General features: G+C 61.3%; 103 protein-coding genes, 3 tRNA genes and 2 pseudogenes (1 of these 108 running past the window's edge). 60 read left to right on the top strand and 48 right to left on the bottom strand.

Annotated elements, in window-relative coordinates:
* Window positions 1-125 precede the first annotated feature (125 nt).
* Together FJ492_RS00005 and FJ492_RS00010 are read right to left on the bottom strand one after the other, a co-directional pair.
* The gene (locus FJ492_RS00005; protein WP_140711371.1) at window positions 126-1604 is read right to left on the bottom strand and encodes an ABC transporter substrate-binding protein; all 1479 of its coding nucleotides are present in this window, start codon (window positions 1602-1604) and stop codon (window positions 126-128) included.
* A gap of 161 nt (window positions 1605-1765) precedes the next feature.
* A complete protein-coding gene (locus FJ492_RS00010; protein ID WP_140751675.1) occupies window positions 1766-3046 on the bottom strand; it encodes an acetylornithine deacetylase/succinyl-diaminopimelate desuccinylase family protein in 1281 nt (426 codons plus the stop codon).
* 216 nt (window positions 3047-3262) lie between these two features.
* On the opposite strand from FJ492_RS00010, the gene FJ492_RS00015 reads away from it, so the two are divergent.
* Window positions 3263-3691: a L,D-transpeptidase gene (locus FJ492_RS00015; RefSeq protein WP_140751677.1), complete on the top strand. Its 429-nt coding sequence runs from the start codon at window positions 3263-3265 to the stop codon at window positions 3689-3691.
* A gap of 70 nt (window positions 3692-3761) precedes the next feature.
* On the opposite strand, the gene FJ492_RS00020 is transcribed toward FJ492_RS00015, so the two are convergent.
* The 11 genes from FJ492_RS00020 to FJ492_RS29405 form a co-directional block, all read right to left on the bottom strand.
* Complete coding sequence (locus FJ492_RS00020; protein ID WP_181166080.1) at window positions 3762-4745, bottom strand: lipid A biosynthesis lauroyl acyltransferase; 984 nt, start codon at window positions 4743-4745, stop codon at window positions 3762-3764.
* Window positions 4746-4758: 13 nt separating this feature from the next.
* Window positions 4759-5787, bottom strand: a complete 1029-nt coding sequence (locus tag FJ492_RS00025; RefSeq protein ID WP_140751679.1) for a zinc-binding dehydrogenase — start codon at window positions 5785-5787, stop codon at window positions 4759-4761.
* 36 nt (window positions 5788-5823) lie between these two features.
* Window positions 5824-7095 carry a beta-ketoacyl-ACP synthase gene (locus tag FJ492_RS00030; protein WP_140751681.1) on the bottom strand — a complete coding sequence of 424 codons (1272 nt, stop codon included), beginning with the start codon at window positions 7093-7095 and terminating at the stop codon, window positions 5824-5826.
* Between the two features lie 44 nt (window positions 7096-7139).
* Entirely contained in the window at window positions 7140-8330 is a 1191-nt protein-coding gene (locus FJ492_RS00035; protein ID WP_140767926.1) for a beta-ketoacyl-ACP synthase, read from the bottom strand.
* A 55-nt stretch (window positions 8331-8385) separates the two neighbouring features.
* The gene (locus tag FJ492_RS00040) at window positions 8386-8679 is read right to left on the bottom strand and encodes an acyl carrier protein (RefSeq protein WP_027029416.1); all 294 of its coding nucleotides are present in this window, start codon (window positions 8677-8679) and stop codon (window positions 8386-8388) included.
* Between the two features lie 173 nt (window positions 8680-8852).
* Window positions 8853-9464, bottom strand: coding sequence for a hypothetical protein (locus FJ492_RS00045; RefSeq protein WP_246675835.1), 612 nt, complete (start codon window positions 9462-9464; stop codon window positions 8853-8855).
* Window positions 9465-9820: 356 nt separating this feature from the next.
* A tRNA-Met gene (locus tag FJ492_RS00050) sits at window positions 9821-9890 on the bottom strand.
* 306 nt (window positions 9891-10196) lie between these two features.
* A complete protein-coding gene (locus tag FJ492_RS00055; protein WP_140711375.1) occupies window positions 10197-10745 on the bottom strand; it encodes a histidine phosphatase family protein in 549 nt (182 codons plus the stop codon).
* Window positions 10746-10845: 100 nt separating this feature from the next.
* Window positions 10846-11277: a hypothetical protein gene (locus tag FJ492_RS29020; protein WP_246675837.1), complete on the bottom strand. Its 432-nt coding sequence runs from the start codon at window positions 11275-11277 to the stop codon at window positions 10846-10848.
* Window positions 11278-11315: 38 nt separating this feature from the next.
* Window positions 11316-13571 (bottom strand): caspase domain-containing protein, encoded by a 2256-nt coding sequence (locus FJ492_RS00060; RefSeq protein ID WP_348641898.1) that lies wholly within the window; start codon window positions 13569-13571, stop codon window positions 11316-11318.
* Window positions 13537-13791, bottom strand: a complete 255-nt coding sequence (locus FJ492_RS29405) for a caspase family protein (RefSeq protein ID WP_281408062.1) — start codon at window positions 13789-13791, stop codon at window positions 13537-13539. The genes FJ492_RS00060 and FJ492_RS29405 overlap by 35 nt, the downstream gene beginning before the upstream one ends.
* A gap of 106 nt (window positions 13792-13897) precedes the next feature.
* Between FJ492_RS29405 and FJ492_RS00065 the strand changes: the two genes are divergently transcribed.
* The 3 genes from FJ492_RS00065 (at window position 13898) to FJ492_RS00075 (ending at window position 17597) form a co-directional block, all read left to right on the top strand.
* Window positions 13898-14848, top strand: coding sequence for an AEC family transporter (locus FJ492_RS00065; protein ID WP_140711377.1), 951 nt, complete (start codon window positions 13898-13900; stop codon window positions 14846-14848).
* A gap of 183 nt (window positions 14849-15031) precedes the next feature.
* Entirely contained in the window at window positions 15032-16489 is a 1458-nt protein-coding gene (locus tag FJ492_RS00070; RefSeq protein WP_140711378.1) for an NAD-dependent succinate-semialdehyde dehydrogenase, read from the top strand.
* A gap of 85 nt (window positions 16490-16574) precedes the next feature.
* Complete coding sequence (locus FJ492_RS00075; protein WP_140502690.1) at window positions 16575-17597, top strand: aldose epimerase family protein; 1023 nt, start codon at window positions 16575-16577, stop codon at window positions 17595-17597.
* A gap of 5 nt (window positions 17598-17602) precedes the next feature.
* On the opposite strand, the gene FJ492_RS00080 is transcribed toward FJ492_RS00075, so the two are convergent.
* Window positions 17603-18526 carry a sugar kinase gene (locus FJ492_RS00080; RefSeq protein ID WP_140767928.1) on the bottom strand — a complete coding sequence of 308 codons (924 nt, stop codon included), beginning with the start codon at window positions 18524-18526 and terminating at the stop codon, window positions 17603-17605.
* A gap of 151 nt (window positions 18527-18677) precedes the next feature.
* Between FJ492_RS00080 and FJ492_RS00085 the strand changes: the two genes are divergently transcribed.
* Together FJ492_RS00085 and FJ492_RS00090 are read left to right on the top strand one after the other, a co-directional pair.
* A complete protein-coding gene (locus FJ492_RS00085; RefSeq protein WP_140502693.1) occupies window positions 18678-19127 on the top strand; it encodes a FixH family protein in 450 nt (149 codons plus the stop codon).
* 7 nt (window positions 19128-19134) lie between these two features.
* Window positions 19135-20334, top strand: a complete 1200-nt coding sequence (locus FJ492_RS00090) for a cytochrome c peroxidase (RefSeq protein ID WP_140711380.1) — start codon at window positions 19135-19137, stop codon at window positions 20332-20334.
* Window position 20335: 1 nt separating this feature from the next.
* Here FJ492_RS00090 and FJ492_RS00095 read toward each other — a convergent pair whose 3' ends face one another.
* The gene (locus tag FJ492_RS00095; RefSeq protein WP_140502695.1) at window positions 20336-20788 is read right to left on the bottom strand and encodes an Lrp/AsnC ligand binding domain-containing protein; all 453 of its coding nucleotides are present in this window, start codon (window positions 20786-20788) and stop codon (window positions 20336-20338) included.
* Between the two features lie 161 nt (window positions 20789-20949).
* Between FJ492_RS00095 and putA the strand changes: the two genes are divergently transcribed.
* Complete coding sequence (putA, locus tag FJ492_RS00100; RefSeq protein WP_140767930.1) at window positions 20950-24558, top strand: bifunctional proline dehydrogenase/L-glutamate gamma-semialdehyde dehydrogenase PutA; 3609 nt, start codon at window positions 20950-20952, stop codon at window positions 24556-24558.
* Between the two features lie 12 nt (window positions 24559-24570).
* On the opposite strand, the gene FJ492_RS00105 is transcribed toward putA, so the two are convergent.
* The 4 genes from FJ492_RS00105 to FJ492_RS00120 all read right to left on the bottom strand — a co-directional run bounded on the left by FJ492_RS00105 (window position 24571) and on the right by FJ492_RS00120 (window position 28642).
* On the bottom strand, window positions 24571-24885 hold the full coding sequence (locus FJ492_RS00105; RefSeq protein WP_140502697.1) for an antibiotic biosynthesis monooxygenase: 315 nt from the start codon (window positions 24883-24885) through the stop codon (window positions 24571-24573).
* Window positions 24886-24946: 61 nt separating this feature from the next.
* Window positions 24947-25789, bottom strand: a complete 843-nt coding sequence (locus FJ492_RS00110) for an energy transducer TonB (RefSeq protein ID WP_246675839.1) — start codon at window positions 25787-25789, stop codon at window positions 24947-24949.
* Window positions 25790-26012: 223 nt separating this feature from the next.
* On the bottom strand, window positions 26013-26450 hold the full coding sequence (locus FJ492_RS00115) for a hypothetical protein (RefSeq protein WP_140767932.1): 438 nt from the start codon (window positions 26448-26450) through the stop codon (window positions 26013-26015).
* Between the two features lie 2 nt (window positions 26451-26452).
* A complete protein-coding gene (locus FJ492_RS00120; protein ID WP_140767934.1) occupies window positions 26453-28642 on the bottom strand; it encodes a TonB-dependent hemoglobin/transferrin/lactoferrin family receptor in 2190 nt (729 codons plus the stop codon).
* A 200-nt stretch (window positions 28643-28842) separates the two neighbouring features.
* Between FJ492_RS00120 and hemP the strand changes: the two genes are divergently transcribed.
* From hemP to FJ492_RS00145, 5 genes are read left to right on the top strand one after another with little or no spacing between them, the layout of a single operon-like run.
* A complete protein-coding gene (gene hemP / locus FJ492_RS00125; RefSeq protein ID WP_027051401.1) occupies window positions 28843-29049 on the top strand; it encodes a hemin uptake protein HemP in 207 nt (68 codons plus the stop codon).
* Window positions 29050-29072: 23 nt separating this feature from the next.
* Window positions 29073-30128, top strand: a complete 1056-nt coding sequence (locus tag FJ492_RS00130) for a hemin-degrading factor (protein ID WP_140767936.1) — start codon at window positions 29073-29075, stop codon at window positions 30126-30128.
* A 10-nt stretch (window positions 30129-30138) separates the two neighbouring features.
* The gene (locus tag FJ492_RS00135) at window positions 30139-31047 is read left to right on the top strand and encodes a hemin ABC transporter substrate-binding protein (RefSeq protein ID WP_140767938.1); all 909 of its coding nucleotides are present in this window, start codon (window positions 30139-30141) and stop codon (window positions 31045-31047) included.
* Window positions 31048-31052: 5 nt separating this feature from the next.
* Window positions 31053-32153, top strand: a complete 1101-nt coding sequence (locus FJ492_RS00140) for an iron ABC transporter permease (RefSeq protein WP_140767940.1) — start codon at window positions 31053-31055, stop codon at window positions 32151-32153.
* A gap of 24 nt (window positions 32154-32177) precedes the next feature.
* Window positions 32178-32969, top strand: a complete 792-nt coding sequence (locus tag FJ492_RS00145) for a heme ABC transporter ATP-binding protein (protein ID WP_140751699.1) — start codon at window positions 32178-32180, stop codon at window positions 32967-32969.
* A gap of 32 nt (window positions 32970-33001) precedes the next feature.
* On the opposite strand, the gene rirA is transcribed toward FJ492_RS00145, so the two are convergent.
* Entirely contained in the window at window positions 33002-33466 is a 465-nt protein-coding gene (gene rirA, locus FJ492_RS00150; RefSeq protein ID WP_027144053.1) for an iron-responsive transcriptional regulator RirA, read from the bottom strand.
* Window positions 33467-33737: 271 nt separating this feature from the next.
* Between rirA and FJ492_RS00155 the strand changes: the two genes are divergently transcribed.
* From FJ492_RS00155 to FJ492_RS00165, 3 genes are all read left to right on the top strand, one after another.
* Window positions 33738-35033, top strand: a complete 1296-nt coding sequence (locus tag FJ492_RS00155) for a DUF445 domain-containing protein (protein WP_140751701.1) — start codon at window positions 33738-33740, stop codon at window positions 35031-35033.
* Between the two features lie 105 nt (window positions 35034-35138).
* The gene (locus tag FJ492_RS00160) at window positions 35139-35567 is read left to right on the top strand and encodes a phasin family protein (RefSeq protein ID WP_140767942.1); all 429 of its coding nucleotides are present in this window, start codon (window positions 35139-35141) and stop codon (window positions 35565-35567) included.
* Window positions 35568-35824: 257 nt separating this feature from the next.
* Complete coding sequence (locus FJ492_RS00165; protein ID WP_140502708.1) at window positions 35825-36322, top strand: MaoC family dehydratase; 498 nt, start codon at window positions 35825-35827, stop codon at window positions 36320-36322.
* Window positions 36323-36361: 39 nt separating this feature from the next.
* Here FJ492_RS00165 and FJ492_RS00170 read toward each other — a convergent pair whose 3' ends face one another.
* Complete coding sequence (locus tag FJ492_RS00170) at window positions 36362-37819, bottom strand: MFS transporter (RefSeq protein ID WP_140767944.1); 1458 nt, start codon at window positions 37817-37819, stop codon at window positions 36362-36364.
* Window positions 37820-37947: 128 nt separating this feature from the next.
* Here FJ492_RS00170 and FJ492_RS00175 point away from each other — a divergent pair, with 128 nt between their 5' ends.
* The gene (locus FJ492_RS00175) at window positions 37948-38838 is read left to right on the top strand and encodes a LysR family transcriptional regulator (RefSeq protein ID WP_140767946.1); all 891 of its coding nucleotides are present in this window, start codon (window positions 37948-37950) and stop codon (window positions 38836-38838) included.
* Between the two features lie 15 nt (window positions 38839-38853).
* Here the strand turns inward: FJ492_RS00175 and FJ492_RS00180 are convergent, their stop codons facing one another.
* Entirely contained in the window at window positions 38854-40257 is a 1404-nt protein-coding gene (locus FJ492_RS00180; protein WP_140767948.1) for a PLP-dependent aminotransferase family protein, read from the bottom strand.
* Between the two features lie 106 nt (window positions 40258-40363).
* Here FJ492_RS00180 and FJ492_RS00185 point away from each other — a divergent pair, with 106 nt between their 5' ends.
* Window positions 40364-41254, top strand: a complete 891-nt coding sequence (locus FJ492_RS00185) for a DMT family transporter (RefSeq protein ID WP_140767950.1) — start codon at window positions 40364-40366, stop codon at window positions 41252-41254.
* A gap of 34 nt (window positions 41255-41288) precedes the next feature.
* Here the strand turns inward: FJ492_RS00185 and FJ492_RS00190 are convergent, their stop codons facing one another.
* The 6 genes from FJ492_RS00190 to FJ492_RS00215 form a co-directional block, all read right to left on the bottom strand.
* Window positions 41289-41552, bottom strand: coding sequence for a GFA family protein (locus FJ492_RS00190; protein ID WP_246675840.1), 264 nt, complete (start codon window positions 41550-41552; stop codon window positions 41289-41291).
* 306 nt (window positions 41553-41858) lie between these two features.
* Window positions 41859-42407, bottom strand: a complete 549-nt coding sequence (locus tag FJ492_RS00195; protein ID WP_140767952.1) for a GNAT family N-acetyltransferase — start codon at window positions 42405-42407, stop codon at window positions 41859-41861.
* 72 nt (window positions 42408-42479) lie between these two features.
* Window positions 42480-43520 carry a zinc-dependent alcohol dehydrogenase family protein gene (locus FJ492_RS00200; RefSeq protein ID WP_140767954.1) on the bottom strand — a complete coding sequence of 347 codons (1041 nt, stop codon included), beginning with the start codon at window positions 43518-43520 and terminating at the stop codon, window positions 42480-42482.
* A 55-nt stretch (window positions 43521-43575) separates the two neighbouring features.
* Entirely contained in the window at window positions 43576-43719 is a 144-nt protein-coding gene (locus tag FJ492_RS00205; protein ID WP_181166082.1) for a hypothetical protein, read from the bottom strand.
* A complete protein-coding gene (gene maiA, locus FJ492_RS00210; protein WP_140502718.1) occupies window positions 43709-44359 on the bottom strand; it encodes a maleylacetoacetate isomerase in 651 nt (216 codons plus the stop codon). Before maiA ends, FJ492_RS00205 begins: the two co-directional genes overlap by 11 nt.
* Complete coding sequence (locus tag FJ492_RS00215; RefSeq protein WP_027144041.1) at window positions 44356-45054, bottom strand: fumarylacetoacetate hydrolase family protein; 699 nt, start codon at window positions 45052-45054, stop codon at window positions 44356-44358. Before FJ492_RS00215 ends, maiA begins: the two co-directional genes overlap by 4 nt.
* A gap of 220 nt (window positions 45055-45274) precedes the next feature.
* On the opposite strand from FJ492_RS00215, the gene FJ492_RS00220 reads away from it, so the two are divergent.
* Window positions 45275-45958 carry a response regulator transcription factor gene (locus FJ492_RS00220; RefSeq protein WP_140502719.1) on the top strand — a complete coding sequence of 228 codons (684 nt, stop codon included), beginning with the start codon at window positions 45275-45277 and terminating at the stop codon, window positions 45956-45958.
* Between the two features lie 13 nt (window positions 45959-45971).
* Here the strand turns inward: FJ492_RS00220 and FJ492_RS00225 are convergent, their stop codons facing one another.
* Complete coding sequence (locus FJ492_RS00225; protein ID WP_140767956.1) at window positions 45972-47312, bottom strand: hybrid sensor histidine kinase/response regulator; 1341 nt, start codon at window positions 47310-47312, stop codon at window positions 45972-45974.
* 10 nt (window positions 47313-47322) lie between these two features.
* Window positions 47323-48459, bottom strand: coding sequence for an FIST signal transduction protein (locus FJ492_RS00230; RefSeq protein WP_181166547.1), 1137 nt, complete (start codon window positions 48457-48459; stop codon window positions 47323-47325).
* 311 nt (window positions 48460-48770) lie between these two features.
* Here FJ492_RS00230 and FJ492_RS00235 point away from each other — a divergent pair, with 311 nt between their 5' ends.
* The 4 genes from FJ492_RS00235 to FJ492_RS00250 all read left to right on the top strand — a co-directional run bounded on the left by FJ492_RS00235 (window position 48771) and on the right by FJ492_RS00250 (window position 53911).
* On the top strand, window positions 48771-49271 hold the full coding sequence (locus FJ492_RS00235) for a (2Fe-2S)-binding protein (protein ID WP_140502721.1): 501 nt from the start codon (window positions 48771-48773) through the stop codon (window positions 49269-49271).
* 97 nt (window positions 49272-49368) lie between these two features.
* Window positions 49369-51717, top strand: coding sequence for a xanthine dehydrogenase family protein molybdopterin-binding subunit (locus FJ492_RS00240; RefSeq protein WP_140767958.1), 2349 nt, complete (start codon window positions 49369-49371; stop codon window positions 51715-51717).
* 110 nt (window positions 51718-51827) lie between these two features.
* Entirely contained in the window at window positions 51828-52625 is a 798-nt protein-coding gene (locus FJ492_RS00245; protein ID WP_140767960.1) for a xanthine dehydrogenase family protein subunit M, read from the top strand.
* Window positions 52626-52888: 263 nt separating this feature from the next.
* Window positions 52889-53911: an acyltransferase gene (locus tag FJ492_RS00250; RefSeq protein ID WP_027144034.1), complete on the top strand. Its 1023-nt coding sequence runs from the start codon at window positions 52889-52891 to the stop codon at window positions 53909-53911.
* Window positions 53912-53933: 22 nt separating this feature from the next.
* Here the strand turns inward: FJ492_RS00250 and FJ492_RS00255 are convergent, their stop codons facing one another.
* Together FJ492_RS00255 and FJ492_RS00260 are read right to left on the bottom strand one after the other, a co-directional pair.
* A complete protein-coding gene (locus tag FJ492_RS00255; protein ID WP_027144033.1) occupies window positions 53934-54422 on the bottom strand; it encodes a GNAT family N-acetyltransferase in 489 nt (162 codons plus the stop codon).
* Window positions 54419-55171 (bottom strand): copper homeostasis protein CutC, encoded by a 753-nt coding sequence (locus FJ492_RS00260; RefSeq protein ID WP_181166559.1) that lies wholly within the window; start codon window positions 55169-55171, stop codon window positions 54419-54421. Before FJ492_RS00260 ends, FJ492_RS00255 begins: the two co-directional genes overlap by 4 nt.
* Window positions 55172-55380: 209 nt before the next feature.
* On the opposite strand from FJ492_RS00260, the gene FJ492_RS00265 reads away from it, so the two are divergent.
* On the top strand, window positions 55381-55809 hold the full coding sequence (locus FJ492_RS00265; RefSeq protein ID WP_140767964.1) for an SRPBCC domain-containing protein: 429 nt from the start codon (window positions 55381-55383) through the stop codon (window positions 55807-55809).
* A gap of 103 nt (window positions 55810-55912) precedes the next feature.
* The gene (locus tag FJ492_RS00270) at window positions 55913-56368 is read left to right on the top strand and encodes a carboxymuconolactone decarboxylase family protein (protein WP_140502727.1); all 456 of its coding nucleotides are present in this window, start codon (window positions 55913-55915) and stop codon (window positions 56366-56368) included.
* Window positions 56369-56450: 82 nt separating this feature from the next.
* On the opposite strand, the gene FJ492_RS00275 is transcribed toward FJ492_RS00270, so the two are convergent.
* Entirely contained in the window at window positions 56451-56882 is a 432-nt protein-coding gene (locus FJ492_RS00275; protein WP_140767966.1) for a cupin domain-containing protein, read from the bottom strand.
* Between the two features lie 237 nt (window positions 56883-57119).
* On the opposite strand from FJ492_RS00275, the gene FJ492_RS00280 reads away from it, so the two are divergent.
* Both FJ492_RS00280 and FJ492_RS00285 read left to right on the top strand, forming a co-directional pair.
* Window positions 57120-58601: a hypothetical protein gene (locus FJ492_RS00280; RefSeq protein WP_140767968.1), complete on the top strand. Its 1482-nt coding sequence runs from the start codon at window positions 57120-57122 to the stop codon at window positions 58599-58601.
* A complete protein-coding gene (locus FJ492_RS00285) occupies window positions 58561-59700 on the top strand; it encodes a glycosyltransferase family 4 protein (RefSeq protein ID WP_140711405.1) in 1140 nt (379 codons plus the stop codon). The genes FJ492_RS00280 and FJ492_RS00285 overlap by 41 nt, the downstream gene beginning before the upstream one ends.
* On the opposite strand, the gene asnB is transcribed toward FJ492_RS00285, so the two are convergent.
* The 4 genes from asnB to FJ492_RS00305 all read right to left on the bottom strand — a co-directional run bounded on the left by asnB (window position 59670) and on the right by FJ492_RS00305 (window position 66207).
* Window positions 59670-61598 carry an asparagine synthase (glutamine-hydrolyzing) gene (gene asnB, locus FJ492_RS00290; RefSeq protein ID WP_140767970.1) on the bottom strand — a complete coding sequence of 643 codons (1929 nt, stop codon included), beginning with the start codon at window positions 61596-61598 and terminating at the stop codon, window positions 59670-59672. The two genes, FJ492_RS00285 and asnB, sit on opposite strands and share 31 nt — an antisense overlap.
* Window positions 61599-61603: 5 nt before the next feature.
* Window positions 61604-62866 carry a glycosyltransferase family 4 protein gene (locus FJ492_RS00295; RefSeq protein ID WP_140767972.1) on the bottom strand — a complete coding sequence of 421 codons (1263 nt, stop codon included), beginning with the start codon at window positions 62864-62866 and terminating at the stop codon, window positions 61604-61606.
* Window positions 62847-64160, bottom strand: a complete 1314-nt coding sequence (locus FJ492_RS00300; protein ID WP_027144026.1) for a UDP-glucose/GDP-mannose dehydrogenase family protein — start codon at window positions 64158-64160, stop codon at window positions 62847-62849. Before FJ492_RS00300 ends, FJ492_RS00295 begins: the two co-directional genes overlap by 20 nt.
* A gap of 88 nt (window positions 64161-64248) precedes the next feature.
* The gene (locus FJ492_RS00305) at window positions 64249-66207 is read right to left on the bottom strand and encodes a heparinase II/III-family protein (protein ID WP_181166548.1); all 1959 of its coding nucleotides are present in this window, start codon (window positions 66205-66207) and stop codon (window positions 64249-64251) included.
* Window positions 66208-66379: 172 nt separating this feature from the next.
* Between FJ492_RS00305 and FJ492_RS00310 the strand changes: the two genes are divergently transcribed.
* Window positions 66380-67642 carry a cellulase family glycosylhydrolase gene (locus FJ492_RS00310; protein ID WP_140767975.1) on the top strand — a complete coding sequence of 421 codons (1263 nt, stop codon included), beginning with the start codon at window positions 66380-66382 and terminating at the stop codon, window positions 67640-67642.
* 177 nt (window positions 67643-67819) lie between these two features.
* On the opposite strand, the gene FJ492_RS00315 is transcribed toward FJ492_RS00310, so the two are convergent.
* Window positions 67820-69136 (bottom strand): glycosyltransferase, encoded by a 1317-nt coding sequence (locus tag FJ492_RS00315; RefSeq protein ID WP_181166164.1) that lies wholly within the window; start codon window positions 69134-69136, stop codon window positions 67820-67822.
* Entirely contained in the window at window positions 69133-70443 is a 1311-nt protein-coding gene (locus tag FJ492_RS00320) for a GNAT family N-acetyltransferase (protein WP_140767977.1), read from the bottom strand. Before FJ492_RS00320 ends, FJ492_RS00315 begins: the two co-directional genes overlap by 4 nt.
* A 202-nt stretch (window positions 70444-70645) precedes the next feature.
* Between FJ492_RS00320 and FJ492_RS00325 the strand changes: the two genes are divergently transcribed.
* From FJ492_RS00325 to FJ492_RS00390, 14 genes and pseudogenes are all read left to right on the top strand, one after another.
* Window positions 70646-72022: an oligosaccharide flippase family protein gene (locus FJ492_RS00325; protein WP_181166549.1), complete on the top strand. Its 1377-nt coding sequence runs from the start codon at window positions 70646-70648 to the stop codon at window positions 72020-72022.
* Between the two features lie 98 nt (window positions 72023-72120).
* Window positions 72121-72402, top strand: coding sequence for an acyl carrier protein (locus FJ492_RS00330; protein WP_348641894.1), 282 nt, complete (start codon window positions 72121-72123; stop codon window positions 72400-72402).
* 2 nt (window positions 72403-72404) lie between these two features.
* Window positions 72405-73610, top strand: coding sequence for an acyl-CoA dehydrogenase family protein (locus FJ492_RS00335; RefSeq protein ID WP_140767981.1), 1206 nt, complete (start codon window positions 72405-72407; stop codon window positions 73608-73610).
* Between the two features lies 1 nt (window position 73611).
* On the top strand, window positions 73612-74535 hold the full coding sequence (locus tag FJ492_RS00340; protein WP_140752855.1) for an amino acid--[acyl-carrier-protein] ligase: 924 nt from the start codon (window positions 73612-73614) through the stop codon (window positions 74533-74535).
* Window position 74536: 1 nt separating this feature from the next.
* Complete coding sequence (locus tag FJ492_RS00345) at window positions 74537-75532, top strand: DUF1839 family protein (RefSeq protein WP_140767984.1); 996 nt, start codon at window positions 74537-74539, stop codon at window positions 75530-75532.
* 638 nt (window positions 75533-76170) lie between these two features.
* Window positions 76171-78084 (top strand): glycoside hydrolase family 2 protein, encoded by a 1914-nt coding sequence (locus tag FJ492_RS00350; RefSeq protein WP_140767986.1) that lies wholly within the window; start codon window positions 76171-76173, stop codon window positions 78082-78084.
* 59 nt (window positions 78085-78143) lie between these two features.
* Window positions 78144-79832, top strand: a complete 1689-nt coding sequence (locus tag FJ492_RS00355; RefSeq protein WP_281408065.1) for an alpha/beta fold hydrolase — start codon at window positions 78144-78146, stop codon at window positions 79830-79832.
* 109 nt (window positions 79833-79941) lie between these two features.
* Window positions 79942-80409 carry a hypothetical protein gene (locus tag FJ492_RS00360; protein WP_140767990.1) on the top strand — a complete coding sequence of 156 codons (468 nt, stop codon included), beginning with the start codon at window positions 79942-79944 and terminating at the stop codon, window positions 80407-80409.
* Between the two features lie 156 nt (window positions 80410-80565).
* Entirely contained in the window at window positions 80566-82488 is a 1923-nt protein-coding gene (locus FJ492_RS00365) for a GumC family protein (RefSeq protein ID WP_181166550.1), read from the top strand.
* A 70-nt stretch (window positions 82489-82558) separates the two neighbouring features.
* Window positions 82559-83890, top strand: coding sequence for a VpsF family polysaccharide biosynthesis protein (locus FJ492_RS00370; RefSeq protein WP_140767994.1), 1332 nt, complete (start codon window positions 82559-82561; stop codon window positions 83888-83890).
* Window positions 83891-84090: 200 nt separating this feature from the next.
* Window positions 84091-84168: pseudogene (locus FJ492_RS29025) on the top strand (L,D-transpeptidase); the annotation flags it as partial.
* Between the two features lie 190 nt (window positions 84169-84358).
* On the top strand, window positions 84359-85471 hold the full coding sequence (locus FJ492_RS00380) for an alpha/beta hydrolase (protein WP_246675842.1): 1113 nt from the start codon (window positions 84359-84361) through the stop codon (window positions 85469-85471).
* Window positions 85472-85554: 83 nt separating this feature from the next.
* Window positions 85555-86078 (top strand): annotated as a pseudogene (locus FJ492_RS00385) (hypothetical protein).
* 109 nt (window positions 86079-86187) lie between these two features.
* Window positions 86188-86889: a hypothetical protein gene (locus tag FJ492_RS00390; RefSeq protein WP_140767996.1), complete on the top strand. Its 702-nt coding sequence runs from the start codon at window positions 86188-86190 to the stop codon at window positions 86887-86889.
* Between the two features lie 284 nt (window positions 86890-87173).
* Here FJ492_RS00390 and FJ492_RS00395 read toward each other — a convergent pair whose 3' ends face one another.
* Complete coding sequence (locus tag FJ492_RS00395; RefSeq protein WP_140502754.1) at window positions 87174-87464, bottom strand: hypothetical protein; 291 nt, start codon at window positions 87462-87464, stop codon at window positions 87174-87176.
* A gap of 612 nt (window positions 87465-88076) precedes the next feature.
* On the opposite strand from FJ492_RS00395, the gene FJ492_RS00400 reads away from it, so the two are divergent.
* From FJ492_RS00400 to FJ492_RS00410, 3 genes are all read left to right on the top strand, one after another.
* A complete protein-coding gene (locus tag FJ492_RS00400; protein ID WP_140711422.1) occupies window positions 88077-88559 on the top strand; it encodes an Hsp20 family protein in 483 nt (160 codons plus the stop codon).
* Between the two features lie 68 nt (window positions 88560-88627).
* Entirely contained in the window at window positions 88628-89080 is a 453-nt protein-coding gene (locus tag FJ492_RS00405) for a hypothetical protein (RefSeq protein ID WP_140768304.1), read from the top strand.
* A 46-nt stretch (window positions 89081-89126) separates the two neighbouring features.
* The gene (locus tag FJ492_RS00410; protein WP_140768306.1) at window positions 89127-89426 is read left to right on the top strand and encodes a DUF982 domain-containing protein; all 300 of its coding nucleotides are present in this window, start codon (window positions 89127-89129) and stop codon (window positions 89424-89426) included.
* Window positions 89427-90260: 834 nt separating this feature from the next.
* Here FJ492_RS00410 and FJ492_RS00415 read toward each other — a convergent pair.
* A complete protein-coding gene (locus FJ492_RS00415; protein ID WP_140767998.1) occupies window positions 90261-90503 on the bottom strand; it encodes a helix-turn-helix transcriptional regulator in 243 nt (80 codons plus the stop codon).
* A 109-nt stretch (window positions 90504-90612) separates the two neighbouring features.
* Between FJ492_RS00415 and FJ492_RS00420 the strand changes: the two genes are divergently transcribed.
* Window positions 90613-90885 (top strand): hypothetical protein, encoded by a 273-nt coding sequence (locus tag FJ492_RS00420; protein ID WP_140768000.1) that lies wholly within the window; start codon window positions 90613-90615, stop codon window positions 90883-90885.
* A gap of 47 nt (window positions 90886-90932) precedes the next feature.
* On the opposite strand, the gene FJ492_RS00425 is transcribed toward FJ492_RS00420, so the two are convergent.
* A complete protein-coding gene (locus FJ492_RS00425) occupies window positions 90933-91814 on the bottom strand; it encodes a DUF6615 family protein (protein ID WP_140768002.1) in 882 nt (293 codons plus the stop codon).
* A gap of 84 nt (window positions 91815-91898) precedes the next feature.
* Between FJ492_RS00425 and FJ492_RS00430 the strand changes: the two genes are divergently transcribed.
* The 8 genes from FJ492_RS00430 (at window position 91899) to FJ492_RS00470 (ending at window position 105202) form a co-directional block, all read left to right on the top strand.
* On the top strand, window positions 91899-94595 hold the full coding sequence (locus tag FJ492_RS00430; protein WP_140768004.1) for a DNA methyltransferase: 2697 nt from the start codon (window positions 91899-91901) through the stop codon (window positions 94593-94595).
* A complete protein-coding gene (locus FJ492_RS00435; protein ID WP_140768006.1) occupies window positions 94595-97747 on the top strand; it encodes a DEAD/DEAH box helicase family protein in 3153 nt (1050 codons plus the stop codon). Before FJ492_RS00430 ends, FJ492_RS00435 begins: the two co-directional genes overlap by 1 nt.
* A 1040-nt stretch (window positions 97748-98787) precedes the next feature.
* The gene (locus FJ492_RS28955) at window positions 98788-99948 is read left to right on the top strand and encodes a hypothetical protein (RefSeq protein ID WP_210241523.1); all 1161 of its coding nucleotides are present in this window, start codon (window positions 98788-98790) and stop codon (window positions 99946-99948) included.
* Between the two features lie 11 nt (window positions 99949-99959).
* On the top strand, window positions 99960-100976 hold the full coding sequence (locus FJ492_RS00450) for a hypothetical protein (RefSeq protein WP_140768011.1): 1017 nt from the start codon (window positions 99960-99962) through the stop codon (window positions 100974-100976).
* Window positions 100977-101877: 901 nt separating this feature from the next.
* Window positions 101878-102171 (top strand): hypothetical protein, encoded by a 294-nt coding sequence (locus FJ492_RS00455; protein ID WP_140768013.1) that lies wholly within the window; start codon window positions 101878-101880, stop codon window positions 102169-102171.
* A gap of 111 nt (window positions 102172-102282) precedes the next feature.
* The gene (locus tag FJ492_RS00460) at window positions 102283-103713 is read left to right on the top strand and encodes a hypothetical protein (RefSeq protein WP_181166551.1); all 1431 of its coding nucleotides are present in this window, start codon (window positions 102283-102285) and stop codon (window positions 103711-103713) included.
* A 263-nt stretch (window positions 103714-103976) separates the two neighbouring features.
* On the top strand, window positions 103977-104597 hold the full coding sequence (locus FJ492_RS00465; RefSeq protein WP_140768310.1) for a recombinase family protein: 621 nt from the start codon (window positions 103977-103979) through the stop codon (window positions 104595-104597).
* A 236-nt stretch (window positions 104598-104833) separates the two neighbouring features.
* Window positions 104834-105202, top strand: a complete 369-nt coding sequence (locus FJ492_RS00470) for a hypothetical protein (RefSeq protein WP_140768017.1) — start codon at window positions 104834-104836, stop codon at window positions 105200-105202.
* Between the two features lie 165 nt (window positions 105203-105367).
* Here the strand turns inward: FJ492_RS00470 and FJ492_RS00475 are convergent, their stop codons facing one another.
* The 3 genes from FJ492_RS00475 to FJ492_RS00485 all read right to left on the bottom strand — a co-directional run bounded on the left by FJ492_RS00475 (window position 105368) and on the right by FJ492_RS00485 (window position 108594).
* On the bottom strand, window positions 105368-106165 hold the full coding sequence (locus FJ492_RS00475) for a hypothetical protein (protein WP_140768019.1): 798 nt from the start codon (window positions 106163-106165) through the stop codon (window positions 105368-105370).
* Window positions 106166-106475: 310 nt separating this feature from the next.
* Window positions 106476-107459, bottom strand: coding sequence for a sensor histidine kinase (locus FJ492_RS00480; protein ID WP_140768021.1), 984 nt, complete (start codon window positions 107457-107459; stop codon window positions 106476-106478).
* A gap of 97 nt (window positions 107460-107556) precedes the next feature.
* A complete protein-coding gene (locus FJ492_RS00485) occupies window positions 107557-108594 on the bottom strand; it encodes a hypothetical protein (protein WP_140768023.1) in 1038 nt (345 codons plus the stop codon).
* A gap of 543 nt (window positions 108595-109137) precedes the next feature.
* Here FJ492_RS00485 and FJ492_RS00490 point away from each other — a divergent pair.
* Complete coding sequence (locus tag FJ492_RS00490) at window positions 109138-109368, top strand: hypothetical protein (protein WP_140768025.1); 231 nt, start codon at window positions 109138-109140, stop codon at window positions 109366-109368.
* A gap of 34 nt (window positions 109369-109402) precedes the next feature.
* On the top strand, window positions 109403-109615 hold the full coding sequence (locus FJ492_RS00495; RefSeq protein ID WP_140768027.1) for a hypothetical protein: 213 nt from the start codon (window positions 109403-109405) through the stop codon (window positions 109613-109615).
* Here the strand turns inward: FJ492_RS00495 and FJ492_RS00500 are convergent.
* The gene (locus FJ492_RS00500; RefSeq protein ID WP_140768029.1) at window positions 109597-110868 is read right to left on the bottom strand and encodes a DUF6538 domain-containing protein; all 1272 of its coding nucleotides are present in this window, start codon (window positions 110866-110868) and stop codon (window positions 109597-109599) included. The two genes, FJ492_RS00495 and FJ492_RS00500, sit on opposite strands and share 19 nt — an antisense overlap.
* A 189-nt stretch (window positions 110869-111057) precedes the next feature.
* Window positions 111058-111132, bottom strand: a tRNA-Asn gene (locus FJ492_RS00505).
* Window positions 111133-111354: 222 nt separating this feature from the next.
* On the opposite strand from FJ492_RS00505, the gene FJ492_RS00510 reads away from it, so the two are divergent.
* Window positions 111355-111615: a hypothetical protein gene (locus FJ492_RS00510; RefSeq protein ID WP_140711432.1), complete on the top strand. Its 261-nt coding sequence runs from the start codon at window positions 111355-111357 to the stop codon at window positions 111613-111615.
* A 47-nt stretch (window positions 111616-111662) separates the two neighbouring features.
* Here the strand turns inward: FJ492_RS00510 and FJ492_RS00515 are convergent, their stop codons facing one another.
* The gene (locus FJ492_RS00515; RefSeq protein WP_140508706.1) at window positions 111663-111914 is read right to left on the bottom strand and encodes a hypothetical protein; all 252 of its coding nucleotides are present in this window, start codon (window positions 111912-111914) and stop codon (window positions 111663-111665) included.
* A 212-nt stretch (window positions 111915-112126) separates the two neighbouring features.
* Here FJ492_RS00515 and FJ492_RS00520 point away from each other — a divergent pair.
* From FJ492_RS00520 to FJ492_RS00535, 4 genes are all read left to right on the top strand, one after another.
* Window positions 112127-112200 (top strand) — tRNA-Cys (locus tag FJ492_RS00520).
* 93 nt (window positions 112201-112293) lie between these two features.
* The gene (locus tag FJ492_RS00525) at window positions 112294-112962 is read left to right on the top strand and encodes a protein-L-isoaspartate O-methyltransferase (protein ID WP_140768031.1); all 669 of its coding nucleotides are present in this window, start codon (window positions 112294-112296) and stop codon (window positions 112960-112962) included.
* A 182-nt stretch (window positions 112963-113144) separates the two neighbouring features.
* The gene (locus FJ492_RS00530) at window positions 113145-114530 is read left to right on the top strand and encodes a TolC family outer membrane protein (RefSeq protein ID WP_140508710.1); all 1386 of its coding nucleotides are present in this window, start codon (window positions 113145-113147) and stop codon (window positions 114528-114530) included.
* A 255-nt stretch (window positions 114531-114785) separates the two neighbouring features.
* On the top strand, window positions 114786-115343 hold the 5' portion of the coding sequence (locus FJ492_RS00535; protein WP_140508711.1) for a PopZ family protein. Its footprint extends 273 nt past the window's final position; the window shows 558 of its 831 coding nt (coding positions 1-558); it begins with the start codon at window positions 114786-114788; its stop codon lies beyond the right edge, outside the window.

A 115343-nucleotide genomic window follows, 5' to 3' on the forward strand; every position in this document is an offset into this window, starting at 1 on the left:
AAACGATCGACCATCCGAATCATCCCTCTTCATTCCTTACGCACGGAATCACCAACCCGGTTCCGTGCAAAGGCCTCACAAGGGGAGAAGGGAAGTCCCGCGCAACCGCTGCCGCACCACAGGCCTCACTCGCTCCACTTCACCTTGGTGAGATCATTGGCCTGGATAGGCGCGTTTTCCCATAATCCCTGCAATTTGGCGTCCCAGACGCCGATCTTGGGCAGTTCGTAGAGGAAGCCGACTACGGCGTCGTCGGCCAGGATCTTTTGTGCCTCGCCAAGCAATTCCTTGCGCTTAGTTTCGTCGGAGGTGAGGTTGAGGTCGGCGATTATTTTGTCGAAGGTCGGATTGTCGTAGTTGAAGTAGTAGTCCTTGCGCGAATAAATATCGATGTCGTTGGGTTCGGTGTGGGAGACGATGGTCAGGTCGTAGTCCTTCTTGGTGAACACCTGGTCCAGCCACTGCGCCCATTCGACCGGGATGATTTCGAGGTTGATGCCGACATCGCGAAGTTCCGAGGCGATGATCTCGCCACCCAGCCGTGCATAGCTGGGCGGCGGCAGTTTCAGCGTCGCCTTGAAGCCGTTCTCCAGCCCGGCTTCCTTCAGCAACTCCTTGGCCTTGTCGATGTTGTGCGGATAGAGGCCGGTGAGGTCGACATAGTCCTTGTTGGCTGGCGACATATGCGAGCCGATCGGCAGGCCAAGGCCGGCCGAGGCGCCGTCGATGATCGCCTTGCGGTCGAGCGCGTACGAGATCGCCTGCCTGACCTGCAGCTTGTCGAAAGGCGGCTTCTTGTTGTTGATCGCCAGGATGGTCTCGCCCTCGGTCGAGCCGATCACCACCTTGAAACGCGGGTCGTCCTTGACCTGTGCCAGGCTGTCGGGATCGAAGAAGGGGAAGGCCTGGATGTCGCCGGACAGCAGCGCCGGCACATAGGCCGCGGCATCCGGCACGATACGGAACTCGACTTTGTCGAGGAACACCGGAGCGCCCCAGTAATGGTCGGCTTTTACCAAAGTGATCGATGATCCCTTGGCCCAGTTCTGGAATTTGAACGGGCCGGTGCCAACAGGTTTTTCCTTGTTGGTATCGGCGGATTTGGGGGACACCATCACCGCGTCGCCCCATCCCATATTGTAGAGGAAAGACCCTTGCGGGTTCTTCAGCGTGATCTTGACCGTTGCCGGATCGATGATCTCGACCTTGTCGATGGCTGCGAACAGGCCCTTCTGCGCATTGACCGAATTGTCGGCGCGGGCCCGGTCGAGCGAGAATTTCACATCGTCGGCGCTGAAATCGGCGCCGTCGTGGAATTTGACGCCGGTGTGCAGCTTGAACGTATAGATCTTGCCGTCATCGGAAATTGTCCAGCCCTCGGCCAGATCCGGCAGAACCTCGCCATTGGGGCCGATCCGGGTCAGACCCTCGAAGACATTGGCGTAGAGCACTTCCTTGATCGCCGCCGCAGCGCCCGCTGTTGGATCGAGATGGGGCGGTTCGAGCGGAATGCCGATGACCAGGTCGGTCCGGGCCGCAAAGGCCTGACTTCCGGCGGCCAGCGCAAGGACCGCCGCGGCCAGAATGGTTTTCCACAGTCTCATCGTGCAACTCCCCATGCGTTCAGGACACGTGCTCAAACCGGGCGATAGAAGCGTGATTTCGCGCGGGAGTAAATTGCGTTTCGTGCTACCGGGCAGGATGGCCGGGGATGTTTCTGCCGTGCCAGCCCTGTCGGCAGGTCGAAGCTTGTCGCGATGCTGGATTATTCCGTGGCAGTGCCACGCAGCAGCACGTTGAGCCCGATCGCCATCACCTTGGCTGATTCCACCATGTCCGATACGCCGACCCACTCGTCCGGCCGGTGGGCAAGATCGAGAATGCCGGGTCCGTAGGCGATGCAGTCATAGATGTGGCCGATGCGGGCAATGTGCTTCTGGTCGTAGGTGCCGGGCGAAATGACGTAGTCGGGCTCGCGGTCGAAGATCGCATGAATGCCTTGCGCCACCGCCTTGACCACGGGCGCATCGCGCTCGGTCATCAGCGGCAGTACTTCCATCAGGTCGCGGATTTCATAATCGAACTTTTCGCGCTCGCGCTTCAGTCGGTCGAGAATGCCGGTCACTTCGGCTTTGACCGTGGCGAGATCCTCCTCGAGCAGGAAGCGGCGGTCGATGGTCAGCCGGCAGGAATCGGGCACGTTGGGCGAGGGCAGGCCGGGCCGGAAATCCTCGGTCTGGCCGCCATGGATGGAGTTGATGTTCATGGTCGAGCGCCTGGCGCCTTCCGGCACCACCGGCATGCGCGTGATCTTGCGGTCGAGCGCCGGAAACAACTCGTTCTCGAAGGCCCGCAGGACGGCGCCCATGTGGCGCACCGCATTGTCGCCGAGAAACGGCATCGAACCGTGCGCGATCTCTCCCTTGGTCTCGATCTCCGCCCACCAGACGCCGCGATGGCCAAGGCAGATGCGGTCCTTGTTCAACGGCTCGGGGATGATGACGTGGTCGACCTTGGGTTTCGAGAAATAGCCGAGCCTGGCCAGATGGGCGACGCCGCCGAAGCCGCCGGACTCCTCATCGACCGTGCCCGAGATCTCGATGGCGCCGGGAAAGTCGGGGAAGACTTCCATGAAGGCTTCGACAGCGATGATGGAGGCGGCGAGGCCGCCCTTCATGTCGCAGGCGCCGCGGCCATAGACCTTGCCGTCCCTGACGACGCCGGCAAAGGGATCCACGGTCCAGCCCTCGCCGGCCTCAACCACGTCTATATGCGAATTGAAGTGGACGCAGGCGCCGGGTGACCGGCCGTCGAAACGGGCGACGACATTGACGCGCGGATAGCGATCGGTGTCGCCGGGCGTGCCTTCGGCGCGGATGAACTCGGTCTCAAAGCCACGTTTCCTTAGCCGCGCACTGATATAGTCGGCGCATGGCCTGTAGGCTTCGCCGGGTGGATTGACGGTCGGAAAACGGATCAGGTCGGCGGTCAGCGCCACCAATTCGTCGCGCCTGATATCGATTGCCTTGAGGAGTCGCTCGTTCATGCCGCGATTTGAGCAGCGATCGCCGTGGTTTTGCAAGCCCGTCGATCAATCCGTGCAGCGCGTCCCTGCGGCAACTATCGCGGGAAATCGTTCAAATTAGCTGCTTTGGATTGGCGAATTGATCAAGGACTGTGTGTTATCCGTTCACCGCCATTAAAAAGGTGAAAAAGAACGTGATGGCGAGCAGGCAAGGGGCAATCAAAGGGGTTTGATCGCATGAAAATGTCATTTCTCAAGGCAGCAGTATTGGTTGTTGCGCTGTTTGGCGCATCGGTCGCAAGTGAGGCGGCCACATTGGTGGCGAATATCGACGTGTCGTCGCAGACAATGACGGTCCGCTATGGCGTTTCGGTCTATCGGTGGGCCGTGTCGACCGCTCGGCCAGGCTATTTCACGCCACGCGGCACCTACCGGCCGCAACGCACGGCGCGGATGTGGTATTCGCGCAAATACGAAATGTCGCCGATGCCTTATTCCGTATTCTTCCATGGCGGCTATGCCATCCATGGAACAGGCGCCGTCAGGCAGCTCGGCCGCCCGGCTTCGCATGGCTGCGTGAGGCTGCATACGGCAAATGCCGCAACCTTCTATTCGATGGTGCGCGAGGTCGGATTCGGCAATACGCGTATTGTCGTCACCAATTAGGCAATTGGCGGTTCACTGATATTGGCTTTGTCTGCTGGCGGAGGAACCCACGTTCCCGCCAGCGGCTTGCTCAGGTGTTTGAGGCGGGAGCCGGGTTCGGCCGCTTTTTTCGCCGCCAGTTGCTGATCTCCCACCTTTTGTGGAACCACATCCACTGGCCGGGATCCTCGCGCACCCAGCGCTCGACGACGTCGTTCAGCATCTGGGTGGTGGCGTGGACGTCGACGCTGCCGTCGGCCGTGCGCGGCAAGACCAGCTTGTCCTCAATCTCGAGCCGGAAGCGGTTGCCTGGCAACCTGACACAACGCGCCGGGTAGACGTCGCAGTCATAGTGACGGGCAAGGGTGCCGAGCACGCGGTTGCTCTGGCAGGGACGGCCGAAGAAGGTCGTGTCCAGGCCGTTGGAGAATTTCTGGTCGACGAGAACGCCGATATTGCCGCCATTCTCCAAGACTCCCGCCAGCGCGAACGAGGCGCCAGCCATCGAAGGGAGCAAGCCTCCCATGGTCGATCGCCTTGTCGAAAGGATGTAGTCGGCCAGGTAGGGGTTGTTGGGCGGCCGAAACAGCGCCGTGATGTTCATGCCAAAGGTCGCGGCCGCCACCGGCAGCAGCTCGAAATTGCCGAGATGGCCGGTGAAGACGATATGCGGCTGCTTCTCGGCCGCGATCTCGACGAAGTGCTCTGTTCCCTTGACCTCAACCCGACCCGGCTTGCCGGCGGCGGGGTCATAGTCGAACAGGGCGTCCAAAAAGATGTATTCGGCGGCAAGGCGGGCCATGTTGCCCCACATGTCGGAGGCGATGGCCTGGATTTCGCCATCACTCTTTCCCGGATAGGCCTTGCGCAGATTGTCGATGGCGACCTGGTGGCGTCCGACCCTTGGGCCGATGAGGCGAGCCGTACGGTCGGCAAAATTCAGCGCGCTGTCGACCGGCAGCAGGCGCAGCAGCGACATGATGATCATCGCCGCGCGCGCGACAAGCCAGTAATTCATCTGGCGCAGTTGTCTGCCATAGCGAAATGTCAGATCGCGGCGAAGTTTCTTGAGCACGGAAATCGAGGCTCTAGGCGACGCGCAGGACGATCTTGCCGAAGACGTCGCGGCCTTCCATGCGCTTCAGCGCGGCATCGATATCGTCGAAGCCGACCTCGGTGTCGATGACCGGCGCGACCTGCCCCACGGCCATCTTCTGCATGGCGTTGGCCATGTTCTCCATGCGGCAACCGAAGGATCCGAGCAGTTTCAACTGCTGCTGGAAGAGCTGCATCAGGTTGATCTGCGTCGACACGCCCGAGGTCGAGCCGCAGGTCACCAGGCGGCCACCGCGCTTCAGGCACAGCATCGAGCCGGCAAAGGTGTCGGTGCCGACATGCTCGAACACGACGTCGACGCCCTTCTTCTTCGTCAGCTTGCGCACGACGCCTTCGAAGCGGTCGTCGCGGTAGTTGATGACGTGGTCGGCGCCGAGCGCCTTGGCCTTGTCGATCTTGTCGTTCGAGCCGACCGTGGTGATGATCGTGCAGCCCATCCGCTTGGCCAACTGGATAGCCGCCGAACCGATGCCCGATCCGCCGGCATGGACAAGGATCGTCTCGCCGGGCTGCAGCCTGGCATTGTCGAACAGCATGTGCTCGACGGTGCCGAAAGTAACGGGTGCTACCGCGGCCCCGATGTCGGTCACGCCGGGCGGGGCGGGGACCAGCAGGCGCGCCGGCAGGTTGATCTTCTCCTGCGCGAAGCCGTCGAGATGGAAGCCGTGAACGCCCGAAACATGTTCGCACAGATTGTCGCGGCCTTCGCGGCAGGCGCGGCAGAGGCCGCAGGTGCGCGCGCCGTAGATCGACACCAATTGTCCGGGAAGCAGGCTGGAAACGCCGGGACCGACCGTCTCAACCTCGCCGGAAGCCTCGGCGCCGACGACCAGCGGCAGCTTGCGCTTGGCGAAGGCCATGCCACGCCAGCCCCAGACGTCGATATGGTTCAGCGCCACTGCCTTGATGCGCAGCGTGACTTCGCCAAGCGCGGGGGGTGGCGGGGGTGGCAGGTCCACCGTTTCAAGGCGGCGGTCCTCGATAAGTTGCAGTGCGCGCATGGAGCCTGTCGGTTCTGTTAAGCGGAAAGGGCTCGCTTAGACCGGTTCCCGCGCCATGACAAGGCAAGTGTTCTGGCCGCCGAAGCCGAAGGAGTTCGACAGTACAGTGCAAACCTGCGCATCGCGCTTCTTGTTCGGCACGACGTCGAGCACGATCGCAGGGTCGGGATTGTCATAATTGATGGTCGGGGGAATGACGCTTTCGCGCATCGTCATCAGCGAAAACGCCGCTTCGACCGCGCCCGCCGCCGACAGTGTGTGGCCGATCATCGACTTGTTGGACGAGATCGGCATAGAGCCGATGCGCTCGCCAAACACCGTCGACAGCGATAGGTGCTCCATCTTGTCGTTTTCCGGCGTCGAGGTGCCGTGGGCGTTGACATAGTCGATCTCGTCTTCGCCGAGGCCCGCATCGGCAAGTGCGGCCCGGACAGCGGCAATCGCCGGCGAACCGTCCGGCTTGGAGCGGGTGCGGTGGAAATCGTCGGCCTTTTCGCCACAGCCGCTGAGGATGCCAAGAACGGCGGCCCCACGGGCGAGCGCCGCCTCCAGCGATTCCAGCACCAGAGCGCCGGACCCCTCCGCCAACACAAAGCCGTCACGGTCCTTGGAAAACGGCTTGGAAGCCTTTCCCGGATTGTCGTTGTGAGTGGAAAGAGCCGACAGCAGCGAGAAGCGGATCAGCGCCTCGGCGGTTGCCGAACCGTCGGCGCCGATCGACAGGGCCCGGTCGCATTCTCCACGGCGGATCGCCTCGACGCCGAGCTGGATGGCGGTCGCGCCGGACGCGCAAGCTGTCGAGAGCGTGATCGGCAGGCCGCGCGTGCCGAACCGGTCGGCGAGCCGGTCGGCGATCGAACCGAACTGGGTGGTTTCGAAAACATCAAGCTCCTTCAGGCCGCGCGCCACACGCAGCAGCCTTTCGGCGCCGGAATCCTGCTTGTCGGAATTATAGAGCGAAAAGCGGTCGTGCCAGTCGAGTTCTACCGGTGGCGAGGCGAGGAACAGAGGGCCGCCGAAATCACCGGAATTCAGGCCGGCTTCGCCAACGGCCTCCTGCGCAGCGGTTTCCGCAAGCTCATAGGTGAGGAGGCTTGCTCCCTTGGAGCTCGACGGCAGAAAATCGACCATGCCGGAGATACGCGTGTTGAGGTGATCGACCGGGAAACGGGTGATCGGGTGAATGCCCGACTTGCCCGAAGTCAGTGCTGCCCAATTATCTGATTTGCCGACGCCGAGCGAGGTCACAACCCCGATGCCGGTGACGGCGACAACGGGCCTGCCCATGTGATCTCTGAACTTGGCCATCCGGGAGCCCCTCTCATCTCTGCGGCATGATCGCGAAACGCGCCTCAGGCGGCGTTGACCAGCGCCATGCCCTCGAATTGGTGATAGCCGATCGCCGTTGCAAGGACGCTCGCGGGAATGCCTTCGAATGGCTTTTCGGCCGTAGCGTCAAAAACAGGGTAGGCGGCCTTGCGGTCGACAGCCAATGCCGCCAGCGCCACGGCGAAGGGGAACTGTGCTTCCTTCATATGCCCGGTCAGCGTCGAGAAACCGCGCGTGGCGATTGCCGGATCGGCATCGAGCGCTGATTTCTCGGCAATGGTTGCCGCATGTGCGCCGGACGCGCCGGACATGGCGAGCAGCTTGCCGTTCGGCGGCGCCGCCTTTTTAAGCAGGAGAGCGATCTCGGCGTCGAGTTCTCCGCGCGACCGCCTGGCGCGGCCGGACACGATTTGTCCGAGCTCCGCGTAAATCTTGCGCCCGCGGCTTGCCGCGTGTTCGCGCTGCTCAAGCACCAGGAAGGCTCCGCCGGAACCTGACACCACGCCGCCGCCCTCGGCGCCCTGCCTTCGCCAGACAGGCCTCCACGGGCCGCGATGCAGATAACCGGCCAGTTCATAGCCGAGCAGCATGTCGGAATGTTCAGTCTGGAAGGCGCCGCCGACCAGGATGTGCGTCGACTGGCCGGAGCGGATTCGCGCGGCCGCCGTCTCGACGGCGGCGACGCCGGCGCCTTCCTCGCCCATGAACGTGCGCGACGAGCCCGTCACCTTGTGGACGATGGAGATGTTGCCTGCGAGCAGATTGGAAAGCTGCGCCAGGAACAGAGTTGGGCGCAGCTCTGTGGTCAGCTTCTCGTTGAGCAGCACGTCGCGGTCGTTGCGGCTTTCCGAAGCGGCGAGAATGTCAGCGTCGACCGCTTCGTCGCGCTCGCCGCCGCCGGCTGCCACGACCATGTCCATGGTGGTGCACAGCTCGTCATTGCCCTTGATGCCGGCATCGTCCAGGGCGAGGCCCGCGGCATAGGTGCCGAGCCTCTGCCATGTCTCCATCTGCCGCTGGTCGCCGCGCTTGGCGATCTGAAGGTTCCAGTCGATCTCGGGCAGCGGATGGACGGTGTAGGGTGCAAAGCGCGCGGCTTCGAGCACCGGCTCCCGGCCGGGTTGCGCCAGCTTCTGCCAATGGGCGTCAGGACCTTCCCCCAGCGAGGAAACAAGGCCGATACCTGTGATGACGACGTCGTGGGGGCTGCTCATGGGCGGCTTTGTGGGTCAGGCGGCGGAGCGCGTCAAGTCACGCGCCCTGATGACCTCAGGCGGTCTTGGCGGCAACCAGCGCGTCGATCTTGGCGCACAGGTTCTTCATGACGAAGTAATCGTCGGTCGAAGCCTTGCCGTCATTGACTTCCTGGGTCCACTTTTCCAGCGGCACCTTGATGCCGAATTCCTTGTCGATGGCGAAGACGATGTCGAGGAAGTCGAGACTGTCGATACCGAGATCGTCAATGGTGTGGCTCTCGGGCGTGATCGTGTCGATATCGATCTCACTGGTATCGGCAATGATCTTGGCGACTTTGTCGAACGTGGTGGAGTTCGTGGTGGACAAGGGCTTTTCCTTCTTTGCGGGCGGAATCTGTCCGCATTCGTTTGGGCGCTGTCTAATCGGTTTTTTCCGGCAGGAAAAGGCCTGATAGCCGGGCGCGGATGGGCAGGGTGCCCAGGAAACGCAAGAAGAGCCGCCGGTTGACCCGGCGGCTCTTCCATTGACGTAACGTAAGCTCAGCTGTCGCGGAGCTTGACCAGGTCGTTCAGCAGCCCGCCCGTTCCGTTGTGGACAGTCAGCCGCTCGACCTTCCAGAAGCCGTGCACGCCAGCGGCAAGTGTCCGCACAAGGACACCGTCGATGAACAGCAGCCCGGCCTGGCCGTCGACAACGGGGTGAACGGACATCAATTCCGCCTTCCGAGCCTGGCCGAGCCGGCGCACGACCGCCGGATCGATGGCAAGATCGGCCGAGGTGTCGACCACCGTCACCTTCCACGGTCCGGCATCGGTCCACAGCACCAGCTTGCGGTCCGGCGCCAGCACGGAATGGAGGTTGCCGTCACGCTCGATGACGGCGACTTCCGTGCGTCCGGTGCGGATGACGGTAAAATGACGCGCAGCCACGTCCGGGAGCTTGTCGAACAACGCCTTCTCGTACGCCGAAACGAATTCCGGGTTCTTCAAATCGTGCCGGGACACCTCAAGGCTCTGGTTCCGGTTGGCGAGCCAGTGCTCACCCGGCAGCAGGACAGCCTTGATCTCCCCCTTGTGGAGGGTGAGGGCACGTTCGTTTTCCCTTACGAGGACGCGCTCGCGCCCAAGAACCTTGTCGAGAATAGTCGTCATTGTCTTACTCCTGTCGGGCATGGCCCCATGCGAGGCGTCACGTCATGCGTCGATCTTCCCTTCGTTTCTCGTTTCGCTTCGAATTCCGGCACGAATGATCCAGGGACTGGTGGCATCAATCCGTGGCGGGCCTTCGGGAGCGGATCGCGGGGCAGCGAAGCGGGCGCCGGAGGCCAAAACCTCCCTTGCCGGCGACGCTGCGCCTTGACCATCACCGCGAGCCTGGCCGCGAGCCGATGGCATCGGACCTTTCGATACGGCTTTGGCCCGAAGGCTTCGGCCGTCCGTCAGGTCTTCAGCATTCCAGTCCCCGGACCGTTTTCAGATAACACCTGGCAGGGTGCTGGCTTATCAGGCCAATGGAGAAGGAATCGAACCTTCGACAATCAGATTATGAGTCTGATGCTCTAACCAAACTGAGCTATCCGTGGTGCAGACGACGGGACTCGAACCCACAACCTCCGGATTAAGTCCGGCGCTCTCCCAATTGAGCTACATCCGCGACCCCAATCCCCAAAGCTGCGCCGTATACAGGGCGGCAAAGCCGCCTGCACGGGCGGAGACGAAAGCTCCAACCGTTGTGCTCGCTTCGGTTTTCGTGACCGGGAGCGCGCCTATAGTCCCTGCGACGGGTTGTCGCAAGCGGCATTGTCGCGGCCAAATCGCGGCTTCTTGCGGCGGTGGCATTTCGGCAACACTGGTTGCCGCGCCTGCGATCGGGGAGTTGCGGTCTCAGAAGGTGACGCGGCCGAGCACGCGCAAGCCGTCGCCTTGCGGCTCGACCACCACTGCTTCGCCTTCGCGCGGCGATACGCCGGTCAGCGCCACGATGTTTTCGAGATGGGTGACCATGACCATATTGTCGGAACCGGTATAGGCGCGGATTTCCTTCATCACCGCCGCGATCTGCGCCGCCTTCTCCGCCGCATCGCTCTTCAAAAGGTCGAGGGGTGCAAAAAGCTCCGGCTCGGCCTCGAAGGCGGTGCGCGCCGTGTCGAGGCAGCGGCAATAGCGGCTGGACAGAATGCGCTCGATCGGAGCTGCGCGGGCGGCAAACAGGGCGCCGATCTTGCTTGCCTGCTGCTTGCCGCGCGCCGACAGATTGACCTGGGTGGCGCAATTGCCGATCTCGAAATTGGCCGGGTCGGTGGTGCCGGTGACCATGGCGTGGCGCAGCAGCACGACATGGCCGCCGTCGCGCAGCAGCGCCCAGCCGGCGTCCGTCGCGTGCGCGGCGGCGGGGACGACAAGCAGGAACAACGCCAAGGCTAACCGGATCATCGCCACCCTTCCATGAGTCCGTATCGGGCTCCAACCATTCGCATATAGAGATTGGAAAGCGGGCACAAAGACAAGCCGGGCGTCGGCCGCGTCTCAAGCCTCACTTTTTGGCGAGCTGCTGCCTCACCAGATCGATCTTCTGGTCGGTGAGCGGGATGGGGATTGTGTAGCCGGCTTCGGTAAAGCCCTGTTTGGCGTTCTCGAAGAACGCGATCGCCTTGAGGTATTCCGGCTTGCCGCCGCCATAGCTGGCGCGGTTCCAGTGGATGTCGCCAAGGTTGTTCTGTTCGAAGGCCCACTGCATGGGCTGACTTTCCCTGGTGAACACTTTCAGCGTCGCCGTGAAAGCCGCCTCGGCGTTATCGAGATATTTGCCGGTCCGTTCGATGTTGCCGAGGTTGAGGAGGCTCATACCGATACCGTTCTGGGCGTTGGCCCAGTCGACGGGTGCCGTCTCGATGGTCAGCACTTCAAGCGCCGCACGCCGCGCGGCGATCGAATCCTGCAAGGTCCTGGGGTCGGCATTGCTCATGCTCAACCAATGCAGCGTCGAGCCGAGGCCAGCCTGACTCAGCCCCCATTGCCGCGGATTGGTCTCGCGCCAAGAAGCTGGAGCGTGTTGCCGAGATTATAGTAGCTCATCGCCCAATCGAGGGGAAATTTCCGTCTGACATAGACCTGGCGGGCCGCCTGGAATGCCGCGGCCGGCTGCTCCAGCCTGGATGCGTCGCGGGTGCGCTGGCCAAGCGTCTGGTAGATCGAGCCGAGATTGTTCTGCGCCGACGCCCAATCCATCGGGAAGCGCTGCCTGGTGAACACCGTCAATGCATCGTCATAGGCTGCCGCCGCCTCTTCAAGCGTGCCGGTGCCCGTGTCAAAACGGGCGACACCACTCAGCGCATTGCCGAGGTTGAGCCGGCTGGTGGCCCAGGAGACGGGGAATGTGTCGCGGGTTCGCACTTCGAGCGCGGCGCGAAAGGCGTCGACGGCCTCGTTGATCCTGGCCTTGTCGTTGAGCTGGATGCCGAGGGTCACAAGTGTGTTGCCGAGATTGTTCTCGACCATCGCCCATTCGACCGGCGTCTTCTGGCGCGCGTATTCCTCGAGCGCCAGCCGGTAGGCCGCTTCCGCCTGGGCCAGATGCTCGCCGCCGGGTTCACGTTCGGAGAGCGCATAGAGCGCGAGGCCAAGATTGTTCTGCGAGGAAGCCCAGTCGAGGGGAATCTTGTCGCGCGGGCGCTTCTCCAGCGTGGCACGCATCGCCGCTACCGCCTCGTTCAAGCGCTTCGGGTCGCTCTCGCGTTCGCCAATCTTCAACAGCACGTTGCCGAGATTGTTCTGGGCCGCGGCCCAGTTGAGATCGTCTTTCACACGTTCGAACACGGCGAGCGAATCGCGTAATATCTGCGCGGCCTCTTCGAGATGCGAGATCTCGGTCTCGCGCTCGCCGATGTTCTGCAGCACCACGGCCATGTTGTTGCGGGTGATGGCCCAGTCGCGATTCTGTTCGCCATTGGGAATGAAGTTCAGGATGGCGCGATAAGCTTCGATCGCGTGCTGCAGAGCATCCAGGTCGCCGGTGGCGTAGCCATAGGAATTAAGCGCCTCCGCCTCCTGGTTCTTGTAGTTCCAGCGCAGCTTGTCATCCCATTTCTCGGCCAGCGAGAACGCCTTGGCGTAGTCGTTGGCGGCCGATTTGTACTCGAAGACCAGCGCCGACGCGTCGGCCCGCTTGGCGTAGATCGCGGCATCGGCGATGCGCTTCTGCTTGATCAATTCCTCAGCCTGGTCGACCGTGTCGTTGGTCTCCTCGACCCGCCCCACGGCATCATCGAGGAATTTTCGCGCCGTGGCGATCGCGCCCTGGCCGATGGCCTTGTCGGCGGAGGCGACCAGACGCTTGATCTCCGGGTCGTCGGTGCGCAACGCGGCGCGCTCGGACATCATCTTCTTCAGGCGCTCGGCCTGCGCATCGAGCACTTTCCGCAGGTCGGTCGGATCTTCGGGGATTTTCTCGGTGCCGAGTGCCCGCAGCACCCCATAGAGTGCATCGAGCGGCACGCCCTCCTGCAGCGATGCCAGTTCCACCTGTGCCCGCTTGGGGTCCGGCAGATCGGAAATGGCCAGCAGCAACTGCCGCCGCTCACCGGTGATCAGCTCGTCATCGCCGGTCGGCTCCGGCGGAGCCACGCCGAAATAGAGCAGGCGGCGCAGGGTTTCGTTGACCCAGGGGCGCTGCTTCGCCTTGGTGTCGAGATAGACCTCTTCCGTGACCATGCGCATGACCGAGCCGAACTCGGTGCCTTTCATCGCCACGAGGTGGCGCAGCAGGGCGGCCGCATAGGGGCTGTTTTCGCCAGCGGCGCCATCGAGTGCCGGACGGCCGGGTTCCGCGGCGAAGCCGATCACCGTGCCGAGGCTCGCATCGGCCGCCGGCGCGTTGCCGAGGGCCTTGGCGCCGCGCACCGGTTCCAGTCCCCCGGCGCCGATCGGCTCGGCCGAGGCGGTCGGCGCACGCCGCACCATGGCATTTGATGGAAACGGATTGGTGCGGCAGGCATCGAGCAGGATGATCGTCACCGGCACGGTCTTCTTCAATTCGTCCATGACGGCGGAAATCGGCACCAATGCCTGATCGGCATCCTTGAGCGACGAGACGTCGGCGTCGATCGGAACCAGATAATTCTCGCCACCAGCCTCGATGCCGTGACCCGAGTAGTAGATGAGGGCGACGTCGGCGCCTTCGGCATCCTCGACGAAGCGTTCGAGATCGCGCTTCAGCTTGCTCGCATCACGGTCGGACGTTGCGGGCGTCGAAGCCGAGATCGGTCAACATCTTGGCCATGTCGCGGGCATCATTGGCCGGGTTGGGCAGGGCAGCGATGTGTTCGTATCTGGACTGGCCGACGATCAGCGCCACGCCCTTGAGGTCTTTTGCCTCGGCAGCCTGAAGCATCGACGCGGCAACGGAGACAAGCATGGCGGCAAACAACGTCAGCCACGCACGCCGGAAAAGACGCAGTTTCGAGGTTTCGACAAAGGTCATTTGTCGTTCCGCCCTGATGATCCAAGCCCTCTATAACCCTGGCAGCCGACGATGATCAAATTCGGGCGCGATTGCGCCGCGACCGTGGCTCGCCTATCCCTGAAAAATGTCTCCGCTCACCGAAACCGTCCTGTTCGTCTTCAGTCTTGTCGCGCTCGGCTATCTCGCCGGGTACACAGGTTATCTGAGACCGGCGAGCGGCGAGGGGATATCCGACTTCGCGGTCTCCGTGGCAATGCCGCTGCTTCTGTTCCAGACCATGGTCAAGGCCGATTTCCATGGCGTGGCACCATGGCCGCTATGGGGTGCCTATTTTACCGCCGTGGCGATCACCTGGGCGGCGGGCCATGTCGTCACCACGCGAATCTTTGGTCGCGATGCACGCGCCGGGGTCGTCGGCGGGGTGTCATCGGCCTATTCCAATGTGGTGCTGCTCGGTGCCCCCTTCATCCTTGGCATATTTGGTCCGAGCGGCTTCGAAGTGCTGTCGCTGCTGGTCTCGGTGCATCTGCCGATCATGATGATGGCTTCGATCGTGCTGTTCGAGATGTTCGGCCGGGGCAGCGGCGACCATGTGCATCCGTTGCGCGTCATCCGCAGCTTCCTGAGGCGGCTGTTCATCAACCCACTGATCATCGGCATTATCCTGGGGCTGGCATGGCGGCTCAGCGGCGTGCCGTTGCCCGGTCTCGTCATGCGGCTGGTCGATGCGCTGGCGAATACGGCCGGGCCGGTGGCGCTGTTTGCCATGGGGCTCAGCCTGCGCCGCTTCGGCATATCAGGCAATGTCCGGCCGGCCCTGGCGCTTTCGGCGCTGAAGCTGTTCCTGATGCCGGCGCTGGTTCTTGCCTTCGTCTGGCTGCTCGGCCTGCCGCCGTTGACTGCCAAGGTGGCGGTCGTGGTGGCGGCGCTGCCGTCCGGCATCAATTCCTATCTCATCGCCGTGCAGTTCAACACCGGCCAGGCGCTGGCATCGAACCAGATGACCATCGCCACGGCTTGCGCGGTCCTCACCACCGCCTTCTGGCTGATGGTGGTCCTGCATGTCTTCGGGTGAGATTGACGACGGCGCATGCCAACCCGCTCTCGTCTTGCGCTGGTCCAACCCCTATATGCCATCTTGCGATTGCTTGCGAGGCTTTCCCTAGGTTAAGAGCAATGGCTCCAGCGTGCGGCCCTGCCTGCGCTTTACCGAAGACATCCAGATAGCGGCCCGTGAGCGCCGAACGGAGGCTAGACCATGCTTCAGAAAACCAGCCATTTCATGCGCCAGGCCAATCTCATCAACGGCGAATGGGTGCAGGCCGACAGCGGCCAGACGGTCGATGTGAACAATCCAGCCACCGGCCTCAAGATCGGCACGGTGCCGAAGTCGGGCAAGGCAGAGACACGCCGTGCCATCGAGGCGGCCGACGAAGCTTTCAAGACCTGGCGCAAGACGACCGCGCTCGAACGCTCCAAGCTGCTGCGCAAGCTGCATGATGCGATGATGGACAATCAGGACGTGCTGGCTGAACTGCTCACCATCGAGCAGGGCAAGTCGCTGTTCGAGTCCAAGGGCGAGATCGGTTCGGCCGCCGCCTACATCCTGTGGTTCGCCGAAGAAGGCCGCCGTACTTATGGCGACGTCGTGCCCTCGCCATGGGCGGACCGTCGCATCCTGGTGACCAAGGAACCGGTCGGCGTCATTGCCGCCATCACACCGTGGAATTTCCCGTCCTCGATGCTGGCCCGCAAGCTCGGTCCCGCACTTGCCGCAGGCTGCACCGCCGTGGTCAAGCCGGCCTCGCAGACGCCGTATTCGGGTCTCGCCTGGGGAGCGCTGGCCGAGGAAGTCGGCTTTCCCAAGGGCGTCGTCAACATCCTGACCGGCGCGGCCGGCGAGATTGGCGACGAGATCTGCGCCAATCCGCTGGTCAAGAAGATCACCTTCACCGGCTCGACCGAGGTCGGCAAGATCCTGATCCAGAAATCGTCGGTCACCGTCAAGAAGGTGTCGATGGAACTCGGCGGCAACGCGCCGTTCATCGTCTTCGACGACGCCGATGTCGAGCGTGCCGTGGCCGGCGCGATCACCGCCAAATATCGCAATTCCGGCCAGACCTGCGTCTGCACCAATCGCTTCCTCGTCCAGGCCGGTGTTTACGACAAGTTCGTCGAGAAGCTCGCTGCAGCCAGCAACGGCCTGAAGGTCGGTTCCGGCCTCGAAGAGGGCGTCCAGCAGGGGCCGCTGATCGACGAGAAGGCGGTGGAGAAGGTCGAGGAGCTGATCGCCGATGCCACCTCGAAGGGCGGCAAGGTCGTCGCCGGCGGTCATCGCCATGCGCTGGGCGGCTCGTTCTTCCAGCCGACGGTCATCGCCAACGCGACGCCGAAAATGCGCTTCATGAAGGAAGAGATCTTTGGCCCGGTCGCACCCGTGTTCAAGTTCGAAACCGAGGAAGAGGCCGTCGCGCTCGCCAACGACACCGAGTTCGGCCTTGCCTGCTATTTCTACACCGGCGATCTCGGCCGCGCCTTCCGGGTCATGGAAGGCCTGAAATACGGTATGGTCGGCGTCAATGAAGGGCTGATCACCACTCCGGAAGCGCCGTTCGGCGGCGTCAAGGAATCCGGACTTGGCAAGGAAGGCGGACATCAGGGCATCGAGGATTACCTCGATACTAAATATGTGTGCATCGGCGGCCTCGGCCTCTGATAGGCTGGTGTTGGGGCAGGCTGGTAAACCTGCCCCAGGCTGAACAACCAGCCGAAGTCCTTTGGATCCACTGGCATTTGCGGGCATGATGATGAAGGACGGCGAGGTTTTCGGCACGACGCAGGCAGGCGAACCGATCCGCCGCTTTACGATCAGGGGCGGCGGCCTCAGCGCCAACGTCATCGGGCTTGGCGCCATCGTCCAGGACCTGCGCCTGATCGGGCACGACGCGCCGCTGGTCCTCGGCTACAACAATCTGGAGGCCTATGAGACCGACACCGGCTTCTTCGGGGCAGTGGTTGGGCGCTACGCCAACCGCATCGGCGACGGCCGCTTCACAATTGGCGGCAACCGCTACCAGACCGAGCGCAACTTCCTGGACAAGCATACGCTGCATGGCGGCTCGCAAGGCTACTCGCACCGTCCATGGGCGGTTTCACTGCATGGCAGGGACTTCGTCACGCTGACATTGCACGATCCCGATGGCGCGATGGGCTTTCCCGGCGCGCTCGACGTTACCTGCACTTACCGGCTGAAAATTCCCGGCACGCTCAGCGTCGAACTGACGGCGACCTGCGAGGAGCCGACGCCGTGCAATCTCACCCAGCATTCCTACTTCAACCTTGATGATGGCGGCACGGGCGACATTCTCGACCACAGGATGATGCTGAACGCCGGCGCCTATCTGCCTGTCGACGGCGACATGATCCCGACCGGCGTGGTCAAGCCGGTCGACGGCACGCCCTTCGATTTTCGTCAGGCGCGGCCGCTGCGCATGGAGACCGAGGGCGAACAGCTGCCCTACGACCAGAATTTCTGCCTGGCCGCGGCGCGCGGGCCGCTCAAGCAGGCAGCGTGGGTGCAAGGGGCGAATTCCGGCGTCGAGATGGAAGTCTGGACCACGGAGCCCGGGGTCCAGCTCTACACCGGGCAATATGTGACGCCGCGCATCGGTCTGGAAGGACGGAATTACAAGGCCTTCAGCGGCTTCTGCCTGGAGCCGCAAATATGGCCGGACGCGCCGAACCGGCCCTATTTCCCGCAGGCGACGCTATGGCCGGGCGCGATCTACCACCACGTGACCGAATATCGCTTCCGGCAGAGTTAGCTTTTTCAGGGCTTGTCGAACGCCGCTCGTAGCGTCTCGAACGGCGCCAGCGCCCCGCGGACCTGCACCACGGCAGCGGCAACGCGGTGCGCGTGGCGGACAGCGTCCGTCGGACCAAACCCGGCAAGCCGTGCGGCGAGATAGCCGCCATTGAAGGAATCCCCGGCACCTGTCGTATCCACGGGCACCGCGACATGGATTGCGGCGACCTCCCGCAGCGCTCCACCCTCGGCAACCAACGCCGGCGCTTCGCCGTTCTTGACCACGACCTCCTTGACCAATTGACCGAGGCGATCAGCGGTCGCCTGCGGTGTGTCATCGCCGAACAGCATCTGTTCGTCCGGGAAAGTCGGCAATGCAATGTCGGTGACGGCGAGCGCTTCGACGATCGCTGCCTGCGAATCCTCGCGGCGGCGCCAGAGCCGTGGCCGATAATTCGGATCAAAGGCGATCAGCGAGCCCGCCGAGCGTGCCTTAGCCACGGCAACCAGCAGTGCCTTGCGCGAGGCCTCGTCGAGAATTGCCAAAGTGATCCCGGAAAAATACACAAGCGCCTGATTTTCCAGGTTTTTCGACAACGCCGCTGGATCCGACGCGAGCTGCCTGGCGGCGGCGTCGCCGCGCCAGTAAGTGAAGGAGCGCTCGGCGCCGGTCAGCGTGATCGCATAGAGGCCGGGGCGCGCGCCCGGTACGACCGGGCTGGAGCCGATGCCGATGCCGTTTTCTGCGAAGAAGGCGATCTGGCCCTGTGAGAAGGGGTCGTCGCCGAAGGCCGAGACATATGTTGCCGGCCGGTCAGCGCTCAGCGCATGCAGCGCCCACAGCGTGTTGAACGTGTCGCCGGCAAAGCCCATGCGCCAGTTCGGGCCGGTCTGTCCCGACAGTTCGAGCATGCATTCGCCGATCGAGGCGACGCCGTTTCCCACCATCTGCAATCCTCCAGTGATTTCGGTGCTGTAGCTTTTTGGCGGACGCAGCGCCATGCTTGGCAAGCAGGCTTTTTTCCGCCACAGCGTTTTCCCACAGGCTGGCGGGATGCGATCCGCCCGGCAGAACGTTATCCGCAGAAGAGGAACCGGTTTGGCATCATTATGGCGTTATTTCCTGGCAGGTCTTGGTCTGGCTGCTTTGCTGGTCGGCGTTCTCGCGGCCGTCTATCTGACGGCGCCGCATTCGGCACAGCCCGTCGGCCCGGATGTCTCGCGGACCAAGAAAACCGACAATGGATTGTACGTAGCGAGTTTCGTGCCGGAACGCGGCGTGGTGCGGCAGGGCGAGCTGGAATCCTGGCTGCTGACGCTGAAGACAAAGACAGGGGCTTCGGTGGAGCGAGCCGCGATCACCATCTCCGGCGGCATGCCGCAACACAATCACGGTCTGCCGACCAGCCCGCAGGCGACCGATTATCTGGGCGAGGGACGCTACCGCATCGAAGGGGTGAAATTCACCATGAGCGGCTGGTGGCAACTGCGTTTCGCCATATCGTCCGGCGCGGGCTCCGACACTGTGCTGTTCAACGTGGTGCTGTGAGCGGTCGATGAGGCGCTTTTTCTGCTTTTTTGCGCTGACGGTGGCGGCCATCCTTGCCGGTTGCGGCAAGCCGGATTTTTCCGATGCCGAGAAGAAAATGATTGCTTCGCTGGCATTGAACACACTGCCAGCGCTGAAGCCGGACACCACCAATCGCTTTGCGGATGTGCCAGCCGCCGCCGCACTTGGCTCGACGCTGTTCTTCGACGTCGGGATGAGCCGCGACGGTACGGTGTCCTGCTCGACCTGCCACAAGATCGACCGCCAGTTCCAGGACGACCTGCCGCAGGCCGTCGGCGTTGGGCGCACCAACCGGCGCACCATGCCACTGGCCGGTGTGGCGCGCGACCCCTGGTTCTTCTGGGACGGACGTCGCGATAGCTTGTGGGCGCAGGCGCTGACCCCCCTCGAAAACCCGTTGGAACAGGCTGGAAACCGCACCGCCTATGCGCGTTACATGAAGACACGCTTCGGCGAACGCTATGAGCGGATCTTCGGGCCATTGCCTGATTTGTCCGGCATTCCGCCGAATGCCAGCCCGCTCGGAAGCGATGCCGAAAGGACAGCCTGGAACGCGATGAGCGGCGCGCAGCGTGATGCGGTGAACCGCGTCTACGCCAATATAGGCAAGGCGATCGCCGCTTTCGAACGCTCGATCGAGCCGTCGCCGACGCGCTTCGACCGCTTTGCACTGGACCTTGCCACAGGTGCCGAGCCGAAAGGCGATGCGGCCTTTTCGCAAGAAGAAATCCTTGGGCTGAAACTGTTCATCGGCAAGGCCAATTGCGTGACCTGCCACAACGGCCCGCGCTTGAGCGACAACGGTTTTCACAACACGGGCGTGCCGCCTGTTGCCGGCCTGCCGGCGGATCGTGGGCGCGTCGATGCGGTGGCCCAAGTCGAGGCCGACCCGTTCAACTGCTTCGGCGCTTATCGCGATGGCGACGCCAGTGCCTGCGGCGAACTGCGCTTCATGGTCAAGGATGCGCCGGAACTTGTGCGCGCCTACAAGACGCCGTCGCTGCGCGGTGCGGCGACGCGTCCGCCTTACATGCATGCCGGGCAGTTTTCATCGCTCGACGAGGTTGTGGCGCACTACGCCAAAGCAGCAGGAAGTGTTGAGGGCACCTCTGAAATTCACCCGCTTGAGCTGTCCGACCACGAGCGCGCCGCACTGGTGGCGTTCCTGAAGACGTTGTCGGAATAGGTTACCTATCCTTCACCGTTTCCATCGCCACGAAGGTCGAGGTCTGGGCGACGTGGGGCAGGGCCGAGATGCGCTCGCCGAGCACGCGGCGGTAGGCGGCGATGTCGCGGGTGCGGACCTTCAGGAGATAGTCGAAGCTCGACGCCATCATGTGGCACTGCTCGATCTCCGGCACGGCCTGTACGGACCGGTTGAAGGCATCGAGCGCGGCGGATCGGGTGTCCGACAATTTCACCTGGACGAAGGCGACATGGCCTTCGCCCATGCGTTCGCGGTCGATGATCGCCTGGTATCCCCTGATATAGCCGTCCTTCTCCAGCCGCTTCACCCGCGCCTGCACCGGTGTCTTCGACAAGCCGACCCTGGCGGCCAGTTCCGACATGGAAAGCCGGCCGTTGCTGGCCAATGCCGACAGGATGTTCCTGTCGATGCGGTCTAATTGGTCTTCTGTCATCGAAACCGCAGCCTGAATCAGCAATTTTCGGCAACATGATAAGTCGATTGAGCTGCCGTGTCGATTTTTTCAGACCGCCTGAAATCTGGCACTTGTGCTAGCTTGCGCCATTCGGTCCGGTGACCGCCGGCCGCTCCCTTATGCTTGCTCATAGGACCGCCATGCCGCTCGACGCCATCCGCCAGCAGATCCGTGCCAATTATTTGCCCGACGAAGACGCAGCGGTTAAGCGATTGGCCGAGGCGACCGGGCTTTCTGCCGGACACCGCAAGGCGATCTCGGCCCGCGCGACCGACCTGGTGCGGGCGGTACGGGGCTCCACCGATCCCCGGCTGATGGAGGTCTTCCTCTCCGCCTACGGTCTCTCCACCAAGGAAGGCGTGGCGCTGATGTGCCTGGCCGAGGCGCTGTTGCGCGTGCCCGACACCGAGACGATGGACGATCTCATCGCCGACAAGATCGCGCCGCACGACTGGTCGGCGCATTCCGGTGGTTCGAGTTCCATTTTCGTCAATGCCTCGACCTGGGCATTGATGCTGACCGGCCGGGTGCTCGACGAAGGCGAGGGGGGCATCGAAGGCACGCTGCGCTCGATGGTGCGAAGGCTGGGCGAACCCGTCATCCGCAAGGCGGTGGCCGCCGCCATGCGCGAGATGGGCGAACAATTCGTGCTTGGCCGCACGATCGCGGAAGCCGTCAAGCGCGGCCGGCCGATGACCCAGAAGGGTTATCTCTATTCCTTCGACATGCTGGGCGAAGCGGCTCGCACCGAGGCCGACGCCTTGCGCTACCACAAGGCCTATGCCGACGCCATTTCCTCGCTCGATGCCGGCTCGAACGGGCCAGATATCCGGTACAACCACGGCATTTCGGTCAAGCTCTCCGCGCTGCATCCTCGCTACGAGGTGGCGCAGAAGGAAAAGATGCTGCCTGTGATGGCCGAGCGGCTGTTGTCGCTGGCTCTGGCCGCACGGTATTCGCGGATGGGCCTCAACATCGATGCCGAGGAAGCGGATCGTCTGGATCTGTCGCTCGATGTCATCGAGCGGGTGCTGGCCGAACCGGAACTCGCCGGCTGGAATGGTTTTGGCGTCGTCGTGCAGGCCTATGGCCCGCGCGCGGCTTTCACCATCGACTGGCTCTATGCGCTGGCTAAAAAAAACAATCGCAACATCATGGTTCGGCTGGTCAAGGGCGCTTATTGGGACACCGAGATCAAGCGTGCGCAGACGCTCGGACTGTCAGGGTATCCCGTGTTCACGCGCAAGGCCAACACCGACGTTTCCTACATCGCATGCGCGAAAAAACTGCTTGGGATGACCGACCGAATCTATCCGCAATTCGCCACCCACAATGCCCACACCGTCGCCGCCATTCTGTCGATGGCGGACAACCGCGACACCTTCGAATTCCAGCGCCTGCACGGTATGGGCGAGGCCTTGCACGAAACCGTGCGCCGGTCGGAGGGCACGCGTTGCCGCATTTACGCGCCGGTCGGCGCGCATTCGGACCTGCTTGCCTATCTGGTCCGTCGACTGCTGGAGAACGGGGCGAATTCCTCCTTCGTGCATCAGCTGACCGATGAGGACGTCAAGCCGGAGGACATCGCGCGTGATCCATTGGAAACGGTCGAACGCCAGGGTACCGCCGCCAATCCGACGATTGCCCGGCCTTCCCAGATATTTGGCGCGGGCCGTCGCAACTCGAAAGGGTTCGACATTACCGATGCGGTGACGCTGGCTGCTATCGACCAGGCCAAAGCGGCATTCGCGGGTCCCGATCGCTGGCACGCCAAGCCGATCACGCGCGCCGCCGGCTACGGCAAGCAGCGCCCGATCGTCAATCCGGCAAAACCTTCCGAGGTCGTCGGCATGGTTCACGAGGCCGCCGCCAAGCAAGTCGCGACCGCCGTGCGCATCGCGGTGGAGGCGCAGCCGGCCTGGGCAAAACGGCCGGTCGCCGAGCGTGCCGGCATCCTCAACCGCGCGGCTGACCTTTACGAGGCCAATGCCGTCGAGTTCTTTGCGCTCGCTACGCGCGAAGCCGGTAAATCGTTGGCAGACGGCGTCGCCGAGGTGCGCGAGGCCGTGGACTTCCTGCGCTATTACGCCACCGAGGCGGCGAATGCCGAGGCGGGCACGCAAGCGCGCGGCGCCATTGTCTGCATTTCGCCATGGAATTTCCCGCTCGCCATCTTCACCGGCCAAGTCGCGGCAGCACTCGTCACCGGCAATTCGGTGATCGCCAAACCGGCTGAGCAGACGCCGCTGATCGCCTTCCGCGCCGTCGAGATGCTGCGCGAGGCCGGTGTGCCGGAGGACGTCATCCAGTTCCTGCCCGGCGACGGGCCATCGGTCGGTGGCCCGCTGACTGCGGATCCGCGTATTGCCGGCGTCTGCTTCACCGGGTCGACCGAGGTTGCCAAGCTGATCGAAAAACAACTGGCCGAGACCGCGGTGCCGGACGCCATGCTGATCGCCGAGACCGGTGGTCTCAATGCCATGATCGTCGATTCTACCGCGCTGCCCGAACAGGCGGTGCGCGATATCCTGGCGTCGGCCTTCCAGAGTGCCGGCCAGCGCTGCTCGGCGCTGCGCGTGCTCTATGTGCAGAAAGACGTCGAGAAGAAGATGCTGGAGATGCTGAAGGGCGCCATGGAGGCGCTCAACGTCGGCGATCCCTGGCTGATCTCGACCGACATTGGGCCGGTCATCGACAACGAGGCGCAGGCCTCGATCCGCGATTATTGCACGACGATGGGGCTGCAAGGGCGGCTGATCGCCAAACTGGAAGCCCCCAAGGACGGCCGCTTCGTCGCGCCGCATGTCTTCCGGGTCAAGGGCATCGAGGAGATGGAGCGCGAGGTGTTCGGGCCGGTGCTGCACGTCGCCAGTTTCGACGCCGATCAGATCGACAGCGTCATCGCCGCCATCAACCGCAAGGGTTATGGCCTGACCTTCGGTCTGCACACCCGCATCGAGGGGCGTGTGCAGCATTTCGTCGACGGCATCCATGCCGGCAACATCTATGTCAACCGCAACCAGATCGGCGCCGTCGTCGGTTCGCAGCCATTTGGCGGCGAGGGCCTCTCCGGCACCGGGCCGAAGGCAGGCGGCCCGTACTATGTCAGGCGCTTCCGCAAGGGGTCGGAAGCAGGCACGGAAGTTGGCGAAGGCCACAAGGTTACGGCGACCGAGCTTGCCGACAATCTGCCCGATCCGGCACTTGGCGGCTGGTCGACGCGGCCGGACCGGATCGCCATCCTGAGGAAGCATCTGCGTGGCAAGGGCGCGGCCGCGATCGGTGCCGCCGCCAGCATCGATTTCGGCCAGGTCGATTTGCCTGGCCCGACCGGCGAGGCCAACACGCTGTCGCTGTCGCCGCGCGGCCGGGTGCTGTGTCTCGGGCCGGACGCCGACACGCTGCTAGCCCAGACCATCCAGGCGCTCGCCGCCGGCAATGCGGTGCTGGCGGTGGCGCCAGGTGCCCCGGCTACCCTCTCCGCATTGACGGGGAAAGGCCTGCCGCTGGCGGCCATCGATGGCCGCCCCGATCCGGTCGAGGCGCGCTCGCTGCGCGTCGATGTCGTTGCTTTTTCAGGCACGCCCGAGGCGGCGCGCATCGTGCGCAAGGTCATCGCCGAGCGCAGCGGGCCGATCGTGCCGCTGGTCAGCGAGGTGCTCAATCCGGCGGCCTATGCGCATGAGCGGGCGGTCTGCGTCGACACGACGGCAGCGGGCGGCAATGCCAGCCTGTTGGCCGCTGCATAGACTGGTCGATACTTACGCGCCTTCGACAACGGAAAAGCCCTCGAATTGCGGGTGGCCGAGATAGTGGACTTTTGTCGTGCCGACATTGCGGTGGGCGGCGCGAAAATTCTCCGACTTGGTCCAGGCGACGAAATCGTCATGGCTGGCCCAGACCGTATGCGAGGCAAAAAGCGTGTAGCCTTCGGCCTCGTTGACCGGACCGTGCAGCAGATGGAACTCGCGGAAGCCTTTCATCTCGGCAAGGCTGGAATCGCGGTTCTTCCACACGGCTTCGAACTCGGCCTCGGAGCCGGTCTGCACCTTGAAGCGGTTCATGGCGATATACATGGGGTTCCTTTCAGCAGGTCTCGAACGTTGATGATTGATGGCTTGAGTGAATGGCCACGGCTCAGAACGGACCGATTGGCGCCTTGAAGCGCCAGATCGACATCCCGGTCTCGGGCGGGATTGGCGGGAATGGCGCCTGTTTTCGCACCAGCTCCAATGCGAATTGATCAAGCTCCGGCGAGCCGGAGCTCTTGGCAAGTTGCAAGTCGGCAACGTTGCCATCGGCAAGCACGACAAATGCCACCATCGCGTTGTTGCGGGCTGTCGTTTGCGCGGATTTCGATACACGGCGATTGGCGCGAGCCAACTTGCTGGCCACTTCGCCGCTATAGCGGGAAGCCGCCGCGTTGCCGGCCTCGCTTTGCTTTCTCCCTTTGCTGGCAATGGCCGCCTTGATTTCATGGCCGTCAGCCGAGCCGCGCTTCTCGTATGGTTCGCCGGCATTTGCTGGAGCACTTTCCGGGCTCGGCCTTGCGATGGGAACCTGCGGCTGCTCTGGAACCGAGGCAGGCGTTTCGGTGTCCTCGGCCTGCACGGTCGGTTGCGCCGGCATTTCAGTTCCGGGAGGCGCCACGCTCTGGTCATCGGAACGCGGCGTCCCCGCCACCAGTATGTCCGGCGTGCCCGCCGGCAGCTTGACAGGTTCCGGCAGAGGCTCGGGAGGGGGCTTCGCGCCTTCCTGCGCGGGACGTGGAGGTTGTGTCGGTGGCATTGACCCCGCTGCCTTTGCCGGTTGCTGCTTGGCCGGCTGCGGATTCGGCACCAGCGTGACATTCATCGCCGCCGGGTCCTTGTCCAGGGCGCTACCGACCACCTTGTCTCCTGAGTGATCGCTGCCTTCCGACTGCACCCCGCCCTGGAGATCGAACGTTCCCGTTGGCGATATAAAAAAGGCCGCCGCCACGCCTGCGTGGAGCAGGCAGGAAACGACGATCGCAGCCGGCCATTTGCCGGTGCCGGCAGGCGGCCGCGTCTGGGCAAGCGGCTCGGCCGGCACGATGGCCAACTCGTCGCCGGCAGTGGGGAAGGAACTGATTTCCTGCATGTCGCGCGGCGGAAAATGCAGCGGCCCAGGCGCCATTGTCAAATCAAGATAGGCTGGCTCGAACAGCAGTTCTGGTCCCACATCAGACGCCGAAAGCAACTCCGGTCCTGGTGTCCGTCTTCAGCTTGCGCAAGCAGGCGGCCGGTTCGAGGCCCGTGCCGGCGCATTCCGTCGCGCTGTTGATCAGCACACGGCTGACCTTGGTGCAGTCGGTGCCGGCCAGGTCAAAGCGCGTCACCTTTGTCTTGCCCGATGGCAAATCCTTGAAGTCGAGCACCGTCAGCCGGTCGACCACCCCGGCCTCGTTGAACAGGGCGATCTCGAACGTCGCCTTGGTGAGGCCGGCGCCGATATTGTTGTTGACCAGGAAGGTCAGCCGGCAGCCCTTGTCGGAAGCTTGCGCGGCATTGAGTTCGATGATCAGGACCGGCGCGGACTGTTCAGCCCACGCCGGAACGATCGCGAGCGACATCGCCAGCGTCGAGGTCAGCAGACGAAGGGATGTCGTCAAGCTCGTCATGCTCAGCCTCCAAATCGCATGGTTGCGGCCAGCTTCAGCGTGATGCCCGGTTCATGGACAGCGACCGTCGTGCCACCGTTCAGCGGGTTGGCGTATTTGACGTCGAACAGGTTGTCGGCACGGAAATCGACTTTCAGATTGTCGGTCGCCTGATAGCTGGCGAATGCGTTGACCAGTATGTAGTCCGTGGCCACCGCATTGCCCTTCGGCTTGCCGTTATACTGTACCTCGCCGCCGACGGTCAGCTTGTCCTCGAGGAAGCGCAAGCCGAGCTGAGCGGTGACCTGAGAGGAAGGAATGGTGGCGAGGTCGGCTTCCACACCCTTGTAGGAAACCGTGTGGCCATTTGTGATCGAAGCCGAGAGGCCGGCGTAGCCCCATGCCGCGTCGTAGACACCTTCCAGCTCGAGGCCGTCGATCTTGGCCTTGGCGAAATTCTGATACTGGAAGCAGATCGGGATGCCGGGGCCGAAGGGGCAGCCGCTGCCTGGAGCGAACGGCGACAGCGTTACTCCGTCGATATAGTCGTCGACATCGTTGTTGAAATAGGCCGCCTTGATACGGAGTGCGTCGCCAGCCTCGAAGATGTCGTTCTGCTTGTAGTTGACGCCGAACTCGGTCGTCTTGCCGGTTTCAGGCCGCAGATTTGGATTGGGCAGGAACGGGAAGCTGACGCCAGCCGGATGGTTGCCGCTGATCAGCGTTTCCGTGATCGACGGCGAGCGATAGCCTTCCGCATAGGTGCCGTAGAATTGCAGGCCGGCAAGCCCGGCGCTCTCGAACGGCGAGACACCGACCGTGACGCGCGGCGATAGCCTGTCGCCGGAAATATCGTGCGTGTCATCCTTCAGGCTATAGCTGTCGTAGCGCAGGCCGGCGATGACTTCGAGCCAGTCCCAGCTGAGCTTGTCTTGGACGTAGGCGCCCGACACATTCCGCTTGCCAGAAGGGGTGTAGAAACTGTCGCCGCCGGCAGCGCCGCCCGTCTTGACGCTGTCGCCGACCCAGTCACCGCCATAGGTCAGTTCATGCGCGATGCCGCTCGTCTCGAACCGTGACGTGTTCCAGATATCGATGCCGGTCGTGCCGACATCGAATGTCGACCGCGATCCTGTCGGCAGCACCACGGGAAAACCGGTCACCGGATCGAAGCGGTTCTGCGGCACAAGACTGGTCAGGTCGAGATTGGTCTTGTTGTAGGAGGTGTTGATGTGGAGATCGAGCCAGCTCTTGTCTTCGTCCGTGATGTTGTAGCGGGCCGTGAAGGTGTTCGACTTCAGGTCGACGTCATTCACAGACAGGCCGCCGCTGGTCTCGTTCCAGCCATCGCTAGAGCCGACCCAGCCAAGCTTCAGTTCACTGTTCTCGGTCGGCCGGATGGTGGTCTTGAGCAGGCCGCTCAGCACGTCGAAACCAGTGCCGTTGACGGTGTCGCCGTCGCCGTCCTTGTAGTTGTCGTAGTCGCGGTAGACGATGTTGCCCAGCACGTCCCAGTTCTGATTGATCCGATAGGCGCCGGATGCGCTTGATGTCCAGCCCTTGCCGTTGCTTTCGTAGCGTCCAGTAACGGAGCCTGCCCAGGTTTCGTCAGGGTTGAGGAAATCCAGCGCATCCTTGGTATCGAAGAAGACGACGCCGCCAATGGCGCCAGAACCATAGGTGTTGGCGACCGGACCGCGGATCACGTCGAGGGATTTGACCAGTTCGGGATCGATGTAGAAGGTCGACTGGGTGCCGTGGTCGGAACGCTGGAAATTCTGGCGCGCGCCATCGACGATTACTGCGACGCGGCCGAAATCCTGCAGGCCTCGGATGTTGATGCTGGTGCTGACGCGCCTGGCGTCTGCCTGCGCGGCGACACCTGGTACGCCGAGCAGCATTTCGTTTGGCGTCGTCGCCATGCGGCGGTCGAGTTGCTCCTGGTCGACGTGGCTGGCCGAAGCCAGCGATTCGATCGCCGTTTCGCCGGTGCGGCTGAGCACCAGGATCTTGTCGAGCAGCGTCGCGCCCGAGGGAGCTGCTTTTTCCTGATCAATCTTTTTCGATTGACCGGTCTGCTCGCTCGCCGGCTGCGTCGCCTGTTGCGCGTGCGCCGATGGCGCGGATAGGGCGATCGCCGCCACGCTTGCAAGCGAAGCCATTGCACGGTTCGCCTTCGACCGGCCGCGCCATTCCCAGTTCATCAACCCCATGCCCCAACTCCAAATTCCAGGTTCCATGCTGGCTGGCCCGGGGCTTGCTGGCATTTTCGATCGTATCCGGCATCTTAAATGTTGACTCATTTACTCCGGTATTGCACTGACTAGTAAACATGATTATTCGAGTCAAGAAATGAATCGGCAATTTCGCAACGCCTAGCCAGATGCCCGGCACAGGAAAGGGATCGACCCAGATGAACACGCACAATCCCAACGATTTTCGCTATCGCGTCCGCCGTTCGGACGATGCCTCCGCCCGTTTCGATCGGATTCCGCTGGCGGTGCGAACGCTGTCCAGCAACACGCTGTTTCAGGGCGAGCACGAGATCGGCATCGAACATCATGGAGCGCTCTACCGGCTGAAGATCACCCGCCAGGGCAAGCTCATTCTCAACAAGTAAGGCAAGGCATCAGGGGTAAAGACATGGACCAGCGCGTAAAACCCGCTCCGCATGAAATCCGGCGGGCACGGACCGAGAATACGAAAACGCGCGAGCGTGACCTTGCCGCCCAGCTCGGCATTTCGGAGGCCGAGCTGGTCGCCGCGCATTGCGGCGACGGCGCCGTCCGCATCGAACCGCGCGTCAACGACCTCCTGACCGGTCTCGAGGCCGTTGGCGAGGTCATGGCGCTGACCCGCAACGAAAGTGCGGTGCACGAGAAGATCGGGGTCTATGACAAGGCCGTCACCGGCAATCACAATGCCATGGTGCTTGGCGAGAACATCGACCTGCGCATCTTCCCGAAAGTCTGGGCGCATGGCTTCGCCGTGGAGAAGCGGGACGGCGACGACATTCGCCGCAGCCTGCAGTTCTTCGATGCGGCCGGCGAGGCGGTGCACAAGGTGCATCTGCGCCCGGCCTCCAGCCTCTATGCCTACCAGAAGCTGGTCGCCTCACTGGAATCGTCGAACCAGGAGCCGACAACCGACATTTCACGGCCCGTTCTCGATGAGGAAAACGAGGCAGGGACCGCAAGCCTGGACGATCTGCGTGACCGCTGGAGCCAGCTGACGGACGTGCACCAGTTCTTCGGCATGCTGAAGACGTTGAAGCTCAGCCGCCGCCAGGCGGTGCGCATGGTCGGCCAGGACTATGCCTGGCTGCTCGACAATGACGCGATCCGGGCCATGTTCCATCACGCCGCCGAAGGCGAGATGCCGATCATGTGCTTCGTGGGCAACCGCGGCTGCATCCAGATCCATTCCGGCCCGGTCAAGTCGATCAAGACGATGGGACCGTGGATCAATGTGCTGGACGAGACCTTTCATCTGCACCTGCGAATCGACCACATCCACGAGGTCTGGGCGGTGCGCAAGCCGACAAAGGACGGCCATGTCACCTCGCTCGAGGTCTATGCCGCCAATGGTGACATGATTATCCAGTTCTTCGGTAAGCGCCATGAAGGCGAGGGCGAACGCGACGACTGGCGTTTCCTGGCCGAGCACCTGCCGCGCATTCCAAGCCCGACGGCAGCCTGAGGAAAGTGTAATGCGTTCTGTTTCGAGACCATCCGCCCTGCGCGGATCGATCATCGGTTCCGCGATCGGCCTTTCCCTGGCTTTCGCGGCAATGCAACCAGCCGGCGCCACCGAAGGCGTTTCGGTCTTCGCCGACCCTTCGAAGATCGCCGCCATTGGCGGTTCCATCACCGAAATCGTCTATGCGCTTGGCGAGGAAAAGCGTCTCGTAGCGCGCGATTCCAGCAGCCTCTATCCGAAAGCGGCACTCGAATTGCCCGATGTCGGCTACATGCGCCAGCTGTCGCCGGAAGGCGTCTTGTCGGTCAATCCGACAGCCATACTGGCATTGCACGGCAGCGGCCCCAAGGAAGCCGTCGACGTGCTGAAGAAGACGAGCATTCCCTTCATCGAAGTGCCCGAGCAGTACAACCGCGAAGGCATCCTCCAGAAGGTCCGCATTGTCGGCAAGGCGCTCGGGGTCGAGGCCAAGGCGGAGGTGCTGGCCAAGGCGCTCGATGCCAAACTCACGGCCGCTAAAAAGCAGACAGAATCGATCAAGGAGCGCAAGCGCGTCCTGTTCGTGCTCTCGATGCAGGGCGGCAAGATCATGGCGGCCGGCAGCGACACCGCGGCCAACGGCATGGTCAAGCTGGCGGGCGGGGTCAATGCGGTGGAAGGCTTTTCCGGTTACAAGCAGATGTCCGACGAAGCGATCGTCACCGCCAGGCCGGACGTGATCCTGATGATGAGCAATGCCGGGCCGCCGGTGTCGGACGACGAAGTGTTCGGCAATCCATCCATAGCCTCGACGCCGGCCGGCACCGCGCGCAAGCTGATCCGCATCGATGGCGCCTATCTGCTCGGCTTCGGGCCACGCACGGCCGACGCCATCCACGACCTCGCCGTGTCGCTTTATGGCGCACAGGTCACGGACTGAGCATCATGGCCGACCAGTCGATCGCCGGTCCAGTGAAGGCGATGGGTGCATCCGAAGGCGATCGTTCCGGTCGCGCCCGTGCCGTCATCCTCTTGCTGTGCCTGGGCCTGGCGATCGCCGTCTTGCTTTCGCTCATATCCGGGGCGTCGGACGCATCCGCCGTGAACGTCATCAGGGATTGGCTCTTTGGCACCGTCCCTGGCGATGCGGCCCTCAACGCGCGTGACAGTCTGATCGTCTACGAAATCCGCCTGCCGCGCGTCATCCTCGGCATGCTGGTGGGCGCGGCGCTCGCGGTTTCCGGCGCCGTCATGCAAGGGCTGTTCCGCAATCCGCTCGCCGATCCCGGCCTGATCGGGGTTTCAGCCGGCTCCAGCCTTGGCGCGGTGGCCGTCATCGTGCTCGGCGGGACCGTGCTGGTACCGGCGACCGCCTTGCTCGGAACGCTCGCGCTGCCGCTTGCGGCGTTTTTCGGCGGCCTCGCCACCACACTGGTGCTTTATGAGGTCGCCACGCGACGCGGGCAAACCTCGGTCGCCACCATGCTGCTCGCCGGCATAGCCCTGGCGGCACTTGCCATGGCGCTGACCGGAATCCTCATATTCCTGGCCGACGATCGCCAGTTGCGCGACCTGACCTTCTGGTCACTGGGATCGCTCGGTGGTGCGACATGGGCCAAGATCGCTTCCCTAGGGCCCATCATCATCTTGGCGCTGGCGGCGATGCCATTCCTGGCCCGCGGCCTCAATGCGCTGGCGCTCGGCGAGGCCACCGCCGGCCATCTCGGCATACCGGTGCAGCGGCTGAAATACACAGCCATCATTGGTGTCTCGGCGGCGGTCGGGGCGTCCGTCGCCGTCAGCGGCGGCATCGGTTTCGTCGGCATCGTGGTGCCGCATCTGTTGCGCCTGCTGATCGGCCCGGACAATCGTTACCTGCTGCCGGCCTCGGCGCTGCTCGGCGCCTCGCTATTGCTGCTCGCCGATGCCGTCGCCCGCACCATCGTGGCGCCGGCCGAATTGCCGATCGGTATCGTCACCGCCGTCGCTGGCGCGCCGCTCTTCCTGTGGATCCTGTTGCGCAAGCGCGGCGTGATCGACCTGTGAGTTGGGACCTTGTTGGAGTGTTTCATGATCGAAGCGCGCGATGTTTCTGTGGCGATCGGCAAGAAGCGTATTGTCGTTGATGTCGATTTCGAAGTCGGGCCGGGTGAAATCTCGGCCATCGTCGGTCCCAACGGCTCGGGCAAGACGACCTTTCTCAAGGCGATGTCGGGGGATCTCGCCCATACCGGACGGATCGTCATCAACGGTCGCGAGCTGTCGACGATGAAGCCGGTCGAGGCTGCGACGGTGCGAGCGGTGTTGCCTCAGGCAACGACCTTGTCCTTTCCCTTCACGGTGCGCGAGATCGTCAGGCTTGGCCTGGTCGGTGGCCGCGCGGGGGTGCTGCCCGGCGAGAACGAACGCCTGCCGGAGCGGGCGCTGGCGCGGGTCGATCTCGATGGCTTTTCCGGGCGTTTCTACCAGGAACTTTCGGGTGGTGAGCAGCAGCGCGTCCAGCTTGCGCGCGTGCTGTGCCAGGTCTGGGCGCCAGTGCTCGACGGCAGGCCGCGCTATCTCTTCCTCGACGAACCGGTTTCCAGCCTCGACATCAAGCATCAGCTGATCATCATGAACATCGCCCGCGATTTCGCCAGAAGAGGCGGGGGCGTGGTCGCGATCCTGCACGACCTCAATCTGACGGCCATGTATGCCGACCGCATCTTCGTGATGCATCGCGGCCGGCTGGCCGCGACCGGCTCGCCGCGGGAGGTGCTAAGCGATGAGCTGATCGAAAAGGTGTTCGATTGCCGGCTCAAGGTCGGCGTGCTGCCGGCTAGCGACATGCCGTTCGTGCTCCCGCAATCGTCAGTCAGCTGATATTCAGCCGACCTCGCACGACGCGACAGGGATCAAGCTGCCGGCGCGCGGCGCTCCATCAACAGATCGATGCCGAGCAGGTTGCGCACATTCGGCCGCGCCGCCACCAGGTCGGCGATCGTGTAGCGGGCAAGCACGGCGAAGAAGGCGTTGAGCGCCTCGCGCAGCGCTGAATTCAACGCGCAGCTGTCGACGAGCGGGCATTCGGCCGCGTCGTTCTCGAAGCACTCCGCCATGGCAAAGCTTTCCTCGGTCACGCGCACAACGTCGAACAGGCTTATCGCTTCGGCGGCACGGCCGAGCCGTACCCCTCCGTTCCGGCCGCGGACAGTCTCGACCAGGCCGTTCTCGACCAAAGGCTGCAGGATCTTGAACAGGAACAGTTCCGACACCGAATAGGCGGCCGCGATCTCCGGGATGCGGCTCAACCGTTCATTGTTGGCGGCACAATACATCAGGATGCGCATGGCGTAGTTGGTTTGGCGGGTAAGCCGCATTTCATCCTCACAAAGCGCTGGCACGGTGCAACCATGCCAGAGTGTAGACTTGCTGGCGCGGCTTCATCCGGATTTTCGGAGTCTCCACGCTGGCCTCGACGGAATATGGCCTATACCTTGGAATAATTCCAGACTAGCTTCGAGTTATAGCTGAATATTATCGTCAACTTTATGTGCCTGACCAGGTGAAACCCCGGGGGTAATCGCTGTCACGGGCATTCTGGCGGTCGAAACACTAAATAGGCTGAGATCGACGAGGAGCGGCCCATTCATGGCTCAATCGGACCAGTCCCTGGCGCCAGTGCGGTTCGATGCCGACGCGGGCGCCAAGCTTTCCGCGCTGCGGCGGACAAAGTTCGTCGCCACGGCGGCACTGGCGCTCTGCGTGCTGGTCTTTGCCCTGGCCAAGTCCTTCCAGAGCAGCTATCCGTGGCTCGGCTTCGTCGCCGCCTTCGCCGAGGCGGCAACCATCGGCGGCCTTGCCGACTGGTACGCGGTGGTGGCGCTGTTCAAACGGCCGCTTGGGCTGCCCATTCCCCACACCGCCATCATCCCGGAAAACCAGGATCGTATCGCCGACAATCTCGGCCGTTTCATCGAGGTCAATTTCCTGGCGCCGGAGCCGGTGCGTGAAAAACTCGCCGAGGTCGATTTTTCGGCACTCGTCGCCGACTGGCTGGCCGATGCCGAGCGCGCCGCCGACCTGTCGCGCTTCGTCGTGCGGCTTGTGCCGCAGACGCTTGCCGCCGTCGAACAATCCGGCCTGCGCGGTTTCGTCACCAGCCGCATGCTCGAACAGATCGAAAAGGTGCCGCTGGCGCCGCTGGCCGCCGAACTCTTGTCGGCGCTCACCGACGATCGCCGCCACCAAAAGCTGTTCGATGAGTTCATCAAGGTCATCGGCCGGTTTCTCAACGACGAACAGGCGCTGGCGACGATGCGCGACAAGATCCGTGAGGAATTGCCGTCGCTGTTCAACCTGTTCCGCGCCGACGCCTATCTCCTGAAGAAGATCGTCGCCTCGGCGGGCTCCCTGCTGGACGAGGTGCGTGCCGATCCCGACCACCCGATGCGCGCCGAATTCGACCGTTTCGCGCTAGGCTTCGTCGAGCGGCTGCGCACGTCCAAGCAATATGCCAAGCGAGCGGAGAAAATGAAGCGCGATTTCCTCGCCAGACCCGAAGTCAGGGCGCTGGCCGGCGACATGTGGGAGAGCCTCAGCCTGTTCATCGAGCAGGATGCCAAGGCGCCGAATTCGCTGATCCGGGAGCATCTCGCCAACATGTTCGTCGAGGTCGGCCGCCATCTTGCCGGCGATGCGCAGATCCGGGCCGACATGAACGGAGGATTCGTGGTGGCGCTGGCCTCTTTCGTCGAGAGCCAGAAGAGCGGCGTATCGAAATTCATCGCCGACCAGGTCAAGCGCTGGGATCTGGCGCAACTGACGCGCCTGATCGAGATGAACATCGGCAGGGACCTGCAATATATCCGCTTCAACGGCATGATCATCGGCGGGCTGGCCGGCATCGTGCTCTATACGATCGAGTTGCTGCTCCCGGTCAATTGATCCGTATCGACCGCCAGGCGTGCGTTCGAAATGGACACACGGCATTCGAGTGCTATTCTCCAGTCGAGGGCGTCCGCACCCGCGGCAACAGGGGAGAAGACAAGCATGGCCAGGCAACCGGAATCCGATTCCTTCATGGAGATGTTCGGCAGATTCGGCCGTGACCTCAAGGTGCCCAACGTCGATGTCGAGGCGATTCTTGCGCACCATCGCAAGAATCTGGAAGCGCTGGAGAAGGCGGCACGGACCAGTGCGGCCGGGGCATCCTCGCTGTTGTCGAAGCAGCGCGAAATGCTGCAGGACACGCTGCGGGAAGTCGCCGACATGGCGCAAAGCTACCGCGCTCCGGGCAATCCGCAGGAGCTCATGGCCAAGCAGACGGAGTTTGCCAGAAAATCCTTCGAGGCGGCGCTCAAGAACGCCGGTGAAGTGGCTGAACTGGCAAGGAAATCAGGCACCGAATCGATCGATATCCTGCGCGCGCGCATCAAGGAAGCGATGGAGGAGGTCCGCGCCGGTTACGGGCAGAAGTAGGTTCTCATCGGCTGTCGTTCCGTCCTCGGCCAAGCACGCCGGTTCGCGATTCCGCAACCTTGCGCATAGTTGTATTAGCGCCACAGCATAAGCTCCCGGCAGCCTGGAAGGTTGGAAAATCCGAATTCGGCCTGCCATCGCGTGGCAATGCATGGCACGAGTGAGCTCGACTCCGCCGGAACGGATTTGCGCAGGATGAATTGACAGAGGCCGCCGGTTCGTGGTCCGGAAGCTTGGAAGCGATCGGGAAAGCAGGAATGACGGAAGTACGGCCTAAAACGCCGCCTAGCTACGAGCAGCTGAGAACGATGTCCGGACAGGAGCTCGGCGTCTCGGAATGGACCACGGTCGACCAGAACCGTATCAACCAGTTCGCCGACTGTACCGGCGACCATCAATGGATCCACGTCGATCCTGAACGGGCGCGGCGGCAAAGCCCGTTCCGCACCACGATCGCGCATGGCTATCTGACGTTGTCGATCATCGGCGCATTGGCCCTCGACATGGGGATCGTTCCCGAGAATACGCAGGCCGCCTTCAATTACGGTTTCGACAAGGTGCGTTTCCTGGCGCCGGTCAAGGTCGGCGCACGCATTCGCCTGCGCACGACGCTGCTTTCCATGGAAGACAGAGGCCCGGGCCAGTATCTGATGAAGGCAGCCAATACGGTCGAGATCGAAGGGGAGGAAAAGCCGGCGCTGATGGCTGAAACGCTGGTCATGCTCTATGAGCGCCGCAGACGGGCAGGGGCCTGAACGGCGGTCCTTTGGGACGCCCTACGCCGGCCAAACAGGTCACGCAATCCCGGGCCGGGTACGGCCGGCAAAGCGTAGTGAGATTAGCGCGAGCAACAGCGCAACCAGCGCTAAGGCCGCTGCCGTCTGAAAGGTGACCTGCATGCCCCGGGCGGCCGAAGCGGAACTCAGGACGTCCTGACCTGTTCCTTGCCGCGTACCGGCCGATGCAATCGCGAATATGGCGCCCATCAGCGATGCGCCGGTGATGAGGCCGAGATTGCGCGACAGGTTGAGCAGACCGGAAATGACGCCACGTTCGTTTGCGCTTCCACCGCCCATGACGTTCGCGTTGTTGGAGGTCTGGAACAGGGCGTAGCCGAAGCATGTGACGGTGATTGGAACGACATAGCTGGCAATGCCGAACTTGGTCAGGGCAAGCGACAGGAGGAACGTCCCCGTGGCGAGGCAGGCCAGGCCGGCGACCATCATCGCGTGGGCGCCGAGGCGATCGGTCAGGCGGCCGGCCAACAGCGCCGACAGGGTCGAGACAAGCGGCCCGGTCGAAAGCGCCATTCCGACCATCGCGGCATCCAATCCGAGCCCGCGCGACAGATAGAACGGAGCAACCACGAGGGTTGCCATCATCACCGTCGCGACGATGAGACTCATGGCAAGGCCGGCGCTCAGCCGTGGGTCGCGGAAGCGGGCGAGTTGGACAAGGGGCACCTTCGCCTTCGCCTGCGCAATGGCGAACACGATAACGCCGACACCGGCCACGACCAGCAGGCCCAAATTGGGCATGCCGAAATTGCCTCTGCCAAGCGTCAACGCCAGGGCATAGGCGCCCAAGGTAAGGGCCAGCAGGGCGGTGCCCATGACGTCAAACGTGCCTCGAGCGACCTCCATTGTCCCGCTGCGCGCCGGCAGGGCACGCCAGGCGAGAGCGAAGGTCAGAAGGCCCAGCGGGACATTGACCAGAAAGATAGCCCGCCAGCCAGGGCCAGCGATCAAAAAGCCACCAAGCGAAGGCCCGAGCGTTGTGCCGATCGCGGACATGGCGCCGAGCAGGCCCATGGCGCTGCCGGTTCGCTCCTTGCTCACGGTTTCCGCGACGAAGGCCAACGTCAGCGCCATCATCAGCGCGGCGCCAAGCCCCTGCATGGCGCGTGCCGTGATCAGCAGCCAGAGCGTCGGTGCCAGGCCGCAGAGCGCCGATGCCAGCGTGAACAGCGCGATGCCGCCGAGCAGCAACGGCCGGCGCCCGAACATGTCGGCCAGCCGCCCGGCGCCGACGATCAGTGTCGTGATGGCGAGCAGATAGGCGAGAACCACCCATTGCACGGACTGGAACGATGCATCGAAAGCCTGCATGAGCGAGGGCAGCCCGACGCTGGCGATGCTGGTTCCCAAGGACGATAGCAGCGTGGCGAGCGACAGGCTCGTCAGCGCCAGGCCGGTGGACCGGGCCTGTTGCGGCGCCGATATCAGTTCCCGATTTTGCTCAGCGAGTGCCAAGGCGATCTCCTTCTGTCTGCTCCCGAAGCGGAGCTGTCGGAGATCTAGTCTTGTGGCTGATATGGCGGAAGGTGCAGCATTTGCATCTTATCCGTGCGTCAAACGCCATATCATGCTAGGATAGACCGATGACATCACCCGATCTCAATCTGCTGTTTGCCCTCGATGTCCTGCTGGCCGAGGGCAGTGTGGCGCGCGCGGCGCGCCGTCTGCGCCTCAGCCCCTCGGCGATGAGCCGAACGCTGGCGCGGCTGCGCGAGGCAACGGGCGATCCTCTGCTGGTGCGCGCCGGGCGCGGTCTGGTGGCGACGCCGCGTGCGGAGGAATTGCGGTCACAAGTCGGCCGTGTCGTCCAGGACGCGGAAGTGCTCCTGCGCCCTGCCGAGTTGCTTGACCCCCGGAGTCTGGACCGGATCTTCACATTGCGCACCAACGAAAGCTTCGTGGAGGAGTTCGCGCCCCGTCTCGTCGCCCGCATCGAGGCCGATGCGCCAGGGGTGCGGCTGCGTTTTGCGCCGAAGTCCGATAAGGATGCGATGTCGCTGCGCGAAGCGGCGATTGACCTAGAAATTGGCGTTGCCGGCGAGACCGGACCCGAAGTGCGCATCCAGGCGCTGTTTCGCGACCGTTTCATCGGCGCTGTTCGATCAGGCCATCCCCTGAGCGAGGGCAAGGTGACGCCCGAGCGCTATGCGGCTGGCCGGCACATTGGTGTTTCGCGGCGCGGCCGCGAGAAGGGGCCGATCGACGAAGCGCTGAATGGGTTTGGCTTGCGGCGGACGGTGGTGTGCATGGTCTCGGGCTTTTCGGCGGCACTTGCCATGGCCCGAGCCTCGGACCTGATCGCCAGCGTGCCGGAGCGACATACGACAGGAGCGCGCGCCGGCATGCACAGTTTTCCCCTGCCGGTCGCCACCTTGGACGTCACCATCTCCATGCTCTGGCATCCGCGCCTCGATGCCGATCCGGCACAACGCTGGTTGCGTGAGTGCGTGCGCGCGGTTTGTTCGAAGCACTGACGATTTCGTGCCAAATCAGCGAGCCATCGCCGTTTCGAGCGCCTTGAAAATCCGCTCGTCCGCGCACTGGGCGACGTTGAAGCGTAGGAAGCGACTGGCGGACTGCGACAGGCTGAACGCATTGCCGGGTGCCAGCACGATGTTGTCGGCCAGGGCGCGGCGGGCGATTTCGGCGGCGTCCACCCCGTCCGGCAGGCCGCACCACAGGAACAGGCCGGCCGGCTGCTCGATCCAGGGCATGATGCCGATCGCTTTCAGCCGGGCGCTGGTTTCAACCATGGCGCGCGCAAGCTTGGCGCGCAGCAGATCCATATGTTTGCGGTAGCTGCCGTCCTTCAGCAGCGTCAGCACAAGTTCGGCCGCCAGCCGTCCGCCGCCGAAAGTCGTGGCGATCTTGAGGTCGGCTAGGCGCTCGATCCAATCTCGGGGCGCGGCGATGAAGCCGCAGCGGACCGACGCCGACAGCGTCTTGGAGAAACTGCCGATCTGGACGACGCGACTGAGGCCATCGAACGCCGCCAGCCTTGGGGCAGGGGTGTGCTCGAAATCGGCGAAGATGTCATCCTCGACGATGGTCAGGTCCGACTGATCGGCAAGCTTGAGCAAACGGTGCGCGGTGACCGGAGACAAGATCGCGCCGGTCGGATTGTGGATGGCGGAGTTGGTGATGTAGAGGCGCGGCCGGTGTTCGGCCAGCGCCTGGGCGAACAGTTCGATGTCCGGTCCCGATGGTGTGTAGGGAATGCTGACGACCTTGGCGCGGTGGGCGCGCAGCAAAGCGTGGAAATTGAAATAGCAGGGGTCGTCGACCAGCACCGTGTCGCCGGGCTCGATCAGGAACCGGCAGAGCAGGTCGATGGCCTGGGTTCCCGATTCCGTCAGCATGATCTGTTCGGGGGAAACTTCGATGCCGTGCCCGGCCATGCGCCGCGCCAGCAATTGCCGCAGTGGCGGCAGCCCGAGCGGTGTGCCGTAATCGGCAAGCGCGACATCGTCGGCTCGCGCGACCGTACGCAGTGCCCGGCGCAGCGCGGTCTGGGGCATCCATGATGCCGGCAGCCAGCCGCAGCCGGGTTTCAGGACCTCCTCGCCAGCCTCCAGCGACTGGCGCGAAACCCAGAGCGGATCGACGGCACGATCGAGCCGGGGGCCGATCTCGGCCAGGGACAGCGGCGCCAGCGAGCCGGCGGCATAAAAACCGGAACCCGGCCGGGAGCGGATCGCGCCTTCGGCGGCGAGCCGCTCATAGGCTTCGACGACGGTGGATTTGGACACCTGCATGGACTTCGCGAAGGCACGGATCGACGGCAATCGGGTTCCCGGTGTCAGGCTGCGCGCTGCGATCCGCTGTCGGATGGTCGCCATGACGCTTTCCACAAGGGTGCGCGCGCTGTCGGGTTCCAAAGCAAGGTCTGTCATCCGTACTGCTCAATCCTCCATTACAGTTTCATCGAATTGTACCCCATTGTCTCTGGCCGCACCATGGGCGTCCGCCCGATAGAGGGTGAAAGCAATGGAGCCTGCGATGGACAAGACGGCGAGCGGCTGGGTGAACGGATTTATCGGCGTGCTGATCTTCAGCGGTTCGTTGCCGGCGACGCGCGTGGCGGTGATGGATCTCGATCCGATATTCCTGACATCGGCCCGCGCGGTCATAGCCGGCCTGCTTGGTCTGGCGCTGCTACTTGCATTCCGCGGGGAACGCCCTGGGCGTCATGACTTGCTGTCGCTCGTCATTGTTGCTCTTGGCGTGGTGGTCGGCTTTCCCTTGCTGACGGCATTGGCGCTGAAGCATGTCACCTCGGCCCACTCCATCATCTTTGTCGGCCTGCTGCCGCTGGCGACTGCGATCTTCGGTGTGTTGCGCGGCGGTGAACGGCCCCGGCCGGCCTTCTGGCTGTTCTCATGCCTCGGCAGTGCGCTGGTGGCGGGTTTTGCACTTGCGCAAGGCGTGACGGCTTCGCCGGTCGGCGATGGGCTGATGCTTGCGGCCATCATCGCTTGCGGCCTGGGCTACGCCGAGGGTGCCGCACTGTCGCGCAAGCTCGGCGGCTGGCAAGTGATCTGCTGGGCGCTGGTGCTGTCCCTGCCGATCATGCTGGTGCTGACGTTTGCGACCCTGCCGCCATCCTTCGCCAGCGTCGGCTCCAATGCCTGGATCGGTCTTGGCTACGTCTCGCTGTTCAGCATGCTGATCGGCTTCGTCTTCTGGTATCGCGGCCTGGCGCAAGGCGGTATTGCAGCGGTGGGGCAGTTGCAGCTTCTGCAGCCGTTTTTCGGGCTCGCATTGGCGGCGACGCTGCTGCACGAGCAGGTCAGCCCAATGATGATCGTCGTCACGCTGGGCGTGGTGACCTGCGTGTTCGGCGCGAAGAAATTCGCCAAGCGGGATTTGCCGCGGCGTGCGACTGCATAGTGATGATGCCGACCCTGACTAGTTTTTCGTATAGTTAGGCCCAACCCGTGTCGGCAGGCCGTCGGCGAGTTTCAACCAAGGGAAAAGCGACATGCAGCGTGGGTGCAAATTTTTCCGGCTCCTCCATCCCCGCTGCAAAAAAATGCATGACACCGGACATGTTCGTTGAGCGGAAGGACAGCGGCGAGCCACAGTGATCGCAAAATGTTCTTTCCACACCGGGTGAAGAGTTGAATACCTTCGGTGGCTTGCCCAACCATCGCCAGTGGCCGTCCAAGACGCCAATGTAGGTGGTCATCGGCGCGGAACATTGCTGCCGACAACTTTCACAATGACAGACCACGCATGCTTGCGCCGGCCCATCGACTTCAAAAGCAACAGCGCCGCATAAGCAATGACCACGCATGCAAACTCTCCTTAAGTCACCGACCCAATAAGTTGTACCGAGCGTAGTTGGAGAGTCGCCATGAGATGCGCCGAGCTGGCGCTCAAATGCGACATTATCGATGAAGTACCAGCGGCGCCTTCTTGTCGAGCATGGCCTAGCGGCCATCCGATTGTTGCTTCGCTTTCACCGGCTTTTGGCTCTGAACGAGTTTAAGCTCTAGGTACCCGACTGCGGCACCATCCTTTCGGCGACATACAGCATGTGCATTGAGCTCGGATCGGTCGGCAGCAGGTCAGGGTGAGCGAATTCCCCGCCCTCGATTTTCTTCATCCCCAACCGCTGCATGACGGCTTCGGACCGCGTGTTCGCCAATGCGGTGAATGCGTAGACGCACGGCGCATCTAGGCTGCCGAATGCATAGTCGAGGGCGGCGCGAGCGGCTTCGGTCGCATAACCCTTGCCCCAATGGTCGCGAGCAAGCCGCCAGCCCACCTCCAGGGCCGGGCCGAAAGGGAAATCGGTCCCGAGGCGGTGCAGGCCGACCGCGCCGAGCAACGCTCCGTCGCCGATACGCTCGGCGGCCCAGAAAATCGGCTCGCCGACTTCGGAAAGCCGCATCAGTTGTTCGACCATGTCGCTGGTCTCAGAGGCGGTCTTCATGCCGCCGAGGAACTGCATCACCTCCGGATCGGCGTGGATAACGCCCAATAGGGGCTTATCCGCCTCTCGCCAGGCCCTGAGCTTCAACCGGTCTGTCGCGATCATACACTCTCTCCAACAGGATCGGGCTCACCCTCGCTGCCATAATAGCGTTCGGGCTGTGATTGAGTCTCGACCTTAGAACTTCGTCACCACGCCGATGCCGATGCCCTCGAAACCGCCCATCGCCATCAAGGCTGCTGGCGCCTCGTCGAGGCTGATCTTCTTGCCGACCAGCAGTTCGGGCTTGAGCTTGCCGTGGCGGATCATCTCCATCATCGCGGGGTAGCGATAGGCCTGCATGCCGTGGCTGCCGAGGATTTCGAGCTCGAAGGCGATCACCTTGTCCATCGGCACTTGCGGGCGGGCGTGCTCGCCCAGCATCAGGCCGACCTGTACGTGACGGCCGCGCCGGCGCAGGTTGGCGATTGAGTTGAAGGACGTCGTGGGGTGGCCGAGTGCGTCCATCGACATGTGGGCACCGCCATTGGTGATCTGCTTGACCGCCTTGACGACGTTCGGCGTCGTGGAGGCGTTGATGGTCGCCACGGCACCGATCTTTTTGGCGAAGTCCAATTTCTCCTCGGTGAGATCGATGGCGATGACATTGGCGCCCATCGAACTGGCGATCATGACCGCCGACAGGCCGACGCCGCCGCAGCCATGCACCGCCACCCATTCGCCCGGCGTCACCCGGCCCTGGTCGACGATGGCGCGGAACGACGTGACGAAGCGGCAGCCGAGGCTGGCGGCGGTGGCGAATTCCATTTCGTCGGGCAGGCGCACGAGATTGGTGTCGGCATATTCGATGGCGACATATTCGGCGAATGAGCCCCAGGCGTTGAAGCCCGGCTGCGACTGATGTTCGCAAACCTGGTGATTGCCTGATGTGCATTCGAAGCAGCGGCCGCAGCCGACGGCGAACGGCACGGTGACGCGTTCGCCCGCCTTCCAGCGGGTGACGTGCTTGCCGGCGGCGACGACGATTCCCGCCAGTTCGTGGCCCGGTACATGCGGCAGGCGAATATCGGCATCATGGCCCATCCAGCCGTGCCAGTCGCTGCGGCATAGCCCGCTAGCCTCGACCTTGATGACAACGCCATCGGCAGCCGGCTTCGGATCGGGCACGGTCTGGATCGTCGGCGCTTCGCCGAATTTCTCGAAGACGACGGCTTTCATCGGTCACTCCACCCTTGAGACTGCACGGGGAAACGATAGCCGATTCCTTGACCGTTCAAGCGGAAATCGATTCCGCGATGCCAACGGAGGAGGCGAATGGCGGTTCGTCATCTTCCTCCAGCACGTAGAGGCAGCCATACGCCTCGATATCGGTCAGCGCCTTTGCCTCGTCGGCATCGGTGGCTTCTCTATTCGGCATCGATCTGGTTCTGTGGCGCGGCTTTCTGGAAGGCGGCTAGCGCCATGCAGGCGGCGTTGATGCGCGCGATTGTCGGGTAGGGCGTCATATCGACGCCAAAGCGGGCGTTGCTGGTGACTTGCGCGGCAAGGCAGATGTCGGCCAGCCCCGGCGTGTCGCCGTGACAGAATGCGCCGGTTTCGGGCGAAGCCGTCAGCAATTGCTCGAGCGGCGCAAAACCCTCATTGACCCAATGCCGGAACCAGTTGGCGACATCCTGGTCGCCGACGCCGAACAGCGTGCGCAGCGAGGTCAGCACGCGCAGATTGTTCACCGGGTGGATGTCGCAGGCGATGATCTGCGCCAGCATTCTCACCCGTGCCCGGCTGGGCGGGTCTTTCGGCAATAGCGGGGGTTCAGGTATGGTCTCGTCGAGAAATTCGATGATCGCCAGCGATTGCGTCAGGAGCATGCCGTCGCTCCAGATCAGCGCCGGCACCAGCCCCTGCGGATTGACCGCGAGATAGGATGGTTCCAGATGCTCGCCATGGCGCAGATGATGCGGGACATAATTGTAGCTCAGCCCCTTCATCTCCAGGGCGATCCGCACCCGGTGCGAGGTGGAGGAGCGGAAGTAGTTGTGCAGGACAATCTTGCTCATGACTTCGGCTGGCCGATGGTCACTTCGATCGTGCCGATGCCGTCGACGCCGCCTGATATCGTTTCACCCGGCTTGACCGCGCCGACACCGGCCGGCGTCCCGGTGAAGATCAGGTCCCCGGCCTGCAATTCCACGCCTTCGCTGCAGATCGAGACGATATCGGCGATCGGCCAAATCAGCTCGGCGAGGTCCGCATCTTGTTTCACCGCGCCGTCGATGGCGAGCCAGATACGGCCCTTCGCCGGGTGCCCGGATTTCCGCGCGGCAACCAGCGGGCCGCAAGGCGCGGAACGGTCGAACGCCTTCGACCAGTCCCAGGGCCGCGCCGCCTTCTTGGCGGCATCCTGCAGATCGCGGCGGGTGAGGTCGATGCCGACGCCATAGCCCCAGACATGGTCCAGCGCCTTGTCGCGGGAAATGCGAAAGCCCGATGTACCGATCGCCACCACCAGCTCGATCTCGAAGTGGAGATTTTCGGTCAGCGGTGGATAGGGGATATGAGTGCCGGAATCGACCACCGCGTCGGCCGGCTTGGTGAAGAAGAAAGGCGGATCGCGCTCGTCATTGCCGAATTCGCGCGCATGCGCCGCATAATTGCGGCCGACGCAGAAGATGCGCCGCACGGCAAAGCGTTCGCCGGAACCCGCAATGGCGACAGAAGGCGTTGGCGGGACGGGAAGGACAAAGGCGGTCATGGCGATCTCTGCGTATGATGGCGATACATTCGGCCGATTTCGGGGGTCGGGCAAGGCCTCGCCTTTCATAAAGCATGGGCTTTGCCGCGGCTGGATGAGGAATTCAGGCTTCCGATCATTTTTGCAGCGATGAATCCCGTCAACAGGCGATAGACTATTTGCCAATAATCCGGCCATGGTCAGGAGACTATGGTGTGCCCGGTAAACCGGAACGAGCCCTATGACCCCTCCCACCGATCGTGCCCGGTTTCTTATCATCGACGACCATCCGCTGTTTCGCGAGGCGCTGCACAGCGCCGTCCAAATGGCTTATCCCGAGGTCGACACGGTCGAAGCGCGATCGATCACCGAGGCGCTGGATCTGCTGGCCGATGCAAAGCCTTTCGACCTGGCGCTCCTCGACCTCAGCATGCCCGACGTGCACGGCTTCGACGGGCTGCTGCAGCTCAGGACCCGCTATCCGCGCCTGCCGGTGGTGATAGTGTCGGGCTATGAGGAGCCGAGGATCATCTCCGAGGCCTTGTCCTATGGCGCTGCCGGCTTCATTCCGAAATCAGCGCGCAAGAGCGATCTGGCCGCGGCAATTCGTTCGGTGATGGACGGCACGATCTATGTGCCGGAAACCTATGAGGGCGTGCCGCCGGGCGCCGACAGTCCCGATCGCGCCGACATGCTCCAGCGCCTCTCCAAGCTGACGCCGCAGCAATTGCGCGTGCTGCAGATGCTGCGCCAGGGCCTGCTCAACAAGCAGATCGCCTACGAGCTGCAGGTCGGCGAGACCACGGTGAAGGCGCATGTCTCCGAGATCCTGCGCAAGCTCAACGTCTATAGCCGCACACAAGCGGTGATCGAGGTCTCGAAGCTGGACAGTGCCGAGCTGTTCCGGGATCAGGCAGGGTTTTGAGCCAATCCTCCCGCTAAGCCAGCAGATGCGCCAGCAGTGCCCTTAGCTGCGCCGGCTTCACCGGCTTGCGCATCAGTTCGATGCCGCCGGCCCGTGCTGCCTTGGCCACGGCGTCGGAGCTGTCGGCGGTGACGATGAGCGCCGGCACGGCGCGGCCGAGATAGTCGCGGACCTCCGATATGGTGGCGGTGCCGAGGTCACCGCCGTCGAGATGCTGGTCGGCGATGACGATGTCGGGCAACCAGTCGGTATCGCCAAGCATGTCCAGCGCATCGGCGGTCGAGGTCGCGGCGCGTACCAGACACTGCCAGCGTTCGAGCAGAAAGGTCATGGCTTCCAGCACTTCGGCGTCGTTTTCGACCAGCAGCACCTTGGTGCCGAACAGGCCGTAGCCGCGTGGCCGCTCCATGCTGGCGGCGCTGGCGATGGCATCGGCGGGCGCGCCGAGGCCGACGGGGACATCGATGTGGAAGATGGTACCGCGGCCGACCTTGGATGAAAACGTCACGGGATGGCCGAGCGCGCCTGCCATGCGGCGCACGATGGCGAGCCCCAGCCCAAGACCGCCGCCGTCGAGTTCGGCGGTAGCCGGCAAGGTGCCGCGATGGAATTCCTCGAACACCGCTTCGCGCTGGTCCTCGGGAATGCCGCAGCCCGTGTCGGCGACATCGATGCGGATGGTGTCGCCGCGATGGCGTGTGCCGACAAGGACGCCGCCCGAACGCGTATAGCCCAGCGCGTTGGAGAGAATATTCTGCAGGATGCGGCGCAGCAAGGTCCTGTCCGAGCGGACCACCGCATTGACCGGCCGGAATTTCAACGACAGCGCCTTCAACTCCGCCACCGGCTGGAAATCCGAGCGCAGCGACGAGAACAACGCCTCCAGGCTGACATCGCCGATGTCGGGCTGGACCACGCCGGCGTCAAGCTTGGAAATGTCGAGCAAGGTGCGCAGCAGGTCTTCCATCGTCTCCAGCGAGCGCTCGACCTGCCGAACCAGTTTTTTTCCCTCTTCGCTGGTCTGCACCTCGGCGAGCGCCGAGACGGAGAGGTGGGCGGCGTTCAGCGGCTGCAGCACGTCGTGGCTGGCGGCGGCGAGGAACCTTGTCTTGGACAGGTTCGCCAGCTCGGCACTCTCCTTGGCGGCGCTGAGGTCGATGTTCGACTGTTCCAGCCTGCGCAAGGTCGAATGCAGTTCCTCGGTGCGCGTGCGCACCCGGTTTTCCAGCGAGATCGCGGTCTGGAACAACGAAAAGGCATTGCCTTGCTGGTCCATCGAGCGCTCGACGCGGCTGACCAGGGCGGCGTTGATCTTCTTCAGCCTGTCGAGATCGTTTATGTCCCTGAGCTGCATTTTGTTGAGCCTATTCAGCCGCTTGCCGGTCACCGAAGGCGATGCCGGTGAAAGTCTGGTTCAGGTGCATCGACCGATATTGCTCGCCATAGGTGCCGAAGCCGATGACATTGTTGACCCTGTAGAGCTCCGAAATGTCGCGAAAGACCTGCCGGTTGCGCGCATCCAGCCGGCGCAGCACGCAGTCGAAGCCAAGAATCATATCGATACCGCCCAGCCTTTCCTCGACCTCGCGCAATGCCGCTCGTGTCGCTTCCACCATGTCCTTGGGCTGGGCGATCGACAGCACGACACCGTCGTCGATGGCGCAGAAGAACGACAGCGAGCCATCCGCGTGCATCTTCTGGATCGAGCGGCAGTAATATTCTCCGCCCACCTTCACCACCACGGGATGCGAGGCGAAGCTCAGCGGCGTCAGGGTCTGCGGGAGGATGCCGACGGAAGCGGCATATTCCTCCGCCGCATTGGCGGCGTTGAACTCCCGCACGATGCGATGATCCGGATCGGACGCGGTCACCACCAGCTTTTCGTCGGTGGGAACGAAGTTGTCGGTCTTGAAGACGTGGAACGGAATTTCCGTGGCGATCAGCACGATGATGGCGCTGTCCGAAGTGACGGCGCCGTTCGAGATCAGACGCGTCGTCTCGAATTTCAAATCGTCACCGGCCGAGCCGCCGAGCAGCGGTATGTCGTCAAGACCCCAGTGGATGGCCGAACTCACCGCTTCCTCGGCATAGGACAGCCCGTCGATGAAGCAGAGCGCGAAGGTGTTCCTGGTCTGCTCGCCGCCGGGCCGGGCGCGCAGCGTGCGCCGCAGGGCCTCGACCTCTTCGGTGATCCTGTCCATGCCCGACGTCGACAAATTGTCGACCATGGTGCTGACCGCCGTGAAGGACGCCGAGGGCAGCAGCATCGCCAGCATATGGCCTTCCTCGAGCCCCTGCGGCGTGATCTCGCCGGCGGTGGAACAGCCGGCATGGTGGAGCCCCGGCGCGCACGTCGCGAGCGCCTGCGAGAGGGTGCTTGCCTCGACGAGGCTTTGGGAAAAGAACACGAGGGCAAAGCCGGCATCGATGGCAGCGGCCTCGGCGGCTACTGCGCGTGCGAAGACGTCCGGGTCGGGCTCGTCCGTGGTCAGCGCCGACAACCCGCATGCGTAGCGCGTCAGTGAACTGGTCAGCGGCGTTCTCCCGCATTTCCTCCGACGCCTTCTTGTGCGCGGCTTTTCAAGTGCTTCTGGCGCGCGAGCGACGAAGGCATTCTTGCCGCCAGGAAGCGTTTTGGCAATGGGGCCGGAAAAATGCACTTTGGTCCCTTGGCCATGGCCGAAAGTACAATAATCCGACTTTTCCCTCGTGTTGTTTTTTGTGCGTTGTGCGGTGTACGACTAACGCATGGCCGAAGTGCCAGCGGCGCGTCGGCAACCTGATGACCAAGGTTGACACCCAGGGAGGGGCTATGTCGGACGTTTCGTTGATGGTGAACGGCAAGCGGATCGGCGGTGCCGTCGAGGATCGAACGCTGCTCGTCCATTTCCTGCGGGAGAATCTCGGCTTGACCGGCACCCATGTCGGTTGCGACACCTCGCAGTGCGGAGCCTGCGTCGTGCATGTCGACGGCAAGGCGGTCAAGTCCTGCACCATGCTCGCGGTCCAGGCGTCCGGATCGACCGTGGTTACGATCGAAGGCCTCGCCGACGGCGCCGACCTGCATCCAGTGCAGGCGGCCTTCAAGGAACATCATGGTCTGCAATGCGGCTTCTGCACGCCAGGCATGATCATGGCCGCAATCGACATGATCAACCGTCATCCCGAAGGCCTCGACGAGGCCACGGTTCGTGCAGAACTCGAAGGCAATATCTGCCGCTGCACCGGCTACCACAACATCGTGAAGGCGATCCTCGCCGCATCGAAGACGATGTCGAAGGGGTCCAAGGACAAGGCGAAACAGGCGGCGTGAGAGAAGGGCGAGCAGTGAGTAGTCAGTAGTCGGTCTGAACCGGCGGCTATACTTACTGCTCACTGCTTCCTATTCACTTTTCGGGAGGAATCTCTGCATGGGCATCGAAGGTGTTGGCGCTCGGGTCGCGCGCAAGGAAGACAAAAGGTTCATCACCGGCGCCGGCCGCTATGTCGACGACATGGTGGTGCCCGGCATGAAGCATGCAGCCTTCGTGCGCAGCCCGCACGCGCATGCGCAGATCAAGAAGATCGACGTGAAAACGGCTCAAGGCATGCCGGGCGTCATTGGCGTGCTGACCGGCAAGGAGCTCAAGGCCGATGGTATCGGCAACCTCATCTGCGGCTGGATGATCCATTCCAAGGACGGTTCGCCCATGAAGATGGGCGCATGGTCGCCGCTGGCCGTCGACAAGGTCCGTTATGTCGGCGATGCGGTCGTGGTGGTGGTGGCCGAAACCAAGGGCCAGGCACGCGATGCGGCCGAGGCGGTCGACATCACCTACAAGGAACTGAAGGCCGTCGTCGACGCGACCAAGGCGCTCGAAAAGGGCGCGCCGCAAGTCCATGCCGAGGCCGAGAACAACCTGATCTTCGACTGGGAGATCGGCGATGCCAAGGCGACCGATACCGCCATCAAGGCGGCGGCGCATGTCACCCGCATGAAGATCGTCAATAACCGGCTGGTGCCGAACGCGATGGAGCCGCGCGCGGCTCTTGGCCATTACGACAAGGCCGAGGATCATTACACCTGCTGGACGACATCGCAGAACCCGCATGTCGCGCGGCTGGTGATGAGCGCCTTCTACAACGTCGCACCCGAAAACAAGCTGCGCGTGATCGCGCCGGATGTCGGCGGCGGCTTCGGCTCCAAGATCTATATCTACCCGGAAGAGATCGTCTGCCTGTGGGCCTCGAAGAAGACCGGCGTGCCGGTCAAATGGGTCGCCGATCGCACCGAAAGCTTCCTCACCGACGCGCATGGCCGCGACCACGTCTCGACCGTGGAAATGGCTTTCGACAAGAACAACAGGATCACCGGGCTGAAGGTGGACACCATCGCCAATCTCGGCGCCTACATGTCGCTGTTCTCGTCCTGTGTGCCGACCTATCTCTACGCGACACTGCTGTCAGGGCAGTACGACATCCCGGCCATTCACGCCAATGTACGCACCGTCTACACCAACACGGCACCTGTCGATGCCTATCGCGGGGCAGGGCGGCCAGAAGCCACCTATCTTCTGGAGCGCACCATGGAAGCCGCTGCACGCGAGCTCGGCGTGTCTCCGCCCGAGCTGCGGCGCCTGAACTTCATCACGGCCTTCCCGCACCAGACACCGGTGATCATGAACTATGACGCCGGCGATTATGCGACCTCGCTCGACGCGGCCATGAAGACCGCCGATTATGCAGGCTTTGCCAGGCGCAAGGCGGACGCGGCCAAAAAGGGCAAGCTGCGCGGCATCGGCATGAGCTGTTACATCGAGGCTTGTGGCATCGCCCCGTCGGCTGCGGTCGGCTCGCTTGGCGCCGGCGTCGGCCTGTGGGAATCGGCTGAGGTAAGGGTCAATGCGGTCGGTACTATCGAGGTGCTGACGGGCTCGCACAGCCATGGCCAGGGGCACGAAACGACCTTCGCGCAACTGGTCAACCAGCGTTTTGGGGTGCCGATCGATTCGGTGTCGATCGTCCACGGCGACACCGACAAGGTGCAGATGGGCATGGGCACTTACGGGTCGCGCTCGGGCGCGGTCGGCATGTCGGCGATTGCCAAGGCGCTCGACAAGGTCGAGGCCAAGGCCAAGAAGATCGCCGCGCACCTGCTCGAAGCCGACGAGGGCGACATCGTCATCGAGAATGGCGAAGTCAAGGTCGCCGGTACCGACAAGAGCCTGCCGTGGTTCCAGGTGGCTTTGGCCGCCTATACGGCGCACAATTTGCCGGCCGGCATGGAACCAGGACTGAAGGAAACGGCGTTCTACGATCCGGCGAACTTCACCTTCCCGGCGGGCTGCTACATCTGCGAGGTTGAGATCGATCCGGAAACCGGAACGACCGAGATCGTCCAGTTCGTGGCGGCGGACGATTTCGGCAACATCATCAATCCGATGATCGTCGAAGGGCAGGTGCATGGCGGCATCGCCCAGGGCGTTGGCCAGGCGCTGCTGGAAGGCGCTCACTACGACGCCAGCGGGCAACTGCTGACGGCGAGCTACATGGACTACACCATGCCGCGTGCCGGCGACCTGCCGTCGTTCAAGGTCTCGACATCGAACACGCCATGTCCGAGCAATCCGCTCGGCATCAAGGGCTGCGGCGAGGCCGGCGCCATCGGTTCGCCGCCGGCGGTGATCAATGCCATCACCGACGCCATCGGCATCGCCGATATCGCCATGCCGGCCACACCGTCGACCGTGTGGGCCGCGATCCGCGCCGCGAATGAGTGAGTAGGGAGTAGTGAGTAGCGAAAAAGGGCACCGTATCCAGCTCCGGCGGCAGCCAGTCCCTACCTACTACTGACTACCACTACTGCCTAACCACTTAGGGGGAGGATCCCATGTACGCAGTCAACTATCACCGTGCCGCCTCGGTCGCTGAAGCCGCCAAGCTCGTGAAAAACGGCGACGCCAAGCTGCTGTCGGGCGGCATGACCTTGATCCCCGCCATGAAGACGCGGCTGGCGGCCCCTTCCGACGTGGTCGACCTGTCACGCATCAAGGACCTGCAGGGCGTCAAGGTGTCAGGCAAGACGGTCACGATCGGCGCCGCCGCCACGCATTTCGACGTCGCCAATGACGAGAAGCTGCGCAAGGCCTGCCCGGCGCTTGCCCATCTGGCGTCGCTGATCGGCGATCCGGCGGTACGCCACAAGGGCACGATCGGCGGTTCGATCGCCAACAACGATCCGGCGGCGGATTATCCGGCCGCACTTCTGGCGCTGGGCGCCACCATCATCACCAACAAGCGCGACATATCAGCCGACAAGTTCTTCAAGGGGCTGTTCGAGACGGCCTTGAAGGATGGCGAGATCGTCACGGCGGTCTCCTTCACGGCGCCGGCAAAGGCTGCGTACGAAAAATTCCGCAACCCGGCCTCGCGCTACGCGATCGTCGGCGTGTTCGTGGCCAAGGGCAAGGATGGCGTCCGCGTTGCCGTCACCGGCGCCGGCGATGACGGCGTCTTCCGCTCGAAGGAGATCGAGGCGGCACTTGCCAAGAGCTTCGATGCCACTTCGTTCAATGGCGTGAAAGTGCCGGCGAAAAACCTGATGAGCGACATCCACGCTTCCGCCGACTACCGCGCCAACCTGATCGCGGTCATGGCCAAGCGCGCGGTGGCGGCAGCCAACGCCTGACACAAGATCGATTGCGGACAGGGAAAGGGCTGTCACGGCCCCTTTTTCGTTCCTGGCGCCTGTAGCTGCCCGGTTCCCGGCCGCCGCATTCCCATGTTTGGTTGAAACGATTCTGACCCATGCCTGCCCGGGAATGCACCGGCGCCAATCTCGCACTTGCACAAACTTATATTGCACTGCAGTATGGGGCGGGCGGAGAATGCGAGCCGGGTTCGGAATGCGTGCAGCCGTGCCCTTTCGCATATCAATGCGAAGGGATCGGCATGTCCGAAATTTCCGCGACCCATTTGGTTCCGTCCCAAACGATCGTCGACCGATCGGCCAGGACAAGGCTTGCCTATCTCGACGGCTGGCGCGGTCTGTCGATCGCCCTGGTGCTGATTGGGCATTTTTTTCCCGTTCCCGGAATCAATCTGGGCGTGCTGGGCGTCGAATTCTTCTTCGTGCTCAGCGGCCGGCTGATGGCCGAAATCCTGTTCATCGAACGCTATCCGCTGAAGAAATTCTTCAAACGCCGCTTCTCGCGCATCTATCCGGCGCTTCTGGTCTTTGTCGTCGTCGCCATGATCGCGCTCTCAGGCACGTTCATCGTCTTCAAATGGAAGGCGGCCCTGACGGCGCTGACATTCACCTACAACTATGCCGGAATTCTCCTGAACCGGGCCGGCGCACTCGACCACATCTGGTCGCTCTGTATCGAAGAGCATGCCTACATCATCCTGGCAGCGATCAGCGCAATCGTTGCCAGCCGCAGCCGTGTCGTCCCGCTGCTGCTGGTCCTGGCCTTGCTGGCCATGGCCAATGGCGCGGTTTCCTACTGGTTCCTGCACATGGATTATGAAGCCACGTACTGGCGCACCGATGTGCACATCGCCTCGATCCTGCTGTCGGCCGCGGTCTGCCTGCTCAAGGCCGACGGCAAGCTGCCGGCCTTGTTGAAGGGGCCCTATGTCGCCGTTGCGGCGGCCGTTGGCGCGGTTTTCCTGTTCATGGATTCAGTACCGACACCGATCCACTACCTGGTCGCGGTGCCATTGCTGGCGACTGCTATCAATGCGCTGGATTTCAGCACGCGGTTCTTGTCCGGATGGCTGTCATCCCTGCCGATGACGACACTGGGTCTGTGGTCGTATTCGCTCTATCTGTGGCAGCAGCCCTTCTACAAATTCGTCTACGAGCAGGGCAGCAATCCATGGCCGATGCTGGCCGGGGTTTTCGCCTGCGCGCTCTGCAGCTACTATCTCATCGAGCGCCCAGCGCGCGAATGGCTCAACCGCAATTGGTGAATGAGCGCCGAGCGCCATCGGATCAGGCGGCGATCTGCCTGATATAATAGCGCACCGCCTTCTTGCCGCCATGGATCACCGCGTCGCCGACTTCGGCGAAGCCGAGAGCGGCGTGGAAGGCATCCGAGGCTGGGTTGGGCGGGTCGGTGTTGACCTCGCAGGTGACCAGTGTGTGGCCGGCGCTCTCCGCCTGGTCGAACAGGTCCCGATAGAGCCGGCGAGCATGGCCGCGGCCTCTTGCGTGCGCCGCCACGACGACGCGGTCGACATAGATGAAGCGTTCGTAGCGCTCGCGGAACCAGACGAAGTTCGGACTGTCGTAATTCGCATCCTGGTCGAAGGTCATGATGAAGGCTTCGAGATCGCCGATGCGGCGGGCATAGAAGGACTCGCCGAGCAGGAAGGACAGCCGTTCGGCTTCGAGCCACGACAATTCGGCGGCGTGCTCGTTGTTGAGCGCCAGTATGGCGGCTTCGTCGTCCTGCGCTATGCGGTCTATGGGAGAGGTCATGCCTTGGCCGCCGCGATTGTCGCCGCCACCAGCGGTGTGTCGGTCAGTGTGTTGCGATACTCGCGGTCGAGATCGGAGCCGCCCATGCCGACCTTCGGATTGCGGTAGCGCATGGCGCTCGGCACGTCCTTGAGGGCGGCGAAGTGCATTTCGGCCAGGCCGGTCCTTGCGCGCACCTCGGCAATGTTGCCGAGATCGAGCCCGCCGCAGCCGAGAATGATGATCCGGTCGCCGGCCTGACGCACCAGCTCTTCCAGCAACGGCAAGCCCTCGATCGCCGTGTCGCGCTGGCCGCTGGTCAGCACGCGGCCGACCTTGCAGCGGATCAGCGCTTCCAGTGCCTCGGCCGGATCGCGCGTCATGTCGAAGGCGCGGTGGCAGGTGACGTTCAAGGGCCCTGCGGCCTCGGTCAGTTCGCCCATTCGCTTCTCATCGATGGTGCCGTCGGCGTTCAGGCAGCCGAACACCACGCCGGGCACACCGAGCTCGCGGAGCGCGGTGACGTCGGCCAGCATCGAGCGGTATTCAGTCTCGCTGTAGAGAAAATCACCACCGCGTGGCCGCACCATGACGTGGAACGGGACGGTCGCCTGGTCGAGCGCGGCGTGCACAGTGCCAAGACTCGGCGTGATGCCGCCCTCGACCAGACTGGTGCAGAGTTCGACCCGGTCGGCGCCTGCGGCCTGCGCGGCGAGCAGGCCATCGATGCCTTCAACACAGATTTCGATCAGCGGCGGGCGAGCTTCCATGGTCAAGGGGCAATCCAGTTCATGATGTCGTGGAGAGCCCTAGCACCAGGACGGCTGACGCGAAAGCGCGAACCCTATGCCGCCATTTGGACCAGATGGCAGATTCCTTACTTGACAATCGCATAACCGCATGGTTATGAGTAATGTATAGCTGACGGGTTATTGATTGCGCGTGCGTGGCACGACGACAACAACGAGAGGAGCAAGGCATGACGGAAACCAAATCGATTGTCGTCGAAAGGCTGGTTCCATATTCGGCGGAAAAGATATGGCGGGCACTGACCGTGCCAGCGCTCGTCGGCGAATGGCTCATGCAGAATGACTTCGCTGCGCAAGAGGGGCATCGCTTCACACTGCGTGCCACACCAATTCCCGGATGGTCCGGCGTGACGAACTGCGTGGTGCTGAAAGTCGAGGCGCCGCGGCTGCTGGCCTACAGTTGGGGCGATGGGACGGAATCGGACAGCGGGTTGAAAACCGTGGTGACCTGGTCACTGACGCCCGAGGGTGTGGCGACCCGGGTGCGAATGGAGCAGTCGGGATTCCGGCCGGCCGACGAGCGTGGCTATATCGGCATGGGAAGTGGCTGGCCGCGCATTCTCGAACGGCTCGAACAGGTTGCCGCAACGCAGGCCTGATACGCGGCAGGCAGCCAACAGTTTTATCAAGTTCGAATCCTGGATGCGAGGCGTCCGGGCCGGGAAAACACGCCCGGAGAAACAATTCAAAAGGAGAAGGATCATGCAAGCAAGGATCAAGAACCCGGTGATGCTCATCCCCGGTTCGGTGCAGGCGCTGCTGGCGCTGGACAAGTCGACCGAGGCGGCCGACGTGCCCTATGTGACGCGCAAGCTCATTCATCTGCGCGCCAGCCAGATCAATAATTGCAGCGTCTGCGTCGACATGCATGCGCGCGAATTGAAGAAGGCCGGAGAAAAGGACGAGCGCATCTTTGCGCTGGCGGCCTGGCGGGAGACGCCGTATTTCACCGACGCCGAGCGCGCGGCATTGGCGCTGGCAGAAGCCGGCACCAGACTCGCCGACCGGCCGGACGCAGTGCCGGACGATGTCTGGGACGAAGTGGCCCGGCATTATGACGAGAAGGCGCTTGCCGCACTGGTCATCCAGATCGCCCTGATCAACGCCTTCAATAGGCTGAACGCAACGACCCGGCAGCCGGTTGGCGCCTGGGGCTAGGCGCCTGGTTCGAATGGTCCGCGAGGCGAGGGCGGGCGGGGCTTTGCCTTCCCGCCCTCGGGCGCGGGCATAGTCTTGGTGGCTACTGGCGCAATTCCGTGTTCTTGGCGCCTTCCTCGACCTGATCGATCACCAGGAGCTTGACCGGCCCGTCACCAATATTGGTGGCTTGATGCCATTGGCCGATCATCTCGATGATGAAATCACCTGTCTTGTAGACGTTGCTGTTGCCGGTCTCGACGTTGGTGACCTTCAGTGTTCCGGCCTCGATATAGGCGTAGCGCGGGAAGGGATGGCGATGGACCGGCAAGGTCGCGCCGGGCCTGATGTCATAGGTCGAGACCAGCACCTGCACGTTCTTCTGCGGCAGCGTGATCGGCTGACCTGATGCAGTGGTCGTGCGTGATGCGAGTGGCGTCACGACGACGGGGGTTCCGCTGCTGTCCAATGCCAGGGCACAATTTGCATAAAGTGCGGCCGCGGCCAGCAGTACCGCTATCAGGACTTTCCGCATGATTCCTCCACTGCCGCAGCATTGCTCGGGAGACTTCCCATGCGCAAGCCTGCCGGTGAGACCGTCGGAATGGCTCGACCCATTGCCACCTGGCACCGAGTGAGAAAGCCATGCTGTCGCACGTCTCGGTGGTAGGCAGAAGGCACATCGCCGAACACACCTTACCGAGTCCGCGGTGTTAAGCCGAACTTAGCAACTGGTTCTCATAGTCTCTCGACCTTCGCTGACGGAATCCCGATGAGCAGAATTGATATACTTGTTCCTGATGACAACGTGTGTTCGGTGCACATGCTTGTCGCCAAGCGGCTGGCCGAGAAAGGTCATGACGTTGCGCTGGTCGGCGTTGCGGCGCCCGGGGTACAATGGCCGCTTGGCTATATTCTGCGCCTTGAGCGCAAGGCAGTGCAGATTCGGGGCCATGACCTTCTTGAACCTGTCGAGAGCGTGGAACTGTCTCGGTCCCGGCCTGACGCTGAACTGCGTATCGATCTGACCGGCGTCATGCTGCCTATTGCCTCTCCCGGCCTTCGCCCGGGCTTCGCGGGCTCCGCGTCAATTGCCGAAGCAGCCCGGGTGTTGATGGCCGGCGGCCTTCCCGATATCGAAATCATTCTGGATGGTGAACGCATCGCGCGCGCGGCCCCCATGGTCGACAGCCGGCTTTCGATCCTTCGCGGGCTCAATGACATTCTGGCGCGCATGTGCACACTGCTGGTGGATACGACGGATCATTTCCTCAAGGGCCACAAGGCCCGATCCGAACCGACAGGGCGCGCGCATCAGTGTCCAACCAATGGACAGCTGATCGGTACCTACCTTCTTTCAACCATACCCCGGCAAACAGCAGGGGCGGCCAAGCGCTTGGGGTTCCGCCTCAATCGTTGGCGGGTGAGCTACCGGTTTCACAATGGCCAGACCGTCGCGGCCACGGGTCTCCTGGCCGGAGAACCCTGGATCGATCTGCCCGATGATGGCGATCGTTTCTATGCTGATCCGTTTCCGTTCGAATGGCAGGGGCGATATTTCATATTCATTGAAGACTTTTGCCATGCCAGTACCAAAGCGGTGATTTCCGTGACCGAGGTCTTCCGGGACGGCACTCCAACTGTGCCGCGTGTGGTGATCGAGGAACCCTATCATCTGTCCTATCCGCAAGTGTTCAGTCATGGCGGCCAGATCTGGATGCTTCCCGAGGGCGGTTCGGGTGGAGATCTGGTTCTATACCGGGCTGAGTCGTTCCCGGACCGGTGGGTTCGGCATTCGGTCCTGATTCCGGATCGCGAACTTTTCGATGCGACCTTGCTGGAGCATGGCGGCAAGCTTTGGCTGTTCGCGACCGAACGCGACGGCTACGGCAGCGCCTCGGACACCCTCGTGGTCTATTATGCGCAGGCCCTGGAGGGACCATGGTTCCCGCACCGGAGCAATCCGGTGAGAATCGATCGCGCCGCAGCCCGGCCCGGAGGCTGTTTTGTGCGGATGGGCGATCGCATCATATTGCCATTGCAGAACGGCACGGACAATTATGGCGGCGGGCTCGGACTTGCCGACCTTGTCGAGTTGGACGAGACGAAGGTGCGTTTGACCTTACCAGTGCCCATTCTTGCGTCGGCAAAGAGACCTTATCCGATGATCCATACTCTCAACAGCAGCGATCATCTTGAAGTCATCGACTGTCGTGCACCCGCGCCCAGGTCGGCGCTTCGAAGGGTTGTGTGACCTTTTGGATCGAATACGGGTCCTCTGTGTCGTTCCACGGGGCCTGAAAGGCCGTGGCGGGATCGAGACGCTGTTTTCTCACGTTGATGAACAGCTTCGTTCGACAGCTGGCAGTGCGATCGAGATGGATTTCCTGGCCTCGCGTGGCGACGCGTCCAGTGTCGGTTGGCTGGCACATTTCCCGTTCGCATTGATCCGCTATGGCTGGCTGCTGGCAACCCGCCGATATGACATCGTCCACCTCAACACCGCGACGAATGCATCGTCGTGGAGGAAATGGGTCATGCAGTCCATGGCGCGATTGGCCGGCGCGGCCACGGTCGTCCACTTTCATGGCTCGGCCTTTCCCAAGCCCGGAGATGCGCAACGCGGCTGGGTCCGTGTCTTGCGCCTTGTCTTTGAGCGAGCCGACGCCATCATCGTGCTTGGCGATTACTGGCGAGACTTCGTCGCCCACTTTTATCACATGCCGCCGGATCGCTTCGATGTCGTGTCCAATGGCGTCGCCGACTTCGCTTTTGATGCACCGCAACCGCGCGAGGAGAATGCGCCCGTTCGACTGTTGTTTGCCGGCAACCTCACCGAGGCCAAAGGCGCCGGGGTATTGCTTCAGGCACTTGCGCTGCTGCCGAAGGATCTGCCGCGATGGCGCGCGACCTTCGCGGGTGCCGGCGATGTCGCCGCCTTCCGCGACCGCGCCATAAGTTCAGGGCTTTTCGGCCAGGTGGAATTCACCGGCTGGCTGGCGCTCGAGACGATCCTGCCGCTCTATCGGCAGGCCGATATCGTCGTCCTGCCGTCACGCAATGAGGTCTTGCCGGTTTGCCTGCTGGAGGGTGCGTGTGCGGGCGCAGCCCTGGTCGCGACATCGGTCGGCTCGGTGCCCGACGTATTGAGGGAAGGTCGGAACGGTCTAAGCGTGAAGCCGGACGATGCGGAAGAGCTTGCGCATGCCCTTGCGCAATTGATTGAAAACGGCGCGCGCCGCGAAGCGTTTCGAACCGCGTCGCGCGATATCTATAACGCGCGTTTCCGCCTCGAAACCATGATCGAAGGTCTTCAGGGAGCCTATCGGAAGGCGCTGGCGACCCGTCGCTGAGCGGCTTGCGGCTGTTCAGCATCGAGCGTCGGCCGGAACACCCGGAAGAACTGCTCCAGATTGGCAAGCGCCCACAGTATCTTCTCGTGATTGTGAGCGCCACCCAGGTGCTCGCTCATCAGTCGATCTATCTCGCGCGCATTGCAGACATTGCGCACTGTGGCGCTGTCACTCTGCAGCAGATCTCGAAGCTGATCCGACATGCCGGTACGGAACCATTGCTCGACAGGTACCCGGAAGCCGACCTTCTTGCGCTCCAGGATCTGGCGGGGAAGCAATTGCGCTGCAAGCGATCGCAGCACGCGCTTGCCCTTTGGCGCGCCGGTCAGGAAAGCATCGGGAAATTGGGCGACGAGTTCGGCCAGGCCGACATCCATGAATGGCATGCGTCCTTCGATCGACCCCGCCATCATCATGCGATCGCCGCGCTCGAGAAGATTGTCCGGCAGCCATGACGTCTGATCGAAATGCAGCATGCGTTTGAGCGGGCTGATTTCGCCATCGGTCGTGAACGGCAGCTGATCGAGATCGCGCGATTGGGGCGGACCGGAATAGAGCGCCTCGGCTTGTCCGCCGTCTGCTCCGCCGAACCAGGCCACCATACGGGCCTGTGCATCGCGAATGCCGGCGACGCCGGCCAAGATCTTCAGTCGCCGCGCCGCATAGGGCAGGGCGCGTGCGCCAGGACCCACAAGGGCTTCGTGCAAGCCGCCCGGCACCAGATTCTGGTACATGGAAACCCACGGCTCGGCGCGATGCTTGGGATAGCCTCCCAAGAGCTCGTCGGCGCCTTCGCCGGTAAGCACCATCTTGACGGTGCGGCTCGCCAGCCGTGACAAAAGCAGAACCGGCAAGTCCGACGGCTCGGATACCGGCGCGCCCCGCCGCAGCACCGCCTCCTCCCACACCGACGTGAACGCATCCATGTTCACGACGAGCTCACTGTGGTAGCTGCCGAAGGTGTCGGCGACTTGCCTGGCATAGGGTAATTCGGAGGAGCCGGGCACATCGAACCCTACTGAATAGGTCGCCACGGGCTTGCCCATGTGACGGCTCATCAGCGCAACGATCATCGAGGAATCGAGCCCGCCGGAAAGATATGCGCCAAACGGCGCATCCGAGCGCAATCTGAGCCGTACCGCCTCATCAAGCTTCTCGCCAAAAAGCCTCACCGCCTCGTCGAAGCTTTCGACGGTGGGCGACGTGCGCGAAAAAGGCGTCGTGAAATAGCGCTCCGCACGGATGTTGGCGCCATCGACTACCATGAAGGTTCCTGGCGGAACCTTGGAGATGCCGCGAAAGAACGTGGCCGGTCCAGGGACATAGCGATAGCTGAGAAATTCGCGCAGCGAATCCTGATCCAGACGGTCGTCGACACCTGGAAAATGGCGCAGCGAATCGATTTCGGAGGCGAAGGCGTGGAAGCCGTCCCCGGAAGCCAGGAAGAGCGGTTTCTTGCCGAAAGGATCGCGCGCGGCATAGAGGCGGCCGGTTTCGCTGTCCCAAAGCAGAAAGGCAAACATGCCGTTGAGGCGCGGCAGGCAGTCGTCGCCCCAGGCGCGCCAGGCCTCGATCACGACTTCGGTGTCGCCTTGCGTGGCAAAGCGATGTCCGCGTTCCATGAGTTCGGCGCGCAATTCGATATAATTGTAGACCTCGCCATTGTAGACGATGACATATCGGCCGTCATGCGAATGCATCGGCTGCGGGCTGCCCTCGATATCGAGGATCGACAGCCGACGATGACCGAGTCCGGCCTGCCACTCGCCATCCGGGCTCCGCATGATCAATGTTCCGCGCCCGTCCGGACCGCGATGGGCCAGCCGATCCGTGGCCCCATCCAGCGTTTGGGCGAGAGGGAAGCGTGATCGGGCGTGGAACCCAAAAATTCCGCACATCGCGGCTAGCCCTGACCGCTGCACATGGCCGGGTCGGACCCCGAACTTGGTTTCTGGATTTGGCTCCTGGAAGGCGTGCCGAACAAGGCGTCATAGGCGGCCAGCAACTTCGGACCCTCGTGGCTCCAGGCGAGTTCCTTGCGTACCCGCTCACGGCCTAACGCGCCCATGGTCGCGCGGCGCTCGCTGTCGTCGAGGAGTTCGGCGATTTTGTCGCCGAAGTCGGTCGGCTCCGTACAGGTTGCGTAGAGCGAGGCGCCTTGCGCCGAAAAGCGGCCTTCCCGCAGATCGTATTGCACGATCGGTTTGCCAAGCGCCATATATTCCATGATCTTGTTCATGGTCGATTTGTCGTTCATCGCCGTGGGCCGGTCGGGATTGACACAGACATCGGCGGTCGAGAGCGCGGAAAACAGAATCTCGTCCGGGCAGCGACCGGTATAGGTGACGTACTCGCCGAGCCCGCGCGCGATTGTATCCGCCTTGATGGCATCAAGCTCGGGACCGCCGCCGCAGATCACGAACTGAATATCCTGGCGGCCTTTGGCATTCACCAGGTGGTCGACCGAGTCGAGCAGAAGGTCGAGTCCTTCCTGCTTGCCGATGACGCCGACATAACCGACGACGAAGCGGCGACCATTGCGCCATTTCGGATCGGGCGCAACCTCTCTGACCCGGTCCAGATTCGGGCCAGAACGCACGATATGCACCTTCTCGGGGAGCATGCCCCCCCGTCTGATGGCGATGTCGCGGTAGCTTTCATTGGTGGCGATCGAGACATTGGCGGTTCGGAACGAAAGCCGCTCCAGCCAGACCATGAATTTCCAGCCGATGCCGCGCTTGCCGAACTTGGCCTCGTAGAGCTCTGGATTGATGTCGTGATGGTCGAACAGGAACTTCTTGCCGAACACCTTGTAGAACCCGCCGATGAGGAAAATCGTATCTGGTGGGTTGCAGGCATGGATCGCGTCGAAACCGCGCTGCCGCGCCACTTTGAGTGACAGCAGGAATTCCCAAAACAACGCGGTGCTGTACTCCAGCACATAGCCAAGGAAGCCCTCGGCGTCGAGCGGCAGCGAATGGCGATAGATATGGACGCCGTCGATCACCTCGTAGGGCGCGGTCGCGCCCTTGCCTTTCGGGCAGATCACCGACACTTGATAGCCGGCTTTCACCAGCGTGGTTGCCTCTGACCAGACGCGGCGGTCGAAGGGGACAGGCAGGTTTTCGACGATGATGAGGATGCGCTTACCAGTTGATGCCGTCATAGGTCCCCGCAAACCGGTTCGTGTTCGGCAGCCTGGCCATGTCGAGAAGCGTCTGGTCTGCATTCATCTTGTCAACCACAGTTTCATATTCGGGCGAACGACTGGTGGCCACGACAACGTCCGAATGCATCACCATCTCGTCGAGCGAGGGGACCATCAGCTGCGTAACGTGCGGGATCGCGTTCATTAGGTATGTTTTGTTGGCGCCCATCAGCTTTGCCAACGACACGTTCGGGTCAAAAATGCGGATGTCGCAGCCCTTCCCGACAAGCCGCTCGATAAGTTCCAGATACGGGCTTTCGCGCAAATCGTCGGTGCCTGCCTTGAAGGAGAAGCCGAGGAAGCCGATTTTGCGCTTGCCATAGCTCAGCAAGCGATCCAGTGCGCGCTCGACCTGCTGCTTGTTCGACGGCAGCAGGGATTTAAGCAGCGGTGCTTCCACATCGTTCTGGATCGCGTAGGCGTTGATCGCACGTACGTCCTTTGGCAAGCAGGAGCCGCCGAACGCAAAGCCGGGCAGAAGATAGGCATTCGAGATATTCAGCTTGGTGTCGGCGAAGAACACCTCCATCAGCTCATGGCTGTCAACGCCCGCCGCCTTGCAGATATTGCCGATTTCGTTGCCGAAGGCGACCTTAAGCGCATGCCAGGTGTTGTCTGTGTATTTGACCAGTTCAGCCAGCCGGGGCTCTGTGACGACAACGCGGCCAGGCAGGCCTGCGTAGAGCTCCAACAGCCGATCCCGGGTTATCTCATCGTCAACGCCGATCACGGTCTTGGCTGGATTATTGAAATCGGCGACCGCCGATCCCTCGCGCATGAATTCGGGGTTTGAGGCCACGCCGAACGTTTCGCCCAGTTTCCTTGATGCAGTTGCCTGGAGCGCCGGAATGACGATGTCGGACAACGTCCCCGGCAGCACGGTCGAGCGAACGACGACCGAGTGATAGTCGGCCTTTCTGGAAAGAGACGATCCGATTTGGCGCGATACCGCCTGAACCGCCGACAGATCCAGTGAGCCGTTGGGGCGTGAGGGCGTGCCGACGCAAAGCAACGACAAGTCGCTGTTCATCACGGCTTCCTCGGTCGAGGATGAGGCCTTTAGACGACCCGACGCGACATTGGCAGCGACAAGTTCGCCGACGTCTTTCTCGATGATAGGGCTTCGGCCACTGTTTATGAGATCGACCTTGGCCTCGCTGACGTCGCAGCCGATGACGTCATGCCCGCGCTCGGCCAGGCACGCGGCACAAACAGTACCGACATATCCCAATCCGAAGATGGAAACTTTCATAGCTCGCCCGTCCTGTTCTTTCTTTCGAAAGGCGGATCGAGCCACCTTCACGCTTGTTTTCGAAGAACATAAAAAATACAAGTAAAGGTCAGGTTAGCAAACCGATCAGTAATCTGCTTTGCCACCGCATCCGGTGGCCAGGCGCCTTGAAAACAACGGTTGCCGCCTCATCGAGGAGCCCGAATCCAGCCGACTGCAGGCCGCGTCCGGATGCCTGGTCGCCGCGTACAATCTCGATCTCGGCGCTTTCGGGCGCTACTATGCTGAGTTCCGACCGGCCGTTGCGGCGTGCCACCACACAATTGCCCTCGACCGACACGCCGAGTTCCGGCGAAATCAGGAAAGCGATCTCGACCGTCCCCGACGGCTTCGTGCCAACCAGCCGGTCCGTGATCAGAAAACCCTCGGCGGTTTCTTCTATATCCCGATGGTGGATGACGCCGAAGCGCCTCATGTAACCATCATGCGAGGCGGATACTTTCAGCCGGGACGCTTGCGACCTAGCGTCCAATCTTGCTCGGGCACGCCGTGGCATCCAGTTGAAAGCACCTGACGGCTCGCTTTGGCTGACGCCGTCCATGGTAAGGGTATTGTGTACGGCGCTGACCCGGAAGCGCCGGCGACTTTCGCCTTCCGAATGATAAAGATGCGTGCCCGCATCGACCAGCAGCGGCAGGCCATCCAGTGAGAGCCATACCGCGAGCGCGTCGGCGTGGCCATGTGCGGCCAAGGCGCCAAATCCAAGCGGTCCGTGATCGAAGACAAAATGGACACGGCGGCCCTTTATGGCACCGCGCCGGATGGTATAGCCACCCTCTTCAAGGGTAACCGCGCCGTCGGCGGGCGGCGGCGTCAACGATGGGGTGGCGAATACAGCATCGCGCCAATGCGGATCGCGTATAGCCGGTCCGAGTTCGGGCTGATCCAGAAAACCGGCAATCGCGCCGACGATGGACGTGACATAACGCGGCTCATCGCTGCCGAATGCCAACAGGACCCGGCTCTGGTCGTCATCGCCGATCAACGGCGTATGGCCGGCATCATCGAGAAAGAAGTTCAAGGCGCGGGCGGCTTCAGCCATGCGCTTACGTGCGGTTTCTGTGGCGCCGCCCAAGACGCTGAAGCCGATGAGCAGCATTTCGAGCGTGAAAGCGCTGTAGGCCGGCGACTGCTCCTTGCCCACGCCGTCCTTATGGAACAGGGCCAGCGCCCTGTCTTCAAGATGTGTCCGACCGTGTGTCGACCAGCGTGAGGCGTCCGAGTGGTCCGGCAGCATGCGTGCGGCAAGCACAAGGCCCATCGCCTCGGCGACGAGGTGATTGTTGGCCGAGGAATGGAGTGAGGGAAACCTGGCGAGCCACAGGCCGTGGGCGCAGACAAAGGATGCCAGCCGCTCGCCGGCAGCCCGGTCGATCCATGGATCGAGCGACGCTATGATGATGGACAGCGAGATCAGCCTATAGCCGGCCTCGATGCCTGAATACCAATTGATGCCGCGGCCGGGAACATTCGCTTCCATCCACGAGAAGACGGAGCCGAGTATGGCGTGGGCAAGGCTTGCGTCGTTTTCCCGGCGGGCATGGATTGCCGGCGCCGCCAGAAAATGCAGCCGGTTTACCTCGGCCACGTACTTGACGTCTCCATGCTCCTCGCCGAAGCGGAAATTGATGTCGAAGGTCGATCGCTCGGCGCCAGGCCAGCTTGCGCCGCTCACCGGGTCCAGTCGCCAGATCACCGGATCGACACGGCCGCTACTGTCCAGCATCGATATAGGCCAGTCGCGATTGAGCAGTCTCAGCCGGCCGGCGCGAAACGCGGCAGCGGCGGTTTGCAGTTGCTGTGCGACGGGCAGCGGCAAGTCCGCTTCGAACAGGGGCGCAAACAGCGGCAACACGCTGGGTCGCGCACCGGCCGTTGCAAAGTCGGACCAGTTGTGGCGCTCGCGCCGCGCGCGCCTGCGCTCCAACTGCTCACGAAACCGATGACGGACCTCGCCATGTTCCATCACGGCAAGCCGTCGTGCATACCAGGTCAAACGTCTCAACATGGAGCAGATTCTAACGGACTGCCATTGCCTTGAGATTAACATCGGCAGGCTATCGGGCAGACGCATCCGCTAACCTTAATCGGCATCTTTGTCGCGTTGTTCTCGCGCGCACCGGCCGGGTACCGTATCTTTATAGGCGCGGGCTTGCAGGGCCTCGCAGGAGCGCCGCCATATGGAATTCTCACGACGCCAGCTTCTTTCAGCTTCGATTGCCGCGCTGACGGCCCTGTCGGTGCGTGCTGCCGCGGCGCCAAAAACGAATTCCCGTTTTCAACACGGCGGTTCGATCCATACAATGATGAATTGGGGAGCGTTGCGCGACGGCGATCCACAACACTATTTGGCGCGCCCGTTCGAAACGGCCCGAAACGTCTTCCCAGCCGAATTGGTGCGCGATTTTGCGCAGGTCGGATTCGACTTTATCCGACTCACCTTGGACGTTGGCCCGTTCATTCAGTTGCAGGGCAGCGACAGGGACGCGCTGGAGCGGAAGCTCATGGACAATTTGCAACTCTTCCAGGAACTCGGGCTTTCGGTGATCGTGGATTGCCATCCGGTCGAGCAGGTGCCGGGCTATTCGGTTCAGTCAATCCTGGCGGATCTGGAGGCGCCGCTTTTTGCTCAATACACCGCGATGATCAGCCGGCTGGCGGCTCTGTTGGGTGAACTGCGGTCGGAGCGGGTCGCGCTGGAACTCATGAATGAGCCGGTGATCGGGGAGGCGAGTCATCGAACCCAGGTCCAAGTCTGGGGCGCGGCGCAGCTGGTTCTGCACGATGCGGCGCGGCGGGCGGCGGTCGATCTGCCGATCCTGCTGACCGGCGCCGACTATGGCGGCATCAGTGGGCTTACGGATCTGGATCCATCACCATTCATCGATAGCAATACGCTGTTTTCCTACCACTACTACATGCCGCTCAGCTTCACCCATCAGGGCATCGATTTTGGGACGCCGGACGCACCCTCTTCGCCCTACGTCGTCGATCTTCCTTATCCTTACGACGCTGTCTCGCCCGACGGGATATCGGCGAAAATAGAAGCTCGCATTGCCGCCAACACGACGCTTGACCAGGCTGCAAAGATGGCTGCCATGGCCGATGCGCGTCGGATTCTCGATGGTTTCTTGGCCGACGGCTGGAACCGCGCCCGCATCGAGAAAGACTTCGTGCGTGTGGCGAACTGGGCAGATCGTAACGGCATCGCGAGGAGTCGCATAGTGATGGGCGAGTGCGGGGTGACGCGGCGCGATCGGATTTTCACGGGAGCCGAGCCGACCTATCGCCGGGCCTGGCTTTCGGATGTGACAGGCATTGCGCAGACGCAGGGATTTGGCTGGGCGCTCTGGGAAATCAACGGCCGGGAATTTGGTATTCAGCGGGCCGACGACAACCGGATCGATCCTTCGATCGTCGAGGCATTGGGGATGCCAGGCTAATGCATGTCGCCCGGAAGTGTCCTCGGTTCCGGGATAACGACATGCATAAAATCAGAAGCTTACGGCAGGTCGACCGAATCCTATCCGCCACGACATGCTGAAAGCAATCCCCGCCTTGAGACCGCCGCAGCGATGCTTGCCAGCACTATTCCGTCCAAGATTATGTAAAAACAAGAGTTAGAGCCTCAACTCCCGCGACCACTGTCGGGCAAGCAGGCTGGTATAGACGCGCTCAACTTCGTCTGCCAGACGGGCGTAGTCACGGTTGGCCTTGACCCACACGGGCCCTTTGGCGGCCATCGTCCGGGCCTTGTCCGGGTCGTCGAACAATCGCGCGACACCTTCCGCGATTGCTTCGCCCGAAAATGCCGTGACGATACCGGCGCCGCTGCGGTTGACCACCTCGCTCTGATCGTAGTGGACGGTGGCAACGATCGGCCGTCCCATGGCCATATATTCAACCAGCTTTGTGGGCGTGGCTACCTGCTGGGCCGCATCCATCTCGAACGGTGACAGGCAGACGTCGACACGCTTTACCCAGCCCAGCGCCTCGACCAGGGGAAGACGTCCGGTAAAGATCACCCTCTCGGACAGGCCGAGCCTGTCGAGTTGAGAGGCAAGTTGTTCACGCTCGTGCGCCGCAACGGCCCCAATGATCACCAGCACTGTGTCGTAACCGTTGGCTACCAGCAGGGCCAATGCCTCGAATGTCAGGCGGGTGGTCAGGTTCAGAACATCGGCGCACATATAAGCCATGCTCTTTTTGCCGATGAGCCGCGGGTCGTCAGTGGCAGGGATCGACGCGGGATTATAGCGCTCAACCGTGACCCCCATCGGTACCGGCGTCATCTTCTTCGTCGGTATGCCTCGTTCGGCAACGCGCTCAAGCATCCTTTTCGATTGGACAATGACATGGTCCGACAGCGGCAGCACGATCCGGTAGAAGAGGGCGCTGCCGATAACAGCATAGGCAAGTCGAACAAATCGGGCCGGCAGGCTCATGGGCACGAGATTGTGAAGCGCGATACGCATGCGCGCTTCCAGCACGGGATAGCTCATCCAGAACACGAAGGGCGTACCGGAGATCCTGGCCGCGATGCCGTACACGATGCCCCACAGCGGCTGATCGCGTATCTGTATCAGGTTATATTCGCCACACATTGCCCGCCAGGCCAGCTTCAGGCGAAGCCGGGTTTCCGCCATCATATAACGGAGCGAACCGAATTTCTCCGTCATCTGGCGACGAGCGATATAGAACCGCTCGGCGCCGCGCACGTCGACACGTTTGGGACCATCCGCGTAAGGCCGCAGGCTCCAGTCAATCTTCAGCCCACGGCCAACCAGATGGTTTGAAAACAGTTCCACCAGATCGACACGGAATGCCGGGTAGTCGTCTGGCGCCACGAACAGGACGCGGACTCCAGCCAGCGGACTTTGCTGTGGCGATTTCACGTCAGCGGTCGCGATGGATTGTTTCGAGGCCAAGACTGTCATCTGTTTCCTGCGAATGCATGGCGCGCCAAATATGCCCTCAACCATTTAAGGCGCTGCCACAGAAATGGGTTTCGACGCAGTTGATCCGTCGCTGCCCGACCAAGCTGGATCGCCGCGATAGCGGCATTGCCGCGTGATGTGAGCGGCACATAGGCATCATCCAGTTCATGGATGACGTCACACCAATGGGTCTTGAAGTCTTCGAAGCCGACGCCCAGGTCATAGGCGGCCATGCCGCGTTCGCAGCACTCCGCGATTTGCCTGAAAGTCAGCACTTGGCCCGGACTTTGTGGCGCCAATTCATCCCTGGCGAAGGTCATGAAATATACGTTGACCCGCTTGCGATGTATCGCCGAACCGATGACGGCGCAGATCTTGCCGCCCACCCGAAGCTCCGCCATTTCCAGCAACGGCTCGCTCATGTGCCGGGAGCGATCGAGAAGGTCGCGGAAGAAATCCGTCACCCCTGGAGCACCAAAGCTGTTGAGCTGGCCTTGTTCGGCAAGGCGCAAGGCTTTCTGCTCGAAAAAGAAGTCGAGAGCGGCATTGCCGCGCTCGAGAGACCGAACCGTGCCATATTCCAGCACGCCTGCCTCTCGCATTTTACGCTCTTTCGATTGGATTTTGCGTTGGCGCGAACCGCCGTTTCTTTTCTGCAGCACAGCCGCAAATCCCCCGGCAAGAGCGAAGGAGTAGCCTTCCGTATGCGATGGGCTGCGCGACAGCGCGGCGAGCGGCTGAGCCATGTCGTCATGGATCCTGGGCATTCTCCTGAGCACCGCATAGTCCACTCCATCGAGCGCGGCGCGCAACATGGCTTCAATCTGGGTGCGCCTCATGCTGGCCATGACCGCCGCGGCTTCGTGGCTCCACAGGCCGAAATTGTAGCTGGAGTGGTTTCCGCCGATCCAGGTCGCGACGCGAACGGGTCCGAACGTCGAGGTCGCCAGCGGGAGGATGAAGGCCGGATTGCCGTCGAGCCGCCCCAATACTATGGCTGGCGTGGCTTTCTCCTTTGGCAGCACATGCCGGGCGTAGGCATCGACCCAATCATAGCGCTGAAAGATCGTTGCCACGCCGGTCGACTCGAGTTGGCGCCATTCGCGCTCGATATCCGAAGGGTTGGTAAAAGCCGCGACCTCGAAACGACCACAAGGTCTGTCGGACCAGACAGCCTGTGCCTCTCCATCGGCTGCCGTGTTCAACCGTGAGTTCATTCTCGCGACCCTTGGCGCCGGCTGCTGGCAATCTGCGTTGAGAAAACTGTTGGGTATGCATGCCAGGTTCCAAACTACTTTATCCCGCACGACTTAAGGAATGGTCTAGCAATCCTCTACAATACCTCAGACAGATGTTCTTCATACCCCATGGATCGCGTTTTCTCGGGCGGCGGAAAGGCAAGCGCAGAGAGTTCGTTAACCTTTCGAACCGGTCGCCTCGGCGGTAATCGCTTAGCTCATACATTCCTGTTAGCAGTCGGCGAGAATTATCCAATCGACAGGACGAGAATTGATTGCGTCGCTCAGAACATTGATCGGTCGATCCGCAGACATTCGGGTATTCAGCGCCGGGCTGCTCTGGTCGACCTTTGGAACGGTGATCGTTCGGCTGACGCCGATGATCACCACCATTTTGATTTCACACTGGTTCGGCATTGAATTCGTCGGCAAATTCGGAGTGACCTACGGCACACTGATGTCGAGCAGCCTGCTGGCATCCGCCGGTGTGAGCCTGATGGCGACGCGCAATATCGCCGCCTACTCGATAAACGACCCCGCCACGGCGGGCCGCCTGGCCGGCATGGCATTCCTCCTCACCGGTGGCGCCGCGGCATTGATCGGCCTGATGATTTTCCTGTTCGCGCATGAGATCGCCGGTCGGCTGCTGAAGCAACCGGAACTCGCTTCCTATCTCCAGATCATCGCGCCTGCGATTGTGGTCAACGCGATGAACACGGTCCAGACGGCCATCCTGAGCGGTATCCAGGCCTTCAGGACCATCGCTCGCCTCAACGTGATCTTTGGTGGATTGATGATCGCGCTGGTGCCTGTCGGGCTTTACTTTTACGGCCTCTCGGGCAGCTTTATCGCCTTGGGCTGCGCTTATCTGGGTGGATGCCTCATCGCCTATCCGGCCGTAGTGGCAGCGCTTCGCCGGCGCGGTATTGAGATTGCGTTCCGGGAGGCATTTTCGCAGTGGCGGCTGGTTACACGCTATGCGGTGCCGGCGCTGCTTGCCAGCCTTCTGTACGAGCCGGTGAACTGGATCTGCACGGCGATGGTGGTCAACAATCCCGACGGTCTTGCCCAGGTCGGCCTGTACTTCATTGCCATGCAGTTGGAGACGCTGCTGCTGTTCGTGCCGCAGATCGTGGTGCAAGTGGTTATCCCGATGCTGTCGACCGGCTTTGGCGAGGCCGACCGCCGGCGTGTGATCAACGTGCTTGGCATGGGCATCGGCACCAATATAGCCATAGCCATAGGCTTCGTCGTGGTCATGATGACGTTCGGAAACTGGTTCCTTGTGCTGTTCAAGCTCGATCCCGCCCAGCACTGGCCGATTTTCATGATCGTGGTGCTCGCGGCCGCCATCATCGCCGCTGCCCTGCCGCTCGGACAGGTCCCGGTGTCCTCCGGTTACATGTGGACCGGACTTTCGATCACGGCTGGATGGGCGCTGACATTCATCATCGCAACGTGGTTTCTGCAAGATCGTGGCGCTCTCGGCATCGTTATAGCCCGCGCCATCGCCTGGTCACTGCAGACGGTGGTCTATATCGGGTTCACCCGCTTCGCCATTGGCCGGACGTGCGGTGAAAAGGGCACGTTGCTTCGCGATCGTGACCTTTCCACTGCGCCCGCCAAGTCGGCATCCTTGGATGCCTGATGGTGCGTCGGTGTGAAACATAGGCATTATAATGGATTCGGAAGTCGTTGGTTAAGCATAATCGCGGATACGATTTCGCATTAACTGCGCCGCTAGAGTTGAAGCGTATCTTCCAGACAGGGAGACTTGGACAGATGATCAATCGTATTCGTGCACTTTTCGCCCGCAACGAGGCGCTTTCATTCAACATCGAAACACTCTCCGATCATGACAACCTTTATGATGCGGGGATGACGTCGTTCGCCTCCGTCCAGATCATGCTGGCGATCGAGGAGGAATTCGACACCGAATTTCCAGAGGAAATGTTGACACGGCGCACATTCGCCTCGCTTGCCAACATCGCCGAGGCGGTCTCCAAACTTGCGAAGCAGGCAGTCTGACCATGAATGTCGCGAAAGCAATTGGCGTCGCGCCTGCCGGCATGCACAGTGACGCCCCCACGGCGCGCATGGCCCGTGTTGCCGAGGTTGCGGCCAAAGCGGCCGATTCCGTCGATCGCGACGCCCGTTTCCCTCACGAAGTCTTCGATGCATTGAAGCAGGAAAGCCTTCTTGGCGTGGCTGTGCCGATTGAATTCGGCGGCCAGGGAATGGGCCATGCCGCTATTGCCGACCTGATCGTCCAGCTGGCGCAGGCCTGCGGTTCCAGCGCGATGATCTATGGCATGCACCAGATTCAGATTGCGAGCTTGGCCAGCCATGGGACCGGCAGCGAATGGCATCGTGCCTACATGCGTCGCATTGCCAGCGAGCAGCTGCTGATGGCATCCGCTACCTCCGAGGCGGGCATTGGTGGCGATCTTCGCAATTCTATCTGCGCGCTCAACGTCATCGATGGCCGCTTCTCGTTGACCAAGGACGCGACCGTGATTTCCTACGGCGCCTTTGCCGACGCCATCCTGGCCACAGCGCGCCGGGCACCGGACGCAGCCGGCACCGATCAGTCCATGATCGTCATACCCGCCGACGCCAACCGCACGCTGGAGCGCAAATCCGTTTGGGACACGCTCGGCATGCGCGGCACCTGTTCCGACGGCTTTCTGCTGACCGCAACCGGCGATGCCGCGCAGATATTCACCAAGCCGTTTTCGGAGATCGCTGCCCAATCAATGCTGGCGAGTTCGCACATCTACTGGGCAGCGACATGGTTTGGCATTGCGGCCGATGCCTTCGCGCGTGCCCAGGCCTTCGTCAAGCAAGCCGCCCGCAAGCAGCCAAACCTGACGCCGCCAGGCGCGCTCCGCCTGTCGGAGGCAGCCGCCAAGCTGCAGGAGATGAAGGGACATCTCGTTGCCGCCATCCGCCGTTTCGAAATCGCCGAACGCAATGAGGACGATCTCTCCTCGATAGGCTTTGCCGCTGAAATCAACGCGCTGAAGGTGGCCGCGAGCGAAAAGGCGGGCGAAATCGTGCGGCTCGCAATGCTGATCTGCGGCATCCTTGGCTATAAGAACGGCACGCCGTTCAGCGTCGGCCGGCATCTGCGCGACATCACCTCCGCTACAGTGATGATCTCGAACGACCGCATTCATGCGAACACGTCGACGCTGCTTCTGATGAGCCGCTTCGATGCCAGGCTGGGAGGTTGAGATGGATACCGGGACATTCACCTCAAAGGACCTGCTCGACAAGCTGTTCGATAACGGCATCCTGTTTGAGACCGGCGTCGACGGCCTCTATGGCCGCTCCGGCATGTTCGAGGAAGTCATCGAACGTTTCGAGCGCCTGGTCACGCGCCTCGGCGCGGTCGACAAGCCTACCCGTATCCACTTTCCGCCTGGCATGAGCCGCGCGACGCTGGAAAAAAGCGGCTACATGAAAAGCTTTCCGCAGCTTGCCGGGTGTGTGCACTCCTTCATGGGCGGCGAGCGCGACCATGCCAAGCTGCTTGGCATGATGGACGCCGGCCAGGACTGGACCGAACTGCAGCAGCCAACGGAGTTGGCGCTGACGCCTGCCGCTTGCTATCCGCTTTATCCGACGGTGGCCGCGCGCGGACCAGTTCCGATGGACGGTCTCCTGTTTGAACTCTCATCCTATTGTTTCCGGCATGAGCCATCGCAGGACCCGGCCCGCATGCAGCTTTTCCGAATGCGGGAATTCGTCTGCATCGGTACGGCCGATCATGTGCATGCGTTTCGCCAGAGCTGGCTTGAGCGTGGCAAGGCGATGATCGAGTCGCTGGAGTTGCCTTGTGAGCTGGATCTTGCCAACGACCCGTTCTTCGGTCGCGGCGGCAAGATGCTGGCCAACAACCAGCGCGACCAGGGGCTGAAGTTCGAGCTGCTGATACCGGTGAGCAGCCAGGAAAAGCCGACAGCCTGCCTGAGTTTCAACTATCACCAGGATCATTTCGGCCAGACCTGGGGATTGAAGTTCGCCGATGGCAGCCTGTGCCATTCGGCCTGCGTCGGCTTCGGCCTGGAACGGGTGGCGCTGGCGCTGTTTCGTCATCATGGCCCCGACGTTAATGCCTGGCCGCCGGCTGTCCGCGCGGTTCTCTGGGATGCCTGACATGAACGCCGTGATCCCCGGTCTCGACCCGGCGGGCTACAGGCCGCATGAATTGCACAGCGCCGAACGACGCTGGCCGCAGACAAATTGCTACGTCGACCTGCTGATTGAAGTCATGCATGCGACCGGCCATGATCCGGTGGCCGCGCTCGGCTTTACCCTTGCCCAGGATTTCGAAGGCGATCAGTTCACCTTCTTCAAGTTTCCGATCGCCGATCTGCAGCGGCTTGCGGGTCTCGATATCCAGGAACTGGCGATCTTCGACCGGCTGGAAACGCATGTTGCGACGCAGATCGACCTCGGACGCCTGCCGCTGGTGGAAGTCGATGCTTTCTACCTGCCCGACACAAGGGGAATCACCTATCGCGCGGCCCATTCCAAGACGACCATCGGTATCAATGAGGTCGATCCGCGGACGCAGCGGATGGTCTATTTTCACAATGATGGTGTCTTCGCACTGGGTGGTGAGGACTATGAAGGCATCTTCGGCGGCGCGGACCTTGCGAGCGCGGGCTCGTTGCCACTGTTTCCCTACGCGGAGTTCGTGAAATTCGGCATCACGCAGCCGCCGGAAGACATGGCACGAGCAGCCGCGACACTGCTCTCACATCACCTGTCACGCCGCCCGAAGCACAATCCGTTGCGATCCTACGCTGCTGCGTTCGGCCGCCATGTCGATATGCTGGTCCACCGCCCGCCGGAGTATTTTCATATCTACTCCTTCAACACGTTGCGGCAGCTAGGCGCGAATTTCGAGCTTCTCGGCAGCCATTTGGAGTGGCTCGGGAAAAATCGCCGCGAGAGTTTCGAGCAAGCGGCCAAGGCCGCCGGCGATATCGCCGAAGGCGCCAAGGTCATGCAGTTCAAACTCGCCAGGGCTATGGCGCGCGGGCGTTTCGATGGCCTTGAGGCGACGCTGGAACCGATGGCCAGCGCTTATGATGTTATCATCAACGTGCTTGACGCGCGCATGGCAACCCTGGCGGAGGCGGCCTGAACGGCGAGCGGAATTCGGCTGCCGTAGCCTGGATCAGATCCATGACGACAGTGATCTCCGTCGCCGATTCAGCTGAGTTGCTGGAAGCAGGATGGCAGCTTGCCCTGACGCCGGCTGGTGCATGGCGCGGGCCGGGCGATGCTGACCCTTCGGCAACATGGCTGCGCGCCACATGTCCTGGTACCGCGGCGGCGGCGCTCGAGGCGGGCGGCCTTTGGGATCGGCAAGCACCGATGCCATTGCACGACAAGGACATCTGGTATCGCTGTCGCCTTGAAGCCAGCGGGCCGGTGCGGCTTGTCTTCGAAGGCCTTGCGACGATTGCCGAAATCTACATCGACGATCGATTGGTCCTTGTCTCCACCTCCATGTTCGCGCCGTGTCAGACGTCGCTGACGCTGAAAGGCGGCGAAATGCTTGCCATCGCGTTTCGCAGTCTTGACGCCTATATGGACGGCCTCAAGGGTCCGCGGGCCCGCTGGAAGGCGCGCATGATTGACGATCAGCGCTTGCGGCTCGTTCGCACGACCCTGCTTGGCCACATGCCGGGCTGGTGCCCGGCCTTCGACGTGGTCGGCGCATGGCGGCCGGTTCTGCTGGTGCGCGAGAATTTGGCTTCGCGCGTCGCTAGCGTCGACATGCGTTCCGATCTCGAAGGGACTACAGGCAGGCTCGATGTGGAGCTGACGCTCTTCACGCCGCTTGTCGACGGCGAAACCGCCTTTATCAGCTGTGCCGGAAAAACCGCGACGCTCACCAGCGATGGCGAGAAGCTGAATGCGCGCCTTGACATCGCCAACGTTGCGGCTTGGTGGCCGCACAGCCATGGAACGCCGGATCTTCATGGTGTCAGCGCTACCATCGGGAGTAACGAGGTAAACCTCGGACGTGTCGGCTTTCGACGCCTGGAGCTGGATCGCGGCCGTGACGGGCGCGACTTTCGGCTGATCGTCAACGGCATCCCGGTCTTTTGTCGCGGCGCGGTTTGGACACCGTCGGACATAGTGTCCTTGGACGGGAGCGCGGCGCCGTTGGACGCCGCCTTGCGCCTGGCAAGTGACGCCGGTGTCAACATGCTGCGTGTCGCCGGCCCCTTCGTCTATGAATCCAACGCCTTTCATGCCCTGTGTGACGAACTCGGCATACTCGTCTGGCAGGATTTGATGCTGGCGAATTTCGACTATCCCGCCCGGGATGACGAATGGTGCGCTGCGCTGGCGGCGGAGGTAGAAACATTGCTGCGACGATTGCGGCACTCGCCTTCGCTTGCTGTGATTTGCGGCGGCAGCGAAATCGCCCAGCAGGCGTCGATGATGGGAATTCCAGCGTCCATGGACCCGACGCCATGGTTCGACACGGTGGTGAGGCCGCTTGCGGGCGCCATTAGACCTGATCTCGTGCAGGTTGCTTCCTCGCCGCATGGCGGCAGCCTGTCTTTCACCGCTGAAGCGGGACCGGTACATTATTACGGCGTGGGCGCTTATTGCCGGCCGCTGGAGGATGCGCGCCGTGCCGAGGTCCGCTTCGCCAGCGAGTGCCTTGCCTTCGCCAACGTGCCGGATCAGGAGACGCTGGACGCCTTCCTGGCCGTTGCGCCCGTGCATGACCCACGCTGGAAAGCCGCGACGCCGAGGGACGTTGGGGCGTCTTGGGATTTCGAGGATGTACGCGACCACTATCTGGAAAACGTCTTCGGCGTCGACGCCCGTGCGTTGAGGCTGCAGGACGGTGCACGCTACCTCGACCTCTCGCGTGCCGTGACGGCCGAGGTTGTGGAGCGCACGATTGACGAATGGCGCCGACCGGCCTCGCCGACGGCGGGTGCACTGACCTTGTTCTGGAAAGATCTGGCCGTCGGCGCCGGCTGGGGCGCGATCGATGCGACCGGCCGGCCAAAATCGGTTTGGCATGCGATGAAGCGGGCCTTCCGTCCGCTGCGCCTGATCCTTAGCGATGAAGGCTTGAACGGCCTCCATGTGCATGTGATCAATGATGGACCGAACTTGGTTGAAGGCAGGCTCACCCTGACCTGCCTGCGCGATGGTTTGACACCGGTCGTCACAGGCAAACGCGAGATCGCGGTTGCGGCGCATGATGCCGTGACGGTTTCGGCCTTCGAGCTGTTCGGTGCGTTCTTCGATATCTCTTACGCCTATCGCTTCGGTCCGGTCGCGCATGAGTTGAGCGTGGGGCAGTTTACGGATTCGCAGGGAACCCAGTTGGCGGAAGCCTTCCATGTTCTGCCTAATATCATGACGAAACGGTGCGATGTCGGCCTTCGCGCCAAGATCGAACCTGGCAGCGATTGCTGGCGACTTCGGCTCGCCTGCGACAGAGCCGCGTATTATGTCCATGTCGGCGGTCCCCATTATCGGGCCGAAGAGGATTATTTTCATCTGTTGCCTGGTCGCGAAAAAACAGTGCGGCTGGTCGCGTTGACAGGCGCACCGATGCCTATCGGGACCGTTACAGCCCTCAATGCGCAGCAACCTGCTGTTTTCGACCTGACCGAGCCGTTCCCTAAAATGGGTGCAGCCAGGGGCATTTCGTGAGGCCGATCGTCTTCGAAGGGACTGTCGGCTGGGTTCATCCCGCAGGGGGCAGCCGGGGCGTGGTTATAGCGGGCGCGCACGGTTTCGAAGACCTTTGCAGCCGGCGTTTTCTCACATTGATGGCAAGGCGGTTGGCCCAAGCTGGTCTACCGGTTCTGCAATTCGACTATCCAGGTTGTGGAGACGCCACCGGCGATCACACGGAGCCCCATCGCGTGGCTGCCTGGGTGTCGAGCATCGAGACGGCGATAGCGCGACTGAAAGCCGAAACCGGCGTGACCGATGTGCTGGTGATCGGCTTCCGTCTCGGTGCTCTCCTTGCTCCATCGGCCATAGTCGGACGCGATGACGTTGCCGGTCTGGCACTGCTTGCGCCGCCAATATCGGGCAAGGCCTATGTGCGCGAGATGGCAGGCCTGGCTAGAATGATCGACGCAGCCCTGCCGCCATACGGCACTGAGGTCGACCCATTCGACGGCATCGAAACCGCCGGCTTCAGGATGAGCGCCGAGACGATCGCGGATCTGCGGACGCTTGAGTGGCGTGAACTCGCCGGTTCCTTGCGCCAGGATATTCTGCTTGTGACGACACAACCCGCCACGTCGCATTCGGCGCTCGCCGAAGGCGTGGCCGCGGCCGGTGGCAGCGTGCGGATCGAGACATTTGCCGGTTTTGCCCGGCTGATGAGCAACCCGACCGCCAACGACATCCCGCAATCCACCCTTGAGATGGTCGTGGGGTGGGCAGTCGAGCGCCGAAAGCCCGTCGGCGCGGCTTCCCACGAGCCGGTGGCCACCGCGCCAGTGTTTCTGGCGGAGGGTGGATATAACGAATGGCCACTGGTCCTCGCGCCCGCGCCGGAGATTTGCGGCGTGCTGTGCATGCCTGCCCAGGCCAAGCCCCAGGGACAGGTCGCCCTTATCCTCAATGCCGGCGCGATACCGCATATCGGTTGGGCACGTGGTGCGGTCGACATGGCGCGTTCACTCGCCCGAGATGGCATAGCCTCGCTGAGGGTCGATCTGCCGGGCCTCGGCCAGAGCGGGACGCCGGACGAGAAGCGGCTGTTTCTCTACGATGAGCGTGGCCGCGATGACATGCTGCGTATTATAAACTGGCTCGAGCAGCATGGATTTGATCAGGTCAGCGCGATCGGCACATGCGCCGGGGCCTATCAGGCGTTCCATGCCGCGCGATTCGATCGCCGTATTGCCTCGCTGACCATGGTCAATCCTTTGTGCTTCGCATGGAACAGTTCATATGCCCTGGACATGGAACTGTCGAAAGTCAGGGACAATGCGCGTGGCTCACTCAAACCAGAGGACGGCGCCGGCGAGGCGGATGTGGCTGAGCCGCATTCACACGGAACGGCCTTGAGATCACCTCGCTTGAAAGCGCTCTTGTCGAGACTTGGCGGGCGCACCCTGCGCTTCGGCCTGGAACTGTCGAAATCCACGACGTCCAATTTTTGGCGCAGGCGCGGTTCGGGAAGCCAGTCCGTGGAAACCTGGATGAAAAATCTGACCGCGCGTGGAACGCGCGTCTTGATGGTAAGCGCCGAAAACGATCGGAGCCTGGATGAAATTGCTCGTCACTTCGGGCCGGACGGCGAGCGTTTGAGGCGCATGCAAGGTGTCACTCTCGTGCGTCTGGATGCCGCCGATCATACATTGACGCCGGCCCATGCACGCTCTCGGCTTGTCGAGCACGTCACACAGTTGTTAAGCCCCGCCGCCGATGGGCGGTAGGGACCTGGGGCCTGCTCGACGGCCAATCGACAGCCGGCACTTTAATTCTTTATTTCCCAAACTGGCATACCAATTGGGATAGGCTTTTTATCTTCATGGATATCGCGGAATGTCCAACGCGCGAAACACAGCCGTCAGGCCGGGTGAAAACTCAGATTTGCCACCGTCGAGCGAGAAAAAATTGAGATTGCTGTCCTTGATCACCAATTTGCTGCCCAAGAGGAGCGGCAATATAGCGGCTTCACAGACCGGCGTGATCTACGGGGATGACGATTTTGCCGGCTCGCCTGCCAGACTACGGCTCCTTGATCCACTGGAACTGGACTACTTTCCTCATGACAACGAGATATTCCAAGACCAGGATGAGAATACCGCTGAAACCATCCACAGCATTCATGCCGAGCTCGCCGAACTGCACGCCAGCGTGGCCGAACTGATGCAATCTTCAAGCAACGGACAAGCTAAAATTGCAAGCTCAGCCTATGTCGGACGTGGATTTTCGAAGGGTGCTTCCACGGACTACGGCACGATTGAGGAACCGCATGAGGCCTCTCCTTGGGAGCATATCCGTCGCTGACCAGATGTCAGTCAGATCCCGGACTGAGACCTCGCCCTGACCGGCGCCTTCCCGATGAGGGTGGCTCCGGCATCGCGGCTGAGGAATATCCTGTAACCCGATATTAAGCATATCCGCGCATAAATTATTGGCGATATGTGCGGTGGAGACGAGACTATGGCGACCTCCATGGGCGGCATTTCACGCGATCGATCTGCCGCCAGGCGAGCGCAGGTCGATACCTCGGTGGATTTGCTCGGCCTTGCCGATACGCTAATCCGCCGGCGCTGGATCGTTCTTTCGTTCACGCTGACCTTCGTCGCCTTGGGACTGTTGGCGTTGTTCCTGATTTCGCCGCGGTATACAGCGACGTCGCGCATCCTTATCGACCCGCGTGAGCAGCGGGTCATGCAGAACGAGGTGGTGCAGCAAGGCTTCGGCTCCGACATGGCGCTGGTGGAAAGCCAGATCGAGGTGATCACCTCGGAAGCGGTGCTCAAGCGGGTTGTCCAGAGCAGCGGTCTTGCCACGGATCCGGAATTCATATCCGCCATCAAAAGCGGGCAAGATCCCTCCGTCGTTGCGCTTGAAGCGCTGGCGCAAGCGACCAAGGTCGTGCGGCCCGAAAACACTTACGTGCTTCAGATCAGCGTCACCAGCAAAGAAGCCATCAAGTCGGCTCGTCTCGCGAACGCCGTGGCTGCCGCTTATTTGGGCTATCAGGCCGAAACAACTTCCGGCACCGCACGCGACGCCAGCACGTCGATCCGTGACCGCCTCGCACAATTGCAAAGCGAGTTGAATAGCTCGGAGGAAGAGGTCGAAGCCTTCAAGCGCGACCACAATGTTTCGGAATCGGACGGACGATTGCTCGGCGATCGCGAACTGACGGACCTTTCGGCTCGCCAGTCGGCTAGTGCTGCGCGAGTCAACGAAACAAAGGCCCGGTTCGAGGTTATGCAGGCCGCGCTGAAGACGCGCGGAGATGTCAGCACGGTCATCACCGGTACCGACAGCGCCATGGTCGACCTGCGCACCCAGCTTGGCGAGGCGCAGCGAAACTTGGCCGAGCTCCAGCAGATCCTCGGACCACGTCATCCGCGCGTCACGGCTGCCGAAGGGCAGGTTATGCAAGCTCGCGCAACAATCCGTGCGGAAAGTGAGCGGCTGGTGCAAGCCGCGCAAGACGACTATCGCGCAGCTGTTGACACGCTGAACAAGGTCACCGGAGACCTTAATGCCGCCAAGACAGCTTCCTTCGATACCAACCAGGATCTGATCAAGCTGCGTGAACTTGAGCGCAAGGCGCAGTCCAGCAAGGTCGTCTACGAGGCGTTTATGGTCCGCGCCAAGGAAACCGCCGAGCAGGAAAATATTTCGCCGCCCAACGCCCGTATCATCGCTGAAGCGGCGGTTCCAAGTTCGTCCTCGTATCCACCTAAGTTGCCGCTGCTTATCGCCGCCGGACTGTTGGGCTTGTTCATAGGCGTCTTTGCCGCGATATTGCGGGATCTGGCTGCCGGCGCGCTCGCCGCGCGTCCTCAGGCTCAGCCTTTGGAGCCTGCCAAGGCGGACATCACCGGCGGGCTTGTAACAGTCGTCTCCATCCATGATCCCGCCCTTGCCCGTCAGGCCGCGTTCGAGTTGGCGCGAGACGCAATGGCGGCCGACCAGAAGGTCATTTTCATCGATCTCGCGTCTGATGCACCTTCCGACATAGCCGGACTTGCAGAACTAGCAATTGGTGAATCCCCGGTCGCGAAAGCGATCCGGATCGGCCGTAAATCGGGACTTCAGATGCTCAACGCCGGGCGCAAGGATACTGTCGCGCGCCTGTCGCCCGGAAAAGTGGAAGCGGTCCTTGGCGCGATAATTCAGGAATATGACCACATCGTTGTCAATGGAGGGACACTCGAGGCCAGCCCCGGTCCCATGGCCGATGTGATTGCCGGATATTCAAGCCGGTCGGTGCTGGCGGTGCGGGACGGTGTGTTTGGTCTACGCGAACGCCAGGCTTTAAATGCGTTGGCCGGCGATGGCGACATGGATGTTTCGGTGGTGTCGGTTGAGAAGGACGTGGCTATCGATCAGGCCGCATGAAGTTCCCCTGGCCAAGAAATTGCGACGCGGCGAGAGGCATTCATCGGCCCAACGCGGCCACTGAAAGTCAATGACAATGGGATCAATAGAGTATCGGCTGAACGTGGCCGATTTCCCTCTAAAGGTGCAAGGCGACCCTGCGTCCTGGCGGCAGCTGGTCGATCCGCTCATTCTGCTGGCCACGGTACTTTTATTCTCCCTATCAAACTATGCGCTCGACTTTCTCGGCATCCCGTATGATTCATCGAGCGGATCGATCGTCACCAAGATCCATCCGGCAACCTACACATTTGGCTTGGCGCTGGTCCTGGCGGTGCTCGCCAATCGAAACCCGGTCGGCTACGCGGTCTCCCTTCTCGTTCGTTGCGCCGGATCGACCAGCCTGCTCGCCGCTTGCCTGCTGCTCTGGTACTTCATCTCCCGTTACAAGCCCGATCAATCCGCCTCCTTCCTGATCGACGCGTTGATGGTCGCGGCCGTTATTACCATGCTGTTTTACGACTCGGGCGAGAAGCTGCGGCTTTATGCTGCCCGTTGCCTTCACATGCTGATGGTCCTCAATTGCCTGATTGCGATCACCGAAGGCTTGACATCGTGGCGACTGTTTCCCTTCCTCATTGAGGATCGGGTCCAGACCTGGGATCATCGGGCCACGGCTTTGCTTGGCCACCCGCTTGGTGGTGCGCTGGTCACTGGCGTCTACGCGGTGATCCTGATGACCGTGAAAGATGTTCGCGGGCTGAGCCCGCGCTGGCGCCTGCCCATCATACTCCTGTGCATGGCGACGATACCGCTTCTCGGCGCCCGAACCTCGTTTGCTGTTGTCTATGGCGTGGCGGCGGTGATGGGCCTGCTCTTCATTGTGAAGCTGATGCGCGGCGGCGCGATTTCAGTGCGCGCATTGCTCGCCATTCTCGTTCTTGCACCGCTTGGCGTAGTCGCTGTCGCGGCAATGTACCAATTCGGCTATTTCGACAATTTCCTCGCGCGTTTTACCAATGACAGCGGCAGTGCGGCGACTCGCATTCAGTTGTTTCGCCTGTTCGACAATTTCGGGCTGCGCGAACTGCTCATCGGATTTAATCAGGACGAACTGGAGACCAGTGTACGTATAAACGGCCTCAGCGAGGGTATCGAGAACGCGTGGGCTGGCCACCTGTTGCGCTATGGTCTCGTCTTCTCGTCGGTTCTGTGGCTGGGCATCTTGAGCTGGTTTATCGAGATGCTGCGGGTCGGCGGCCGTGGCGCGATCCTGCCGCTCTTTTTCGCATTGCTGATCAACTCCACCAGCGTCGGCATAAGCGCCAAGACGACGATGCTGACCATGCCGGCCGTGCTGATACTGGCACTTGTGGCAAGGACCAGAGCAATTCCAGGAAGAGCAATTCCAGGAAAAGTGTGAGCGGTTTCCGTCCGGAATTGCTTACGGAACCACTTATCAGGAGCCGGTCGCAGCGGCCCGGGCGGCGAGGGGAGCGCGCCAACCCCTCTGAGCGAAGCAGTTCGAGCCCGTATCCATCTCAAACGCGGCCGCACATATCCTCAACGCAAGTCTGCTGCCTCCCCAGCGGTGCCGAAGTTTACATTTGCGCGCCCGACGCTGCCGGGCCCAACAATCCTGTCGGATCGGTCTGGATCGATCTGTCCATTGAAAGTTACGGGATTCACGGCACGCCCGAACGAGGCGCGAGTCCGGCGCTCAGCGCTTGATTGTGAAGTTCTACTTCATAGCTCATCGACGTTATCGCCAATAGTCGATCGCAGCGAGCGGCGGTACCTCTCCCGTGGAAATCTGGACTCGCGCCGCAATTCGAGAGCCTGCGACGTCGTCGATGCTCCAGATGCGCGAAGATCAAGAGAGAGACACACAATGGCCGACGCGACATTTTCCCGACGCGAGGTGCTCTTGGCAGGGGGCGCGCTGACAGTCGGCGCTACTCTCGCAAAGCCACTTGAAGCCGCTGCCGCTCAACTCGCCGTAGGCGGCCCAGAGCCGACGTCGTGGGTGGATCCGACGATGCCCGACGTTACGCATCGCATGATCGAGACAAACGGCATCCGGCTGCACGTGGCCGAACAGGGTGAAGGTCCGCTTATCATCCTCTGTCACGGCTTTCCCGAATGCTGGTATTCTTGGCGGCACCAGCTTGGCGCGCTGGCGAACGCCGGGTTCCGTGCGGTAGCGCCCGACTTGCGCGGCTACGGGCGGAGCGACCGCCCGGAGGATGTGGAGAAATATACGATTCTCCATAATATCGGCGACATGGTGGGCCTCCTCGACGCCCTGGACGCCAGACAAGCCGTGATCGCCGGCCACGACATCGGTGCTGCGATAGCATGGCAAACAGCGCTTCTGCGCCCCGATCGCTTCCGGGCTGTTGTCGCGCTCAGCCCGCCGTTCCGCTCGCGAGGGTTCGGCGACTTCGGGCCGCCGACGACGCTGATGCCACACACCAAGGACGCCCTGTTTTATCAACTCTATTTCCAGACCCCCGAGGCTGAGGCGGCGCTCGAAGGCGACCTGCAACGCACCTTCCGTTCCATGTTCTACTCGCTCTCGGGCGACAGCCCGCCACAGGCAGGCGCCGGAGGATTTGCCGCCGGAATGGTGCCCCGGAACGGAGATTTCCTGACCAATCCGGTGTCGTTGCCTTCCTGGGTCAGTGAGGCCGACATCGATATCTATGTCGAGGAATTCACGCGCAGCGGATTTCGCGGCGCTCTGAACTGGTGGCGCAACATCGATCACAGTTGGGAGCTCATGGCCGCGTTCAGCCAGGCGGTGGTGACTGTTCCGGCGCTCTACATTGCGGGCGAACACGACATGATCGTGGAGCTATTTCAACCGATCATCGCCAAACAGTCGGCAATGGTTCCCAAGCTCCGGCCCGCAGTCATGCTGCCGGGCTGCGGTCATTGGACCCAGCAAGAACGTGCGCCGCAGGTGAACGCCGCCATGATCGACTTCCTTCGGACCGTTTAGTCGAGGAAGGCTGCTCGGCCACCGAACGCGACGTTCGAGGCCGCCGGCGGATTGACGAACGAGACCAGCTTGTAGGAGCTCACATGTCGTCGCAAACCGTGTTCCTAACCCAGCTCGTCCTGGGGTATGTCTCGTGGCTGCTTTCTTTGGCGCGTACATCTGGCCAAGGCTCAACGCGATGGATTACTTCGATGCGCAACGTGCTATTGCGGCCGTGCACAATTTCCGCGTCATCGGGCTTGCCTTTCTCCTTCCGGGGGTCGTCGGCTCCAACCTGCCTGACGGCTTCGCCACGTTCGCGGCCTATGGCAACTTCGCGACCGGGGCGTTATCCATGCTGGCGCTGCTCGCGATCAGGATGCGTCCGCTGTTCTGGCTGCTCGTGCTCGCCTTCAACCTTGTAGGGGTGGCGGACATTGCCCTCGACTCCTACCACGCGGTCCAGGTCAATCTTCCTGCAGCCGCGGGCGAACTCGGCGCCATGTACGCGTTCCTGATCATCTATATGCCGTTGCAGATGATCTCACATCTCACCGCATTCTATCTGCTCGCGCGTTCTCAGTTGAACACCGTTTCGTCCGGCGTCGGCGATGCGGCCGGGTCCTAGCGCTCTCCGTCTTCTGTGCTTCGTGATGGCTCGCCAACCCGCATCGCCGCGAAAGCCACTGTATAAGCTCATACCCGCGCGGGACTGACGGAGCATGGTGTCGAGATCGATGAAAGCAACCGCACTCGCAATCCTTCTGATTGTGACGACAGCCGCCGGCCTCGCGGTCGCATATCCCACGGCGGCCGCTGTAGCGTGCCCGAGCTGCCTGGGGTTCAAAAAGGCCTCGGGTCAAGTCTATGTCGAGGAGGGGATGACGCCTCAGCAGCAGGCAGCAGCGCTTGAGACAATCGCCATGGCTCGCGAACGGCTTCGCCAGTTCTACGGGGCGACAGAAAGTAATCCCGAGATCTTCGTCTGCGGTGACGACAATTGTTACCGCAAGATCGGCGGTGGCAAATCGCGCGGCATGGCTGTCCTCAATCTCGCGCTGTTCCTCTCGCCCGAAGGCGTGACCGTTACCATTGCATCACACGAGATGTCGCACATCGAACTTCATGTCCGGATCGGGCTGGTCAAGACTTTCCGTCGTGATGTGCCGCAATGGTTTGATGAGGGCGTTGCGGTCCTGGTTTCGGATGACGACCGCTACCTGAAGCCAATATCATCGCCCGATCATTGCCTGGTTGAACCGGATGGCGCGCTGCCGACGACGAGGAGCGCCTGGATTGAAAGTGCGGCATCGGCCAGCCTGTACGCGAAAGCTGCCTGCCGGGTAAGCAGGTGGATTGCAGATCACGGCGGCTCCCGCGCCGTAACACGGCTGTTAGAGAAAATCGTCGCAGGCGAATCCTTTGAGATGGCCTATTGATCGCCTTTTGCGCCCCTGCTGGAAGGTCACTGCCGGGCTCAGCAGCAGACCGCCACCACCTGCCGACAGCGTATTGAGGTCTAGGCCATAGAGCCCGCGCCGCAGAGCAATACCAGTGGAGCCAGTCCATGGGGCAGAAAAAAACGTGACGCGCCGCCTGGCCGGTTCCGGTCAGCGGTCGCGAGTGACGATCAACCTCCGGGGGGTGCAGTCCGCTTAGGACCCGAGGGCGGCACTCGCTGATGACGGGTGCCGCCTTGCGCGTCCGTCAGGCGACAGGGCTGTTACCGGGCTTTGGCCGATGGTGCCGTCTTACCCTGAGTCACCGACGGCGGGGTCCTGAGTGAGGCACCGGTCTGCGTATCAGTGGCCGGTACGGTATGCTCGTCGCCCGACAGCGGACTGCCCTGGCCCGGCACAGCGTCGGCTGTCGGCGCACTGTTGTTTATGCCGTTCATGAACGGCTGGCTCGAGGTCGTCAGGCCCCCGGCCGACGTGGCGGTGAAGAGGTGATCGGCTGCCGACGCGGGGCCGGCAAGCAGCGAAAACGCCGCAATGACGATGAGAGTTCGCATGACGGATACTCCGATAACTGCCTGTCCGATGCCGGCCTTACGGCGGCAGGGACGGCCGTCCCTTCACGATCCCAACGCCGCGCTTCTCGCTGCGTTCCCGACGGTTTCGTTTTCGACGCAAAGAAATGTCTTTCACTGGTACACACCGGCGTGCGGCTGCAGAGCGAGCTCAGGCGCTTTGTGAGCGTGGATGGAAAGGCGTCCGGATTGCACGTTGAGTTGCCCGTGAGGTTGCGCCAGTCTTCACCGAGCAAGTCCGCTCCGCACGCTGCGCGGCTGCTGAGAACCCTCTCATCACGCAAGAGGTGGCGGGGCGTGTGCAAGACCGCTCCTGACCAGAGGCCGAACCTGGCGCGCACTTGCACGGGCAGGCGATCCATCACAGAAACCATATTCCCGCTTCGAACCGAACGCTTTCGCCGCAAAATTCGCCGCGAAAGTCGGACGTATGCCGATCATGAACGACCGTGGTGCCGCTCCGAAAAAAAATTCGGGCGACCTCTTGAACAAAAAAAACGTGATTCCCAGATCGTTTCCGTCGAGGCTTCGGCTCGACATAGTTCGTCGCGGCGGCGTTGCCGCGACCCATGTTGCTTCACGGAGGATATGGCTATGAGAAGCTTTGATTATTCCCCTCTTTACCGCACCACGGTCGGCTTCGACCGACTGTTCGACATGCTCGAAAACGGCGTGCGCTCCGACTGGCCTCCCTACAATATCGAGAAGAATGGCGACAACGATTATCGTATCACGATGGCCGTCGCCGGCTTCGGTGTTGACGAAGTCGAGCTTGTGCAGAACGGCCCTGAATTGTCCGTGACCGGACAGAGGAAGCCCGATCAGCAAAATCGGGAAATCCTCCATCGCGGCCTTGCGACAGGAAACTTCAAGCAGGTGTTCAAACTTGCGGACCACGTCAAGGTCAAGGCGGCCAATATTCATAATGGCCTGCTGTCGGTGGACCTGGTCCGCGAAGTGCCCGATGAACTCAAGCCTCGGCGCATCGAGATCGGCTCCGAAGCCAGAGCGGTTCCGCTTCAGGACAGCGGCAACAAGCAGTCCATAGATTCAGAGCCGCAACGCAAGGTGGCCTGATACCGGAAACCTCAGTCTGTGGTCCGCCTCCCGGCTCGGCCGGGAGGCACAGATCGCGGAGAATGGAGATGAGATCGCAAGCTTACTGTTTTCATGAATCCAAACTGACAGATCACGTTGCGGGATTCGCTGCCGTGCGTACGCCGGAGGACGTCCTGAACGAAGAAATGACGATCGACGAAAAGAGGGCTTTGCTCGCCTTCTGGGCTTCGGACGCCAATGCGGTTCCTGACAATCCCGCCCTACGCCAGTTGGACAGCGGTGCCGTTGCGCAGGTCAGAGAGATTCTTCGTGCGCTCCGCAGCCTGGACGAGATCGGGCGCAAGCCGCCAGCCAGGGCAACGGTTGACCGCAGTCCGTCTTCAGACCGGCGTCGCAACAAAGCCAGGCGCGGTTGGATACGGTACCCCTGGCGAGATGACGATGACGATGATCCGCCGCCGGTTCCGGCGTATGCCGGCGTTCCGCCCAGACGTGGTGATGGCGGCATGTTCGCGGAGCCTGAGCATGCCGTCGCGTGAAAACCTGAATCGGCAAACCAATTCGTTCAACCGAATGGAGGACTACATGGACGACAGGACGTTCGATCGACCGGTGTTGGTCAAGGATGGCCAGTTCATTCAAGAAATAGGAAGTCTTGAGGATGCCTTCGATTTCCTGGACGAGTGGCCGCGGGAGCGGCGGGGCCCGATTTTCGAAACGGCTTTCCGGGCTTGCCAGCGTGCTTACGATGGCCAGATACCACTGTCGGTCGCGCGCGATGCCGTCGCTGGCTTCGCGAAATCCGTCAAGATCCTGCAGGAGCCGCTCGCTCCGCTGCCCTGGATGAGTGGTACCAAATCAGGCCGCGGTGGGATAGCCGCCTAGCTGCGACACGGCAGCGACACTGCCCAGAGGTGTCGCTGCCGCAGCTCAGTACGGGTAGCCGACCAGTCAAGCCCACTACGCCGCCGTGTGTGGTGCCCGCGCATACTCTTTGGAAATGTTGGCTCCCCGGGCCAGAGCCACAATGAAAATAATACGCAAAATTATCAACTAGTTACCTTGTTTCTGTATCGCGTTTTGTATAGCAAAATGATTAGCAGAAATCGTCGCTTACGGAACGGATTTTGAATCCGGTTGCAAAACTTATGAGCCTCTTCGAACCTACTGGCCTGCCGGAATGGAAGTGGCCACGTATGCCTGACTACAACGGCTTCACTCACGAGGAGCGAGTTCGCGGCTGGCAACTCATCCGCCACTTCATCGACAATGGCTGGTTGGCAAACCCCGAGCGATGTTCAGTCTCGGGTTCTACGGAAGCCCTCCAAATGCACTGCGAGGACTATTACACCCCATGGTCGCCGTATCCGATCAGCCGGTCAATTCACATGGCCTTGCATCGCCGGTTCCGGCAACCCGATCCTTGGAACCGGATCGTAGAAAGGTATGCCGTGACCGGTGCGGAGTGGTTTTGCGCCCTCGCCACGCAGCCAATTGACTTGGCAGCAACGCTACGTGCCCGGTACGGGGCTCATATCGCGGACGTTTTCCGGAAAGCCCCTTTCCCTCCGAACAACATTGCCGCTGTCCAGGGGGGCTAGCACGGCTCGCCACGACCCTGCCGCTGAGCTTGGGATCGGTAGACAAATACTTTGTGCCTGCTGAAAGTTACAACGGTTGTGGATTCCCTTCGTGCACGTTGTCTGTTCGCTGGCGACGTCAATCCGGGATGCCTTGGAGGTCGCGCACCAGAGCAACCACATCCAAGTCGATGATCTTGGCGATGTCCATGAGTTCAACAAGATCGACTCGGCGCTCGCCGCTTTCGATGTTCGCAACGAACGGCTGATGCCTACCGAGACCTTTAGCGACCTCGGCCTGCGATAGCCCTTTTGCCCGCCGCTGAGTTGCCAGCGCCGCCGCAATCATTCTGTGGCGTTCGGAGTGAACCGACTTCGGCATTGAATAGTTGACCAGTGATCAACCCGCCGGTAATCCGATATCTGGATTATCCAAAAATTAGATATTGCTAGGCGGCAGGATCACTCGGTCGCGCAACAGGGGGAATGAAATGAGCCGCATACTCGTCAACATGCTGTCGACCATCAACATCTTCATTGCGATTGTCATCATCGCAGTCTTTGCGGTCATAGGGAACGCGTCCCTATTAAAGGCCGGCGCGCTCTTGGGGGCTGTCGTCGGGTTCGCGGTGGCCGCGATCCTGTGCGGTGGTCTCGCCGCCCTCTGCTTGATCGAGAAGCATCTGCGGGTGCTGGCCGACGATCTTCGTCAGCAACGCAAGAAAGGCTCCGCCCCTACCAGGGCAGAGCCATCAATTAGATAGTTCGACGATTTGATGAAGGCATCGGCGCAAACCCACGGTCGTCGCATTCACTTTTCTTGATCGAAAACGGTGATACCAGCGATGTCATGACCTGGAAGATCCGTGCCACCGTCATCTATAGAGGGCTGCCCAAGCCAATAGATAGTATCGATAAAAGATCGTTCCTCGGGCGGCGCATCACGTGTTGATCTGCCGAGTTCGATCAACCGATTCACGTAGTCGGGTAATTCACGCTGCTCGGAAGCAACCTCGATAGCAGCTCGACGCACTACGCCGTTCGGGCCAACGAATGTCCTAGATGCGAGGTGGCCGATATTCATCTGAACAGATGTCGGAAGGTCAGTTTTTGGACCAGCGCAGACGAGCGAATGCCAGGGAACCATGTTGTGACGCAGGACCTTAATGGCGTCGGAGCCAGCCAGCTCAACATCCTGGGGCAATGCTATCGTACAACCCCAAAAACTCGGGCCACGATAGGAGTGCACGCAGCTATTAGGACGACCGCGAAGGCCAGGCGAGTAGTCGAAGTTGTAGAAGCAGTAGAGCGGATCGAGTTTATCAGCCTTCGCTTTAGCGACCAGCTTATGTAGCTGGCCGTATTTACCGCCACTAGATTTCACCGACTCAAACAGGCTTTCGTAACGGCCGCTCGGAAAGAGACGCTTGGCTTGCACTCGGTAACCGACGCCGCGCCCGTTCCGTGTGAACCACCATTCCCAGTCGGCTCCATGAACGTATTCCTGCGGTTTAGTCGCGGGAATGATCGCTATGTTGCTTGTCCAGTGGCCCGCCGCGATGTTGTAGAGGCATGTCTCGGTTATCGTCTCCTCGCCGAGAAACAGACCCATGTTGCGAGCGGCCGTCATCTGTCGCCAGACGCGGCCTGCCTCTTTTCGAAAACTGTCACAGAGTTGAACTTTTGACGCCATTGATCCCTCATTTACTGGCTGGCATCTTCTCCACGGTCTATTTCTAGACGCACAGATAGCGATTCGAAAGGCGAGGGGGACCCGATGACCGGGGAGAATGTTTCAAGCGTAACGGTTTATAAGCATGGACCGGACGCCGTTCTGCGACCGGATGCTGGCGTTGAAGCCCAGTTCTCGAACAGGAAAGCGCCGAAAGCTTACCGCTACGATTCCAGCCTTGCGCCCGAACTGTCTTGGGACGAGAGTGCCGACCGCTCTTTTGCCGAATGGTTGATAGCCCTAGTCGCGGACTCGGCGGAAAATGGCGAAGCCAAGGTTTTCGCATCTCCACATGTATGGGCAGGCAACGGCGAGAGCTTCGCGTCGCTATCGCAATGCGTCGCCCGGCTCAGGAGCCTTACCAAGCCCTTCCTTAACTGGACCGGCAAGGCCGAGCGCCAGCAGGTCACGGTGCCGACTTTGCCGCTGTTCGTTCACGAACGCCATTCCACCCAGGCCATCCTCGAAACCCTGAAATCCCATAAGGCCCTCGGCACCAATCTCGACCTGTTCGGCGACACCGATCTCGATGTCGCCGACAAGCTCGACGCCTACGAGCATAAAGGGCCGTGGACCAACCGCCTGATCCTTGGCGACTCGTTGCAGGTCATGAACTCCTTGCTCGAATACGAAGGCATGGGCGGTCAGGTGCAGATGATCTATTTCGATCCGCCCTATGGCGTGAAATTCGGATCGAATTTTCAGCCATTCGTGCGCAAGAATCGCGTCCCGCACGGATCGGACGACGAGATGATCCGCGAGCCAGAAATGGTGAAGGCGTATCGCGACACGTGGGAACTAGGACTGCACTCCTATCTCACTTATTTGCGCGACCGCGTTACGCTTGCGCGGCAGCTTCTGACTGAGTCCGGTTCAATCTTCGTCCAGATTTCCGATGACAATGTCCATCATGTCCGCGAGGTCCTGGACGAGGTTTTCCCGGATGGTTTCGTTTCGCAAATCAGCTTCCAAACCACCTCCGGGTTTGACTCGACAACATTGCCGACGGTTGGGGATTTCTTGCTTTGGTATGCGAAGAACCCTGATCAGGTTCACTACAACAAGGTATTCCAGCCGCAGCCAGTCGAGCCTGGCAAGGGGAACGCGCGATGGGTCCTTCTGCCCGATGGCACCTATCGGGGCGTCAAAGTTTCGGAGGCGAGAGGCGAGGAACCGATCCCGGAGGGAGCCAGGCTTTACAAGCCCGACAATATCCAATCCCAAGGGGCGTCATCGCAGCCTCAGCCTTTTGAGTACAAAGGAAAGACATACACGCCGGGAGCAAACTCGCACTGGAAGGCCAACTACCCGGTAGGTATGGAGCGGCTCGCCGAAGCCGGGCGCATCCACGTTGCCGCGAATAGCATTCAGTACATTCGCTACGCTGACGATTTCCCATTCCAGCAAGTCGGGAACATGTGGACCGACACGGCAACCGGGAATTTCACAGATGAAAAGGTTTACGTGGTCCAAACCGGCGTGAAGGTCGTGGAGCGGTGCATCCAAATGACCACCGACCCAGGCGACTTAGTGATGGACATCACATGCGGCTCGGGAACGACTGCCTACGTGTCAGAGATGTGGGGAAGGCGCTGGGTCACCGTGGACACGTCCCGCGTCCCCGTTGCGCTGGCCCGGCAGCGGCTGCTGACCAGCACCTTCCCATGGTATCGCTTGAAGGAACCAGCCAAAGGTCCGGCGGGCGGGTTCGTCTACGAGCGCAAGCGGAATAAGAAGGGCGAGGACGTTGGCGGCCTTGTGCCGCGCACCACCCTAAAATCCATCGCCAACGGCGAAGACCCCAAGGTGGAGGTTCTTGTCGACCGCGCAGAGGTCAACGACAAGGTAACGCGCGTTTGCGGCCCCTTCGCCGTCGAGGCTACCATTCAGTCCGCCCTGAGTTTTGACGAAAATTCAGGCCAGCAAGCACCGCAGGCGATTGCCGAGAACCCGCGCAGCTATCTCGACCGCATGATTGAGGTCTTGCGTCAGAGCAAGACCTTGCAACTGCCCGGAAACGTCACGCTACAACTGGAAGGCATCAGCCCGCTTGCGGACCGCGAATACCTTCACGCCGAGGGCGTTGCGAAGAACGGCAGCGACAAGCGCATCGCCTTCGTCTTCGGCCCCGAGGATGGGGCCATCGGGTCGCAATATGCCTACGACGCCCATACCGAGGCACTGCAACAGGGCTTCCAGCAGCTTTTCCTGTTCGGTTTCGCGATTGATCCGAAAGCGCGCGAAATGCTCAGCAGGCTGAAGGTGCCGACAACCTATGTCTCGGTCACTCCCGACGTAGTCATGTCGGACCTGCTCAAGACGGCAAAATCCAGCGAAATCTTTTCGATCACCGGCCTGCCCGACGTGTCGCTTGAGCCGGCGGGGAAGGAAAAGGATGGAACGCCACTCCACCGCGTCGTCATCAAGGGCCTCGACATATTCCGGCCCGACACGATGGAGACGGACGAGATCAAAGCCGAGAACTTGCCGTGCTGGATGCTCGACAGCAACTATAACGGCATGGTGTTCATGGCGACGCAGGTGTTCTTCCCGAAGACTGGCGCATGGGAGAATGTGCAGAAGTCGCTGAAAGGCCAATTCAGCGACAGCGTTTGGGAACACCTTGCCGGCACCGTCAGCCAGCCCTTTATCCTGGGCGACAAGAAGCGCATCGCCGTGAAGGCCATCGACGAGCGCGGCAATGAGTTGATGGTCGTCAAGAACGCGGAAGGGGGCAAGTGATGCCCGCTGCCGCTCAGCCGCAGGAGCCGTCCCTCACCGTCGCTGAGGTTGACTCGCCGATCATCAATTCGCCGTTCCGCGAGCCCCGATATCATTGGGTAATCGCGCGGGGAAAGCCGCCGGTCAAAGCAGAGGGCCGGCGACGCGCGAGCTATTTCTACCGCGTCCCTGAACATGCTGGGCGCGGCCGGAAGAAGGTGAAGCAGGCCGAACTGTTCGATGACGCCAAAGGCGAGGAAGTCGAACTCGAAATCGTGAACCTTATCCGCGAACGAGTAAGGGAATGGCGCGACGGCACGAGGTCCGGCGGCATCGCCTATGACGGCGCGTCCCCGGTTACGAAGGATCTTCTGGAACTCTGGCGCAGCAGCGACCGCATGCAGCGTCTTTTCTTTGCCCAGGTCGAAGCGGCCGAGACGATAATCTTTCTCGCCGAGGCGTCGGAGATTTACCGCAAGGGCCTCCCTGAAATCCCAAAGGACGAACCCGGCCTTGAATCCAAGGCGGCGGGGGTCCGTGCCTTCGTCCGTCACGCCTGCAAGATGGCGACCGGCTCCGGCAAGACCACCGTCATGGGCATGCTGGCCGGCTGGTCCATTCTCAATGCCGTGGCGTCGCCGCGCGATGACCGCTTCTCCGATACGCTCCTGATCGTCTGCCCGAACGTTACTATCCGGGAACGCTTGCAGGAACTGGACCCGTCGTTGGGAGATCTGTCGCTTTACAGAACCCGGCAGCTGGTCCCGGTTCACCGGATGGAGGATTTGCGGCGCGGCGAGGTGATGATCGCGAATTGGCACCGCCTCGCCAAGAAAGAGACGAATACTGTCAACGGCGACTCTGCCAAGGTCGTGAAGACCGGCGAGCCTGTCGAGATCATCAAGAACGCGGGCAAGGAGAACGAATCCGTCGAGACGAAGTATTTCGAGTCGGACACCGCCTGGTTCAAGCGCATCCGCCGCGAACTCGGCAGTGGCAAGGGCCGCAGCCCGCATTGGCTGATCTTCAACGACGAGGCGCATCACGCCTATCGGCGGGGCGACGCCGCGACCGAGGAACAATCCCTCGACGAAGACAAGGACCTCGCCAGCAAAAACGAACGCGAGGCGACGATCTGGATCGAAGGGCTTGACCGGATCAACAAGCTAGCCGGCGGCAGCAGGCGGCGCGGTATCCATCTTTGCGTCGATCTTTCCGCAACGCCGTTCTACATCCAGGGCTCAGGAAACGAAGTCGGCAAGCCGTTCCCCTGGATCGTCTCCGACTTTGGCCTTCTCGATGCCATCGAATCCGGCCTTGTAAAGATTCCGCAGCTGCCCGCCCGCGACGTGACTGGCGCGGAGGAAGCAGCCTATTTCAACATCTGGCGGTGGGTGCAGGCCAAGGCCAAGGAGGACGGGTACGGCGACACCATGACGCCGCAGATCGTCATGAACTACGCCAGCGCCCCCATCAACCTACTTGCCGCCGAATGGCATGGCCGGTTCCTTGAATGGGAGCAATTCTCCAAGCAGCAGCAGAAGCACCCGGTCCCGCCGGTCTTCATCGTCGTCTGCCGCGATACGGCCGTCGCGCGCGAGGCCCATTCCTGGCTCGCCAACGGCAATGACGGATACGGCGTATCGCCCCCATGGTTCCGCAATGCGCCCGGCCAGGAAGTTACGGTTCGCATCGACTCCAAAGTCATCGAGGATATCGAGGCCGGTGGCACGAAGGATGAGACGCGCCGCCTGCGCTTCATCCTGGACACCATTGGTAAGGCCGAATGGCCCGGCGGCAAGGTGCCGGAGGAATGGTCCGAGCTTGTACGCAAGCACAACGACAAGGCCGCGAGCGACGACAGTGAAGGCTCCCTCAAATGGATCGACGAGCGCATCCCGCCGGGACGGGATGTGCGCTGCATCGTTTCGGTCGCCATGCTGGCCGAAGGGTGGGACGCCAACACCGTGACCCACATCGTCGGCCTGCGTCCGTTCGGCTCGCAGTTGCTTTGCGAGCAGGTCGTCGGTCGGGCGCTCCGCCGCAAGAGCTACGCCCTCGATGAGGACACGCAGATGTTCGCCGAGGAAACCGCCAAGGTCTTCGGCGTGCCGTTCGAGCTGATTCCATTCAAGGTCGCGCCGGCAGGCCCGCAGCCGCCGCTGCCGGACCCGAACCATATCTATTCGGTGCCGGAGAAGGCGGAATACGAGATTACGTTCCCTATCGTCACCGGCTATCACCAGTCAGGAAGTTTCGATGTCTCGGTCGATTGGAGCCAAGTCTCGAAAGTCACCATCGATCCAGCGCGCATCCCGCAAGTCGTCGAGTTGACTCCGCTCACGACCCCGGACGGGACACTTGCCGCCTACGGTCCCGGCGAGAAACCGGTACTCTCGCTGAAAGATTGGCGCGCCCTGTTTCGCGATCAACAGGTCGCCTTCCGCCTCGCCCGGGAAATCTGCAAAAGTTGGCTCGACGACAACGGCGCTGCGGCCGTGCCCGTCCAGGCGCTTTTCCCGCGCGTTGCCTTTGCCGCGAAGCGGTTCCTTGCCGAGAAGCTGGAAACGAAAGGGGATAGCAAGGCTTGCGACGTGTTGCTGGTTGGTCAGTATATGCAGGCATCTATCGACGCGCTGCTCGCAGCCATTATGAAGGGCGCTTCAACGTCCGAGGCGGAAGTGGCGGTCATTCCGCAAGGAGCCGCCGGGCGCGGCAGCACGCTATATGTCGATTTCCACACGACGAAGCCAATCCAACCCGCCAACCGCTGCCATCTCAACGCGATGGTCGCCGACACGCAGAAGTGGGAGCAGATAGCGGCGCTTCTTCTCGACGCGCATCCCGGGGTGAAAAAGTGGGTAAAGAACGAGCGGCTCGGCTTCTCTATTCCGTACCGCCGGAATGGGTTGCCGGCGCGCTATATTCCAGACTTCATCGTCGTGACTGACGCCCAGAATTACGTGATCGTTGAGATCAAAGGTCAGGTGACGGACAACGCGGACGCCAAGGCGAAAGCTGCGGAGCGGTGGTGCAAAGCCGTAACGAAATTTGGTCAGCATGGGAACTGGCGTTACCTGCTCGTAACCGAGCCGGGCCGCGTTGGCGAGATGCTCAATCGTCATACCGAAGCCCAATTGGATCAGGGAGTCTTTCAGTTGAGCAGCGGTTGACACTTGCAAGAAAAAAGAAGCTTTGAGCGTTGATAAAAGCAAGGCGTCCGGCCTCGCAGGTTTGCAACGGGGTGCAAAATCGCCAACGGAGGCATCGAAGCTACGAGGTGCACCAAGGCCGAGGGGTCGGCGGGCAGCTCGTTTCGCCGCAGATGAACGGGACAGCCAACCCTTCAGAGATCAGCACGTCGCCAACGTCCATCCCATTGGCAAAAAGTGAGCCGCAGCTGCGTCCATAGTTGCAGCGGTCTGTGCCTTCGGTGCCTGATGGGCATGAACATGGGATCATTCGCAATTCGAGCTTTGCGGAAGCGACTAGCTCCGTGAGGCGCGCCTTCGCTCGACGCCCAAGATCCGCTTCAACTGCGCACCTTGGCTCGATGCTCTCGGGGGCATTGAAACCGACCAACCGCGTTCCTTTGGCATGGCCGTCAAGTCGGATCGTGTCTCCATCCGTTATGCTGAACTGTGATCTGGAAAGCGGCACTCTCTCCTCTCCAGCAGACCTTGCGAAGGAAGGCACGCTTGGCCAAGTAAGGTGCGCGCCCTTCACGACATACGAGTAGAGCAGCGACCCCAAGACCAATGCCAGCGCGATCCCAAAGGTTCTGGTAAACCTTGCCGCCAAATACCGGGCCTCGCGACCGACGGAGCCTCGCCAGCGGCGCGGTCGCGTTAGGGGTCTGTTCGGGCGAGATTGCGACGGCGCGTAGGTGCTTGGCGGTACGGAGCCTATGGTCTCGTGAAGCTTCGCCCACTGCTTCGCGCTAAGCCGTGTGCGCGGGCCGTACTTCACCAGTCGATCACGCATGTCAAGGAGGAATTGGCGCTGCCATTGGCTGAGATAGCCGCGAACAAGAGCAGCCTCGATACGGGACTTCAGATCGTCCTCTGGCTCCATTTCGATTGCCCCACTCCGGGCTCACAATAATGGGCAGGAAGGCAAGTGTGAATAGGTTCGGAGAGAGCTACTGGTTCATCTAGTATCTCGCTCAATCCTAGATTAGTAATTGGCCACGTTTGAAGCGGGTGGGGGGACAATGGACTGGCTTTATGACGCCCGAACGGATTGCTACTCAGTCCAAACGACGTTGTCGGTCGGCGAGTATCTCGACTTAGTAAAAGACGCCTATTCACAGAAGGGAGCGCTGAGTGGTCAGCGAGACGCCTTAAAGACGACGACGGCAAAGCGCATCCGCGAGCGGATGGTTGCCGACATTCGCCGAGGGGCGGTGCTCCCTCCTGTTGTGATAGGTGTCGTTGTCTCCGACGAAGTCTTTAAAACGTTTCCTCTGGGAGATGCGGCAACAGCGGCTGACATCGCTCCGAAAGGCGACGTTGCCCAGATTTCCATCATAGACGGCATGCAAAGAACGACCGCATTGATCGAGGCTGTAGATGCCGACGACAGCGTCAAAGGTCGGAGTGTGCGAGTTGAATTTTGGCTGACCCGTTCCGTCAGCACCATGATCTATCGGATGCTCGTGCTTAATACCGGCCAAGTGCCCTGGACGCTGGCACGGCAGCTAGCCGTTGTCTATGCCCCCCTCTTTCAGGAAGTGCTAGCTAAGGTTCCTGACATCGGTCGTATCCATACCCCCGACAAGCCGGGTCGACGTGTGTCAGCTGGCGAGTTTAGCGCAGACGCTCTGGTTGAACTTTACATTGCATTCAATCTCCGCAAAACGACGATCGACGCCAAGGAGTCGCTGTCTGACGAGTTCTCGCGGCTTGATTTCATTGAGAATGTATCGGACGAGAAGTTCCAGGGTCATTTCTATAACGCATTGAATGTTCTGACCGCGCTCGATCATGCTTTTTCTAGGTATGATAGCGGTGCTCCTGTTCGGTTTGGCAAGGGCCGAAACATTTTCGACGGACAACCTTCGAGAATTGGGTTTATTTCTGCGCTGGCGCAACATGTTTTGGGCCGCCCGGGTATGGATCGGCCAAGCGACGAGCGAGATGCTCGGATGTCAGCGGTCGAATCTAACGCCAAGCTGTTTGTGCTTCGTCTTGCTGACATGGATGACGAGGCACTGGGCGACTTTCTGCGGTTGGAAGTACTCGCGGAGACGCTCGATAAGCGTGTAGGCCAAGTGGGACGCTACGAGCGTGCGGTTTTCTTCGACGCGTTTCAGGTTCTCATAGACGAGGAATTCAAACTAAGTTCCATGGAGCCGTGCTGGCGGGCTAACTAATGACTCGTCACATGAAATCGGCGAACGAGGCCATATTCGTCAGCCTCGACGATTTTTGCCGGTTGCGCGGCTTGGCCCTAGCGAACGCCGGCCAGGCACGGTGGATCGCGACAGAGCGGTCGGACCGGGACTTTCTGATTTCCGCCAAAATCGAAGAGATTCTCAGCTTCTCGCCGAGACGAAAAATCGCCAGTGTCTCCAAAGGTGTAGAAACATACATATTTTGCGTGGGTTTCGACTTTGACGAGGAGATCTTCGGTCTTCAGGAACAGGATGTGCTCGGTGGCCACCTTACTGTCGCACTCGCGGAACTCTCTCCACTACCCCTACGAAGCCCAGATGAAATTCGGCAAATCGTCGAATACGCCGACAAACGAAACTCTGGATATGGCGGCCATGATCCCGAACTGGTGGGAGCACTTTTCCCGCTGGTGAGGCTTTTGCGTTTTTCGAGGCCCGTCCCGACATGGAGTACGTTCTTCAGCATTGCGCTATCCGAGACGCAGTTGGCGGGCACTTGGATAGAGAAAGGTTTGGTCGATGACTTAAAGATGGTCGTCGACCTTGATGATGACAGAATCCCCTACAAGGTCCTTTGCCGGTCGATTTTTGATGTAGACCCATCAAGCTTCTTTCTAGCATTGTACAGGTGCATAGAGGCGTTATTCGCGTACAGCAGCGCAAGCGATTTATCAAAGAAGCTAAATCTGACACAAAATTGGGGAGCGATAGCATCAGCATTGGAGGATACGTTGGGGTGGCATCCCCGTGAAGACGGAAGCCTAGAGCGTCTCCTTCGTCTCGCTCTCAAAGTCGATCTCGACAGGATTACGACTTTGATTGGACGTGTCAAAATCGGTGAAAGCGAGTCACCTCTTTGTGCAGCTAGGAGCATATACTGGTTGCGTAACTCAATTGTTCACTTTCGGCCGCTCCAACACGAAGTAGCGCTCTCTCGTTTCGATTGGAACGGAATCTGCTCAACCATGGCCGCGATTGTGTTGGATATCTATGCGGCACTGAAATAGCGCTGAAGCTACGGCTGTAGGCCGCCTGCAACCAAACTTCTTTTAAGTATGACCAAGTGGCACGGTGCAAGGGAGGTTGGCAATTCGGTTCCTCCTCCTCTGGCCAGAGCGGTCGCCACGAAAGTGATGAAGTGCCTGCGGGCACTGCCGACAAAACCCGAAAAGTCACTTTTTTTGGGCAGTGAAGAATTGTTGTCGTTCGATAGAGCGCGGCATCCGCCTTCTTTCGCGTCACTGTGCCAATTGGCTGGAGGGATAGGAAGAGTGGAGTAATCAGATAGCCGCTGAATGACATGATTGGCCAACCGGGCGCTGTGACCGCACGAGACAATCGTTGGCGTGCAATCCACCGCTGGATATCCTGGCAAAGCTTGAGAACTCTTGTGCTCGTCGTTGGACGCAAAAGCTGCGCACGCTTCGGCATGGGCGTTATTCCCCGAACTGGTGAGGCTCAAGGCACGGCGACCGATGTCTGACGAGTTTGACCAAATCACAACTGGGAGAACGTCGCGGATTGGTGGTAGCGCTCTGATGGCACAGTGGCTGCTTTAGCCGCAAGCTGTCTTCCAACCGGGAGCGGCCGATGTCGTCTTGGAGGTGGCGTCACCAAGGTCATCGGCTCCAGACGGCGCTAGGTAGAAACGCCTCGCCACATCCCATTGCCGTACCTGGAGTCTTTTTCGTTTCGCAAAGTACGATCATGTGCTAGTGTCTCGTTGCAAGCTAGAAAGCCAAGAATAATGCGACGGCGGTTCCCTAAGAAAACGCCTCAAGCTTGCCATGCAAGACAGCATTGCTACCGAAAAGTAAAGGTGATTGTCCTCATCAGTCCGCTGCTCAGTAGCTATATAATCCTATGAAGGTCAGCCATCCGTGGATATCAAACTGCAGAGGGTGCCCTATGAGACTTAACAAGGCTTTGCTTGGTCATTTACTGGCTATGACGATTTTCTTGGCGCCGACTGTGAGTTGGGCGCAGAGCCAACTAGAAACTGCAGGTTTGGTTCCAGGCGTCACGGTCAACGTGCGTTATATTTGGTTTCGGGATTCGGGCGCTGCTGGTGGCGGATTTTGGCTAACTGCCACTGGGCAGGTTGTGAGTGTCTCGGACCAATATGTGGTGCTGAACGTCGGAGGCAATCGGCAAGTTATTCGCTGGGGTGCGATAACATACATCGATTTCAAGAAGCCGTAGTCGAGTCATTCTACATCCGGTTCTAGACTGGCCGGAGACATGTTCTGCCGCCCACGTCAAGTAGCTTGGATACATGAGAAGGGACGCTCGATTTTCCGGAGGTTAAGCGTCATGAAGGTGAGAATGGCAGTTTCGGCAGCTTATCTCGCGGTCATGACAATGTTGTTGGGCCCAATAGAGGGTTTGGCGCAAAGTCCGCCTGACAGCGGCTTAGTCCCAGGCGTCACGGTCAACGTGCGTTATATTTGGTTTCGGGATTCGGGCGCTGCTGGCGGCGGGTTTTGGCTAACTACCACTGGGCAGGTAGTGAGTGTCTCGGACCAATATGTGGTGCTGAACGTCGGAGGCAATCGGCAAGCTATTGCTTGGGGCGACATTGGCTATATTGACCGGGTGTGCCCTGACTGCATCACCTGGCATCACCTGCAAGTTAGCCGCTTCACGACTTCCCGTCTCACCGACAAGGACGCAGACGACGTGCTCGCAGCTGCTACTACCGTCGTGTCTGTATCCGATGTCGCGGGAGACGTTGCCTGCCCTGTGACTTTTATTCGCGACGGCAGCGTAACTGCCTTCACGCAGGGCAGCGGAACGATCAACAGCCAAGCCGACTTCAATGCTGTTATTGGGTTGCCCGGATGGGTCAAAGTCGTGAACCAGATCAACTGGTGCGGGGCACTAGTCCCTAATGTAATTGGGTGTTCGCCGACTCCTGGCAATTCGATGGCCGTCGTTCGGTGGGCTCCAACTGTTCAGGAAGGAATCCTTTGGGCTCATGAGTTCGGTCACGATAAAGGGCTGAATCATCGAAATGATCCAAACGCCATAATGAATCCCACAATCGGCTACACGGAGTTGGGGGTCAATGCTCAAGAATGCGCCGCATACCGCACCTTGCCTTTCATTGAAACCGCTGCAGGCCCGCCGCAAGCTCAAACTGACAATGGAGCCCCTCTGAGGGACGTCCGTGCGTTCGTCAGGCAGGTTTTCATCCACGGCCTCCCTTACAAGGAAGCAGGTCTGTACCAAGCCTCGGCTATCCCGCCCTTGCTGGCAATGCTCCAGGATCCCACCGAGTCCGATTCCTGGGCTAATGTTGCCGTCCTGCTAGGGATGATTGGCGATGAGCGGGTGGTGGAGCCACTCATCTCGTTCATCCAGGCTGAGCCAGGCCCGACTGGCTTGTCGGCCGCACGTTACCGCGCGAAGACGAGTGCCCTAATGGCCTTGGGCTATCTGGTCAACAGAACTGGCAATCAGGGAGCGCTCGCTTATCTTCAGCAAAGCACGAGGCCTGAAGTCTGGGCACAGAGGGGCGCCATGGGCATAGCTCCTTTCCAGGCTAGCACGAGTGAGCGTGACGTCGATTTCAGTAAGCAGGCCATCCTAGGATTGGCCCTGTCTGGTCGCCCCGAGGCCGCGCAAACACTACGCGCTATACAAGACCCCGCGTTAGCTGATCTGGCCTCCGAGGCACTCAAGGAACATCAAAAAATAGCGAGCGAAGGCTTGGCGAGCTACGACCAAACGAACCGGCGATAGCTTCTTTCTCGCAGAAGAGCTCGCATTGAGACGCCCGGCGCAGATGGCTCTAGACAATCGGTCGATGAGCGTGGCCGACATTCGATCTTCAGATCTTGAGACATGCCGAACATGGCGCAGCCATGCGAGACCGGCAGGCCCAATGAGGTCTGCAGAGTATGCCTTTAGCGGACCGCCGTTTGACGTGGTTCGATAATAAGGTTTGACCACCCTAATCGTACCGGGCAATATCAGACCAATCATATCGAACCGGGGTCACAATGATGTTCGTGCGCGCATATCTCCGAGCCTCAACTAAAGAGCAGGACGCAACCCGTGCCAGGGGCGATCTCCTCGCGTTTGCCAAGGAACGTGGTCTGCAAATCGCAGCTTCCTACTTGGAAAATGAAAGCGGGGCCTCGCTCTCGCGGCCCGAACTCTTCCGGCTCCTCTCGGATTGCCAGCCCGGAGATGTTCTGCTGATCGAACAGGTGGATCGGCTGAGCAGACTGAACGGAGCAGATTGGAACAAACTGAAGGATGAGATCAGAGATCGGCGGGTCAAGGTTGTCGCGCTAGATCTCCCGACGAGTTGGGGCATGGCGTCCGAGAACGCCGACGAGTTCACATCTAGGATGGCGGACGCGATCAACAACATGATGCTCGACATGATCGCAGCTATCGCCCGAAAGGACTATGACGACAGACGCCGTAGGCAGAAGCAGGGCATCGTAAAGGCCAAGGACGAGGGCAAATATCGAGGCCGTCCCGAAGACAAGACACGCAACAATGCTATCCTGAACATGCTCAGAGGCGGGCAAAGCTGGAACACCATCATTTCGGCAACGGGATGCTCCCGCTCAACGCTCGCGAGATTGGCCAAGCGAATGTCGACCCAACCCTGAACTTGCGTTCTCCGATCTTGTGCGCCGTCACCGGTAGTGCATCAGTTTGAAAATGGCGCCCTGAACAGTCCCACCCCGGCCATAACTCCATGGCAACGTCCGCCGACGACAATGCACGGAAGAAGCTGGCCACGGGCGTTGCGGCTCCCATTTCCTTCGTATCAAACCGACATTGAATCCGTCGCGGATCGGCTCTAAATGGAGGTACTTACAATCTTAGCTATTGGGAGGTAGCTATGATCGAAAGCCGTACAGACGTTGCGCGGGCGATGATCGACGCCACCTTTGTCTCGCGCCACCGCTCTATAAGTGACATCGCCTCGCTTCGTCGTGATCTGGACCAGTCCCGGCGGGCAGTTGCTGCATCACGCGACCTTCTAAAGCGGTTGCGCCAGCGCAAGGTCGACGAGGCGACCAGAAACGTTGAGCAGCACCCTGTGTCCGGGTTCGATGCCGACATTGTCCGCAACGTCTTTCAGAAGTTGGTCTTGGAAACGAAGGCTCCGGAGTGTCGATGGCGCGGCCTCGCTCAGAGCCTGGTTTACGACTTTACCGGGTGCGAGCGCGTTGACGCTGCCTTGCTGGATTGGATCATCAGGAAATAGATCCGCCTCAGAATTTTCACACTGATGCACTACCCCGTCACCCACAATATTTTGTGGCAGATCGTTAGCTGCTAGGGTGGGGGCTTCGGCCCATGTCCATAAGACGTTTTCGTTCTCCTGCATCCAAGCGGCAAGTCTCGCGCATGAAGTAGGACAGTTTCATGGCTAATCCCCGACGATCGCGCGTTGCCACGCCGTCATTAATTCCTTCTGCGAGCAGTTGATCCGCTCGCCCGTTGTGCGCTTGCCTTCCAAGATCTCGAACACTTTCTGTTCCATGGCGTGCGCAGTAATTGCGTCCGGCCATTTTTGCTGGAGCTCGATCTTCCAAATGGCAATGCCGATTTCGTGCGGGATGTGCTTATTAATCTCGGCAAGTCGTCCGGGCACAGACGTCGCGTGCCCGATTTTCGATATGTTCGTGTTGCCGAAACGCATGGCATAGGTCCAGCTCGTGTCCATGGCCGACCTCTCGACTTCATAATTTGAAGTTGAGGGTATTGGACCTGTCGTGGGTTTCAGCGCATCGTTGACGCGGCGCATTTGGTCAAATTGCAGGTTAGGCGGCGGTTCGAAGGGCGTCGATGGCAATGCCATGATCTTGTCGACGTCATCCGGGTCCGTGAGTTCCTCGACTCCCGGAGTGGCTAGCATGGTGAGGCGCTGCTTCAGAAGCTCATTCACGAGTGGCTGCGGATTGAAGACCCACCCCCGCACGATCGGCACGCCGAACGGAAACTTAAAATTGCCTCGTGTATCGAAGTCTCGCTGATCGAGTTGGTCTTTCGTGAAGTAGTCTAGCGTGCGTAGCCGAAGACGGCCAAACTCAGCCATGCTCAGAATGCGGCCCTGATGCTCCTGAGAAGTACGGTCGGTTTTGGTGCCGACAAAGACCAAGCGGTCACCCGGGGCCGATATCGCCAGTAATCGAGACATGTGACCCTCGCTGCCAAAGGTCGCCATGGGAACGTTTCCATCCACAGGGTTGCCCCACACACGTGTCGCAAATAGCCTCATGAACTCCCTTTCTAATGTCGGTTGTCCTTCTGCGGACGGCAGAATTTGCAACGGGTTGCAACGTTTCTCGGCGGCAGCATCCCAAAGCCGTGGCTCGGACGAGGCTAACAAGAGCGCTCGTAGTTTTTTTCGGCCAGTCGCCTTAACCTGACAGGGCTCTGAGAACCAGTAGCTTTCACGATGTGTTACGCTGGCCAGCCTTATTGCGACTCATGATTTCCGATGGAGGCTGCGACGGATGCGGGCATTTGATACCTCATCGATAGTCGCGGCGAAGAAGCACTGACATCGCGGACGGCGGCCTGTTTCCGGAGCCTTTGATGGTCTTTGCTATTTCGAATCCTTCCCGCCTAAATTGATCCAGTTTGGCCTTCGCGTCTTCGATTGCGCTCAGATTCATATTGAACCGTAGAGCTGTCCCAGGAAACGAAGTTTGGTAATTGTGCTTCGTCGCTCGGGACAGGTGGATTGCCATCGATTTGCTGGCCAAGACGAAGTTCCCTCCCGCATTTCGGGCAAGACGGTTTGTCATATAAAGGCCATAACCAGAATTGGTCCAAGTGCCACGATCACCGGCAAGATGGGTTTTGCCCGAAACGCTTGGCATTAAGCTCCACTCGATAGCTTGCTTGTCGGTGTTGAAACGAAAATTTGGGTTCGTCCCTAAGCCTCTGCGAATGCCTATGCCGAAATCGGCTACCGCAAATTCAACTCTGTTGCTGGCCGGCCAAAACTGAGTGCAGTAATAGACCTGCTCAGATTCGCTATGCTCGAAAACGTTGCGCATCAATTCTCTAATTGAATAGGCAAGAGCGTCGAACATAGGATCACCAGCTATTAGGCCTCGCGTCACGATACCGGCGATCCTTTCAGCCTTGCGCTGAATTAAATCCCCTAGTTCAACGTACCGATCTCCCGGCTCTCGATAAAGCGCTGCACGATCCAAGCAGGTGATGGGGATGTAATTGTCACTTCCCCACGCCTCGCCAAGATCTCGCCCATAATCGACGCCGAATAGTCTGAAAAATCCCATGTGGGCGGCATAGGCTTGGCTGTGATGATAGCGTAGGTCGATCTTTAGCTCTGGATTGCGCTCGCGCACTGACCGAAGTTTCGCTCCGATGAACAACATAGCAAACGGAGGAAAGAAAGCCTCTTCTTCGAACGCTATTCTGATCTGATCCCGGTCTGCGTAGTGATCGATCAGCCGTGCTATACCAAGGATTTTTTCAACATCCATCGTCCTCGGTATTTTTATGTGTTCCCACGTCACAGAATTTTCTCCACGCCCGACTGTTTCATCAACAGTGTCGGACGATTTCCGAATCGGAAACAGCCTAGCAATGATTTATCCCCGACTGCTTCGCTTGGGAAACATTGCCAACGGTTGCGGAAGACCGCAACAGCATGCTGGGTGGGGAAAGCGGCATTTCTACCTGATGCACTGTGTGCGACCTGTCAGTCGCCATGAACCGGGTAAGTAGCGCCGGGTCGATGAAACTGGCGCCAGGGTAGCCCGGGGCATCGTCCGGCCAATCCGCCACAAACCAGTCGGCGAACCGATACGCTTGATCGGCATCCAGCCGGGTCCTAGGCCAGATCGTCGCGATCCCGCGTGCAACGGCCCGGCGCTGTTCATCCGGCCACGGTTCCGATGCATTCGGCCATTGCCGGGCGGCGGCCCGTCGCAACGTCTCGTCAAGCGCGGCCTCTTCAGGGGCCGAAAGGGGGGCGGCCGGAGCCGGGGGGTTCTTCACTTCGCCGGAGGCGTCTTCCTTCCCCGGAAGCAGCGGGTAGACCGGGCGCTGTCTTTCCCGGACGGGAATAGACGTTGAAGGGGAGGTCGGGGCGTCGTTGCCGGCAGGCGGCGACAACTCTTTTTCTCCGGCTTTTATAACTCCCGCTCTACGACTGAAGCTCTTAGGATACTGCTGCACCGACACCTCGGGTACTGCTGCACCAGTATCCTCGGGTACTGCTCCACCAGTATGGGGTACTGCTGCACCAGCAGGAGTGGTGTGGTTTTCCACACCAGGGGGTGTCGTGCAAGACACCCCCTCACTACGGTCTTGGGCTTTTGCTTTCTTCGCGGCTTCTTTAATCGCGCCAAGCTGCTTTCTCTTCTGGGCGGCCAAGGGCACGTTTGCTCCCGGTTCCCAGTCGATATTAATACGGATCAGGTTCCCCTTGCGTCCCTTGTCGACAAATAGGAGGCCGATCTCTCTAAGCTCGCCAATGCCAGTTTGGAGGGTGGCCTTAGCGAGGCCAGTCCCGTGAGAGAGCATTCCGCCGCCACCCTTCAATGGATAGCCGTTCTCTAGCCCCGCATAGGTGAAGTCCCATACCGGAAGCCCCAGATCAATGGTGTGGGTCATGACGAAAGCCACAATGCGATAGTTGGCGTTGGATAGGTACGGCCCCCATACGCGGTCGAGGCGTCGCCGGACATGCTGCTGATGCAGAGGGTCGATGCGGTTCCCATGCCAACGCTTGCCCAGTTCAGGGCTAAGCCAGCCCCTAGCATCGTCGTGTACGGCATCATAGATGGATTGCGGGCGTGAATGGGCTAGGCGAGGGGACATTGGTCTATTCCTTGGTCTGAGTGGGGCGGCACCGCCATCCGACCAAGGAAAAACTCGGTGCCGCCCCTGTTAACGGCCCACGCTGCGCAGCGTGAACCAGCGCGCCCCTTAACTAGCACGGAAGGCCGATTTTTACCATGGTTTTGCAGTTTCGCTTTCAGGAAATAGCTTGCACCCCGTTGCAAAATTCAGACTAACCCTGTTGACGAAGACACTGTATGCTGCTTGGGGAAGTAGATTTCAAGTATGCTGTCTACATGAATTCTTCCGGGTTATTGACTTGAACACCGGCTGTCGTAGACTCCGACCGTGATCAAAAACGGACGGGGATTTACGATGACGACAATGGACATGGGTTTACTGGCGGGCGCGCTATGGGTCGGCGGTGGCCTGCTCTTCCTTCAGGGGATCGTGGCGAACCGGGACCCCAGCCCGGCCGTTGGAGCGAACTCCCGCGCCGTGGTGGAAGACCTTCGTCGGGGCCGGCCGGCCGCATTGGTCGCGGCGGTGCTGTTCATAGCCGTTTGGCCCTTCATCTGGGCTGGCGCGCATGTCGTGCGCCGCTGAGTTTTGCGCCCAGTTTCAATAGCAGACCCAAGCCATGCTGCATTCATCGACCATAGACGACGACAACGGGTCCATGCTGGCCCGGCTGAAAGCCGCTCACGCGTTCGTTGCTGGGCTTGTGGTCAAGGATGCGATCTACGCTCCGATCTTCACACGGCTAGAAGCGGAGATAGCGGCCGAAGAGGCGAGGGGCGATCCTATTGCCCGCGCCCGTGCAATCGTCGCCGCTCAAAGGGCGAAGCTCTGAATAACGTCGCGCTTGTGCGCCAGCGTCGCGCCTTCGCCGTAGCGTTCCCTTCCCAGTGCATGGCCGAACAGGTCGCGCCGGATACGCTCGTCCACCTTGGCGGCGATCATACGATCTTCGAACGAATGCCGCAGGCTGTATAGCGTATGCTCTTCGGTCTCCAGTAGCCCATTCTCCCGAAGGAAGCTGTTCACGGTGGCGCTAAGGCCTGCGCTGGACTCCTGATAGCGTGGGAAGCCTTTCGGGCATTGCTTGAACGCTTCAAGGCTGACTCCAACAAGCGGGATGATCCGTGGGGCGACCTTGTTCTTTAGCTGCCGGCCCTCCGCCTCGATTGAGATATGCGGCACATCAACATCTAGGCGGATGTGGTGAGCCAAGAGCCCTGCCGCTTCGCCGGGGCGATAGCCGGTATTGATCATGCCAAGCAGTATGCAGCGCGCTTCCTTGTTCATGTTGTCGAGCGCGCCGGGGGCAAGCAACTTGGTCCTGATCCATTCGACAGAGAAAGGCGGTTTCGTCCGCACCTTGTCGTCTTTGAAGTTAAGTCCGTCGAGCGGCAGGACCAGCCCTAGCCGCTTCATCTTGACCACGGTGCGAAGGATATTGCCGATATGCTGGAAATCCTTGTTTGCCGTGCCGGGCAGTGCGTCGCCGGCCGCAATCCGCTCTCCCCACGTTATGCGGAAGTCGAGCATGTCATCGCCACTGATATCAGCAAGCTCCTTGTCGCCGATTTCCTCGATCAAGTTGGCGATAGCCCGTTCGCGGGGGTGCTTCCAGCGGCGAAGCTGATCCTCACTCTTGCCAAGCGTGTCCTGCTTGGCGAGTGTCCAGTATGTTTCCAATGCCTTGCTGATCGTGATGCCGGGTTCGCGAGCGCCACCCAGAACGGCGCGGGCCTCGATCTCGGCAGCATCGCCATTGAGCTTCAGGGCGGACTCAACACGTTCAAGCAGTTTTTCGCGGGGGAGTTGGGCGACGCGATCAGCCCGCAGGTAGCTATAGCCTCGCACGGCGGCCAGTTCCTTCGCCGCTGCAAACCGTCTCTCCGCATCATCGGTTGCGCCGGCAAGGCTGGCTTCCCATCCCTCAACCATATGCGCCCATGCGGAAGGTGCTTTCTGCTCCGCGACAGTTTTTGAGTCGGTGTGAAGGCTGACCCATACCTGCTTTCGGGTCTCGACTGGGGCATAGCGCTTAGGGACGCGTCGGACCAATTGATAGGTGCGATTGCGGAGTATCAGCTTCACGTGCCACCATTTCCAGCAAGGTACGTTGTGTTAGTCAACATTACAGATGCCGGACATGTATGGCAAATTGTTTAGCGAAATGATTAGCAAATTTGGGCGCGCAAAATGGTCTTTCGGCCGGTTTGGCGGGAATTAAGGGGCGATTTCAAGGCGTTGAGAGAATGTTGAGCAGGCTAAAAGGTTAGCGAATGGCTCCCCGGGCCGGATTCGAACCAGCGACCAACCGGTTAACAGCCGGTTGCTCTACCACTGAGCTACCGGGGAACGGAGGCTCTTTGAGCAAGTGGCGCAGCCTATAGCAAACCCGTTTCGGCTTTGCAAAGCAGCATTTCGCATTTTGCCGAGACTTTTTCGCGCGGTGGTTTCTCGCAATCGGCTTTGCCCACCCACATATTAGCCGTCTTGGCGACGGGCGCGGAACCGAAAGGGCGGCCGCGGCTTTCGTAAGATGGCATTATCGAGCCCCCAGACAGGCAGTTTTTCGCAATGACGGCAGCGGACGAAAACCGGATACCAGAACGAAAAATCTCGGTTTTCGGGCGCGAATTCACCATGCCGCAGTCGCGCGGTCTCAGAATCACTATCGGCGTGCTTTTGACGATTGGCGGCCTTCTCGGGTTCCTGCCGATCCTTGGCTTCTGGATGGTGCCGCTCGGACTGCTGGTACTCTCCTACGAAATAGCCATGGTCCGTCGCCAGCGGCGCCGCTTGGTCGTCTGGTGGGAGCGGCGACGCCGGCCGGACTGAGCGGCCTTGCCGGCGCATCTCGCACGGCGGTGGCCTTCGAAAGAGAATCAATCCTGGCGCCGTCTCTCCGTGCCGCCGACGGATTCCTCCGAATCGGGTTGTGCGCCTGCCTTCAAATCCTCGCTGATCTCCTTCAGGACCGCGGAAGCCGAGGCCAGACGCGCGCGATCACGCGGCGACAGGCTGCCGGTGCCTTCAATTCTCAGGCAGTCGATGGCATAGCGCACCAATTCCTCGCATCCCAGCAGCGACACGCTTTCCGTTTCGTGCGTTTCGTCCCTTGGCTTTGCCGTGGGCATGGCGCAGTCCTCCCTGTTTCTCAACGCAAGCCGGTGCGCGGCGTTTCGTTCGATCATCCGCCATGCTTAACGGATTGCTAATAGGGCGGTTGTGACGGCGATCTGACAGGGGCGGAGCCGGCGCAGAGGAAAGCGTTCGGAATACGTCGTGGCCGCTTGACGGCATTTTCGCCGCAACCTATTGGAACCGGGTGGAACGCCGGGAGCAACGAGGCCTCGTGGCGGAGTGGTTACGCAGAGGACTGCAAATCCTTGCACCCCGGTTCGATTCCGGGCGAGGCCTCCAATCTCCAGGCCAGGCTCCCGCGCGTCAGCGCCGGAGCCTGAGCGTCCTGTCCAATGGACCGCGATTGTGTCGCGGAAAAGCGAGGCTTGGAGCATGAGCGCTGATTTTTCCGAACTTCGCGTCAAGATGGTCGATGGTCAGGTTCGCACCACCGACGTGACCAGCGCGCCGTTGCTCGACGCGATGCTTTCCGTGCCGCGCGAGGTTTTCGTTGGCGATCGCCAGCGCGATCTGGCCTATATCGACGAGGACATCCGCATCACCGGCAGCGCCGATGGCCCGCGCTACCTGATGGAAGCTTCGCCGCTGGCCAAGCTGATGCAACTGGCCGAGATCAGCGTCACCGATTCGGCGCTCGATGTCGGCTGCGGCACCGGCTACGCCTCGGCGATCCTGTCGCGCCTGGCGAGATTCGTCGTGGCGCTCGAAAGCGATTCGGCCTTGGCGCAAACCGCCGCGTCGACCCTGTCCGGCCTGGGCTGCGGCAATGTGACCGTGGTTCAGGGCGCACTGGCGCAAGGCCATGCGGCAAAGGCACCTTACGATGTCATCTTCATCGGCGGCAGTGTCGGCAAAGTGCCGGCGTCGCTGCTCGACCAGCTCGCCGAGGGCGGACGCCTGGTCGCGGTCGAAGGACAGGGCAATTCCGGCGTGGCGCGGCTTTTTGTCAAGGCTGGAGGGGTTGTAACCGGGAGAAGGGCATTTAATGCGGCAATTAAGCCACTACCCGGCTTCGAACGTGAGCATGCTTTCGAATTCTGAATGATTTGGCCTTGCAGCAAAGGCTTTGTCATGGTCGCTTGCATTTGAACGATCGTTGCTGATCCCAGACTGGGGGCACTTTGGGCGGAGCGACAGGGAACATGAAACACGCCACGCCGGCTGCTCCAGAAGGAGGAGCCGGCGCGGCGCGGTTCCCATGGAAAACGAATGAGGGATATACCGTGCCGTCAGTACGCAAATCATTTTTCACCGCCGTCCTTGTTTCGGCGACCGCACTATCCCCACTGGCTGCATCGGCTGAGACCATCACCGGTGCCCTTGCAAAAGCCTATCAGTACAATTCCACACTGAATGCGTCGCGTGCCGGCGTGCGTGTGACCGACGAGAGCGTGGCCATTGCCAAATCGGGCTGGCGTCCGACGGTTACCGGATCGGCCAACATCGACTACACGAACACGCGCCGGGCAAATGACGGCGGCAATTCGAAGCTGACAAGCGGCAGCTACGGCATCCAGATCAACCAGTCGCTGTTCGACGGTTTCCAGACGAGAAACAACGTGGCGGCGGCTGAATCCCACGTCAAGGCGTCGGTCGAAAGCCTGCGCAACACCGAGGAGAACACGCTGTTCAGCGCGGCCACCGCCTATATGGACGTGATTCGCGACCGGCAGATCGCAGTGTTGACCGAGCAGAACCTGCAGTTCCTGACCGAGCAGGCGCGCGCCGCGCGCTCGCGCTTCGACGTCGGCGAAGGTACGCGCACCGATGTCGCGCAGGCCGATGCCCAGCGCGCCTCGGCGGTGGCCTCGCTCAGTGCTGCGCGTGCGCAGGCATTGGCCAGTGCCGCGACCTATCACCAGGTTGTCGGCGACGAGCCGGGCAAGCTCAAGCCAGCCGCGCCATTGGGACGGTTGCTGCCGTCGAGCCTCGACGCCGCGATCGCCATCGGCTCGGCCGAACATCCGGCCATCCTTGCCACCCAGCATCTGGTCGACGCCGCGGCTTTCTCGGTGAAATCGTCCGAGGGCGCGCTGTTGCCGCAGCTGTCGGCCTCGGCCGGTATTTCGGAAAACTACCGCAAAGCCATCCCCGACGTGGCGGGTTCCAACGGCAATTCGACCTCGGCCAATATCGGCGCAACGCTGACCGTCCCGATCTATTCAGGCGGCCGGACTTCGGCGATCGTGCGGCAGAACAAGGAGTCACTCGGGCAAGCGCGTATCCAGGTCGACGTCAGCCGCGACCAGGTCCGCCAGGCTGTCGCCACGGCATGGTCGCAATACACCGCCGCGCAGCAAAGCGTATCCGCCAACAGGCAGGTGATCGAAGCCGCACAACTGGCACTGAACGGCGTCATCGAAGAGCGCAATGTCGGCCAGCGCACGACGCTCGACGTGCTCAATGCCCAAGCTACCCTCATCACCGCCAAGATCAACCAGGCCAATTCCGAACACGACGTGGTCGTGGCGAGCTATGCCATCCTCTCCGCGATCGGCCACCTGTCGGTCGACCGGCTTGCGCTGCAGGTGACGAAGTACAAGCCCGAAGAGCACTACAACGCCGTCAAGGACAAGTGGATCGGCCTGCGCACGCCGGACGGCCGCTAGGCCTTTCGTTCGAACGGCGTTTCCGGGCTGAGCGGTTCGATCGGAAACGCCTGACTGTCGTTGTCCTTCGTTGGGTTGCTGACGGGGACCGTCACACGGCTTTGGCGGAATCGCTCTAATCTGTTGAAATCCCACATGTCCCCGGATTGGGGATTCTCGTGCGGCGATCCGTCGGTTACGCTGTCGTCATGATTCGAATCCGGCTTTTGCCGGAGCGGAAACCTGCAACGGGTCACAAGGGCGGCGGATGTGACGATGGCAACGGCAAGCAGCGCACAGCGCGAACCCTCCATGGAAGAGATACTGGCTTCCATCAGGAGGATCATCGAAGATAGCGACAACGGTCGCAAGCAGCCCGGCGAGGCCGATGAGTTGCAGCAGGATTTGGAGCCCGCGCCGAGTGCTGTTGCGGCCGCCGACATAGACGCGTTCCGCGCCGAACTGCATGCCGTCCCCGAGGTCAGGAAACCGGCCGCTATGGCGGAAGTCCAGGCGCCAGCCGTACAGCCGGCGATCGCACGCACCGAAGCGCCGCCACGTGCCGATCCGGCTGTTGGCAGGACGCCGACGACATTGGCCGAGGTCAGCGCCCGGGTTGCCGCCGGGCCGGTGCCCAGCCGCGACGCGCCAGCGGCTCCCGCGGAGCTTGCGGCGAGTGAAGCCATTATCGCCGATTGGCGTCGCGAGATCGCGGCGGTTGGCGAGCAAGCCAAGGCGATGCCGGACCGGGGCATCCGCAAGCCAGCGGCACGGCCGGACGTGGCGGCGAGCGAAACCGCGGTGGACCCCGCGACCGAGCGGTCTTCGTCGAGC

Origin of the sequence: Mesorhizobium sp. B2-5-4 (genome assembly GCF_006441095.1) — a bacterium.
GTDB classification, from domain to species: Bacteria; Pseudomonadota; Alphaproteobacteria; order Rhizobiales; family Rhizobiaceae; genus Mesorhizobium; species Mesorhizobium salmacidum.

Coding starts and splice junctions, on each gene's coding strand:
- rirA (WP_027144053.1), bottom strand. CDS start 33,466: ATGCGGCTTACCCGCCAAACCAACTACGCCATGCGCATCCTGATGTAT.
- FJ492_RS00490 (WP_140768025.1), top strand. CDS start 109,138: ATGACGACAATGGACATGGGTTTACTGGCGGGCGCGCTATGGGTCGGC.
- FJ492_RS00360 (WP_140767990.1), top strand. CDS start 79,942: ATGTCCAACGCGCGAAACACAGCCGTCAGGCCGGGTGAAAACTCAGAT.
- FJ492_RS00070 (WP_140711378.1), top strand. CDS start 15,032: ATGCTTCAGAAAACCAGCCATTTCATGCGCCAGGCCAATCTCATCAAC.
- FJ492_RS29020 (WP_246675837.1), bottom strand. CDS start 11,277: ATGAGCAATGCCGACCCCAGGACCTTGCAGGATTCGATCGCCGCGCGG.
- FJ492_RS00235 (WP_140502721.1), top strand. CDS start 48,771: ATGTCGGACGTTTCGTTGATGGTGAACGGCAAGCGGATCGGCGGTGCC.
- FJ492_RS00005 (WP_140711371.1), bottom strand. CDS start 1,604: ATGAGACTGTGGAAAACCATTCTGGCCGCGGCGGTCCTTGCGCTGGCC.
- FJ492_RS00145 (WP_140751699.1), top strand. CDS start 32,178: ATGATCGAAGCGCGCGATGTTTCTGTGGCGATCGGCAAGAAGCGTATT.
- FJ492_RS00485 (WP_140768023.1), bottom strand. CDS start 108,594: ATGACCCACACCATTGATCTGGGGCTTCCGGTATGGGACTTCACCTAT.
- FJ492_RS00370 (WP_140767994.1), top strand. CDS start 82,559: ATGACAATGGGATCAATAGAGTATCGGCTGAACGTGGCCGATTTCCCT.
- FJ492_RS00455 (WP_140768013.1), top strand. CDS start 101,878: ATGAGACTTAACAAGGCTTTGCTTGGTCATTTACTGGCTATGACGATT.
- FJ492_RS00270 (WP_140502727.1), top strand. CDS start 55,913: ATGCAAGCAAGGATCAAGAACCCGGTGATGCTCATCCCCGGTTCGGTG.
- FJ492_RS00135 (WP_140767938.1), top strand. CDS start 30,139: ATGCGTTCTGTTTCGAGACCATCCGCCCTGCGCGGATCGATCATCGGT.
- FJ492_RS00120 (WP_140767934.1), bottom strand. CDS start 28,642: ATGGGGTTGATGAACTGGGAATGGCGCGGCCGGTCGAAGGCGAACCGT.
- FJ492_RS00250 (WP_027144034.1), top strand. CDS start 52,889: ATGTCCGAAATTTCCGCGACCCATTTGGTTCCGTCCCAAACGATCGTC.
- asnB (WP_140767970.1), bottom strand. CDS start 61,598: ATGTGCGGAATTTTTGGGTTCCACGCCCGATCACGCTTCCCTCTCGCC.
- FJ492_RS00430 (WP_140768004.1), top strand. CDS start 91,899: ATGACCGGGGAGAATGTTTCAAGCGTAACGGTTTATAAGCATGGACCG.
- FJ492_RS00190 (WP_246675840.1), bottom strand. CDS start 41,552: ATGACCACCTACATTGGCGTCTTGGACGGCCACTGGCGATGGTTGGGC.
- FJ492_RS00265 (WP_140767964.1), top strand. CDS start 55,381: ATGACGGAAACCAAATCGATTGTCGTCGAAAGGCTGGTTCCATATTCG.
- FJ492_RS00115 (WP_140767932.1), bottom strand. CDS start 26,450: ATGACGAGCTTGACGACATCCCTTCGTCTGCTGACCTCGACGCTGGCG.
- FJ492_RS00410 (WP_140768306.1), top strand. CDS start 89,127: ATGGACGACAGGACGTTCGATCGACCGGTGTTGGTCAAGGATGGCCAG.
- FJ492_RS00470 (WP_140768017.1), top strand. CDS start 104,834: ATGATCGAAAGCCGTACAGACGTTGCGCGGGCGATGATCGACGCCACC.
- FJ492_RS00260 (WP_181166559.1), bottom strand. CDS start 55,171: ATGGAAGCTCGCCCGCCGCTGATCGAAATCTGTGTTGAAGGCATCGAT.
- FJ492_RS00310 (WP_140767975.1), top strand. CDS start 66,380: ATGGAATTCTCACGACGCCAGCTTCTTTCAGCTTCGATTGCCGCGCTG.
- FJ492_RS00350 (WP_140767986.1), top strand. CDS start 76,171: ATGCGTTCCGATCTCGAAGGGACTACAGGCAGGCTCGATGTGGAGCTG.
- FJ492_RS00525 (WP_140768031.1), top strand. CDS start 112,294: ATGAGCGCTGATTTTTCCGAACTTCGCGTCAAGATGGTCGATGGTCAG.
- maiA (WP_140502718.1), bottom strand. CDS start 44,359: ATGAGCAAGATTGTCCTGCACAACTACTTCCGCTCCTCCACCTCGCAC.
- FJ492_RS00515 (WP_140508706.1), bottom strand. CDS start 111,914: ATGCCCACGGCAAAGCCAAGGGACGAAACGCACGAAACGGAAAGCGTG.
- FJ492_RS00105 (WP_140502697.1), bottom strand. CDS start 24,885: ATGTATATCGCCATGAACCGCTTCAAGGTGCAGACCGGCTCCGAGGCC.
- FJ492_RS00160 (WP_140767942.1), top strand. CDS start 35,139: ATGGCCAGGCAACCGGAATCCGATTCCTTCATGGAGATGTTCGGCAGA.
- FJ492_RS00215 (WP_027144041.1), bottom strand. CDS start 45,054: ATGACCGCCTTTGTCCTTCCCGTCCCGCCAACGCCTTCTGTCGCCATT.
- FJ492_RS00155 (WP_140751701.1), top strand. CDS start 33,738: ATGGCTCAATCGGACCAGTCCCTGGCGCCAGTGCGGTTCGATGCCGAC.
- FJ492_RS00305 (WP_181166548.1), bottom strand. CDS start 66,207: ATGTTGAGACGTTTGACCTGGTATGCACGACGGCTTGCCGTGATGGAA.
- FJ492_RS00140 (WP_140767940.1), top strand. CDS start 31,053: ATGGCCGACCAGTCGATCGCCGGTCCAGTGAAGGCGATGGGTGCATCC.
- FJ492_RS00045 (WP_246675835.1), bottom strand. CDS start 9,464: ATGACGACTATTCTCGACAAGGTTCTTGGGCGCGAGCGCGTCCTCGTA.
- FJ492_RS00465 (WP_140768310.1), top strand. CDS start 103,977: ATGTTCGTGCGCGCATATCTCCGAGCCTCAACTAAAGAGCAGGACGCA.
- FJ492_RS00245 (WP_140767960.1), top strand. CDS start 51,828: ATGTACGCAGTCAACTATCACCGTGCCGCCTCGGTCGCTGAAGCCGCC.
- FJ492_RS00095 (WP_140502695.1), bottom strand. CDS start 20,788: ATGACAGAAGACCAATTAGACCGCATCGACAGGAACATCCTGTCGGCA.
- FJ492_RS00195 (WP_140767952.1), bottom strand. CDS start 42,407: ATGATCGCGACAGACCGGTTGAAGCTCAGGGCCTGGCGAGAGGCGGAT.
- FJ492_RS00420 (WP_140768000.1), top strand. CDS start 90,613: ATGAGCCGCATACTCGTCAACATGCTGTCGACCATCAACATCTTCATT.
- FJ492_RS00200 (WP_140767954.1), bottom strand. CDS start 43,520: ATGAAAGCCGTCGTCTTCGAGAAATTCGGCGAAGCGCCGACGATCCAG.
- FJ492_RS00025 (WP_140751679.1), bottom strand. CDS start 5,787: ATGCGCGCACTGCAACTTATCGAGGACCGCCGCCTTGAAACGGTGGAC.
- FJ492_RS00495 (WP_140768027.1), top strand. CDS start 109,403: ATGCTGCATTCATCGACCATAGACGACGACAACGGGTCCATGCTGGCC.
- FJ492_RS00335 (WP_140767981.1), top strand. CDS start 72,405: ATGAATGTCGCGAAAGCAATTGGCGTCGCGCCTGCCGGCATGCACAGT.
- FJ492_RS00315 (WP_181166164.1), bottom strand. CDS start 69,136: ATGACAGTCTTGGCCTCGAAACAATCCATCGCGACCGCTGACGTGAAA.
- FJ492_RS00480 (WP_140768021.1), bottom strand. CDS start 107,459: ATGGATGTTGAAAAAATCCTTGGTATAGCACGGCTGATCGATCACTAC.
- FJ492_RS00400 (WP_140711422.1), top strand. CDS start 88,077: ATGAGAAGCTTTGATTATTCCCCTCTTTACCGCACCACGGTCGGCTTC.
- FJ492_RS00035 (WP_140767926.1), bottom strand. CDS start 8,330: ATGAGCAGCCCCCACGACGTCGTCATCACAGGTATCGGCCTTGTTTCC.
- FJ492_RS00390 (WP_140767996.1), top strand. CDS start 86,188: ATGAAAGCAACCGCACTCGCAATCCTTCTGATTGTGACGACAGCCGCC.
- FJ492_RS00220 (WP_140502719.1), top strand. CDS start 45,275: ATGACCCCTCCCACCGATCGTGCCCGGTTTCTTATCATCGACGACCAT.
- FJ492_RS00225 (WP_140767956.1), bottom strand. CDS start 47,312: ATGCAGCTCAGGGACATAAACGATCTCGACAGGCTGAAGAAGATCAAC.
- hemP (WP_027051401.1), top strand. CDS start 28,843: ATGAACACGCACAATCCCAACGATTTTCGCTATCGCGTCCGCCGTTCG.
- FJ492_RS00380 (WP_246675842.1), top strand. CDS start 84,359: ATGGCCGACGCGACATTTTCCCGACGCGAGGTGCTCTTGGCAGGGGGC.
- FJ492_RS00295 (WP_140767972.1), bottom strand. CDS start 62,866: ATGACGGCATCAACTGGTAAGCGCATCCTCATCATCGTCGAAAACCTG.
- FJ492_RS00055 (WP_140711375.1), bottom strand. CDS start 10,745: ATGATCCGGTTAGCCTTGGCGTTGTTCCTGCTTGTCGTCCCCGCCGCC.
- FJ492_RS00175 (WP_140767946.1), top strand. CDS start 37,948: ATGACATCACCCGATCTCAATCTGCTGTTTGCCCTCGATGTCCTGCTG.
- FJ492_RS00395 (WP_140502754.1), bottom strand. CDS start 87,464: ATGCGAACTCTCATCGTCATTGCGGCGTTTTCGCTGCTTGCCGGCCCC.
- FJ492_RS00435 (WP_140768006.1), top strand. CDS start 94,595: ATGCCCGCTGCCGCTCAGCCGCAGGAGCCGTCCCTCACCGTCGCTGAG.
- FJ492_RS00185 (WP_140767950.1), top strand. CDS start 40,364: ATGGACAAGACGGCGAGCGGCTGGGTGAACGGATTTATCGGCGTGCTG.
- putA (WP_140767930.1), top strand. CDS start 20,950: ATGCCGCTCGACGCCATCCGCCAGCAGATCCGTGCCAATTATTTGCCC.
- FJ492_RS00130 (WP_140767936.1), top strand. CDS start 29,073: ATGGACCAGCGCGTAAAACCCGCTCCGCATGAAATCCGGCGGGCACGG.
- FJ492_RS00405 (WP_140768304.1), top strand. CDS start 88,628: ATGAGATCGCAAGCTTACTGTTTTCATGAATCCAAACTGACAGATCAC.
- FJ492_RS00450 (WP_140768011.1), top strand. CDS start 99,960: ATGAAATCGGCGAACGAGGCCATATTCGTCAGCCTCGACGATTTTTGC.
- FJ492_RS00345 (WP_140767984.1), top strand. CDS start 74,537: ATGAACGCCGTGATCCCCGGTCTCGACCCGGCGGGCTACAGGCCGCAT.
- FJ492_RS00475 (WP_140768019.1), bottom strand. CDS start 106,165: ATGGCGACCTTTGGCAGCGAGGGTCACATGTCTCGATTACTGGCGATA.
- FJ492_RS00065 (WP_140711377.1), top strand. CDS start 13,898: ATGTCTCCGCTCACCGAAACCGTCCTGTTCGTCTTCAGTCTTGTCGCG.
- FJ492_RS00510 (WP_140711432.1), top strand. CDS start 111,355: ATGACGGCAGCGGACGAAAACCGGATACCAGAACGAAAAATCTCGGTT.
- FJ492_RS00090 (WP_140711380.1), top strand. CDS start 19,135: ATGAGGCGCTTTTTCTGCTTTTTTGCGCTGACGGTGGCGGCCATCCTT.
- FJ492_RS00255 (WP_027144033.1), bottom strand. CDS start 54,422: ATGACCTCTCCCATAGACCGCATAGCGCAGGACGACGAAGCCGCCATA.
- FJ492_RS00075 (WP_140502690.1), top strand. CDS start 16,575: ATGATGATGAAGGACGGCGAGGTTTTCGGCACGACGCAGGCAGGCGAA.
- FJ492_RS00460 (WP_181166551.1), top strand. CDS start 102,283: ATGAAGGTGAGAATGGCAGTTTCGGCAGCTTATCTCGCGGTCATGACA.
- FJ492_RS00205 (WP_181166082.1), bottom strand. CDS start 43,719: ATGCCGAATAGAGAAGCCACCGATGCCGACGAGGCAAAGGCGCTGACC.
- FJ492_RS00240 (WP_140767958.1), top strand. CDS start 49,369: ATGGGCATCGAAGGTGTTGGCGCTCGGGTCGCGCGCAAGGAAGACAAA.
- FJ492_RS00280 (WP_140767968.1), top strand. CDS start 57,120: ATGAGCAGAATTGATATACTTGTTCCTGATGACAACGTGTGTTCGGTG.
- FJ492_RS00340 (WP_140752855.1), top strand. CDS start 73,612: ATGGATACCGGGACATTCACCTCAAAGGACCTGCTCGACAAGCTGTTC.
- FJ492_RS00180 (WP_140767948.1), bottom strand. CDS start 40,257: ATGACAGACCTTGCTTTGGAACCCGACAGCGCGCGCACCCTTGTGGAA.
- FJ492_RS00165 (WP_140502708.1), top strand. CDS start 35,825: ATGACGGAAGTACGGCCTAAAACGCCGCCTAGCTACGAGCAGCTGAGA.
- FJ492_RS00300 (WP_027144026.1), bottom strand. CDS start 64,160: ATGAAAGTTTCCATCTTCGGATTGGGATATGTCGGTACTGTTTGTGCC.
- FJ492_RS28955 (WP_210241523.1), top strand. CDS start 98,788: ATGGACTGGCTTTATGACGCCCGAACGGATTGCTACTCAGTCCAAACG.
- FJ492_RS00275 (WP_140767966.1), bottom strand. CDS start 56,882: ATGCGGAAAGTCCTGATAGCGGTACTGCTGGCCGCGGCCGCACTTTAT.
- FJ492_RS00030 (WP_140751681.1), bottom strand. CDS start 7,095: ATGGCCAAGTTCAGAGATCACATGGGCAGGCCCGTTGTCGCCGTCACC.
- FJ492_RS00015 (WP_140751677.1), top strand. CDS start 3,263: ATGAAAATGTCATTTCTCAAGGCAGCAGTATTGGTTGTTGCGCTGTTT.
- FJ492_RS00080 (WP_140767928.1), bottom strand. CDS start 18,526: ATGGTGGGAAACGGCGTCGCCTCGATCGGCGAATGCATGCTCGAACTG.
- FJ492_RS00010 (WP_140751675.1), bottom strand. CDS start 3,046: ATGAACGAGCGACTCCTCAAGGCAATCGATATCAGGCGCGACGAATTG.
- FJ492_RS29405 (WP_281408062.1), bottom strand. CDS start 13,791: ATGACCTTTGTCGAAACCTCGAAACTGCGTCTTTTCCGGCGTGCGTGG.
- FJ492_RS00425 (WP_140768002.1), bottom strand. CDS start 91,814: ATGGCGTCAAAAGTTCAACTCTGTGACAGTTTTCGAAAAGAGGCAGGC.
- FJ492_RS00415 (WP_140767998.1), bottom strand. CDS start 90,503: ATGCCGAAGTCGGTTCACTCCGAACGCCACAGAATGATTGCGGCGGCG.
- FJ492_RS00365 (WP_181166550.1), top strand. CDS start 80,566: ATGGCGACCTCCATGGGCGGCATTTCACGCGATCGATCTGCCGCCAGG.